Consider the following 115,343-nt stretch of genomic DNA (forward strand, 5'->3'; position numbering starts at 1 on the left):
GTATTAGGCACGCCGCCAGCGTTCATCCTGAGCCAGGATCAAACTCTCCAATAAAGTTAGTTTGTCTAGCATCTAAAATAAAAATTGACGTTTCACGTTGTTTGTTTCGTTTAGTTTTCAAAGTTCAACATCGCGTTTCAGCGACTTTTATAATATATCATACTATATTATTTTGGTCAACAAGTTTTTTTGATAAGTTGTATCTCTCATTTGCTGACTCTGCCTATTATATAGGCTTTCTCTTCCCTATGCAAGTATTATTATAAAAAAATAAAGAGAGGGAAAATCCCCTCTCTTATTCTTCTGAAGAAACCTCTTCACTCGTTTCTTCCTCTTCATCTTTTTGTGCTTTTGCTACCGTCGCTACCTCTTGGTCTTCCTCTAATCGAATTAGACGAACACCTTGTGTATTACGTCCCATTTGAGAGATTTGATCAACTGGCATACGAATAATAACGCCTGCCGCTGTAATTAACATAATATCTTCTTCACCTGTAACAGACTTAACAGCTACTAATTTACCGTTCTTATCTGTAATGTTACAAGTTTTCAGACCTTTACCACCGCGACTTTGCAGACGGTATTCATCAATCGGTGTACGCTTTCCGTAACCATTTTTCGTTACAATTAGAACATTTACATCCTCTTCGACAATTTCCATACCTACAACTTGGTCTTCATCGCCCAACGTAATAGCTTTAACACCTGCAGCATTACGTCCCATAGAACGAACATCTTGTTCATTGAAACGAATTAGCATACCGTTACTTGTCCCGACAATAATATCCTTATCACCCGATGTTAAACGTACAGATATTACTTCATCCTCTTCACGAAGAGAAATTGCAATTAAACCATTTGTACGTATATTTGCAAATGATGAAAGTGGCGTTCTCTTAGAAACCCCTTGTTTTGTCGTAAAGAATAAGAACTGATCGTCACCAAATTCACGAATCGGAATAATAGCGTTAATCCACTCACCCTTATCTACCCCTAATAGGTTAATAATTGGTAGTCCTTTTGCAGTACGACTATACTCTGGAATTTCATATCCTTTCGTACGGTATACTTTACCCTTGTTTGTAAAGAATAAAATATGATCATGAGTAGACGTTGTTAATAAATGTTCAACAAAGTCATCATCATTCGTACCCATTCCTTGCACACCACGTCCCCCACGGTTCTGTGTTTTGTACGTAGAAGCTGGTAACCTCTTAATATAACCGTTATGAGTTAACGTAATCGCAATGTTTTGTTCAGGAATTAAATCTTCATCTTCAATAAATTCCATACCGCCAATTGTAATTTCTGTTCGTCTCTTATCATTGAAACGCTCTTTTACTTCTGTTAATTCTTCACGAATAATCTCAAGAACTTTTTCTTCATCTGCTAAAATCGCTTTTAATTCAGCAATTAACTTCATTAAGTCTTGATATTCTTGCTCAATTTTTTCACGTTCTAATCCAGTTAAGCGTTGCAGACGCATATCTAAAATCGCTTGCGCTTGTTTCTCACTTAAACCAAAACGTTCCATTAAGCCTTGCTTTGCAATATCTGCCGTTTTTGAACTACGAATTAACGTAATAACTTCATCAAGATGATCTAAAGCAATTCGTAATCCTTCTAAAATATGAGCACGTGCTTCTGCTTTTTCTAATTCATAAGCAGTACGTCTACGAATTACTACCTTCTGATGCTCTAAATAATGATATAGATTTTGTTTTAAATTTAGTACTTGTGGCTCCCCATTTACAAGAGACAACATATTAATACCGAAACTTGTTTGAAGCGCTGTATGTTTATATAGATTGTTTAATAGTACGTTTGCATTAGCATCACGACGTACTTCCATGACAATACGCATACCATTACGATCTGATTCATCACGTAAATCTGTAATACCTTCAATTTTCTTATCGCGAACTAATTCTGCGATTTTTTCAATTAATCGCGCCTTATTAACTTGATAAGGTAGTTCAGTTACGATAATAGATTGTTTACCGTTTGACTTCTCTTCAATTTCAACCTTAGCACGAAGCATAATGGAACCGCGACCTGTTTCATAAGCTCTTCGAATTCCACTTCTTCCTAAAATTAAACCTGCCGTCGGAAAGTCTGGACCAGGAATATATTCCATCAATTCTGCGATAGTAATATCAGGATTATGACTTAATGCCAGCACACCATCAATTACTTCGCCAAGCTGATGCGGCGGTATATTTGTTGCCATACCAACAGCAATACCTGTTGTACCGTTTACTAATAAATTAGGGAAACGCGCTGGTAGTACTATCGGTTCTCTTTCGGAACCATCATAGTTATCTTGATAATCAATTGTATTTTTTGAAATATCACGTATTAATTCCATAGAAATCTTAGACATTCTTGCCTCTGTATAACGCATTGCTGCTGCTGAATCTCCATCTACAGAACCGAAGTTACCATGCCCATCTACAAGCATATAACGTTGACTAAAATCTTGCGCCATACGTACCATTGTTTCATAAACGGCTGAATCACCATGAGGGTGATACTTACCGATTACTTCACCGACAATACGTGCTGATTTCTTATACGCTTTATCAGCTGTAATTCCTAAATCATTCATCGCATATAAAACCCTACGATGCACAGGTTTTAATCCATCACGAACATCTGGTAATGCACGAGATACGATAACACTCATTGCGTAATCTAAAAATGAGGTACGCATTTCATGACTAATATTAATTTCTCGAATTCGTGCTTGTTGTTGATTGTCTGACATCAACGAGCACCTCCTCTTACATTTCCGTTACACATACATTGATTTATATGTAGAAGACAGGAATACTTAGATTCCTGTCATTACTCATTTAAATATCAAGGTTCTTCACGTATTTTGCATTCTCTTGGATAAAGTTACGACGCGGTTCTACTTTATCACCCATTAAAATTTCAAACGTTTCGTCTGCTTCTATTGCATCTTGAAGAGAAACTTGAAGTAACGAACGTACTTCTGGATCCATTGTCGTCTCCCATAGCTGAGTTGGATTCATCTCCCCAAGACCTTTATAACGTTGAATTCCTGGTTTCGGCTGGGCTGGTAGCTCAGCTAAGATTTTTTCAAGTTCCTTATCGTTGTAAGCATATTGAATTTTTTTACCTTGTTGTATTTTAAACAATGGCGGCTGTGCAATATAGATATAACCACACTCAATTATTTGACGCATATAACGATAGAAGAACGTTAATAATAGGGTACGAATATGTGCACCATCAACATCGGCATCGGTCATAATAATAACTTTATGATAGCGTGCTTTTTCAATATCGAAGTCTCCACCAATATTTGTACCGATTGCCGTAATAATTGTACGAACTTCATCATTTGATAAAATCTTATCTAAGCGCGCCTTTTCCACATTAATAATTTTACCCTTCAGCGGTAAAATCGCTTGGAAATGACGATCGCGTCCTTGTTTTGCAGATCCACCCGCAGAGTCACCCTCTACGATGTAAATTTCACTAATTGCTGGATCTTTCGAAGAGCAATCAGCTAATTTACCAGGTAAACTGGAAACTTCTAACGCACTCTTTCGACGTGTCAATTCACGCGCTTTTTTCGCAGCTACACGTGCACGTGCAGCCATCGTACCTTTTTCTACAATTTTTCGCGCTACATTAGGATTTTCTAGTAAGAACTTTTCAAATGCCTCTGAGAATACAGACTCTGTAATTGTTCTCGCTTCACTATTCCCAAGTTTTGTCTTCGTTTGTCCTTCAAATTGTGGATTTGGATGCTTGATTGATACAATTGCTGTTAAACCTTCACGAACATCCTCACCAGTTAAATTACTGTCCGCATCTTTTAAAATGCTATTTTTACGACCATAGTCGTTGATTACACGAGTTAAAGCTGTTTTAAAACCTACCTCATGTGTACCACCTTCATACGTATGGATGTTATTCGTAAATGAGTAAATATTATTTGTGTATCCTTCGTTATATTGAAGAGAAACCTCAACCTGAATACCATCTTTTGAACCTTCTACGTACACAGGCTCTTCATGAATCGGTTGTTTTGAGCGATTTAAATGCTCAACGTATGATTTAATTCCACCTTCGTAATGGAATTCTTTCTTTTGCTTATGTTCACGTTTATCTTCAATTGTTAATTTAATATTACGATTTAAAAACGCTAATTCACGCATACGAGTTGCTAGCGTATCAAAATCGTATACTGTTGTTTCTTGGAAAATTTCCGGATCTGGTTTAAATCGAGTTATTGTTCCTGTTTGATCGGTGTCACCAATGACTTTTAAATCCGCAACCGGAATACCTCTTTCGTATTTTTGGTAATGGATTTTACCTTCACGATGTACAAATACTTCTAATTCTGTTGATAGAGCATTTACAACCGATGCCCCAACACCATGTAAACCACCAGAAACTTTATAACCGCCACCGCCAAATTTACCACCGGCGTGGAGAACAGTCATAATAACTTCTACAGCTGGACGTCCCATTTTTTCTTGTATACCAACCGGAATACCACGCCCATTATCCGTTACACGAATACTATTATCTTCTTCGATACTAACATTAATTTCATCACAATAACCTGCAAGTGCTTCATCAATACTATTATCTACGATTTCCCAAACAAGATGGTGAAGCCCTTTTCCACTTGTAGATCCAATATACATACCAGGGCGTTTCCGAACTGCCTCTAGTCCTTCAAGCACCTGTATCTGACTTTCATCATATGCATTTTCTTGCATTTGCTTTTGTTCCATTGACACAAAGATCACCTACTTTTCCATTTAAACAGGGGTTATTCCCTATCTATTTCACAATCTACAGTGCCGTTCGTTACATGAATTGTTTTCGCTTCTTTTAATGTTTCGTGTTCAATTCCGTCGACACTCGTCGTTGTAACAAATGTTTGCACTTTTCCTTGAATTGTATTTAAAAGATGTGATTGACGATAATCATCTAATTCTGATAAAACATCATCCAACAAAAGGATTGGATATTCTTTAACCTCTGAATAAATCAATTCAATTTCAGCTAATTTTAGGGATAGTGCGGTCGTTCGTTGTTGTCCTTGCGAACCAAAGACTTGAACATTTTTACTATTAACGAAGAATTGTAAATCGTCACGATGAGGACCAATTAAAGTCGTACCACGGAAAATTTCACGTTGTTTCACAGATTGAAAACTTTCATAGTATACTTCTTTTATTTTCGACAAATCCATTGATTCTGATACATCTACACTTGGTTTATAGACAATTTCTAACTCTTCTAATCCACGGCTTATACCTCGATGAATTGGAGCTGCCCATTCCTGTAGCAAATGCAAAAATTCAAAACGTTTTTGCAGTATTTTCGCACCATGCTCAATTAGTTGAAGTGTAAATACATCCAACATCGTTTCCTCATTCTTACTATTCCCTTGCATTTTTTTCAACAAGTGATTTCGTTGCGTGAGCACCTTTTGATATTGACTTAATTCATACAAATATACAGGAGCTATTTGTCCTAATTCCATATCTAAAAAGCGTCTTCTTACTTGAGGGCTTCCTTTTACAAGATTTAAATCTTCTGGGGCAAACATGACAACGTTCATCACGCCAATATATTGACTTAACTTTTGTTGTTCAAGTTGATTTAATTTTGCCTTTTTACCTTTTTTCGAAATATTTAATTCCAAAGACAAAGAACTGTTTCTTTTTTGTAATTTCCCTTTTATTTGACCAAAATCTTCATCCCAGCGGATAAGTTCGCGATCATTAGAGGTTCTATGAGATTTCGCCATCGCTAAAACATAAATAGCTTCCATCAAATTTGTTTTCCCTTGCGCATTTTCGCCGATAATTACATTTACCTTATCTTCAAAGGAAAGCTCTAATTTTTCATAATTGCGATAGTTTTTTAATTGTATTTCTGAAATAAACAAAGGGCTCCCCCTTTATGCCTGAACTTGGAAAGTTCCGCTTCCTGGAATTTCAATAACATCATTCGCATATAGTTTGCGACCTCTTCTATTTTCAAGTTCGTTGTTCACGTACACTTCATATTCTTGTAAAAACCATTTTACAGCGCCACCTGTATCAATTACATCAGCTAACTTTAAAAATTGTCCTAGTGTAATATACTCTGTTGAAATTTTAATACGTTTCATAAAATCGCTCACTTTCTGAAAGTGTTCATTCTTTCATTGTACTAAATAAACTAGCATTAGGAAAGTAATACCCAAAAATCAAATAAGGGCCACTAGCATCTTTAAACTAGCAACCCTTATTCCTTACCTAGTAAGTACGAACCGGTAAAATTAATTGAATAATTGAATCATCATTTACTGTACGAATTAAGAACGGTCTCATCGCCCCAGTAAAGCTAACTTTAATCTCTGTACTATCCAAAGCTTTCAATGCATCCATCATATATTTTGCACTAAAAGATATTTTTAACTCTTCTCCATCTACTTTTTCGCATTGTACTTCTTCGACAACTTTTCCGATTTCTGGTGAATTCGAAGAAATCTCTAGCATTTCTTGCTCTAAAGTTGATAATTTAACAACGTTATTGCGGCCATCTCTTGCTAATAGTGAAGCACGATCAATTGCTTGTAGGAATTCTTTTGTATTCACAAAAATATCCGTTTTACTCTCTGCCGGAATTAAACGTGTCGTATCAGGATAATTCCCTTCTAACAATCTTGAGAAGAATAATAAATGTTTTGTACGGAATAATACTTGATACTCCGTAATAACGATATCTACCATTTCTTCAGACTCATCTAAAATTTTACTTAATTCATTTAAGCTCTTACCTGGGATAACAACATTAGCTTGGAATTCATCTGCAATATTATGTCCTTCAATTTTTGCTTTTCGAAGTGCCAGCCTATGACTATCTGTTGCAATACAAGTTAACTCGCTGTTATATACCTTCCAGTTTACACCTGTCAAGATTGGTCTTGTTTCAGAAGTAGAAACTGCAAATACAGTTTGTCTGATCATATGTTTAAGTAAATCTGTTGGTATCTTAAATACATGATGTTCTTCAATCTGTGGCAATAACGGATATTCTGCAGAATCTAAACCATTTAAGTTAAACTCTGATTTTCCAGATTTTATTTTTGTCATAAAATGATTTTCTACAGAAATTTCGACAGTGTCTTTAGGTAGTTTTTTTACAATCTCACTAAAATATTTTGCCTGTAAAACAATGCTTCCTGATTGAGCTATTTCTACGATTTCTTTTCCATCTTCTTCGACTGGAATAAACGATTCAATAGAAATATCAGCATCGCTTCCTGTTAATGTAACTCCTTCTTCAGTTGCTACAACTTTAATTCCCGTAAGAATTGGGATTGTTGTACGAGAAGAAACTGCCTTCATTACATCTTGTACACCTCTTACAAGATAGTCTTTTTGTATTGTAAAACGCATAAAGAAAAACCTCCGGTAAGTATAAGATTTTATTTAATTAATAAAGATAAAAAATAGTAGTAATAGTAATAGGGCTTGTGGATATGTGGATAACCCCGCTAAAGGATGTAAAAACAGTCTATCTACATGTGGATAGACTGTGCGTAAAACAAGGTAAGTTATTCACACTATTCAGCTACTACTTTAAAATACCATTAATTTCTTCAACTTGCTTTTGTAATTGCGTATCGGTTTTTAGTAGTTTAGAGATTTTTTCATGGGCATGGATAACTGTTGTATGATCACGTCCACCAAATTCTTCACCTATTTTTGGTAAAGAGGAATCTGTAAGCTCGCGCGATAAATACATTGCAATTTGGCGAGGAAACGCAACTGATTTTGTACGTTTTTTCGCTTTAAAATCTTCTAATTTCACTTGATAAACGTCCCCGACAGCTTTTTGAATATCATAAATAGAGATAATTTTCGGCTTAGAATTTGGAATAATATCTTTAAGTGCTTCAGCTGCTAAATCAGCATTAATATCTTTATTAATTAAAGATGAATAAGCTACAACTCGGATAAGTGCACCTTCTAATTCACGAATATTTGAATCAATTTGATTTGCGATATAAAGCATAACTTCATTTGGTATATCAAGCCCTTCAGCTTTTGCTTTTTTGCGTAAAATCGCAATTCGTGTCTCTAAATCTGGCGGCGTAATGTCTGTAATAAGTCCCCATTCAAAGCGGGAACGAAGACGATCTTCTAAAGTTGGAATTTCTTTTGGTGGTCGGTCACTAGAAATTACAATTTGTTTACTTTCTTCGTGTAATGCATTAAATGTATGGAAAAACTCTTCTTGAGTCTGTTCTTTTCCAGCAAGAAATTGAATATCATCTATCAATAAAACATCTACGTTACGATATTTATTACGAAAATCAACAGCTTTATTATCACGAATAGAGTTAATAAATTCATTTGTAAATTTTTCTGATGATAAATATACAACTTTTGCATTTGGATTATGTTCAATTACATAATGACCAATTGCGTGCATTAAATGTGTCTTTCCAAGTCCAACTCCCCCGTAAATAAAGAGTGGATTATACGCTTTAGCTGGCGCCTCAGCTACAGCTAATGAAGCTGCATGGGCAAAACGGTTACCAGAGCCAATAACAAATGTATCGAATGTATATTTTGGATTTAACATGCTCTGTGGTAAATGAGCTGAATCATCTTGTGCTGGATTCGGCTTAACTGGAGGCAGATCAATGTCCTCTTCAGCTTGACTTTGGGGAATAATAAAGCGAATTGCTAATTTTGCCCCTGTTAAATCGTATAGTGTTTCTGAAATTAGTTCGGAGTAATGAGATTCTAGCCAGTCACGAGCAAATTCATTCGGAGCTGTAATCGTTAATACGTCTTTCTTCAAGTTATGAGCCGTTGTGGATTTTAACCATGTCTCATAACTAGGCTTGCTTACCTTTTTTTCTAATTCTTTTAAGGCACTATTCCATAAATCAGAGATATTTTCCAAAGGTGTCCCTCCTTTACTAAGTTGGTAAAAGAATAAGGTTGCGCAACAAATGTACAACCTAATAAATATAAAATGTATATTTATACGAAACGTATTTTAAAACCTAAAAACGTCGTTTGTATATGAGATAGGGTTTTCGACAAAAAAAGCAAATGTGGACAACTATTTACCCACATGTGATTAAAACTGTCCACATGTTATACACAAATTGTGGATAAGATAAAGGTGTGGAAAACTTATTCAAAGTGAAAACACAACTATAATATCAAAAAAAAGTGGCTATAGCAATGAATTTAAGAAAGTTATCCACAAAATCAATACCTTGTGGAATAAACTTGTCCACAACACGATATACTGTGTAAAAGTGCGAAAAAAGTTTGTGGATATAAAAAGCGTGAAAAAATATTTATCCACAAGGAAATATAGGTGCTGTGAAAAAGTATGTGAATAGGTTCAAAATGAATATTTGATGAAAATTTCTAGAACCATTGACATTTTCCTAGTTAATTAACTATAATTTATAGGACTGTCTTTAACAGATATTCCTCAGGGAGGTGTCATATAATGAAAAGAACTTACCAACCAAATAAACGTAAGCGCAGCAAAGTACATGGTTTCCGCAGCCGTATGAGCACAGCGAACGGACGTAAAGTGCTAGCAGCTCGTCGTCGTAAAGGAAGAAAAGTATTATCTGCGTAGACCACTGATCGTTCAGTGGTCTTTTTTTCTAATAATAGTGAATTTCCGCTGATGAAATACAGGAGTGTCAATTGATATGAAGAAAAAACATCGTATAAAGAAGAATGATGAATTCCAGGCGGTTTTTCAAAAAGGAAAATCAAATGCAAATCGTCAGTTTGTTGTATACCAATTAGATAAAGAAGAACAGCCAAACTTTCGCATCGGCCTTTCTGTTAGCAAGAAAATAGGAAATGCAGTAGTTCGTAATCGAATTAAGCGCATGGTCCGTCAGGCTATTACAGAGTTAAAAGATGAGATAGCTTCTGGAAAAGATTTTGTTATAATAGCAAGGAAGCCTTGTGCAGAGATGACATATGAAGAAGTAAAGAAAAGCTTAATTCATGTCTTTAAACGCTCTGGTATGAAAAGAATAAAAAAGTAGCGTAAGGAAATGAATTACACTATATACATACCGATACAAGGAGGAGTAGGCTTTGAAAAAGAAATTAGGTTTACTAGCCATGCTTATTGCATTAATGGCGATTACTGCTGGCTGTAGTGAAGTAAATCAGCCAATTACACCAAAAAGCACTGGAATTTGGAATGAATACTTCGTATACCCGCTTTCTCAGTTAATCACGTATTTTGCAAACTTATTTAACAGTAATTATGGTTTAGCAATTGTTGTTACGACTCTTATCATTCGTTTTGCGTTATTACCATTAATGATTAAACAAACGAAGAGTACGAAAGCGATGCAAGCGTTACAACCGGAAATGGTGAAGTTAAAAGAGAAATATAGCTCTAAAGATCAAGCGACACAGCAAAAACTGCAGCAAGAAATGATGCAGTTATACCAAAAAAATGGTGTAAATCCATTAGCTGGTTGTTTACCAATCTTTATTCAAATGCCAATTCTGTTCGCTTTTTATCATGCAATTATGAGAACAGCTGAAATTAAACAACATAGTTTCTTATGGTTCGATTTAGGACATGCAGACCCGTTCTATATCTTACCAGTCGTTGCAGCAATTACGACATTTATTCAGCAAAAGCTTGCAATGGCAGGAACAGCTGGTCAAAATCCACAAATGGCAATGATGCTTTGGCTTATGCCGATTATGATTTTAATCTTTGCAATTAACTTCCCAGCTGCATTATCACTTTACTGGGTTGTTGGTAATATCTTTGGTATTGCTCAAATGTACTTTATTAAAGGACCAGAGATTAAGGCTAGTAAGGCTGGTAAGGCTGGAGGCTCAAGCAAGTGAGTGTAATTACTGCTAAAGGACAAACAGTCGAGCTGGCAGTAGAGGATGCTTTAAGGCAATTAAATACATCAAAAGATCGAGTAGATATAAATATTGTCGATGAGGGTAAAAGGGGATTCTTAGGTTTATTTGGGAATCGCCCTGCAGTAGTAGAAGTTGTATTGAAGAAAGATCCAATTCAAGAATGTGAAGAATATTTAAGAAATGTTATTCACGATATGGGTGTGGAAGTCGAGATTAGTAAAATTGTAAAAGGACGCGAAATCGAATTTACAATTTCTGGTGATAATGTAGGTGTTTTAATTGGGAAAAGAGGTAATACATTGAACTCTTTACAGTATTTAACAAAACTTGTCGCGAATCGTAACACGAAGCAGTATATCGGTATTACACTAGATGCTGAAAATTATCGTAGTAAAAGAAAAAGTACGTTAGAATCACTTTCTTATCGATTAGCGAAACAAGTATTTAATACGAAAAAAAGAGTTATTTTAGAACCGATGCCATCTTTTGAACGAAAAATTATTCATCAGGCATTATCAAATCATCAAGGTATCAATACAACTTCTGAAGGAAATGAACCACATCGGCATGTTGTAATATCTCCTAAATGACCGGTTGCTCAAATGAGTGCCGGTTTTTTTGAGCGGAAAATAGATGTGGATAACTAAAAAACACTAAACTTATCCACTGTGAATAAGTTTAGTGTTTTTTACATGGGGATATAATAAAATGAGTTATTCTTCTTTTGTAGATAGGTTCGTTATGGTATCCTAATAATTTAGTGAAAGAAATAATCATGTTGAAATAGAGATAAATAAGCAAGTGAGGTGAAAGGACATGGAATTTGATACAATTGCTGCGATTTCCACAGCGCTTGGAGAGGGTGCAATTGCCATTGTTCGAGTAAGTGGGGATGATGCGGTTGAGAAAGTTGATCGTATTTTTAAGGGGAAGGATTTAACAGAGGTTCCTTCTCACACTATTCATTATGGTCATATTGTTGATTTAGATACAAATCAAGTTATTGAAGAAGTTATGGTGTCTATTATGCGCGCACCAAGGACTTTTACACGTGAAAATATAGTGGAAATTAACTGTCACGGTGGACTTGTTTCAGTAAATAAAGTATTGCAACTTATTCTAGCACAAGGAGTACGATTGGCAGAACCGGGCGAATTTACAAAACGTGCTTTTTTAAATGGACGTATCGACTTATCACAAGCAGAAGCTGTTATGGATTTGATTCGAGCAAAAACAGATCGTGCGATGAATGTAGCAATTAATCAAATGGAAGGGCGATTATCTAAATTAATTGGTCTTTTGCGTCAAGAAATATTAGAAACATTAGCTCATGTTGAGGTAAATATAGATTATCCAGAATACGATGATGTAGAAGAGATGACACATAATATTTTAATTGAGAAAGCGACGCATGTTCGTTCGGAAATCGAAAAAATATTAGAAACATCAAAACAGGGGAAAATTTTACGTGAAGGTATTGCTACAGCAATTATCGGTAGACCTAACGTTGGGAAATCATCGTTATTAAATAGTCTTGTTCAGGAGAAAAAGGCAATTGTAACTGATATTGCAGGAACAACTCGTGATGTTATTGAAGAGTACGTTAACGTGCGTGGTGTACCTCTTAAACTTATAGATACAGCCGGTATTCGGGAGACAGAAGATGTTGTTGAACGAATTGGTGTGGAACGTTCAAAAGAAATGATGAGCCAAGCGGATTTAGTATTAGTTGTTGTCAACTATAGCGAGGCTTTAACAAATGAGGATGAAGATCTATTCCGTGCGGTACAAGGAAAAGACTTTATTGTTATTGTGAATAAGACTGATTTACCGCAAGCGATTGATATGGAACGTATTACAGAGTTAGCCGCGGAAAATCGTGTTATTACAACATCCTTAATTGAGGAACAAGGAATAGATGAACTCGAAAAGGCAATAGCTGATTTATTCTTTGAAGGAACAATCGATTCTGCAGATATGACATATGTTTCTAATGCGAGACATATTGGATTATTAACACAAGCAGGAAAAACAATCGGTGATGCAGTTGAGGCGATTGAAAATGGTGTACCAATTGATATGGTACAAATTGATTTAACAAGAACGTGGGAAATACTTGGTGAAATTACTGGGGACACAGTGCATGAAAGCTTAATTGACCAGTTGTTCTCTCAATTTTGTTTAGGAAAATAATATAGTGAAGTTGTAGAAAGATAGAGATTATTAGGAGGAATAAATAATGGGATACAATGCCGGTTCATACGATGTCATAGTAATCGGTGCAGGTCATGCAGGATGTGAAGCTGGTCTTGCGGCAGCACGAATGGGCTCAAAAACATTAATGTTAACAATTAATTTGGATATGGTAGCATTCATGCCATGTAACCCTTCTGTTGGTGGACCAGCAAAAGGGATTGTTGTTCGTGAAATTGATGCATTAGGCGGAGAAATGGGACGTAATATTGATAAAACTCATATTCAAATGCGTATGCTAAATACAGGTAAGGGACCAGCCGTACGTGCACTTCGAGCGCAAGCTGATAAATTCGCTTACCAACATGAATTAAAGAAAACAATTGAAGAAACACCAAACTTAACGTTGTTCCAAGGAATGGTAGAGCGTTTAATCGTTGAAGAAGGTGTATGTAAAGGGGTAGTTACACAAGCTGGTGCAGAATATACAGCAAAAACCGTTGTAATTACAACTGGAACATTTTTACGCGGCGAGATTATCATGGGCGACTTAAAATATTCAAGCGGTCCAAATAATCAGCAACCGTCTATTACATTATCTGAGCATTTAGAGGAACTTGGATTTGATCTTGTTAGATTTAAAACAGGGACACCTCCGCGTGTAAACAGTAATACAATTGACTACAGTAAAACAGAAATTCAACCAGGTGATGATAAGCCACGTGCGTTCTCTTTTGAAACAACGAAATTTATTATGGATCAAATTCCATGTTGGTTGACATATACAAGTACAGAAACACACCGTTTAATAGATGAAAATTTACATCGTTCAGCTATGTATTCTGGTATGATTAAAGGAACAGGCCCTAGATACTGTCCTTCTATTGAAGACAAAGTAGTAAGATTTAATGATAAACCACGTCATCAAATTTTCTTAGAGCCAGAAGGGCGTAATACACAAGAAGTATATGTACAAGGTTTATCCACAAGCTTACCAGAAGATGTACAACGTGACATGCTTAGAACAATTCCAGGCCTAGAAAATGTTGAAATGATGCGTACAGGTTATGCAATTGAATATGATGCAATTGTGCCAACACAACTATGGCCAACACTTGAAACGAAAAAGATTAAAAATTTATATACAGCAGGACAAATTAATGGAACTTCTGGTTACGAAGAGGCGGCCGGACAAGGGCTTATGGCTGGAATTAATGCAGCATGCCGTTCTTTAGGTAAAAAAGAAGTTGTTTTAGGTCGCGAGGATGCTTATATTGGCGTCTTAATTGATGATCTTGTAACGAAAGGTACAAATGAACCATATCGTTTATTAACGTCTCGTGCAGAATACCGTCTATTATTACGCCACGATAATGCTGATCTTCGTTTAACTGAAGTTGGTCGTGAAATTGGATTAATTAAAGAAGAGCGCTATGAGCGATTTACAAATAAAAAATTACAAATTGAACAGGAAAAGGAACGTTTAAGCAGCATTATTATTAAACCACGTCCTGAAGTTCAAGAATTAATTCGCAATATTGGCGGAAGTGAATTGAAAGATGGAATACGTGCAAGTGACTTATTACGTCGTCCAGAGATGACATATGAGCATATTCATCTTTTAGTACCAAGTGAAGTAGAATTAAGTGATGAAGTTAAAGAACAAGTTGAAATTCAGATTAAGTATGAAGGGTATATTGAAAAATCTTTACAGCAAGTAGAGCGTATGAAGAAAATGGAGAGTAAAAAAATCCCTGTAGATATTGATTATGATGCGATTTCTAGCCTTGCTTCAGAAGCTAGACAAAAATTGAAAGATGTTCGTCCACTTTCAATGGGGCAGGCTTCACGTATTTCTGGCGTAAATCCAGCGGATATTTCCATTTTACTTGTGTATATAGAACAAGGAAAAATTGCACGCGTATCGAACCAATAAATAGTAAGGAGATATTGCTAGATGAACATAGAACAATTTCAATCTATGCTAGAAGAGAAGGGAATCACCCTCTCTTCTAGACAGTTAGAGCAGTTCAAAATCTACTTTGAAACATTAGTAGAGTGGAATGAAAAAATGAACTTAACGGCTATTACAGAAAAAGAAGAAGTATATTTAAAACACTTTTTTGATTCCATTACAGCTGCTTTTTATTATGATTTTTCAAAACCATTCTCAATTTGTGATGTTGGTGCAGGGGCTGGATTCCCAAGTATTCCTTTAAAAATCTGTTTCCCGCACTTAAAAGTAACAATTGTAGATTCATTGCAAAAACGTATTAATTTCTTAAATCACTTAGCCCAAAAGTTAGAATTAAGTGATGTTGCATTTTGTCACGATCGTGCTGAAACATTTGGGAAAAAAGAAGGTGTACGTGAATCATACGATATTGTAATGGCACGTGCAGTTGCGCGTCTTTCTGTATTAAGTGAGCTATGTTTACCACTTGTAAAAGTTGGAGGAACATTCATTGCAATGAAAGGTGCAGCAGCAAACGAAGAAATTGAAAATGGCAAGTATGCTTTAGAGGTGCTAGGCGGAGAGTTAAAAGAGATGTCTACGTTCCAATTGCCATTTGAAGAGAGTGAACGTAATATTTTATTAATCGAGAAAAAGCGCAAGACACCAAAGAAATATCCACGCAAACCGGGAACACCCAATAAATTACCTATTGAAAAATAAATCTTATTAGACGTAAGATTAAATTATATAAATGAAAACGTAAATGTTTCATAGGAAACATTTTATGGAGAATAGTCAATAGGCCTAAAAGGTGGTGGAATATGTATGAAAAATACGTTTTCTCGTTTATTTGGCTTTGGAGATAAAGAGAGCGAATTCGAATTACAAGACGAAAGCCATGAAGAGATAGATAAAAAGGTATATGAAGAAATACAAGAAATTCCGATAGTAAATATTACCCCTAACCGTTATCAACCAAGAACAGTTTTTGATGATGCGCGTATTGATGAGCTAGCATTAACAATTCGTACACATGGACTTATTCAACCGATTGTTGTAAGGCAATATGAGGATGATAAGTACGAGATTATTGCTGGAGAAAGACGTTTTCGCGCGGCAACAAAGTTAGGTTGGGAAAAGGTTCCTGCAATTATAAAGAATTTAAATGATACAGAGACAGCTTCTGTAGCTTTAATTGAAAACTTGCAACGTGAGGAACTAACGGCAATCGAGGAAGCTGTGGCATATCAAAAGCTGATTGAGTTACATAATTTAACACAAGAAGCATTGGCACAACGACTTGGAAAAGGACAATCTACAATCGCAAATAAGTTGCGCTTGTTAAAGTTGCCTGAAGAAATAAAAAGTGCATTATTAGAAAAAAGCATTACAGAACGTCATGCCCGCGCTCTCATTCCTTTAAAAAATGAGGAATTACAACTGAAGGTTTTACAGGAAATTGTTGAGAAACAACTAAATGTAAAGCAAACAGAAGAACGAATTGCGAAGTTACTAGAGGAAGCGAAACCGAAGCGTAAGGCAAAGCAAAAAGCAGTAAGTCGAGATACGAGGATTGCTATGAATACAATTAGACAATCTTTACAAATGGTTACTGAAAGTGGTTTGAATGTTAATTCTGAGGAAGAAGAATTTGATGAGTACTATCAAATTACAATTAAAATTCCAAAGAAAAAATAATAATGACGTGCTAGAGACCTTATCCTATTGGAGAGGTCTCTTTTACTATATTTTCTTGTTAAATGAAGAAGGAGTTTAGAAATAAATTTTGAAGTTTAATAAAGGACGTAAAAGAAAAAGTTTTATTTCATGTTACAATAAACGTAATTGTTACTAGAATAAGATAGAAAGGTTGAAAGTAGGTGACATCATGGGAAAAATCATTGCTATTGCTAATCAAAAAGGCGGTGTTGGAAAAACAACAACATCTGTTAATTTAGGGGCTGGATTGGCGCAAGTAGGTAAAAAAGTCCTTCTTGTAGATATTGATGCTCAAGGAAATGCAACGACTGGTGTGGGAATTGAAAAATCTGAATTAGATCAATGTATTTATAACGTTCTTGTGGAAGATGCAGATGTTCAAGGGGTTATACAGAAAACCGCAACTGAAAACTTAGATGTTCTACCCGCTACAATTCAATTGGCTGGTGCTGAAATTGAATTGGTACCGACTATTTCCCGGGAAGTACGTTTGCAAAGAGCATTACAACCAGTTCGTGATGAATATGACTATATTATTATCGACTGTCCCCCATCTTTAGGGTTATTAACGATTAATGCATTAACAGCAGCAGATTCTGTTATTATTCCTGTACAGTGTGAATATTACGCACTAGAAGGGTTAAGTCAGCTATTAAATACAGTTCGACTTGTACAAAAACATTTAAATAAAAATTTAGCAATTCAAGGTGTATTGTTAACAATGTTGGATGCCCGTACAAATTTAGGGATTCAAGTTATAGATGAAGTGAAAAAGTATTTTAGGGATAAAGTATATCGCTCGATTATTCCGCGTAATGTACGCTTGAGCGAGGCTCCAAGTCATGGGAAACCTATTATGCAGTATGACGCTAAATCAAGAGGAGCAGAAGTGTATATAGATTTAGCAGAGGAAGTGATTGCAGGTGGCTAAAGGATTAGGAAGAGGAATTAATGTGTTTTTTCCTGATTTAGATGTGAAAGAAGAGGAAACAATTCAGGAGATTCTTGTAACTGAATTAAGGCCGAATCCATATCAACCGCGTAAACACTTTAATAAAGAGGCGATTCAGGAATTAGCAATTTCGATTAAGGAACACGGTATTCTACAACCATTAATTGCTAGGAAGAGTATTAAAGGATATGAAATTGTTGCAGGTGAAAGACGATTTCGTGCTGCAAAAGAGGCTGGTTTAGAAAAAGTACCTGCGGTTGTAAGACAATTAACTGAACAGCAAATGATGGAATTTGCTTTGTTAGAAAACTTACAACGAGAAGATTTAAATCCTATGGAAGAGGCAATGGCATACCAGATGTTAATGAATGAGCTAAATGTAACGCAAGAACAATTAGCGAAACGTCTTGGTAAAAGCAGACCTTACATTGCAAATTATACTCGGTTATTAAGCCTACCTTCTTTCGTACAAGATATGATTGCAAATGGTCAACTTTCAATGGCTCATGGGAGAACTTTACTTACGATAAAAGATGAAGAACAATTGAAGTCCTTATTGAAACGCATTGAAAAAGAAGGATTAAATGTTCGTCAATTAGAGAAAATCGTCCAAGAGATTAATCAACACGTTTCACGTGAAACAAAAAAAGTGAAAAAAGAGCGAAATATATTTTTCGTAGAACGTGAAACGTTCTTAAGAGAAAAGTTTGGCACAGATGTGAAAATTAAAGAGACGAAAAAAGAAAAAGGTAAAATCGAAATTGAATTTTTTAATAAAGAAGATTTAAATCGTATTTTAGAACTATTAGCACAGAAAAATTAAAAAGCAAACCATCTTATTATTTATAGATGGTTTGCTTTTTTTAATGCGGATAATTTTTGATCCGTCTCTTTTATACTTTTTGCGATTACATCAGCCATTTTCATGACTAAACTTAATCTTGTATTTTGAAGAACGAAAAACTCCATAAACCCATTTAGATTGACGATACCGTGTATGTGCAAATCACCAACTGCAGGTAATTTCTTATTCATAGCAGCTCCAGGTTTACTAGGTCCCTTTCCAGTAGTGATTGATCCGATATTTTGGGACTTTCCTAAACATGCATCAACAGCAATTATAAATGCAGTAGGATATTCTTTCTGTATATTCTGAATTTTCTCTTCTAAATTTAGCGCATGTACTGGCTCATCTAGTGTACCGAATACTTGGAGGTTTTGGATGTCTATTTGTTCAAGTTTTGTACCAACTAATGGGCCGAGTGCGTCACCTGTAGAGCGATCTGTGCCGATACAAACGAGAATGAGTGGTATATTAGTTTTAATAGGAATATGGGTAAGTAAGAAATTACTGATTATCTCAGAGGCTTCTAGATCTTGGTGCATAACGTTTTGAGTTTCTTTCTCAAAAAATGGTAAGCGAAAACTTCCAATATTCATGAAGCACCCATCCTTTTAATAAATTTTCAATATATGTTATATGGTGAGGAAAATGGAAAGTTATAAGTGCGTAATTTTTGCAAAATGTGAATGAAAACGGAAATAATAGTACTAGTATATATATATTCATTCCATTTTATACCTGGATGTCGGGGATAAAATAGGATTAAAATCATAAAATTTTTTCAGCAATTAGGGGACTTCTGATACAATAATAAGGGTAACTAAAAAGAAATTTTAGCTAGAGAGGTAGAGGTACATGGATTTATTAGCGAAGTGGTTTAATTCTATGAAACAGTATTTATTAGATGCTGATCGTTGGGCTCATATTGGAGTTGCGACATTAAAAATATGTATTATTTTAACAATTGGTGCAGTTGTTGTGCGAATTGCAAGGGCGGTTGTACGAAATGCGTTTCGTATGGGGAGTCGTTCTCCAATTCAAATTTCAGAACGTCGTACAGTTACAGTAGCGAAATTACTTGAAAATATTGTAGCGTACGTTGTTATGTTCATTATGCTAATTGCGATTTTAGGTGTGTTTGATATTAATGCATCAGGTTTATTAGCGGGTGCTGGGGTAATTGGTTTAGCAGTCGGATTTGGTGCTCAAAGTTTAGTGAAAGACGTTATTACAGGTTTATTTATTTTGTTAGAAGATCAGTTTTCAGTTGGCGATTATGTTAAAATCGGTCAATTTGAAGGAGTCGTTTTAGAAATTGGACTTCGTACAACGAAAGTAAAGAGTTGGACAGGTGAAATTCATACTTTACCAAATGGAAGTATTATTCAAGTTACTAACTACTCAGTTAGTAATAGTGTAGCGTTTGTTGATGTATCTATTTCATATGAGGCTGATATTGCGAAAGCAGAGCAAGTTATTGAAGATTTATTAGTAGAATTACCTTCAAAGTACGAAAAAATGGTAACAACGCCTCAATTATTAGGTGTGCAAACATTAGCTGCATCAGAAGTTATATTACGTGTTATTGCTGAAGTAGAACCGATGCAACATGCAGTTATTGCAAGGGCACTTCGTAAAGAGATTAAAAATCGTCTTGATTTACATGGAATTGAAATTCCATATCCACGTATGGTTTTATATAATCGTGAAGAATTAGTTAGTGGAAAAGCAATTTAGTATGGAGAGGAGTTTGGAGAATGGAGCAAAAGGAATATAACTTGTATGATGTTGTGGAAATGAAGAAAGCCCATCCATGTGGCGAGAATCGTTGGAAAATTATTCGTATGGGAATGGATATCCGCATTAAGTGCGAGGGGTGTGACCATTCAGTAATGATTCCTCGAAGAGAGTTTGATCGTAAGGTAAAAAAAATACTTGTGAAGCACGAAGAATAGAGGGAGAGTAACAGTTACAGTAGGTAACTGTTACTTTTTTTCGTTTGGCGGAAACTTGTCATTTTTTTCGTTACTATCTATAATGATGAAAGATTGAGACATAGGAGTGAAAAATATGGGATTAACGGCTGGGATTGTTGGATTACCTAACGTAGGGAAGTCCACTTTATTTAATGCAATTACACAAGCAGGAGCAGAATCTGCGAACTATCCATTCTGTACAATTGATCCAAACGTAGGGATTGTAGAAGTACCAGATGAGCGTTTAAATAAATTAACGGAATTAGTAGAACCGAAAAAGACTGTTCCGACTGTATTCGAGTTTACTGATATTGCAGGTATCGTAAAAGGTGCTAGTAAAGGTGAAGGTTTAGGAAATAAATTCTTATCTCACATTCGTCAAGTAGATGCAATTTGCCAAGTTGTTCGTTGTTTTGAAGACGAAAATATTACGCACGTTTCAGGGAAAGTAGATCCAATTGATGATATTGAAACAATCAATTTAGAGCTAATTTTAGCGGATTTAGAGTCTGTTGATAAGCGTATCGAGCGTGTTGCAAAATTAGCAAGACAAAAAGATAAAGAAGCGGTATATGAGCATGAAATTTTAGTTCGTTTAAAAGAAGCTTTTGAAGAGGGAAAACCAGCTCGTACTGTTGAATTTACAGAAGAGCAGATGAAGATTGTTAAAGGCCTTCATTTACTTACAACAAAAGAAATGTTATACGTAGCGAATGTAAGTGAAGACGATATTATCGATCCTTCGGAAAATAAATACGTACAAATGGTAAAAGAATTTGCAGCAAATGAAAATTCTCAAGTAATCGTTGTATGTGCAAAAATTGAATCAGAAATCGCTGAATTAGACGAAGAAGAGAAAAAAGTATTCCTTGAAGAATTAGGAATTGAAGAGTCTGGTTTAGATCAATTAATTCGTGCAGCATATGACCTATTAGGACTTGCTACGTACTTTACAGCTGGCGTTCAAGAAGTACGTGCTTGGACATTTAAACAAGGAATGAAGGCACCACAATGTGCTGGTGTTATTCATACAGACTTTGAGCGTGGATTTATTCGTGCAGAAACAGTTTCTTACGATGATTTAATGACAAACGGTTCTATGACAGCTGCAAAAGAAGCTGGAAAAGTACGTTTAGAAGGAAAAGAATATATCGTAAAAGACGGAGATGTTATGCACTTCCGTTTTAACGTTTAATTTAATATTTCCTAGGAAAAATAAAGATATGAACTTGGCAAATATATTATATGTTTGCCAAGTTTTTTATGTATTGGTGAGTTGATTCATATAACTTACTATGATATAATCTAAACTCGTGAGTAATTACTATAAATTAATTGCTCCTTGCCCATTACGGGCCGTTTAGACCAAAAGGAGGTGAAAGTGTAATGAGAAAGTACGAAATTATGTACATCATTCGTCCTGGCGTTGAAGAAGAAGCTCAAAAAGCTTTAGTTGAACGTTTTGCAGGTGTTTTAACAAACAATGGTGCAGAAATCATTAACACGAAAGAGTGGGGTAAGCGTCGTTTAGCTTACGAAATCAACGACTTACGTGAAGGTTTCTACATGATCTTAAACGTGAAATCTAACGCAGAAGCGATTAACGAATTCGACCGTTTAGCTAAGATCAACGAAGACATCCTTCGTCATATCGTTGTTAAAGAAGAAGAAAAATAATTGATATATAAGGGAGAGTGGTTCGATTGATGAATCGTGTTATCCTCGTTGGTCGTTTAACTAAGGACCCTGACTTACGTTACACGCCCAATGGTGTCGCAGTAGCTACTTTTACGTTAGCTGTGAATCGCGCATTTGCCAATCAGCAAGGTGAGCGTGAAGCTGACTTTATTAATTGTGTAATATGGCGTAAACAAGCAGAAAACGTAGCAAATTATTTGAAAAAAGGTAGCTTAGCAGGCGTAGATGGGCGTCTTCAAACTCGTAATTACGAGGGACAAGATGGTAAACGTGTATACGTAACAGAAGTTCTTGCGGAAAGCGTGCAATTTTTAGAGCCGCGTAATGGCGGTGGGGAGCAACGTGGTTCATTTAATCAGCAACCATCAGGAGCTGGTTTCGGTAACCAAGGCTCTAACCCATTTGGTCAATCTAGTAATTCAGGTAACCAAGGTAACTCTGGATTTACGAAGAATGACGATCCATTTTCAAATGTAGGTCAACCGATCGACATTTCCGACGACGATTTACCGTTCTAATACAGTAAATTTGTTAGTTTTAACAAAGAATGGAGGGAAATAGACATGGCAGGACGCAAAGGTGGACGTGCGAAACGTCGTAAGGTGTGTTTCTTCACAGCTAACGGCATCACTCGCATTGACTATAAAGATGTTGATTTATTAAAACGTTTCGTTTCTGAGCGTGGTAAAATTTTACCTCGTCGTGTAACAGGAACAAGCGCAAAATACCAACGCAAACTTACAGTTGCAATTAAACGTGCTCGTCAAATGGCACTTTTACCATATGTTGGTGAATAATAGCGTATGAAATGCACAGTAGAGTGGGACTCTACTGTGCATTTTGCTATGCTTTTCTTTTTGAAAGAGAGGTTAAAATGTGAAACAAACAAAGTTTATTACAGAAGGTGCAGCATTATTAGCTATATATGCAATTTTATTGCTTATATCTATGTATGTTCCGATTTTGGGTACAGTTGTAACTTTTGCGTTGCCGTTACCATTTATACTATTAATGATAAGACATAAACTATCTAATGTGCTCGTGATTTTTGTAGCGGCACTTTTTGTTACTATTATTGTGAGTCAACCGCTGAATTTAGTGAAGACAATTATGTTTGGATTGATAGGGATTGTTTTAGGATATATGTATAAAACAAGAAAAAAGCCAGTGGAAATCTTAATAGCGGGGACGCTTGCATACTTAATTGGTTTTGTACTTATTTATGTTGCGAGTATAAAGTTTTTCAACATAGATATAATGAAGCAAATGCAAAGTATGTTTAGTGAAAGTATGGCGAAAAGCGAAAAGATAGTAAGTGCTACAGGTATGCCGATTAGTAAGGAACAAAAAGAGTTACTTGCACAAATGAATGATATATTACAATCGTTACTTCCAAGTATACTTGTGCTAGTTTCAGTATGTTTTTCTTGGATTACAGTGATAATATCAGGTAGTGTTTTGAAAAAGTTAAAACATGAAGTTATATCTTGGCCTAAATTTAAAGATATACAATTACCAAAGAGTATCATTTGGTATTACGTTATATTTATTTTGTTAGCAACTTTTATAAAAGTAGAACCAACATCATATTTACATATGGTATTTTCTAACCTAAATGTCATATTTGCACTATTGCTTGTACTGCAAGGTCTGACATTTATCGCCTTTTTAGCGTATAGAAAAGGTTTTACTAAAGGGGTTCCTATTATTAGTTTTATTGCATGCATGTTTATTCCGATGCTGTTTCCTCTTGTGACAATCTTAGGTATAATTGACTTAGGGATTTCATTGCGTTCTAAAATAGGGGGATAAAATAATATTCCTTATACTATTTTAATCTGTTTAACTAACTGGAAGGTAAGTTAGTTTTACTTTATAGGAGTTGTATACATGCCTGAATTTGATAAGAAACAGTGGTTTTTATATCCTGTTTATGTACTGGCATTTTTTGTGTTTGTGCTCATTTCAATTCTCTGTTATTTTCATTTAATTATGGGTATAGCTGCTTTTGTCATTTTTTGTATCGTATTCTTTATCGTTATACGATTTGAACTTAATTTTCAAAGGAATTTCGAAAAGCATACGACAGATATGATTACAAGAGTAAAGAAAGTAAGTAATGAAGCATTTAACCAAATGCCGATTGGTATTTTGTTATACAATAAGGATTATGGGATTGATTGGGCAAATCCTTATTTATCTTCATGTCTGGGACAGCACGCATTAGCTGGATGGCACCTTTACGATGTATCAGAAACATTACTTCTTTTCATTAAAGGAGAAACTTCTGATGATATAGTCTCTTTAAATAATCGAAAGTTTCGCGTTTTTGTAAGGAAAGAAGAAAAGTTAATTTATTTCTTTGATGTAACGGAACAAACAGAAATCGAAAAGATGTACGAGGATCAAAGGACTGTTTTAGCTGTCATCTATTTGGATAATTATGATGAAGTTACACAAGGATTAGATGATCAATTACGTACGAATATAACAAGTCTTGTGACATCGCGACTAAATGAATGGGCACTTAAGTATGGTGCTTATTTAAAACGTGCATCTTCAGAAAGATTCTTCGTTGTGCTAAATGAAAGTATTTTGACGCAGATGGAGAAAGGGAAATTTAGCATTTTAGATCAGGTGCGTGAAGAAACATCTAAAAGGAATATACCACTTACATTAAGTGTGGGTGTCGGATCAGGTGATTTACCTTTATCAGAGCTTGGAGCAATGGCTCAATCTGGTTTAGATCTTGCGCTTGGGCGTGGGGGAGACCAAGTAGCTATTAAACAAGCGACAGGTAAAGTTAAGTTCTATGGAGGTAAGACAAATCCGGTTGAAAAACGTACCCGTGTACGTGCCAGGGTCATTTCGCATGCGTTAAAGGATTTAGTATTAGAAAGTAGTAATGTCATTATTATGGGGCATAGGGCTCCCGATATGGACGCAATTGGTGCTGCGATTGGTATTTTAAAAGTGGCTCAATTAAATGAGCGTAAAGGATATATTGTGTTAGATGAAAATGATTCCGATAAAGGAATTAAGCGTTTGATGGACAAAGTGAAACAAAATGAGGAGTTATGGTCTCATTTTATTACTCCAGAGCAAGCGATGGAATTTGCAAATGATGAGTCGTTACTTGTTGTTGTCGATACGCATAAACCTTCTATGGTGATGGAGCAAAAACTGTTACATAAAATTGAAAATGTAGTAGTTATTGATCATCATCGCCGTGGAGAAGATTTTATTGAAGACCCATTGCTAGTTTATATGGAACCATATGCTTCTTCAACGGCAGAATTGGTTACAGAATTACTTGAGTATCAACCTAAAAATTTAAAGATGACAATGTTAGAAGCGACGGCATTGTTAGCGGGTATTATTGTCGACACGAAAAGTTTCACATTCCGGACAGGGGCTCGTACATTTGATGCTGCTTCTTATTTACGCTCACATGGTGCAGATACTGTACTTGTACAAGAACTTTTAAAGGAAGATATGGATCAGTATTTACGGGTTGCAAAAGCTATAAAAAATGCGTACATTTATAAAAATGGAATTGCGATTGCTAAAGTTGATAGTGATGATTACTACGATCAAGTGCTTATTGCGCAATCGGCAGACACGTTATTAACGATGACGGGGATTATTGCATCATTTGTTGTTGCGAAACGTGGCGAGAATCTCATTGGAATTAGCAGCAGGTCTTTAGGTGAAGTGAATGTGCAGCTAATTATGGAAAACTTAGGCGGTGGCGGGCATTTGACGAATGCAGCCACACAGATGAAAAATGTTACAGTAGATGAAGCTGAGGAGAAGCTTCGATTTGTTATTGATGACTATTTACAGGGAGGCACACAATCATGAAAGTAATTTTTCTAAAAGACGTAAAAGGTAAAGGTAAAAAAGGAGAAGTAAAAAACGTACCAGATGGCTATGCAAACAACTTCTTACTAAAACAAGGATTAGCTGCTGAAGCAACAAATAGCAGTATGAAAACTTTAGAAGCTCAAAAGCGTAAAGAAGAAAAAGATGCAGCAGCAGAGCTTGAAAATGCAAAAGAGTTAAAAGAGACTTTAGAGAAATTAACTGTAGAATTAAAGGCGAAATCTGGAGAAGGTGGCCGTTTATTTGGTTCTATCACAAGCAAACAAATCGTAGATGCAATGCAAAAATCACACAAGATTAAACTTGATAAACGTAAATTTGAAATGGACGATGCAATCCGTGCGCTAGGTTATACAAACGTTACTGTGAAATTGCATCCACAAGTAACAGCAACAGTAAAAGTTCATGTTAGTGAACAATAAAAATAAATTAAGCAAGGAGGATTGCGTATGAGTGATGTACTTGCTGATCGTACCCCTCCGCATAATATAGAGGCTGAGCAGGCGGTTTTAGGGGCCATATTGATTGATCAAGATGCGTTAACTTCAGCATCAGAGTTATTGGTACCTGATTCGTTCTATCGAACGAAACATCAAAAGATTTTTGAAGTCATGCTTGGGCTATCTGATAAGGGAGAGCCGATCGACTTAGTAATGATGACATCAGCAATGGCTGATCAAGGATTACTAGAAGAGGTTGGTGGGGTTTCTTACTTAGCAGAGTTAGCAGAAGTTGTGCCAACTGCAGCTAACGTAGAATATTACGCACGCATCATCGCTGAAAAGGCGCTTTTACGTCGTTTAATTCGCACGGCGACTCATATTGTATCGGATGGATACGAGAGAGAAGATGATGTGGATGGTCTTTTAAACGAGGCTGAGAAAAAAATATTAGAAGTATCCCATCAAACGAATGCAAAAGCATTCCAAAACATTAAAGATGTTCTTGTGGATGCTTATGACAAAATTGAACTTTTGCATAATCAAAAGGGTGAAGTTACTGGGATACCAACTGGGTTTACTGAATTAGATAAGATGACAGCAGGTTTCCAACGAAATGATTTAATTATCGTGGCAGCACGTCCATCAGTAGGGAAAACGGCATTTTCATTAAATATTGCACAAAACGTAGCGACGAAAACGGATGAAAATGTAGCGATTTTTAGTTTGGAGATGGGTGCTGATCAGCTTGTTATGCGTATGCTTTGTGCAGAAGGGAATATTGATGCACAAAGACTTCGTACTGGTTCATTAACTTCCGATGATTGGGCAAAATTAACAATGGCAATGGGGAGTCTCTCAAATGCTGGTATATATATTGATGATACGCCAGGTATTAAAGTAAATGAGATTCGAGCAAAATGCCGTAGATTAAAGCAAGAACAAGGTCTTGGTATGATTTTGATTGACTATTTGCAGCTTATTCAAGGAAGTGGGAAATCAGGAGAAAACCGTCAGCAGGAAGTATCTGAGATTTCTCGTACCTTAAAAGGGATTGCGCGTGAATTGCAAGTGCCTGTTATTGCTTTATCACAGTTATCTCGTGGTGTAGAATCTCGTCAAGATAAACGCCCGATGATGTCTGATATTCGTGAATCTGGAAGTATTGAGCAGGATGCTGATATTGTAGCTTTCCTATATCGTGAAGACTACTATGATCGAGAAACGGAAAACAAAAATACAATTGAAATTATTATTGCAAAACAACGTAACGGTCCAGTAGGTTCAGTGGAACTTGCATTCGTCAAAGAGTTCAATAAGTTCGTTAACTTAGAACGTCGTTTTGAGGATGGACATGCTCCACCGGCATAAAGGCAGTATAAAAAAGAAACACATTTCTTATAATAAGATGTGTTTCTTTTTTTTTATAAGAAAGATAAGGCTTTCATAAGTTAAATATATAATTCTTACGAACGAAAATGTTTTTTTGTGAAAAAATGTTCGCTTTTCGGTTGACTTCTCTTTCGGTTTTGGTACAATTATATTGTTTGAATAGATCGTTTGAAAATTGCGGAGGTGCTTTAATAATGTCTTCAGTAGTAGTTGTAGGAACACAATGGGGCGACGAAGGAAAAGGTAAAATCACTGATTTTCTTTCTGAGCATGCGGAAGTAGTTGCAAGATATCAAGGTGGAAATAACGCGGGACATACAATTGTTTTCGGCGGAGTTAAATATAAATTACACTTAATTCCATCTGGTATTTTCTATAAAGAGAAAATTTGTGTAATCGGAAACGGATTAGTGGTAGATCCAAAAGCATTACTTGAAGAGTTAAAATACTTACACGATCGTGGTGTAAGTACTGATAATTTACGTGTAAGTAACCGTGCACATGTTATTTTACCTTACCACTTAAAACAAGATGAGTTAGAAGAAGCAAGTAAAGGTGATAACAAAATCGGTACAACGAAAAAAGGTATCGGTCCTGCATATATGGATAAAGCTGCTCGTATTGGTATTCGTATGGCTGATCTTTTAGACCGTGAAGCATTTAAAGAGAAGCTTGAGCGCAATTTAGTAGAAAAAAATCGTTTATTTGAAAAAATGTACGATACAGAAGGTTTCACTGTAGAAGAAATTTTCGAAGAGTACTTCGAGTACGGGCAACAAATCGCGCAATATGTATGTGATACGTCTGTTGTATTAAATGATGCATTAGATAATAATCACCGTGTATTATTTGAAGGTGCGCAAGGTGTTATGCTTGATATTGACCACGGTACGTACCCGTTCGTTACATCTTCTAACCCAATTGCTGGTGGTGTAACAGTTGGAACTGGAGTTGGTCCTGCGAAAGTTACTCGCGTTGTAGGTGTATGTAAAGCATATACAAGCCGCGTTGGTGATGGTCCATTCCCTACTGAGCTTCATGATGAAATTGGTCATCAAATTCGTGAAGTTGGTCGCGAGTATGGAACGACAACTGGTCGTCCACGCCGCGTAGGTTGGTTCGATAGCGTTGTTGTAAGACATGCACGTCGTGTTAGTGGTTTAACGGATCTATCATTAAATTCTATCGACGTTTTAACAGGTATTCCAACTCTTAAAATTTGTGTAGCTTACAAATACAATGGCGAAGTTATTGATGAAGTTCCAGCTAACTTAAACATTTTAGCGAAATGTGAGCCTGTATATGAAGAGCTTCCAGGTTGGGAAGAAGATATTACTGGTGTAAAATCATTAGATGAACTTCCTGAAAATGCACGAAAATACGTAGAACGTGTTTCTGAGTTAACAGGAATTCAAATATCTATGTTCTCAGTTGGACCAGATCGTAACCAAACAAATATTGTACGTAACGTATACGAAGCTTAATTAACATTTTTTGAAAAAAACTCATGTCTGCATGAGTTTTTTTCTTATTCTTTTATAAAAAAAACAAAAAAAGTATTGCAATAAATACAGAATACATGTTATGATACATCTTGTCGTCACGAAAATATGACGTTGGTGAGTATGAGCCATTAGCTCAGTTGGTAGAGCATCTGACTTTTAATCAGAGGGTCGAAGGTTCGAGTCCTTCATGGCTCACCATTTTATTTTTCGTGGCCCGTTGGTCAAGTGGTTAAGACACCGCCCTTTCACGGCGGTAACACGGGTTCGAATCCCGTACGGGTCATGTTTTTTTTTGCTTATTTTTGGTCCCGTGGTGTAGTGGTTAACATGCCTGCCTGTCACGCAGGAGATCGCCGGTTCGACCCCGGTCGGGACCGCCACTTTTGTTTATACCACCATTAGTGGTTTTATATATAGTTTTGGCTCGGTAGCTCAGTCGGTAGAGCAGAGGACTGAAAATCCTCGTGTCGGCGGTTCGATTCCGTCCCGAGCCACTCTCAGGATATTAAGTGGGCCCACTTAATATCCTTTTTATTTATGTAATTTTACAAAACTGAGTAGTTATTTTAAAATAGAACGAGGAGCCTCTAGCAGTTGAAGCTAGAGGTTTTTCTATAGATCGTATAGGATGCCGTGTAAAAGTGGATCATACATGAGTCTATGAGAATAGAGGAGAAAATACTTAAACAAAGGATGCGGTCATATAGGACATACTATGTAAACATCAATATGTTTAGGGATTATTGACCATATTTTTATAAGGAGGAAATAGACGATGATGGGAAAGAAAATTTTAGTAGTTGATGATGAAAAGCCGATTGCAGATATTTTGAAGTTTAACCTAGAAAAAGAAGGTTTTGAAATAGTAATGGCGCATGATGGTGATGAAGCAATTGAAAAGGCTAATGAAGAGCAACCAGATATGGTTTTATTAGATATTATGCTACCAGGTAAAGATGGCTTAGAGGTTTGCCGTGAAATACGTAAAAGCTCAGAAATGCCGATTATTATGCTTACAGCAAAGGACTCTGAGATTGATAAAGTATTAGGGCTCGAGCTTGGGGCAGATGATTATGTAACGAAGCCATTTAGTACGAGGGAATTACTTGCTCGTGTGAAGGCGAATTTACGCCGCCATCAACAAGGTGGTGCTGCGGAAAAAGAAGAAAATACAGAAATGGTTATTGGACCAATTGTGATTAATCCAAATGCATATAGTGTAACGAAGCGTGAGGAAAATATCGAGCTTACACATCGTGAATTTGAGTTGCTACATTATTTAGCGAAACATTTAGGCCAAGTTATGACACGCGAACATTTATTACAAACAGTTTGGGGTTATGACTATTTTGGAGATGTGCGCACAGTAGACGTTACAGTACGTCGTTTGCGTGAAAAAATTGAAGATAATCCAAGCCATCCTACTTTAATTGTAACTAGACGTGGAGTAGGGTATTACTTGCGTGACCCAGAGCAGGAATAGTATATGAAGAAAGTTGGTTTTTTTCAATCTATTCATTTAAAATTTGTGCTTATATATATGCTATTAATATTAATAGCGATGCAAGTTATTGGAGTATATTTCGTAAGGGAATTAGAGAAGAGCTTAGTACAAGGTTTTAGGGATTCTTTAACGCAGCAAACAAACTTATTATCATATAATTTGAAGCAAGAGTTTAAAAAAAGTTATACAAAAGCAGAAACAGAGTCAACAGATGAAACGATTAAAACTTCAATTCGAAAATTTGCCTCTGATCAGAAGAAAGTTATACAAGAGGTAAGTGTATTTGATTCGCACAGAAAGTTACTGGCTATTTCAGATGAATCAAAGCAGAATAAGGTGAATCGAACATCAACTGATATAGCTGTTCAGCGAGTGTTAGTACAAAAAAAGCCGGAAGTGAAAATTGAGAAGGATGGTAGTACAGGTCATCGTGTTCAAGTTATGCTTACTCCGATTCTAGATGATAACGGTAAGGATGCGCTTGGTGTTATTTACATTGTGGCATCTATGGAAGATGTATATAAACAAATGAAGGATATAAATCAAATTTTTGCTACGGGAACAGTAATTGCTTTATTAGTAACAGCCGTACTTGGGATTTTATTAGCTCAAACAATTACAAGACCAATTTCAGATATGCGGAGACAAGCAATCGAAATGGCAAAAGGAAATTATTCGAGAAAAGTAAAAGTGCATAGCCATGATGAAATTGGACAACTGGCATTATCCTTCAATAATTTATCAAAAAAATTACAACAAGCTCGTTCTTCTACAGAAAGTGAAAGGCGTAAATTATCATCTGTTTTATCACATATGACAGATGGAGTAATTGCTACTGACCGAAAAGGGGATATTATTTTACTAAATGATCCTGCGGAAAAGATGTTAAATGTTTCTCGTGAAACAGCGCTCGATCAATCTGTTTTAGAGGTATTAGGGATACAGGAAGAATTTACGCTCGATCATTTATATGAAGAGCCAGATTCTGTTTTATTAGATTTTAGTACGAGAAACGAACCATATATTTTACGTGCTAGTTTCTCTGTTATTCAAAAAGAAACAGGGAAGGCAAACGGCTTAATTGCTGTACTATATGATGTAACAGAGCAGGAGCGTATAGAACGGGAACGCCGTGAGTTTGTGGCGAATGTCTCTCATGAATTAAGGACGCCATTAACGACGATGCGCAGTTATTTAGAGGCACTTACAGATGGAGCATGGCAGGATCCAAATATTGCACCACAATTTTTAACGGTTACACAAGAAGAAACAGAAAGAATGATTAGACTTGTAAATGCGTTGTTACAGCTATCTAAACTTGATAGTACAGAGCATCGTTTAATGAAAGAATGGGTCGACTTTACTGATTTCTTTAATAATATTATTGATCGCTTTGAAATGTCTAAAGAGCAAAATGTAAGTTTCAAACGATCTTTCTCTAAGAAATCTAGATTTATTGATATGGATACTGACAAAATTACTCAAGTGCTGTATAACATTATTTCTAACGCATTAAAGTATTCACCAGAAGGTGGAACAGTAACATATCGTTTACGTGATCGCGGTGATTTATTAGAAATTAGTGTAAGTGACCAAGGAATGGGTATTCCAAAAGAAAACGTTGATAAAATCTTTGAACGTTTTTATCGCGTAGATAAAGCTCGTTCAAGACAAATGGGTGGTACTGGGCTTGGATTAGCAATTGCAAAAGAAATGATTGAGGCACATGGTGGCTCTATTTGGGCGAAGAGTGAAGAAGGAAAAGGGACAACTATTTATTTCACGTTACCAATGGCAGCAGATGAAGAGGACGATTGGGAATGAGTATGGAAAACTTTAAAACAATAGTTTTAATTAACCTAGTTGTAATTAGCCTATTTCTTACTTTTAACCTATGGACGTATGTGCCAGATTCTACATCCATGCAAAACGCGAAATTTGTGCAGGGAAATGAAGGAATGAACCAAACTAAAATTTCCGATGTTGTCCGTCCTACTTCTATCATCGTGCATAAAGATAAAAATCATTATGGGAGCAGAAGAGAGGCAGATATAGAATCAATCTATAAGCCTCTGGAAGTAGGGGAACTACATGATTTTAAAGAGATATCAATCACTAAGGGTGATTTCCTTTCATATGTGCATGGTGAAGGGAAAGTTGAACTTGTTTTCCCTACCGATATCCCATTTGATGCAGTAAAATCCATGTTTAACATGAAAGAGAAGAGTACAGATAAGCCTAAACATTTTAATCGTATTCTCCTCGATCCTTCTCGAAGTAAGGATCAAGAAATTAAAATTAACTTTGTTTCTGATGGTGATAACTTTAAAATATACGAGGCAAAATTAAGTGGCGTGTATTTAAAAGATATTGTAAATGCCCAAAATCAATTTATAGTATCAGCAAAGCCTTATTTTGATTATCAACTTAATGATATGAAAAAGTTATTTTTACCAGATGGAACGACAGAGTTAAACAATATAACATATATTTCATCTAATTTAGCAGTTGATACGTTTAAGAATGCTCTGTTTAGTGATCCTCGTTATTTAAGTCCGATTACCGAGATGTCGAAAGAAACATTTACAGATGGTATTAGATCCATGGAAATTGAAAACGATCGTCACATGCTAAAGTATAAAAACTCTTCTGTCTTAACTGAGAAAACGATAGATAATTTAATGCTTTTACAAAAAAGCTTTGAATTCGTAAGTGGTCACAGTGGAAGTTTGGATTCATATCGTTTGGACTATATGAATAAAGGAGAGACAGTATTTCGTTTAAATGAAGATGGATATTCAGTATTCAATGAAGATGGATTAGCTGAATTGAGACAAATATGGGGATCAGAAGAAGTAATGGAATATGAAAGACCGTTGCTGTCTTTAAATACTAAAGGTATAGAACAGAAGGTTACTCTTCCGTCAGGGCATGTTGTAATAGCATCCCTAGAAAATAATCCAGAGATAAAGAAACAAGTAATTAAGGATATTGGTATTGGATACAAGTTATCACTAGATGGACAAGTAGTTCGATTACAACCAATTTGGTATGTAAAGCTTGTTGAAGATGAAACAGGTAAACAGAAAATCTATGAGTGGAGTGAGGGAGGACTAAATGGATTGGGATCGGATTAAAACCATATTTATTGTGACCTTTTTTGTTTTGGACCTCTTTCTCATTTTCCAATTCATTCAAAAGCAAGATAGTAATCAATTGGAGCTTATTGCAGAAACAAAGATAGATCAAGAATTAAAAGCAAACAAAATTACGATGGGAAATATCCCTAAAGAACCGAAAAAAGAGTCATTTATTAGAGCGGAAAATAAAGCCTTTAAAGAAGAAGATATACAGTCTTTGAAAAATCAAACGGTGCATATACAAAATATGTACAAGATAGAAAGTAAGCTAAAAGAGCCTTTTTTAAATACGAAATCATTATCAAAAGATAAGTATAATGAATTTTTGAAGAACTATGTATTGGATGGACAAAAGTATGAATTTGGAGCGGTGAAAGACTCTAAAATTTATTTCTTCCAAAAATATAAAGATAAGCCTATTTTCTATAATAATCAGGCGATGATTGTTGTGGAATTAAATGAAAAAAATGAACTTGTTTCATATACGCAGACAATGCTAACTGATTTAAAAGAAATGGGCGAAGGTGAAAAAACGAAAGAGCAAGAAATTATTACGGCTCAAACAGCTTTAGAAAATTTGTATTTAAAAAATAAAATTCATGGAAATACGCATGTTAAAGAAGCGCAAATTGGTTATGCCACTCTTACCGCATCTACTTCTAATAACCAAGTACTGGCTCCAACGTGGAATTTGAAAACGGAGCAGAAGCAGGACTTCTTTGTGAATGCAATTGAAGGACAAGTTATGGAATTAGGAGAAAAGGAAAATCAAGTGGTTGATGAACATACTGGAGTGAGAAAGAATGGGGTTGCATTTTAGCGTACTTGCAAGTGGAAGTACAGGAAATATGCTATACGTAGGAACCGATGAAAAAAAATTACTAGTCGACGCAGGTTTAAGTGGTAAAGCAACAGAGGCTTTATTTAAACAAGCAGAACTGAATATAAATGATGTATCAGGTATTCTTGTAACGCATGAGCATAGTGATCATATTAAAGGTTTAGGTGTACTGGCACGTAAATATGATTTACCTGTTTATGCGAATGAGAAAACATGGAATGCAATGGAACATTTAATAGGAAATATCCCAACTGAACAAAAGTTTATTTTCTCAGTTGGTGATGTGAAAACCTTTGGTGATATTGAAGTCGAGTCATTTGGAGTTTCTCATGATGCGGCAGAACCGATGTTTTATGCTTTCCATAACAATAATAGGAAGTTAGCGCTTATTACAGATACGGGATACGTAAGTGACCGTATGAAAGGCGTTATTAAGGGAGCTAATGCTTTCGTATTTGAAAGTAATCATGATGTAGAAATGCTTCGTATGGGACGTTATCCATGGAGCATTAAACGACGTATTTTAAGTGACGTTGGGCATGTTTGTAATGAGGATGCTGCATTAGCGATGGCAGATGTAATTACAGATGAGACAAAGCATATTTATTTAGCCCATTTAAGCTTAGATAATAACATGAAAGAACTAGCGCGTATGTCAGTATCACAAGTACTAGAGGAAAAAGGATTTGGAGTGGGTGAATCCTTTGAAATTCACGATACAGATCCAAAAATGCCTACAAAAATTCAATACGTATAATTCTTCATTTTAGTAAACAATAAAGGTGAATATAGTTGTTTTCAGGAAGATAGGTGAACAAATATGTCCTTTATTGATGAAGAAAATTATCGTATGAAACGTGCAGGAAAAAAGAAGCACAAAGGTATAGTTCTTTCTAGTATAGCGGGAACAATTGTAGGAGCTTCTTTATTCGCGTTTGGAGCGCCTTTATTTTCAAATTCTGCTGATACGCTTCCGCAAGCTGAAGCAAGCGGAAGTAATATGGCCGAAGCTCAAGGGATTAAACAGATTAGCTTTGTAGATGCTGTTGATCGTGCATCTGAAGCTGTTGTGGGTGTTATTAACATTCAACGAGATAACTTTTCAGAGGCAGATTCAGAGGCCGGTACAGGATCAGGAGTAATTTATAAAAAGACAGATGGTCAAGCTTATATTGTAACGAATAATCATGTTGTAGCTGGAGCGAATCGTATTGAAGTAAGTCTAAGTGACGGTAAGAAGGTTCCTGGAAAAGTATTAGGAACCGATGTAGTCACAGACTTAGCTGTATTAGAAATAGATGCAAAGCATGTGAAAAAAATAATTGAAATTGGCGATTCTAATACTGTTCGCAGAGGAGAGCCAGTTATTGCGATTGGAAACCCGCTTGGACTGCAATTTTCTGGAACAGTTACACAAGGCATTATTTCAGCTAATGAACGTATTGTCCCTGTAGATTTAGATCAAGATGGACATTATGATTGGCAAGTAGAAGTGTTACAAACAGATGCAGCGATTAATCCCGGGAATAGTGGCGGTGCGCTTGTAAATGCAGCAGGACAATTAATTGGTATTAATTCAATGAAAATTGCTGCAAAAGAAGTAGAAGGAATCGGCCTTGCTATTCCGGTGACTAGAGCTGTTCCGATTATGAATGAACTTGAGAAGTATGGAAAAGTAAGAAGACCATATGTTGGGATTGAACTTAGGTCATTAAATGAAATTCCAAACTATTATTGGTCAAAAACATTACATTTACCAGGTACTGTAACAGAGGGAGTTTGTATTTTGGATGTGAAAAGTCCTTCGCCAGGTGCGGATGCTGGTTTAAGAGAACATGATGTTATTGTGGCGGTAGATGGAAAACCGATTCGCGATATTATTGGATTCCGTACGGCCTTATATGATAAGGAAATTAATGATAAAATGACTCTTACGTTTTATCGTGGCACAAAAAGAGTAACAACAACAGTGAAATTAGGCATTCAAAAGTATTAAAAACAGGAGGGCCTACCTCCTGTTTTCTATTGTAGAAAAGTGAGGTGAAGAAAATGAATTTACCTTGTTGTTTAGAGCATGTTGAATTAGCGTTAGATATTATTGTGGATGAGTGTGAAGTTGCGCCAGTTATCAACAATGTGGATAACTCGAAAAAAGAGAAAAAAACATGTGAATTTTGTCAAAATGAGGCGACATATGTTGTATCGAACACAGATTCTCACACAATATGTGGGTAGCGTTTGTGGATATGTGGATAAGTTTTGTGGATAACATGTTTGTAAGGTGGAGGATACGTGTGAATATCTCGATTATTTCAATTGGGAAATTAAAAGAAAAATATTTGAAACAAGGTATAGCAGAATACTTAAAACGATTATCTGCATACGCAAAAGTAGAAGTAATTGAATTGCCTGATGAAAAGGCGCCAGAAAATTTAAGTGAAGCAGAAATGTTAATTGTAAAGGAAAAAGAAGGTATACGTATACTGGATAAAATTTCGGATGACACGCATGTGATTGCATTAGCTATAGAAGGAAAGCAAAAGTCATCAGAAGAATTCGCGATAAGTCTAGATCGCCTTGCTACATACGGAAAGAGTAAAGTCGCATTTGTAATTGGTGGATCACTTGGACTAAGCTCAGAAGTGATGAAGCGTTCAAATGAATCACTTTCTTTTTCAAAGATGACATTACCACACCAATTAATGCGATTAGTGTTGCTTGAGCAAGTGTATAGAGCGTTTCGGATTAATCGTGGTGAACCGTATCATAAATAAATTTATTCTTTGTATATAAAAGGATAAAAAGACCATTGGACAAAAATTACCGATGGTCTTTTTCACATTAATAGGTGTTATATAGATTTCCTAAAATAAGTATGTTTCTATTTCTAAAAAAGTGTGATGTAATATGAAGAGGAAAAAAGTACAAGTAGTCATAGAAGTGAGGAGTTAAAGGTGAAGAAGTTTAAGAAATTTTACTTGGAGATTACGAGTGTATGTAATCTTGCGTGCAGCTTTTGTCCGCCGACGGAAAGACAGAAGCAATTCATTTCTGTGGAGGATTTTGCTAAAAGATTAGACCAAATTAAACCACACACAGACTACATTTATTTGCACGTGAAGGGTGAGCCGTTGCTGCATCCAAAAATAGATCAATTGTTAGATTTAAGCCATGAAAAAGGGTTTAAAGTTAATATTACAACGAACGGAACGTTAATTAATAAGAGAAGGCATAGATTGTTAAATAAGCCTGCTTTAAGACAAATGAATTTTTCACTGCATAGTTTTGATGGACATCCAGGTTCGCAAGATAAAGAGGGCTATGTAAGGAGTATACTTTCCTTCATTAGGGAAGCGACAAGTCAATCAGATTTAATTGTATCGTTAAGGTTATGGAATTTAACTCAGGATAATAAAACAAATGCTGAAATCCAGAAGAATAGAGAGTTATTATCTATCATTGAAAATGAGTTTAATTTATCTTATCAAATTGAAGAGAAGCTTACACCAGGAAAAGGTATAAAAATTGCGGAACGTGTCTTTATTAATCAAGACTATGAATTCCAGTGGCCAGCATTGCATGAAGAAGAGGATGATGGAAAAGGATTCTGTCATGGGCTTCGAAATCAAGCTGGTATTTTAGCGAACGGAACAGTTATTCCTTGTTGTTTAGATGGTGAAGGGATTATTAACCTTGGAAATATTAATAATGATTCATTTTCTAACATTATAGAAGGTGAAAGAGCAACAAACATTGTTGATGGATTTTCCAGAAGAGTTGCGGTTGAAGAGCTATGTAGAAAATGTGGATACCGTAAAAGATTTGGAAAGTAAATATGAAATAAGCCCTCATTAAAGCGAGGGCTTATTTTTTTATTCTTGATAAGAATGCTCTAATTCATTAATTAATGAACCAACGTAAGAAACAGCTTTACGGATTGCATCTGGTTTTGACATATCTACTCCGGCATGTTTCATTAGTTCAAGTGGTTTCATTGTACCACCAGCACGAAGCACATCTAACCAGCGATCAATAGCAGGTTGTCCTTCCTCTTTAATCATTTGAGCTACTGCAGTGGATGCAGTGAGGCCTGCGGAATATGTATAAGCATATAGACCCATATAATAATGAGGCTGACGCATCCAAGTTAAGCCCGCACCTTCATCGATTTCTACAGAATCTCCCCAGAATGTCGAAAGGACATTTGTTTTAATCTCAGTTAAAGTTGTAGCTGTAAGGGCCTGTCCTTTTTCTGCTAGAGCATATACTCTACGTTGATATTCACCCTCAAGTAAATGAGTAACAAAGTTGTGATAATATGTGCCAAGTAGTTGTAGAATGACCCATCTGCGCATTCTCTTATCGTCAGTAGTCGCTAGTAAATGCTGAGCTAATAGTAATTCATTCATGGTTGATGGTGCTTCAACAAAGTACATAGATGGGCGTACGTTCATGATACGTTGGTTTTTATTTGCTAAATAGAAATGACCAGCATGTCCAAATTCATGTGCTAATGTAAAGCATCCACGCATCGTATTTTGCCATGTAATTAAAATATAGGGATGAGAGCCGTATGGACTTGAGCAAAATGCCCCTGTTGATTTGCCTACGTTATCTGCAAGATCTACCCATCTTTCTTTGAATCCTTTTTGGATTATGGAACTATATTCATCGCCTAATACTTTTAAAGAATCTTGAATGAGCGTGCCTGCTTCTTCATAAGTAATCGCCGGATTAAATTCGGGATCTAAAGGTGCATGTAAGTCACAGAAAAGCATTTGATCGAGTCCTAATACTCTCTTTTTTAAATCTGCAAAACGGCGCATATGAGGTGCTAGTTCTTTATAAATAATATCAAGTTGGTTGTTATACATTTCAAGTGGAACCTTTTGTGGTTCTAATAGCATATGAGTAACGGATTCATATTTACGTAAACGAGAAAGTGTTACTTGTTTTTTTACTTCAGTAGCATATGTTGTGGCAATTGTATTTTTATATCGTTTTAGTGTGGAAACAAATGATGAATATGCTTTTCGACGTATATATGTGCTTGGAGAAAATTCATATTTGCTTTCAAATAATGAGAATGAAACAGGAAGTTCGTTTCCTTGTTCGTCTTGTATAGAAATGAAATCCATATCGGCCAATTTAGTCATGCCGTAAATTTTGTATGGAGAACTATGAACTTCGCCAAGTGCAGCAAGTGCTTCTTCTGTTTCAGGAGAGAGTGTGTGCTGTCTTTTTTGTAGTATTTCTAGTAAAGATTTACGGAAAGGTTCGAGTTTTGTTTCTTCAGTTAAACATCTTTCAATTGTTCCTTCGTCGAATGAGAGGATTTCATTATGAATAAAGGATAGTGCAGTATGTACTTTCGTCCATAAAGCAGAAATTTTGGAAGAGTTCGCTTGAATACTTGGATTTGTACGATCAGTAGCTTCTTTTAAATTTGCATATGAGTACAGTTTTGTTAACGTCATTAAAAGCTCTTCTTCTAAAAGTAGGCAATTTAATAAAGTTTGGGAGCTAGTATGTAAATGCCCTTTAAATGAATCAAGTTTCTGTATATCATTTTCCAATGCGTTTAATGCAGTATGCCATTCGGCATCAGAATTATACAAATCGGATAAATCCCATGTTAGTTCAGCGGGTACCTCTGCGCGATTAAGGCGATTTTCTATTACATTTTTCAAGTCGTATCTCCCCCTTATTAAGACTATCTAAACACATAATACTAGAAAATTCAGTTAAATTAAAATGTTTTACATTTTCATATACAAAAAAGAAGGACAAGCATGAAAATGCTTGTCCTTCGAGTTAATTTAAGAATTAATATACTTTGTCACCATTGAAAATCGAGTTTTTCACGACAACATAATCTACAGTACGAATAGCGTCTAATTTTGTTCCGCCAGCGTAAGAGATAGAAGATTGAAGATCTTGTTCCATTTCGATTAACGTATCTTCTAAAGAACCTTTATGCTCAACGAACATTTTCTTACCTTCAACGTTTTTCTTCTCACCCTTTTGGAATTCAGAAGCAGAACCGAAGTATTCTTTATAAAGTTTTCCATCTCTTTCAATTGTTTCCCCTGGAGACTCTTCGTGACCAGCAAATAGAGAACCGATCATGACCATAGTTGCCCCAAAGCGAATAGATTTAGCTACGTCGCCGTGTGTACGAATACCACCATCAGCGATAATTGGCTTACTTGCAGCTTTTGCACACCAGCGAAGTGCAGCTAGCTGCCAACCACCAGTTCCGAAGCCTGTTTTAATTTTAGTAATACAAACTTTACCAGGTCCAATACCAACTTTTGTTGCATCGGCACCAGCATTTTCTAATTCTCTTACCGCTTCTGGAGTTCCAACGTTTCCAGCGATAACGAAGCTCTCTGGTAAATGTTTTTTAATATGTTGAATCATGTTGATCACAGCATTAGAATGACCGTGTGCGATATCAATCGTGATATATTCAGGTGTAAGTTGCTCAGCAGCTAATTGTTGTACGAATTCATATTCGTCCTCTTTTACACCAACGCTGATAGAAGCGATTAATCCACGTGATTGCATATCTCTAATGAATGAGATTCGTTTCTCTGGTTGGAAACGATGCATGATATAAAAGTAGTTGTTCTCAGCTAAATAAGTTGCAATTCTTTCATCAATAATCGTTTGCATATTTGCAGGCACGACAGGTAATTTAAATTTATGTTTTCCTAAAGTGACAGTTGTATCACATTCAGAGCGGCTATTTACAATACATTTTGCAGGAATTAATTGAATATCTTCATAGTCGAATACGTTTTCCATCATTTACACCCCTAAAATACGAATATTTTATTTTTATTAATCAAAAATGTTCGTCCATAGGATAATTTACATTATTTTTATTAAGAAGTCAAAGGATTTCTTAACATTTTTTTAAAAAATAGATTTTATACCTGAAAAACAACGTTAAAAACGAATTTAAAACATTTTTTTGTTTTTATTGTTCGTTTATGGGAAGGGTTGAAAAATTAAGATAATTATACAAGGTTGTATGTATTCTTTTTATTTTTTTGATTGGATGTAGGATACTATAAAAAGGTTAATGCTAATAATACGAGCAAAAGATGTTATCAAGTAGTTGAACAATATATGAAATGAAAAGGTTTATTTCTATATAAAAAGATGAATCTGGCATGATTCACCTTTTATGTGAGGTTTCAAGTATAATAAGTAGGGTGATAGTAACGTATACAAAAGATAAAAAAGAAAATAATACAGAATAAAATGAGGTTAATATATGAGTAAAAAAAGTTTTTCTGATTATAAATTAAGTAAGGAAATTGTAAGGGCACTTACTGGGTTAGGGTATGATCATCCAACAGAAGTACAAGGTGAGGTTATTCCAGTTGCATTACAAAAGAAGGATCTTGTTGTGAAGTCCCAGACTGGAAGTGGAAAAACAGCTTCATTTGGTATTCCACTTTGTGAAATGGTGGAGTGGGAAGAGAATAAACCACAAGCATTAGTTTTAACACCAACGAGAGAGCTTGCGGTACAGGTAAAAGAAGATATTACAAATATAGGTCGATTCAAAAGGATTAAGGCTGCGGCAGTTTATGGGAAATCTCCATTTGCACGTCAAAAATTAGAATTAAAGCAAAAGACACATATTGTAGTTGGGACTCCTGGTCGTGTGTTGGATCATATTGAGAAGGGTACCCTTTCTTTAGAGTGTTTGAAGTATTTAGTTATTGATGAAGCAGATGAGATGCTAAATATGGGCTTTATCGATCAAGTAGAGGCAATTATTGATGAATTACCTACAAAAAGAATGACGATGTTATTTTCAGCAACACTTCCAGAAGATGTTGAGAAATTGTCTCGTACATATATGAATTCACCAACTCATATTGAAATTAAAGCGGCTGGGATTACGACGGATAAAATTGAACATACTCTTTTTGAGGTGATAGAAGACGAGAAGCTTTCACTACTTAAAGATGTAACAACGATTGAGAATCCTGATAGCTGTATTATTTTTTGCCGTACACAAGAAAATGTAGATCATGTATATAGACAATTAAAACGAGCTAACTATCCCTGTGACAAAATACATGGTGGTATGGTACAAGAAGATCGTTTTGAAGTCATGGATGATTTTAGAAAAGGAAAATTCCGCTATTTAGTAGCAACAGATGTAGCTGCGAGAGGAATTGATATTGATAATATTACACATGTTATTAATTATGATATTCCACTTGAAAAAGAAAGCTATGTACATCGTACTGGAAGAACGGGACGAGCTGGAAATAGTGGAAAAGCTATTACATTTATAACACCATATGAAAATAGATTTTTAGAAGAGATTGAGGAGTATATTGGATTTGAAATTCCAAAGGCAATTGGACCTTCAAAAGAAGAAGTTATGAAAGAGAAAGCTGCATTTGAAGAAAAGATACATGCTAAACCAATTATAAAGAAAGATAAAAATGCAGACATCAACAAAGGCATTATGAAGCTATACTTTAATGGCGGGAAGAAAAAGAAAATTAGGGCGGTAGATTTCGTCGGTACAATTGCTAAAATTAAAGGTGTTACAGCAGAAGATATAGGTATTATTACGATACAAGATAATGTTTCTTATGTTGAAATATTAAATGGAAAAGGCCCACTCGTCTTGAAAGTCATGAAGACTACAACGATTAAAGGGAAACAACTAAAAGTTCATGAAGCAATTAAGTAAATAAAAAACTATCCACTTTAATAGGTGGATAGTTTTTTATTTATGATTCTTTTAAATCATCCACTAGTTGCTCCGCTAAACGTCTATACATATTACTCATAGTCACGAAGGATGTTAGTAGTAGAAATTTTTTTAGTTTTGTATCTTCTAAGGAAGAAATCTCATTTACTTCTGTAACACGGTTATTTACGTCTTGTTTAAAGCTTTCGACATTACTTTCAGTAAGAGCAAGATAATTTTTGTATAACGTATTTAATTCGAATGAATCATCATTTAATAAGGAGTCATTTATAGTTTCTAATGAACTTTTTATGTCGTTAATGGAGAGAGCTCCCTTTAATTGATAAATTAGGCTAATTAAAATCATATGCTCTTTTGAATACTTTTTATTTTTGATGGGGATGAATAGTTTTCCTTTTGCGTAATTATTAATCATCGTTTTGGTTAATACTTTTTCATCATCAGTTCTCGTTGTATCTGCATAAGTATTCTCAAATAGTTGAACAACTTGATCTACATATAAGTCAACATTTGGAATATCCTCAAGTTTAATGTTTTTTTCTAAATGCAATGTCTCAAGTAATTCATTTATATTTTCCACGTAGAATCCCTCACTTTTATAACTTAGTGGAACTTAATGTTTAATATATCTTTAAATATGGTATTACGAAACAAATGAATTGTAAATGTTGACCTTAAAAAGAAATGTGTATATAATTACATGTAGTTATCAAAACTACATGTAATTATATGAGGGGTGTTATTATGAATGCTTATGTAAGGGAACCGGTTAATGCATTTACTCACTTAGGTGGAGCAATATTATCATTTATTGCCTTATTAGCTATGCTTGTGAAAGTTTCTATCAAGATGCCATCATTTGCTGCAATTACAGCTGTTATTTTGTTTGGTATTGGAATGATGGTCCTTTATACGGCGTCAGCTGTGTATCATAGTGTTGTGGCCAATGAACGTGTTATTTACTTCTTTAGGAAGCTAGATCATTCTATGATTTTTATATTAATTGCAGGTACATATGCACCCTTTTGCTTAATTACATTAAATTCAGCAAGTGGTTTACTATTATTTTGTTTAGTCTATGCAACTGCGATTTGTGGCATTGTATTTAAAATGTTTTGGTTTAATTGTCCAAGATGGTTATCGACAGCAATTTATATTACGATGGGTTGGTTAATTGTGTTATTCTTTGCACCGTTAGCTGAGAATTTAAGTACAGGAGGCATTATTTTCTTAGTACTTGGGGGCATTTTTTATACAATTGGTGGATTTATTTATGGAACAAAGCCAAAATGGTTAGAGTTTAAATATATGGGGCATCATGAAATTTTTCATGTTTTTGTATTATTAGGTAGTCTTGCGCATTTTCTAAGTGTATATTGTTATGTAATTTAATAAAAAAACGCCACATAATAAAAATTATGTGGCGTTTTTTTATTACCTGATTAGAATCGTATATGTTATAAATTTATTATGGGATAAAATGTAAGTTTCTGTGTTCGCATGTTAAACATAGGATAAGAAATATGTGATATACTTTGAGAAGTTTATAATGAATGAAATATGGAGGACTATAATTATGGCAATACTTGTAACAGGTGGAGCAGGATATATTGGTAGTCATACATGTGTAGAATTACTAAATAGCGGTTACGAAGTTATAGTAGTGGATAATCTTTCGAATAGCTCGGTAGAATCTATAAATCGAGTGAAAGAAATAACAGGAAAACAATTTAAGTTTTATAAAGAAGATGTTTTAAATCGCGAAGCGCTTGACGCAATTTTTGAAGAAAATGCAATTGAAGCAGTTATTCACTTTGCAGGATTTAAAGCTGTAGGGGAGTCAGTAGCGATTCCATTAACATATTATCATAACAACATTACAAGCACGTTAGTGCTATGTGAAGTAATGCAGAAACATAATGTAAAGAAGATAATCTTTAGTTCATCTGCAACTGTATATGGTATCCCGGAAACGTCACCGATTACGGAGGAGTTTCCATTAAGTGCAACAAATCCATATGGTCAAACGAAATTAATGATTGAGCAAATTATGCGTGATGTAGCATTTGCAGATGCAGAATGGAGTATCGCATTACTTCGCTATTTCAATCCATTTGGTGCACACGAAAGTGGGCGTATCGGAGAAGATCCAAATGGAATCCCAAATAACTTAATGCCATATGTAACGCAAGTAGCGGTAGGTAAGTTAAAAGAATTAAGCGTATTCGGAAATGACTATCCAACGAAAGATGGAACAGGAGTCCGTGATTACATCCATGTTGTGGACTTAGCAAATGGTCACGTAAAGGCGCTTGAGAAAGTACTGAGTACAACGGGAGTAGATGCTTATAACCTGGGCACAGGTATGGGCTATAGTGTACTAGAGATGGTTGAAGCGTTTGAAAAAGTCTCGGGTAAGAAAGTTCCTTATAAAATTACAGAGCGTCGCCCAGGTGATGTGGCAGTATGTTTTGCTGATGCATCGAAAGCAAAGCGTGAATTAGGCTGGGAGGCAACACGCGGATTAGAAGAAATGTGTGCAGATTCTTGGAAATGGCAATCAAATAATAAAAATGGCTATTTAGAAGTTTAATGATGAATATAAAAAAATGACCTTTGCATAAAAGCAAGAGGTCATTTTTTATTAATTTTATTAGCGAACCTAGAAAAGAGCGTTCGCTGTTTTAAATGATGTGATTTTATAATATCTTATGCTAGAAGGTAGTAGAATGAGATAGAGGAATGTATTATTTTATTAATTTTTTATAGAAATTGAAAGCGTATTATTGAAAAGTATTCCAACACTTGTATCATTGCTAGAGTCCGTTTATAATCAAGGAATCCTAGTTCATGTTTTAATAGGATTATTTATTATTGAAAGCGTTTTAAGTTCGCTCCTTTTTGAGGTAGGAGGTCTGACTTATTTGAATGAAAAATTATGTATGTAGTTTTAAATGGGAAGAAAAATAATATAAGTATCACTTTATAGTGTGGGGAGGTTAAAAGTGTGAAAGGTAAAGATTTTCACACGAATATATATGGGTTATGTAGGATTATTACTTTCAGGGGCAGCTTTATTTTTAAATAGTCTTGTTATATTAGGGAAAGCAGAGATGAAAAGTGCGGGTGTTTTTAATTTATTTGTGGGTGCACTACAAATTATTATTCCGTTTTATTTGATCATGATTTCTGACCAAAGCAATTGGACAGTGTATTCATATGCGGCTACTTTCTTATTTGGATTAACTTATTTATATGTAGGTGTTACTTTTATAAAAGGAATGGATAGTAGTGGTCTAGGATGGTTTTGTATTTGGGTAGCAATTATAGCCTTATTCTATATGGTTGTTTCATTTGTTCAATTCCATGATGTTGTTAATGCGTTAACGTGGTTTATGTGGGCATTACTTTGGTATTTATTCTTTGTATTAAATACACAAAAGAAGAACATTAATCAATATCTTGGAAGGATTGCCTTCGTACAATCATGGGTAACATTGACTTTACCTTCACTCTTTTATTTTATGGGAGTGTGGGGAGAGGGATTTGTATATGAACTATGGGTTTATGTATCAGTAATTTCTATTTTGTACTTCTGTTATTGTATTTATAAATATCGAGTACGTTAATATATTTTCTGTAGAAAAGCATGGAATCGTTAAACGAATTCCATGCTTTTTATATGTTGGCACTTATAATAGAGAGGTAGTATTTTACAATTTGCTAAAATGGGGATGATGAAGTTGAAAAAAGTATTGGTGCTAGGGGGAACAAGATTTTTTGGTAAACATTTAGTAGAAGCACTTTTGCAAGAGGGGCACGATGTAACGATTGCGACGAGGGGAGTTACTGAAGATTCTTTTGGTAGCGCAGTAAAAAGAATAATTATTGATAGAGAAGATGGAAAGCTACTAGAAAAGCGTCTAGAAGGAAAAAGTTATGATATTGTATACGATAATTTATGCTATAGCTCGAATGCAGCGAAGATAATATGTGAAGTGTTACGAGGGAAAACGAAGAAATATGTTATGACATCTTCAATGGCCGTCTATGAACCTGCCCTAAGCTTATCAGAAGAAGACTTTAATCCGTACGATTATGCAATCGCGTATGGAGATAGGAATGACTTCAATTATGGTGAAGGAAAGAGATTAGCTGAAGCCGTTGTATTTCAACAAGCAACATTCCCAGTTGTTGCAGTTCGTTTTCCAGTTGTTATTGGAGAAAACGATTATACGAAAAGGTTACAATTTTACGTTGAATGTATTGTGAACCAAAAACCTATCGTTGTGGATCATGTAGATGGAACTTTGTCATTTATACATGAAAAAGAGGCAGGAGAGTTTCTAGCTTGGTGCGGAATGGAAAATGTGAAAGGGCCAATTAACGCCTGTAGTAACGGGGTAGTTTCTACGGAAGAAATTATTCATTTCATAGAAGAGAAGACAGGAATAAAAGCACTCATTCAGAAAGCTGGGGAAAATATAGCTCCTTATAATGAGGTAACTAACTGTACATTACATAATGGAAAGGCTCGTGAATTCGGATTTTTGTTCCGAGAGCTGAAACTAGAAATGAAAAATGTTTTAAAACATTATATAAATACAATGAAGTAATCATAAATCCCCCGGTGGCAATCCGGGGGATTCTGGAGGATTTCGACAATACTGATTTTACATTACCAAATTTACCTTATACGTATGACTAATGTTTTTGTGATTGAATTGCTTGTAAATACTTCTCGTTTACTTGGTCCCAGTTTACTGTATGCCACCAGTTGGTAACAAACTCTGGGCGCCTATTTTGATACTTTAAATAATAAGCATGTTCCCATACATCAATTACGAGTAAGGGGATTTTCCCTTCTTGCAAAGGCGTATCTTGATTTGGTGTACTCATAACAGAGAGTTCCTCACCGTCAAGAACAAGCCATCCATAGCCACTTCCAAAACGACTAATAGCTGCTTTGGAAAGTTGATCTTTTAAGTTGTCAAAGGTATTGAAATAATAATCAATTACTTTTGCAACGTCTCCATTAGGCTCACCGCCACCTTGTGGGCTCATCACTTCCCAAAAAAGACTATGACAATAGTGACCGCCACCGTTATTTCGTACAGCTGTAACAATTTCCTTCGGTAAAGTATCTAAATTACATAGCAATTCTTCTAAAGATTTATTATGTAATTCAGTATAATTTTCTAAAGTAGCATTTAAATTGTTTACGTATGTCGCATGGTGCTTTCCATGATGAATGGAAAGTGTATTGCTATCAATATGTGGCTCTAGTTCATCATAGTCATATGAAAGCTTTGGCAATTGAAATGAAGACATAACATTACCTCCTTTCTATTTAAAAAGTTGGTCTAGGTAAAAATACTTTACCTGAGTCAAAAATACACCCATTTTCCATATAAGTCAATAGTAAGTCCATTAATTTTCTGAAAAATATTACAATAAAAGTAACACTCTCACTTTCATTTGTGACTCCTATCCTTTTTGCTTATACTGTAAAGTAGCAGGGTTTTGTTGAAATAGAAGGAGATTGTTTATGAGTAAAACGAAACAATTAATAGAGGAAGCAAGTAATTTTATTACGATTTGTTATAAGGAGCTTCATAAAGAACAATTGATAGAAGAACGTATAAAAGAAATTCAAATTGAGATAGAGAAGACAGGGACATATGAGCATACATTTGAAGAACTTGTTCATGGTTCACGAATGGCATGGCGTAACAGTAATAGATGTATTGGAAGACTATTTTGGAGTAAGATGCACATATTAGATGCGCGCGAAGTAAATGATGAAGAGGGTGTATATAATGCATTAATTCATCATATTAAATATGCAACGAACGACGGGAAAGTTAAACCAACCATTACGATTTTTAAGCAATATCAAGGTGAAGAAAATAATATAAGAATTTATAATCACCAATTGATTCGATATGCAGGATATAAAACAGAAACGGGAGTGATTGGTGATTCTCATTCCGCTACATTTACGGACTTTTGTCAGGGGCTTGGTTGGCAAGGAGAAGGTACGAATTTCGATGTATTGCCACTTGTGTTCTCTATAAACGGGAAGGCACCTACATATAAAGAAATTCCGAGAGAAGAAGTAAAAGAAGTGCCAATTGAACACCCAGAATACCCTATTTCATCACTTGGAGTAAAATGGTATGGTGTTCCAATGATTTCAGATATGCGTTTAGAAATTGGCGGTATTTCTTATACAGCCGCTCCGTTCAATGGATGGTATATGGGAACAGAAATTGGGGCGCGCAACTTAGCAGATCATGATCGTTATAATTTACTTCCGGCTGTTGCGGAGATGATGGATTTAGATACATCGAGAAACGGTACCTTATGGAAAGATAAGGCGCTAATTGAGTTGAATATTGCCGTACTACACTCCTTTAAAAAACAAGGAGTTAGTATTGTTGATCACCATACTGCTGCACAACAATTTCAGCAATTTGAGAAGCAAGAAGCTGCTTGTGGTCGTGTTGTAACAGGTAATTGGGTATGGCTTATTCCGCCATTATCTCCAGCTACCACTCACATTTATCATAAACCGTATCCGAATGAAATTTTGAAGCCAAATTTCTTTCATAAATAATATTTAGTGCAGTTTTTTTCTGCAAAATATATTTTTTTTAATTACTGTTATGTAGCAAATGGAAGCCTTTACTCTCGGTTATTTTTGGAAGAGGCTTTTTGAACCAAGGAGTACCTTATGTTATAATCAAATTTCTGTTTCGAAGACCTTATAGAAATATAAGGTCTTTTGTTTTGCTTTTTTATGTAAGAGGAAGAGAATTTTTCTTTTTAATAAGGGATTTGGCATATTTTTAGGGACAACATAAGTATGTGGGAAGTCGATAAAATGTTATGCATATATAATTATTATGTTTTAGGTTTAAACAATAAAACATAATAAAGTTGTTTTTTTAGATTGCTGAGGAAGGAGGAAGTATAAATGAGGATGAAGAGTCGAAAAACTGATTGGCCTGTATTTATTATTAGTGGTGGTTCACTTTTATTATTTGTAATTGCAGTTTTTTTGAACAAGGATTATGTAGAGAGTGCGATTAATAAAAGTTTCGCTTTTTCAATTAAATATTTCGGTGCCTTCTGGCAAGTTTTATTATTAGGTACATTTATTGTTGCGATGTGTATGGCTTTCTCCAAATATGGGAGAGTTAAGCTTGGGGGATTAGAAAAACCTGAGATTAGTACGGCAAAATGGCTTGCTATTATTATGTCTACATTACTTGCTGGAGGTGGCGTTTTTTGGGCAGCAGCAGAGCCAATGTATCATTTGATGACGGTGCCACCAATACATGATGGTATATCTGCTGGAACGAAAGAAGCAGTCATGCCTGCTTTAGCACAAAGTTATATGCATTGGGGATTTTTAGCATGGACGATTTTAGGTACAATTAGTGCGGTAGTTATGATGTATGGACATTATCATAAAGATATGCCGCTAAAACCTCGAACGCTTTTATATCCTATTTTTGGGGAAAAATTAAGAAAGAGCCTGCTTGGAACGATAATTGATGCAGCTGCAATTATTGCAGTAGCTGCAGGTACAATTGGCCCAATTGGATTTTTAGGTTTACAAGCAAGTTATGGATTACAAGAATTATTTGGAGTTTCTGATGTGTTTACTACTCAATTAGCAATTATTGTTTGTGTGGTGGCCGTGTCTACCATATCGGCAGTAACAGGTATTGATAAAGGGATTCAAATTATAAGTAATTTAAATGTTAGATTAGCAATTGTGTTAATGGCATTCATATTACTATTTGGGCCAGGTGGATTTATTATTGATTCGTTTGTTTCTTCGTTTGGATTTTATGTAAATGAGTTTATACCGATGAGCACATACCGTGGTGATACAAGTTGGTTAGGATCTTGGACAATCTTTTTCTGGGGATGGTTTATTGGATACGGACCAATGATGGCAATTTTAGTGAGTCGAATTTCAAGAGGGAGAACGATTCGAGAAATCATCGTTGCAATTGGAATTATCGCACCTATTATTACAACATTTTGGTTTACTATATTAGGTGGATCAGGCGTGTTTTATGAGTTGATGAATCCAGGGTCTATCTCGGACGCATTAAGTGAATCTGGTATGCCGGCAGCTATGATTGCAATTACAGGGCAATTGCCACTTTCTAATATTATTGGACCAGCATTTCTTTTATTAACAATTTTATTTGTAGTGACAACAGGAGATTCAATGGCATATTCCATTTCAATGGCAGTGACTGGAGACGGAGATCCTAGAATTAGTTTGCGAATTTTTTGGTCGCTTATTATGGGCGCAGTTGCAGCAATTCTTTTATATATGGGTGAAGGAAGTATTAATGCGCTACAATCATTTATCGTGGTGACGGCAGTTCCGGTATCAATTTTGTTATTCCCAATGCTATGGTTAGCGCCTAAAGTTGCGGGAGAATTAGCATTAAAACAAGGTATTGTAAAAGAAGAAGATAAAACTGCATTCTTATTTCAGAAGGCTAGTAAATCAAAATAAATAAAAACGTAAAAGAGGAAGCATCTTAAATGAGATGCTTCCTCTTTTACGTTTAATCTAATACTTTTCCCTTTGTTTCTGGTACACATAGTAGCATTGTAATTAACCCGATTGGGTAGATGATAAAAATCAAGGACAATGCTCCAAGTAGGTTGCCACCTGTAGCAAGTAAGCCAATAATAACAGGCCCAAATCCAGCTAATCCACGTCCTGTACCGAAAATAAAGTTTTCGGCGGTAGAGCGAGCTTCAGCAGGATAGTTTTCAGCTAAAATTGCTCCAAATCCTCCCATCATTCCATTTGCAAAGAATCCAAGCAATGCACTTCCCCATAATAATAATGTTGAATCTGTGAATAAGAAGAAGTAAATGAGACAGTATACTGTACCGCCAATATAATAGATTGCAAAAGTTTTACGGCGACCAATTTTATCAGCTAGAATACCAAAGATTGCAATTCCAATTAGCATACCGATGGTAGAAATGAACATCCAGCCACTTGCTTTTGCTAATGTATAGTTATATTTATTTGCTAAAATAGTGGGCATCCATGTGAAGATTCCGTAATATCCGAAGTTTTGGATGAACGACATAATAATAAGACCAATTGTTGTAATTGTTACTTTTTTATTGGCAAATAACTTTCGAAGTGGAAATTTTTTTATATGTTTTAGTTGTTCTGCTTCAGTAGTTGTTAATTTACCTGCAGCTTCTTTTTGCAATAGTTCCTTTTTGTAGCGTTGTTTTTGCTCCCATATTTTCGGTTCACTTAAACTTTTACGGACATAGACAGCTAGTAAAGCTGGAATTAATCCAAATAAGAAAACGGCTCTCCATCCAAAGTGTGGGACAATAAATGCTGGAAGGAGTGAAGCAATCAGTACACCAAATTGCCATCCAAGTGCAACAACAGATGTCGCTTTAGCGCGCATTTCTTTAGACCATGTTTCTGTTACGATGGCCATTCCGATTCCGAATTCACCACCAACTCCCATTCCAACTAAAAAGCGCAGAATTAATAATTGCCAGTAGTCTGTTGCGAAATAAATGAGTGCGGTTGCTAGTGAAAACAGTAAGATTGTGAAGGCCATTGTACGAATACGGCCAAATAAATCAGCAATAAATCCAAATAAATAAGAACCAATTAACATTCCTATTGTGGTAGCTAAAGTTAAGTTTCCACCTTCAACAGGACTTAAGTGAAACTCTTTTAAAATATAGACAAGTACGAAAGATAATAGCAACATATCTAAACCTTCTGCTGCATATCCTAGCGCAGAACCAAATAATGTTTTATATCTTTTCGCTTTTGTCTCCTCTGTTGTTTGTTGTACATCAGTAGTGACGTTCATTATTACTCCTCCTTATTTTCTACAGTCGCTATGGAAGAATAACAAAAGGCCTTCTCACCTGATATGATGAGAAGGCCAAAAAAGCATACGTATCCCCAAGAAAAGAACATACGTATATTGTATTCCGACTTCCTTCTCAACCTCACGGGGTTGGGTTAAAGGACTGTATTATATTACTTTATTTTTAGCACTCTTCTATATGTCTTGTCAAATAAAGAGGAAGTTATTATGTGTAAAATATTTCAAAAAACATTTCGTTCTTCTTGACGCCGACTTCATTATTTTCCCATAATAAAACTAACTAAATAAAAAGGAATGAATCAAAGATGCTAAATTTAGTACTCATGATGATTGAACGAGTCGGACTTATAGTTATTTTAGGATTTTTACTCTCTCATATTAAAACTTTCAGACGCCTCCTTCATAAACAGGATGGCTATGTAGATAAGCTTAAGCTTATTTGTATTTTTTCGGTATTTACAATTGTAAGCAATTACACTGGGATTGAAATAGCAGGAAATACGATTATGAATGAAAATTGGTTACAAGGTGTTTCATCATCGAGTACCATTGCGAATACACGTATTATGGGTGTTGGAATTAGTGGATTGCTTGGTGGTCCTATCGTCGGAATTGGGGTAGGATCAATTGCTGGTATTCACCGTTATATGCTTGGAGGGACGACAGCTCTAAGTTGTGCAATCTCGTCAATTTTAGCAGGTGTTATAACGGGGTATATTGGATACATTTTCAAAAAGTATAATCGTACAATTACTCCTAAGTTTTCAGCGATTTTAAGTGTTTTTATCGTTTCTTTAGAAATGATTATGATCCTATTAATTGTAGAGGATGGAATGAGCATTGTGAAAACAATTGCGATACCAATGATCCTTGTAAATAGTTTTGGAAGTTTTATTTTACTTTCTATGATACAAGCTATTTTGCGTCAGGAAGAGAACGCAAAGGCACTTCAGACTCATAAGGTATTACGTATTGCAGATAAAACGTTACCATATTTTCGCCAAGGCTTAACAGAAGAATCATGTAAGCATGTGGCACAAATTATTCACCGTTTTACAGGAACAGATGCGGTATCCTTAACAGATACAGAGAAAATATTAGCTCATGTTGGATTAGCATCAGATCACCATATTCCTTCACATAGTTTAATAACTGGTTTGTCGAAAGAAGTTTTACATACAGGGCAAATAATGAAAGCAAAATCACGTGAGGTCATTAATTGTCAACATGAAGGATGCCCTTTGCAAGCGGCGATTGTTATTCCACTAACTTCGCATGGAAATACGATAGGGACATTAAAACTGTATTTTAAAAATCCTAACCAGTTAAGTCGCGTTGAAGAAGAATTAGCAGAAGGGTTAGCAAAAATATTCTCCACGCAGTTAGAGTTAGGAGAAGCTGAGTTGCAAAGTAAATTACTTCAAGATGCGGAGATAAAAGCATTACAAGCGCAAATTAACCCGCACTTTTTATTTAATGCGATTAATACAGTATCAGCTTTATGCCGAACAGATGTAGAAAAAGCAAGGAAGTTATTATTACAGCTTAGCGTATATTTCCGATGTAATTTGCAAGGGGCACGTCAGTTATTGATTCCACTAGAACAAGAATTAAACCATGTACAGGCATATCTATCCTTAGAACAAGCAAGGTTCCCAAATAAGTATGAGGTAAAGATGTATATTGAGGACGAGCTAAAGACAACTTTAGTACCACCATTTGTTCTTCAACTATTGGTTGAAAATGCATTGCGACACGCTTTTCCGAAGAAGCAACCAGTATGTGAAGTAGAAGTGCATGTTTTTGAAAAAGAGGGTATGGTTCATTTTGAAGTAAAAGATAATGGACAGGGAATTGAGGAAGAACGTTTAGAACAATTAGGAAAGATGGTAGTTTCGTCAAAGAAAGGGACTGGAACAGCTTTATATAATATTAATGAACGTCTTATTGGATTATTTGGAAAAGAAACGATGCTTCATATCGAAAGTGAATTAAATGAGGGGACAGAGATTACTTTTGTTATTCCAAAAAAAGTAGGGGAGGAAGAGCCGGGTGTTAAAAGTATTAGTAGTTGACGATGAAATGTTAGCACGTGATGAACTAAAGTATTTATTAGAGAGAACGAAAGAAGTTGAGATAATTGGTGAGGCTGATTGTGTGGAAGACGCATTAGAAGAACTAATGCAAAGTAGACCAGATATTGTGTTTTTAGATATTCAATTATCCGATGATAACGGATTTGAAATCGCCAATATATTAAAGAAGATGAAAAATCCACCTGCAATTGTATTTGCTACTGCCTATGATCAATATGCACTGCAAGCATTTGAAGTAGATGCGTTAGACTACATTTTAAAACCATTTGATGAAGAGCGTATTGTGCAGACATTAAAGAAGTATAAAAAACAAAAACAATCGCAAATAGAAACGAAGCACGAAATAAAGGGGACAGATGTAACAGTAGAGATGCATAAATTAGCATTACCAATTGAAGAATCAATCGTACTTGTTAATATTGAAGATATTGTATATGTAGGACTTGTGGACGGAAAAGTGACAGTAAAAACAATGAGGGAAACATATGTAACACACGATACACTTGTGATTTTGGAAAAGAAGTTGCCGCAAGTAAGTTTCATGCGTGTTCATCGTAGCTTTATTGCAAATATTAATCATATTACTGAAATTCAGCCATGGTTTAACTCTACTTATAATTTAATTATGAAAGAAGGATCAAAAGTACCTGTTAGTCGTACATATGCAAAAGAACTCAAGAAGCTGCTTCGTATTTAAGAAGCAGCTTTTGTATTTCATCCTTTTATATTTGTAACTGATTCTGTATATTTGACGTTCCGTTATGTAAACGCTTACTTGGGCGGTTGTATCCTATACAATAAAGGTACCAAATCGAAAGAGGTGGCCAAAATGAGTACGAAAAAAGTATATAGTTTCTTATCACAAGCATTCATATTTTCAGCTATTATGTTAATTTCTAATATTATTGCAACACATTTACCAATTCCAATGCCTTCATCGGTAATCGGGTTAGTTATTTTATTTAGTCTATTATGTTTAAAAGTTATTAAATTGGAGCAAGTTGAATCACTCGGAACAGCTTTAACAGGTATTATTGGATTCTTATTCGTCCCATCAGGTATTTCAGTTATTAATTCTCTTGGTGTAATGGGGCAATACTTTGTACAAATTTTAACTGTAATTGTTGTAGCGACAGTTATTTTACTCGCTGTAACAGGATTATTTGCACAATTTATTTTAGGAAAAGATGAAAAAGAAACAGAAGATATAAAAGAATTGAAAGTAGTAAATAAAGGACGCAAGCACGGAAAGGTTGCGTAAACATTGTATTTATATATTGTTGGGAGGTAATGAACATGGCAAGCACAATGACTCCATATTTCGGAATCGTCGTTTCATTAATCGCATACGGAATCGGAACATTATTATTCAAGCATTCAAAAGGGTTCTTCCTATTTACACCATTATTCGTAGCGATGGTATTAGGGATTGTATTTCTAAAGGTAGGTAACTTTACTTTTGAAGAATATAATACTGGCGGAAAAATGATTAGTTTCTTCTTAGAGCCAGCAACAATTGCATTCGCTATCCCACTATATAAACAAGTTGATAAGTTGAAAAAATATTGGTGGCAAATTTTATCAGCTATCGTGGTTGGATCTATTTGCTCAGTAATTGTCGTGTTCATTGTTGCAAAAGCAATCGGTTTAGATACAGCAGTAATGAATTCAATGCTACCACAAGCAGCAACAACAGCAATTGCGTTACCAATTTCAGAAAGTATTGGTGGTATTCCAGCAATTACATCGTTTGCAGTTATTTTCAACGCAGTTATCGTATACGCATTAGGAGCATTATTCTTAAAAACATTTAGAGTGAAACATCCGATTGCAAAAGGTTTAGCACTTGGAACAGCGGGTCATGCATTAGGAGTTGCAGTAGGAATTGAAATGGGTGAGGTAGAGGCAGCGATGGCAAGTATTGCTGTAACGGTAGTTGGGGTTGTAACAGTAGTTGTCATCCCAATGTTCATGCCATTCATTGGATAGTAAAACTTACTTAAAAAATAAGAAAAGCAAGCTATTTGTAGAACAGATTTCTACTGATAGCTTGCTTTTTATGTTACAGTAGTGGTAAGACCTATTAAAAAATGTAAGTTTCCTTAAATCTTCATTAATACTATGTAGAATACGTTTTGAATTAGGTCATTGTATTGTAAAATAAGAAGTAGGCTACTATATACCTGGTAAGGTAGGCATATAATGAGTTTATAAAAATCTTAATATGAATGAATAATTAAAAGTAGAAAAGAGAGAGAAATCTACTTATTAACGTTTTAGTTTATAGGACAGGAGAGAGTATTCGTCGATTATGCAAATAAAAAACCTGTTTCAAAGCAAAGGATTTCAGAGGTTACTCGTATTAGTAATACTTGCTCTCGTGTTATACGGGCTGCAAAGTATGTTGAATTTAATATTAATTACGTTTATTCTCACGTATTTAATGGATCGATTCCAAAAGTTTATTTCACGCAAATTAGATCATTTCATGCCTATTAATCGAAAAATTATTATAGCATTTCTATATGTAATGTTAATTGGTGGAATTGCTATTACGCTATTTAAATATTTACCAGTATTGACGATACAAATTTCACAACTGATTTACCAATTCAATGTATTTTTAAGAAACCCACCAGATAGTGAACTAATTAAGTATGCAGTTAATGCTGTCAATCATATGGAGCTTTCTAAATATGTAGGACAAGGCGTAGACATTTTGTATAAATCGATTACGAATGTTGGTAAATTTGGCCTTCAAGTTTTACTTTCTTTAATTTTGAGTTTATTTTTCTTATTAGAAAAATCTCGTATTGTCGGTTTTACTGCAAAGTTTAAAGAAAGCAGGCTTGCAATTTTCTATACTGAAATTGAGTACTTCGGAAAGAAATTTGCACGTTCATTTGGAAAGGTAATCGAAGCGCAATTTTTAATTGCTGTTGTTAACTGTGTTCTTTCAGTTATCGCATTATGGATATTAGGATTCCCACAATTATTAGGTTTAGCGTTAATGATTTTCTTGCTGGGCTTAATTCCAGTAGCGGGGGTTATCATTTCGTTATTCCCACTTTGTATGATTGCTTACAATATTGGCGGTATCATGTACGTTGTTTATATTTTGGTTATCGTAACAGTGATTCATGCGCTTGAAAGTTACGTATTAAACCCGAAGTTTATGTCGCAAAAAACAAATTTACCGATTTTCTATACATTTATGGTATTAATCTTCTCAGAACACTTCTTAGGTGTATGGGGATTAATTATCGGTATTCCAATCTTCATCTTCTTATTAGATGTTTTAGACGTGACAAGTGATGAAATGGAGAAGGATGTTGGAAAAAATAAAGTGAAGTAAAGAAAAAGCATCGATGTTCGGTGCTTTTTCTTTTATAATATGATGTTTCTTATGCCATACTGTAAGCAGAACATAGAATAGGGGTGAAGTAATGGCTGTAAATGAAAAGATAGAATTGGCTACATTTGCTGGAGGGTGCTTCTGGTGTATGGTTTCGCCATTTGAAGAGATGGAAGGGATTATAAAGGTTGTTTCTGGCTATACAGGTGGTCATAAAGAGAATCCAACGTATAAAGAAGTATGTTCAGAAACGACGGGACATTATGAGGCAGTACAAATTACATTTGATGCAAATAAAATGCCGTATGAGGAATTGTTAAATATATATTGGAGACAAATTGATCCGACCGATATTGGTGGACAATTCCACGACCGCGGACAGTCTTATGAAACGGTGATTTTTTATCATAATGAAGAACAACATAAAAAAGCAGAGGCCTCAAAAGAAGAGCTTGAGCAGAGTGGACGCTTTTCAAAACCAATTGCGACAAAAATACTACCAGCAGCTACATTTTATCCAGCTGAAGAATATCACCAAGGATACCATAAGAAAAACACATTCCGCTATGAGTTATATCGTAAAGGCTCAGGACGAGATGCTTTTATTAAGCAACATTGGCCAAAGGATAATGCTCATTTAAAAGAAAAACTCAATGAGATGCAGTATTATGTAACACAGGAAAATGGTACAGAACCACCATTTCGAAATGAGTATTGGAACCATAAAGAGGAAGGTCTTTATGTAGACATCGTTTCAGGTGAGCCGTTGTTTACTTCTCTAGATAAATTTGATAGTGGATGTGGATGGCCTAGTTTTACAAAACCAGTGATGTCAGCAAGTGTGAAAGAAAAGATGGATGTGAGTCATAATATGACACGTACAGAAGTGAGAAGTAAAGAAGGAGATTCACATCTTGGGCACGTATTTCCAGATGGTCCAGGACCAAATGGCCTTCGTTACTGTATTAATTCCGCAGCTCTTCGATTTATTCCAAAAGAGGAATTAGAGAAAGAAGGATATGGCGATTTCCTAATCTTGTTTGGAAATAAAAAATAACCTCGCAGTTAGCGAGGTTATTTTTTTGTTATTTTGTTTTTTTCTTTTTAAATTTGCTTAATACTTCATAAACGATTGGAACAATAAGAAGTGTTAATAACGTTGAACTTGTTAATCCACCAATTACCGTTACGCCAAGTCCTTTAGAAATTAAGCCACTACCTTCAAATCCTAATGCAAGCGGGATAAGAGCACCGATTGTTGCAATTGCAGTCATTAAAATTGGACGAAGGCGTGTTGCACCAGCTTCTAATAAAGCTTCACGTGTTGATAGTCCTTCATTTTCCTTATGAATAACGCGGTCGATAAGCACGATTGCGTTTGTTACAACGATACCGATTAACATAAGCGCACCAATCATTGCAGATACACTTAATGTTTCACCAGAGATTAATAAGGCAACAAGAGCCCCAATAATTGTAAATGGTAGCGAGAATAAAATTGCGAATGGTGCTAGGGCACCACCAAATGTAACGACAAGAACGAAGTATACAATGGCAATCGCAGCTAACATCGCTAAGCCAAGTTGTTTGAATGATTCTTCAATATCTTTAGTAACACCGCCCATAGAAACATCTACACCAGAAGGAAGATCCATTTTATCTACTTCTTTTTGTACTGCAGCAGATGCTTTTGAAACGTCATCAGATGTTACTTTGGCACTAACCTCTGCATAAACACGTCCATCTCGGTGTGTTACTGTATTCGATGTTTCACCTTCTTTTACAGTCATAACATCTTTCACAGCTACTTCATTACCAAGTGGTGTTGTAATTTTGCGATTTGTTAAGTCATCGATTGTTTCATAATTTTGTTTTTCAGCTTCTACATATACATTGATATCTTTACCGTCTTTTTTAATTGTTGTCAGAACAGGGCGATCATGTTGATTAGAAAGTCCCATTCCAATTTGAGCAGCCGTTAAGCCCATTTTACTCAGCTTTTCTTGATCTGCGACTAAAGTGTACTCTGCATATGTTTTTGCAATACTAGAATCTATATCTTTTAAGTCTTTATTTTTCTTCATGATATTTTGAATATCTTTTACGACAGGCTTAATGTCTTCTGAGCTATCTCCATAAACGTATAGTTTAATTTCGTTACTACCGCCACTTGCTCCGAAGTCTTGGTTTTTCCATTCGCCTTTGCCAGACATCTTCTGTAAATCTTTAACGACTTGTTCTTTCTCTTTTTCAAAGTTTTTCGTGTCGTTATCATATTGCACGAAGAACATTGCTTGGTTTGATTGACCAGGACTCATTGGATTCTCTCCACCTAATGAGAACTGAATTGTTTTGACGTCTTTATTATCTTGGAAGTGCTTCTCAGCTTTTGTTGCAATTTTTTCAACGTCTTCTAACGTTTGACCTGGTTCAGGATTATATGTTGCAATAATCATTTTTTCTTCTTCAGAAGGTAAGAAACTTACACCGATAACTGGTACAAGTGCAAGACTACCAACTAATAGAAGGACAGCGATACTTGATGTAATAATTTTGTGATTTAAAGCCCATGCAAGTATGCGTTTATACCCATTTGCTAATTTACTTGGTTTTTCTTCATGATGTACTTCTTTTTCCCTCATGCTCTCTTTCTTAAATAAGGAATGAGCTAGCATCGGTACGATTGTAACTGCTACTAGTAATGATGCTAATAAAGCGAAGACGATAGTTAAGGCGAATGGTAAGAACATTTCACCAATCATACCTTTTACTAGTCCAAGCGGTAAAAATACAGCAATTGTTACAATGGTGGAAGACATAATTGGGATAAACATTTCTTTCGTAGCTTCACGAATTAAATCTTTTCCACGTAATTTCTCTTCTGATAACGACATACGTCGGTAAATATTTTCAATAACAACAATTGAGTCATCGACAACGCGGCCTATAGCAACGGTCATTGCTCCAAGTGTCATAATGTTAAGCGTAATATCCATTTGCTTTATGACTAAAACAGCAATTAATAAAGAAAGTGGTATTGAAACGACAGAAATTAACGTTGTTCGAATATTTCGTAGGAACAGCATAATAATAACAATCGCAAAGATAGCGCCGAAAATTGCTTTGCTCAGCATTGTTTCAACTGATTTTTCAATAGGTGCACCTTGGTCGAATGTTGAAATGATCTCTAAATCTTTATATTTTTTCTCAAGATCTTTTACTTTATCTTTTACTGCATTTACAACATCAACTGTATTTGCATCAGAGGCCTTCACAATTTGAATTCCAATTGCTTCTTTTCCATTTGTTCGAGAAATAGATTCTGCTTTCCCAACTTCTTTAATGTCAGCAATTTCGTCTAATGTAACTGTTGGAATCCCGTTCATAGCAGCTGGATTCATTTGCGGCGTTTGTGCACCAGCGCCAGCATTTTGACTACCTTGACCGTTAGGTGAGGAAGGTATAGCTGGGATTTTAAGTTCTTTTAACGCTTTAATCGTTGTAATATTGCCATCTACAACAACTGATTTTTCCGTGTCTTTAAATGTGTATAAGCCAAGTGGTAAAGATACATCCGATCCCTTAATCACATTTTTTACGGTATCTTCACTTAGTCCTAGTTCTTTCATTTTATCTTTCTTGAAGACAAGCTGTACTTCATCTACTTGTTGGCCAGCAATTTGAACAGATGCAACACCATCAAGTCCTTTTAATCCTGGTACAACATTTTTTTCTACATTTTCAGTTAAGGTAGCTAAAGATTCATTCTTACTTGCCACGCTTAACGAAATAACTGGAAAGGCATTGAAGTTTACTCGTGAAACTTTAGGATCTTTAACACCTTCTGGGAGTTTTACATTTGTGAGAGCTTCTTTAATTTCTGTTTCTGCTTTTTCCATATTTTTATCAAAATCGTATTCTACTTGAATAGAAGATGCGTTTTGAAAAGATGATGAACTCACAACGTTAACACCGCTTAAATTTTGTAGTTGTTCTTCCATCGGCTTTGAAACTTTATCAGCTACTTCTTCTGGTGTAGCACCAGGATAGACCGTAGTTACTGTCACAATCGGTGTTGTAATATCAGGGATTGTTTCCAGCTTCATATTGAGTCCAGAGTAGATCCCCGCAATAGTAACAATAATGGTTAGTAGCCAAACTGCGAACTTATTTTTTAACGAGAAATTGATGATTTTGTTCATGTTTGCGCTCCCTTTTTATTATATTGACCAACTGGTCAGTCTAATACATAATATAACTGACCGTTCGGTCAATCGTCAATAAAAAGAGATGGTATAATACATTTATAATAAGATGCGAGATTAAATTTAGGAGAGAAGATATGAAAGAAAAAGAGCGTTTAATTATAGAATCGGCTATGAAGTTATTTGCTACTAAGGGTGTAAATGCGACATCAGTGCAGGAAATTGTGACAGCTAGTGGTATATCTAAGGGAGCTTTTTACTTATATTTTAAATCGAAAGATGAGCTTTTATTAGCGACACTTCGATATTATTATGACAAAATCCAAAAGAAAATGCTGGATATTGAACAAGAGTCTTTATTACCACGTGAAAAATTTGCAAAACAATTACATTGTCAGTTTAATGATATACAAAAGCATAAAGAATTTATTATTATGCATGCGAGAGAAAATGCGATTCCGTTTAATAAAGAAGTAGAAGAATTTATGATGCGGATGAAGTTAGAGTCTCATGCATTTTATCGGAATAGTTTATTGTCCATTTATGGTGAAAAGGTTATGCCATATTTATTGGATTTAGTAATTATGGTAGAAGGCATATGCCGTGGGTATTTAGAATTAATTATTTTACAAGCACCAGAAATTGATTTATCGTATGTAGCTGCTTTTATTTTAAAAAGAGTAGATAATTTAGTAGATGGCTTAGTAGAATCTTCGGAAGAACCTATTTTACATGAAGAAAAGCTTGGAGAATTCCTTTGTAAATCAGAGCTTATTAAGGAACAAGTTAAAGAACATTTTTTAAAAGAGATTATTGTATTTAAGCGCACTTTAGCTGATCAATTAGAGGATGATGAGCTGTTGGTTACATTAGATGTTTTAGAGGCGGAAATACGATTGCTTAATCCAAGAATTCCGGTAATTAGAGGTATGTTAGCAAATTTAGAGGCGTATCCGGAATTAAAAGAATTTCGATTACGCCTTATAGGATACTACAATATAAAAAATTCTTAATAAAAATAAGTAAAAAACTCCTTGTCTACACAAGGAGTTTTTTCTTAAAGACTACTTACTATTTTGAGACCATTCTTCAACATCCCAAACTTTTGTGATCCAATCTTCATAGAAGTCCGGTTCGTGACATACAAGGAGAATTGTTCCTTTATATGCTTTCATAGCCTTCTTAAGTTCCGCTTTTGCTGTAACATCAAGATGGTTTGTCGGCTCATCAAATAATAGCCAGTTACTTTCCTCACCCATTAGCTTACATAAACGAACTTTTGCTTGTTCTCCACCACTTAATTGACTTAATGGGCGAGAAATATGTTCATTTTTTAATCCGCATTTTGCTAACATCGCACGAATTTGATGCTGGTCTAGGCCAGGGAATGTATTCCATACATCATCAATTGGTGTTATATTATCAGCTTTAACTTCTTGTTCAAAGTATGCAGGCTCTAAGAAGTCACCAAGACTTGTTTTACCGCTTAAAGGTTTAATTTTACCTAAGATTGTTTTTAGCAACGTTGATTTACCAACACCGTTACATCCAACAATAGCAATTTTTTCACCACGTTCAATCGTCATTGATAGCTTTGGTAGTAGAGGATGCGTATATCCGATTTCTACATTTTCACCTTCAAAGACGAAGCGACTACTTGCGCGACTTTCTTTAAATGAGAATTCAGGTTTAATCGCTGTTTCTGGGCGATCAATAAGTTCCATGCGATCAAGTTGTTTTTGACGACTCTTTGCACGACCTGTCGTTGAATAACGAGCCTTGTTCTTTGCAATGAAGTCTTCTTGCTTTTTGATAAACTCGCGCTGCTTTTCATAAGCGTTTATATGTTGATTTTTATTGATTTCTGCTAGTTCTAGGAATTTTTCATATGTCGCTGTATAGCGTGTCATTTTTGTGAATTCTAGATGGAAAATAACATCAACACATTTGTTCATAAATTCCGTATCATGAGAAATTAATAAGAATGCATGTGGATATTCTTTCAAATAATTTGTTAACCAATGAATATGTTCAACGTCTAAATAGTTAGTAGGTTCATCAAGCAATAACACTTCTGGCTGTTCAAGTAATAGCTTTGCAAGCAATACTTTTGTACGTTGTCCACCACTTAATGCTGAAACATCACGATCTAAACCAATTGCATCAATTCCAAGACCACGTGCAGCCTCTTCAATTTTCATATCTAGTAAATAGAAACCACCTGCTTCAAGTGCATCTTGTATTTCTGCCATTTGCTCAAGAAGTTCTTCTAGTTCTTCTGGTGTAGCAGTTCCCATTTTTTCTGTAACTTCATTTAAAGCTTTTTCCTTTTCGAATAACGGTAAAAATGCATCCGCTAGTACGTCACGGATTGTACGCCCAGGCGTTAAAACAGTATGCTGATCTAAGTAGCCATAATGTGTGCCCGGTGTCCATTCTACGCGACCTTGGTCATGAATAAGCTGACCAGTAATGATATTCATGAATGTTGATTTACCAACACCGTTTGCACCAACTAATCCAACGTGTTCACCTGCTAATAATCGCATAGATACATCTTTAAATAATGTACGATCGCCAAATGTATGTCCTAATTTTTCAACTGTTAATAAGCTCATAGTATCCTCCGTCCAACTTGAAATAGTACCTTGAATCATGATACTAAATTCTTTCATATAATGCCATCATTTCAAAATGTATATTTTTTCAAAAGAAGTGTTTGTAAATGTTAGTATATAAAAAAGTTACTTCTACCTACAGAAGTAACTTTTTGGTTATGCCTTTTGTTTAACTTCACTAACTTTCTTTTCAGCTACAATAAAATGCGGTCTACGTTTTGTTTCATAATAAATACGACCGATATATTCACCAATCACACCTAGGAATATGAGTTGAATACCGCCAATAAATAGTATAGCGGAAATGAGAGTAAAGTAACCAGGAACTTCCACACCACCAAGGATGATTTGAACGAACGTAGTGATTACGTATAAAAGTCCTAAAATGGTTGTTAGTAATCCGAGATATATAGATAGACGTAACGGTTTATTATTGAATGAAATTACACCATCAATTCCGTAATTTAATAATTTCGAGAAGGTCCATTTACTTTCTCCATCAGAACGTAATACATTTTCATATTCAATGATTAATTCGTTATAACCAATCCAAGAGAATAAACCCTTTGAAAATCGGTTGTATTCACTTAAAGACACTAAAGAATCCACTGCTCTTCGACTTAAAAGTCTAAAGTCACCAATACCATCTACTAATTCAATATCTACAAACTTATTCATCACCTTATAGTAAAGACGAGAGACGAAAGAGCGAACAGGTGAATCACCAGTTCTTGTTCTTTTTGCAATGACTTGGTCGTAGCCTTCGTTATATCCTTCTAACAATTCTTTTATTAACGTAGGAGGGTGTTGTAAGTCAGCATCCATAATAACAATTGCATCGCCTGTAGCATATTTTAAACCAGCTAACATTGCAGCTTCTTTTCCGAAGTTTCGACTAAATGATATGTAGTGTACCGATGAATCTGCACTAGCTAAATCACGTAAAATATTTAATGTATCATCTTTACTACCATCATTAACAAAAACAAATTCATAATCGGTAGTTAATTTATGAATTTCAAGAGAAGTCTCTGAATAAAAGGCACGAAGCACCTTTTCTTCATTGTAGCATGGTACAACTATTGAAAGGGTCATTTTTGACACTCCTTGTTTGTAGTGGGTTAAAACAATGTTATGCGTTTTTATATGAATCTATCCAATTGGATAGATTCATGATTCATTGATTGCTTATTATTGCTTTTTAAAAGAAAATTTTCGTCGTGCTTTTGGATTTTTGAAAATTAGTAAAGCTATACAGATAATTAGTGAGATGATTGATATAGTCATACCTAATTTGAAGTAAGGTGTAACGTAAGTCATTTCGATTACATGTGAACCTTTTGTAATTGGAACACCGATAAAGGCAGAATTCGCTTTCGTAAATTCTGTTTCTTTTCCATCAATTTTTATAGTCCAGCCTTTACTATATGGGACAGATAAATATAAGAGCCCGTCTTTATTTGATTTGATATCCCCTTTTAAATAATTGTTCTTATAATAAATATTTTCAAGCCTATTTTCAGTTAGTTTTTTTGTTTCTTTTTGTATACTTTCATAGTTTACAATATTTGCTTGCAAGTCACCTAATTCATACTCACCTGCCATATCAATAGAGATAGTTAGGTTTTCTGGACGCTCATTGCCCAAATTGTAAACAAACCTTTCTAACGGATAAGAGTATGCACCAGCATCGTCCCCTTTTCCTATCGTTTTTCCATTAACAGTTGCATTGAATGTGCCTGCATTTTTTAATTTTAATTCTATCAGTAGATCACCAGGTGTATCAGGATAATTGATAGGTACAATCATATTTCCAAAGCCATGAACAATTAGTTTATTTTCTTGTTTTTCCATGTTTTCGAATTTTGCTTTTTCCGTTTTAATAGATACTGCCTTTGATTTGAGGTCTTGTTTATTAAAATGGTTTAATGAAAATTCTTTTGTATTATTAACGACAACAGCATGTAATAATAATTGATCACGCTGAGCGAAGTTTAATTTAGAAAATTCTTCTTCACTTATAGCCGAATCATATACATATCCTAACGGTAAAGCATAGTCATTTTTGTAAATATTATATGGTCCTACTTGCTGTAATAGTTTATATCCATAAGGTACATTCTTTGAATCTGTATCAGCACTTAATACGCGATATTTTATACCTAGCATATTTTCGAGTAGTAGTCGACTATCAGCTTGATAAAACATTGAAGGTGTATCGTACATTTGGAATACGCCATATTTATTTTTCATAAAGTCATGGACATAATAATTAACCAAGCTTTGATACGTACTTACGCCATGATATCCTTGTAGCATTGGTGTGTTATATTCGCTATATGGATTAAGAATACGATAAAAGTCTTTATCATTTTCTTGTATGTAGCGAATTGCAGCAATTTCTTCTTGATTATCATAGCCTGGTTCGTGTAACTTTTCAGTTGAAATCTGGCTCTGTCCGTAAACTGTGCTAAGTATATTATTCGCATACATATAATTCATAGAAATTGTGCTAACGAGTACATTCAATACAACTAAAAATTGTATGAAAGGTTTAGAAATATAACGCCATAAACATACTGTAATAACAGAAAGAACGACAGTTCCGAGTAAAATGTTATCAACGTCTTGTAAAGGTTTATCAGTTACATTTATATTTGCCTTTCTATAAAATGCATAAATGAATAATCCAATAGACACTAATAAACTTATTAAATAAGGTAATTTGTAGTCTTTCTTATGAATAATCATCCAATCTAGAATGTATGCAATTGTTTGGGCAATTACAAATACAAATAAATAAAACCATCTAGATTGCATTGCTGAAAAACCATTAAACATAGAATATGTATATGGAAGCATAAACAGAATGAACATGAATAACGTAAAGAATACTTTATTCTTTACGAGTTTATCACGTATAAACATTCCAAATACGATTAAGAATAAAATTAAAGCTGGTAAAGCTAATTGATGATTTTCAGCATTATACATGAAGAAAATATTTTCCATTAAATCTTTATAAAATTTATCTTCAAATAATAATGGTATCTCAAACTTTTTTGATAGTCGATCAGCGCTAAATACGGCATTAACTGATGGGAGGAAGCAAACGGCGGCTAAACCGAGTGATAATCCGTACAATAAACCGATTCTAATATAATAAGTTAGAAAAGAGACAATCGTTTTATTTTGTTGTGTCGCAAAGTATTGGAATAATGCATAAATAAATATGAAAATACTTGTGATAAAAGCAAAATAAAAGTTTGATGCTAACATTAAAGTAGCAGCGATTAGGAAAAGGCCGTGCTTCTTTTCAATAATATATTTATCAAGTCCCCATATTACTAATGGTAAAAATACAATGGCATCAGCCATGAAATCCCATAGTAAAGAGTGGCGGATGAAAGTAATACAGCCACCATATATAATAGCAGCAACAAAAGATGAGAATGCTGTTTTATTATGGTAACGTAAAGAACCATACATGAATACCATAGCTAAAAAGTTTTTTAAAATACTCATGTATAATTTCACGTCATATACTTGCTCAAGACTTAGTTTAGGTAGTAACAGTGTAATCCAGAAAAACGGTGATGTGCTGTAATAATAACTAAACTCTCCAAATAAATCTCCACCTAATCCATAATCAAAAGACCAAAAAAGGTTGCCATCTTTAAAGGCATGTTGTAGAAGAAACGTAAAAAAGCCAAATTGACGTAACGCATCCCCTGTACCAGAAAAGGCTTGATTAGATGTTAAAAAGAAATAATGAAAAGCAAAAGCGCACAATAATAATATTGGCATAATTATCATTGTTTTCTTGGAAAAGAATTTATTATTCGGCTTTATGCTCATAAAAATTGATAATCCTCCTTTGAAAGTCGTTACATGTAGCAACTAGTTTTTAGGTAGCATATAAAAACACACCAATTTTTAAAGGTGTGTTCTTTAGTTTTAACATGAGAAAATATATATTTTTGTTGAAGCATATATATTTTTACAAGCGTTGAAGTTCATAGTTTACATGTAATTTAGTATAAGGCATTTTCAGAAAGTAAGTCAATTTGAGCTGGAATATATAGCATTTTTTTACTGAAGAAAAATGATGGTATATAAAAAAAGCAAAAAGCTTTTCCATTTTTAAATAGGAAAAGCTTTTTGCTTTTAAGCATGTTTGCGAATGAGCTTTTGTTTTATAAACCCTAAAACAAATCCACGTATTTGAGGATCAATTCCAATTCCAATTATACCGTATAGTATACCAGTAAGAGTTAAAGCAATTAGTGGCGGTAAGTTGATTAATGCAATTCGGTATATACCGTAACTAATAATAAAGGCTAAGGAATTAAATATAATTCCTTTAACTAATAATTGCATGCCTTTACGAATAAAGAGGGTAAATCCGATTAATAGTGTAATTTCGGTAAGGATAGCTGCGGCAGCTGCTCCCATCATTCCATATTTACTACCTAATACAATATAACCTATGATGGCAACAACTAATCCAATAGTCATTGTTGTTGCACGTTTCCATTGCTGGCCAATAGTTGTTAAATTATCGGCTAGTGGATAGTTAATTGATTGTAAAATAACCATAAACGCTAGAATAGCAAGAGCGTCACCGGCGGGAGCGTATTCTTCTCCTAATAAACTAACAATCCAGAAACTTGGATCCGCAATAAAGGGGATAGAAATTCCCATTCCTAAAAAAGACATAAGTTTTAATTCAAAACTTGATAATTTTCTATGTTCTTCAATATTTTTCTCATTACCAAAAGCAAAAAGCCTTGGATAAAAGGCCGCTGCAATTACCCCAGGTATTTGATATAGTACAGCAGGTATTTTAGATGCAGCACCAAAGAATCCAACTTGATTATACGTTGAAACCTTTTCTAATATAATAGGGCCCAATTGTGGTAAGAGCATAATGATGATGCCATTGATTGTAAAAATAAGTAGTTGATCTAAAATGCCTTTATCCCAACCCTTATGGACCTTCGTATAACGTATTGTCATTATAAAGGCGATAACACCTGTTACAAGACTAGATACCCCGTACATGGCAGCAACCATCATAAGTGACCATTGGAAAGACATCCCTAGTAATAGGGCAGCAGCAGCAGTTACACCTTGTAGTACAGAAATAATAGCTGTAAATTGCATGCGTTCTGTTACTTGGAAGTAAGCCATTCCAACACCTTGTAAGGTTGCTCCGAACATTGTTGGTAGAACAACCCAATATACCATCGTGCGTAAGTAAGCATCGGGATAGAAGAACTGGGCAAAAATAGCGAAAAGTACAGAAATTACGATAGCTAATATTAAACGAATACGTAAGTAACTACTTATTAGCACGCTAATATTAGCATCGCTTCTCGTTCCTTCACGCATAAACGTATGTGTTAAACCTGCATCTGTAAAGTAACAAATAACAGCTGAAACTGCTAACGCAGTTGTAAACATACCGTAATCACTTGGAGAAACATACCTTGCAAAGAAAATTGTTGCAATAGCCAGTACAAAACGGACAGTAATGTTTCCTACAAACAGGTAGGATGCGTTTTTTAGAATTTTATTTGTTTTCATGAGAAAAGACCTTTCTATTCTTTAGGACCCGGTTAGCTTGTCCTATTTGTAAATTTGATTTGTTCACAGAAAGAGAGAGTATCGTTATATTTTCAGTTTAAGAAAACAGAGATTTAATTCGTACAAACCAAAGCATTGCATATAGTTTTTTACTACGCTTTCCATTCTTTGAATAGATTTTACGGCAATATTTCCTTATATCTTTTTTGATTAATTGAACTTGTGATTTATCTAATCGAGAGTTTTCTTTAATATATATACAAGCGTTATTGATGACTGTATAAGGGAATAAATAAGTCTCAAGAATCTCAATCAGTGACTGAGGGTCTTTTGTAATGAAATCTTGAGATTTGTTATGTACCCAATCTTTCATACGATTGAATACTTCTAGCTCTTTTGTCGTTTTTAATTCATAATCTTTATACTTAGAAGAAAGATTTCCTTCTGATAAGATTCTATAATAAGTTAAGTATTCATCGACATAACATACATTTGTCACACTCATAAGTTTAAATAAAAACTCTAAATCTTCGCCCCAACTACATCCTGGTGTAAAACGAATGTTATGATTCATTACGATGGATCGTTTGAAAATCCAAGTACTTGTTTGAGCCACAACTTGATGTGTTAGGAATGCTTTTGCCATATCACCTTTAATAAAGTTTGTTGTATGTTCAACCTTCTCGCCTATTTCTTCGTAGAAATTCATATAACCACAATAGCACGCGTCCATTTCGTTTTTATGCATACTTTCGACTTGCTTCTCAATTTTAGTTGGATGCCATAAGTCATCACTATCAAGAAAAGCGATATATTCTCCACTAGCATTTTCAATACCCGTATTACGAGCTACTGAAACACCTTGGTTTTTTTGATGAACGTATTTTACTTGCCCTGGATATTTTTCAGCAAGGTTTTTCACAATAGAAGGTGATTGATCTTTACTTCCATCATCTACAATTACAATTTCAATGTTTTTATATGTTTGATCTAGTATTGACTGCATCGTTTCTTCAATATATTTTTCCGTGTTATACAGGGGTATGACAACAGAAACAAGTTGCTTTTGTTCCATCATAGAATTTTTATCTCCTCAAGTTTTTTATGTCTTGCATCATATATACAAGCCTTTTGGAAGGAAGAAGATTACAAGAACATCTGTATAAGTTTAACGCATATAAACTTTGTAAATCAACTTTCTATTGTTGTACTTTGTATAAAAAGTATTTATTATAGAACGTATTGTGTTGTAAAAATATAGAAATATATTTTGAAAATTATGTATCTGAAGGGAGAAGATGAGATGTTAGGGCGATTTACTCGCAAATCTAATATAATCCTTTTAGGGATTATTATGATAGTCGGTTTTGCACTTCGTTTTGCAACTTTACAAACACATGGTGCAGATCTATCTATAGCTAGCGATGATATAGGTTATCAAAAAACGGCAAATATTTTATTGGAAACAGGGATGTTAACATATCATGAACCAGATAAACCAACGATTCATATTATGCCGGGTTTTCCAGCTTTATTAGCTGTTGTATTTTATTTTTTTGGAAATGGAAGTGAAGGTCTTTTTGTAGCAAAATTAATTATTATCCTATTAGGGGTACTTAGTATTTTGCTAACTTATAAGATTGGTACTTATTTATTAAATCCCGCTGCAGGATTAATAGGTGCTTTCTTATTAGCTGTGTATCCTCCAGAGATTGTTATGGAAAATTTAACTTTAACAGAAGGGCCGTTTCTATTCCTTTCATTAGGATTAGTATATTGGAGTTTAAAATTAGCTGATACTCATAAAACGAAACATCTTCTGATTGTATTAATTTTCTACTTTTTAGCACTGTACCTCCGTGTACAAATTGCCTTATATCCAATCTTACTATTTGGGTATCTTTTAATGAAACGCTACCCATTCCGTATTATGATGAAGCAAGCGATTATAAGCATAGGAATAGGACTTATCGTACTTGGACCATGGTGGGCTCGCAATTACATTCAATTTGATAAATTTATCCCACTAACTGCTGGGGCAGGGAATCCGTTATTACTTGGAACGTATCAAGGGAAAGGTTACCCAGAAGGTAAGGATATGGGGGAACTTGAAATAGAGTTACATGCAAAATACCCTAATCTTGAAGCACATGAATTTATGGAATTAGAAGAAAAAATAGCGATTGATAAAATGAAGGAATGGTGGAAAACTGATAAGGAATCTATGATAGAGAGTTATTTAGTTTTGAAGCCAGAAATTCTTTGGAAAAAACCGTATTATTCTATAGAACATAATATTGAAGTATTCAATGTTTCTGCAAAGGATATGAATGAAATATATAATTTTATTAAGACGACGTTTTTAATATGTACAGTACTTTCATTTATTTTCCTTTTAAAAAGGTGGAGAGAGACTACATTTTTATGGTCAATCCTTTTATTGCAAACAGCTTTAACATGTTTTTATGTTGCATATGAACGATATGCATTACCGTTAATACCATTCTTATTTATTATAATTGGAGTTGGGACCGTGGCAACTGTTATGAAAATTAGTAAATTATTAATTAGAAAAAAATAGTTTGCAATAAAAAACATCTTAATTTTTTAAAAAAATTAAGATGTTTTTTTGTATATATTCATATTTAAATAGAAAACTATTCGTTATCGGTTTCAGGCTGCGTTACTTTTAATTTTTGCTTTAATAACGCATAATCTTGCGTTAACGTTACAAGTTGATGATGTAATTTAGAAATTTTTCTTGTTAAGTCAAAAATTAATATGAAACAGAATAATAGTCCAAATAAGAATAAGACAGATGGAGGATATTCTACGTGTAATAGTTGGCCAATCCAATTTATAATTTTTTCAGTAGAACTTAAAATAGCCATTGCAACACAAACAAAAATCCATAAAATAGCATATTTAGTTTCTAAAGCTCCACGACGAATGGAATTAATAATTAATAAAAATAATAATAGAATGAAGATAAATGAAAAGGTAATTATAGGCATTTATTATCAACCTTTCACAATTTTTTGCATCAATATAGCAAGGCTTACTTTAATCATGTAATATGCAGATTTAAGAGGTGTGATAGAAGATTGTCCACCTTGACGCTCTTGCATATTTACGGATATTTCATTAATGCGTAATTTTTTCTTTTTTAAATGAATAAGGACTTCTGGTTCTGGATAATCTTTTGGATAATTATGTGCAAAAATCTTAATTACTTCTCTATTGATAGCACGATACCCAGAAGTTGGATCCATAAAGGTTTGTTTTGTTAGTACTTTCAGTAGAGCAGTAAAATAAAAAATACCAATTCTTCTAGAAATACTACCTTTATAGGCTGTTTTCTCTGTAAAACGTGAACCTAGCACCATATCGCATTGGTCTTCAGCAATAGGTTTTATAATTTTGTACAAATCATCAGGATTATGTTGCCCATCAGCATCGAACTGAATCGCAATATCATATCCATTCTCATAAGCGTATTTATAACCAGTTTGTACAGCTGAGCCAATACCTAGGTTATATGGTAAGTTCACAAGGTGAACAGGAAAATCATTTACGATTTGAGCTGTTTTATCATGTGATCCATCATTAATAACGCAAATGCTTAATTCTGTAAAATGCTGTTTTAGTTTTAATAATCTTGTTAATGTATCTGCAATTGCTTCTTCCTCGTTATACGCAGGAATAATAATTAACGTTTTTGGTATTGAAATTGGTACCTCAATAGACATTATCGCACCATCCCTTATATACTTAATTATATTATAGTTATTTTTAAACGAACCTTATCTAATATACCATTAATAGTATAGCAAAATAAAGGAAAAACTGGTGGGTTATTTTAGGAGACGCACAGTAAAGAAAAGATAAGAGCTAGAATTTTTTACAATAAAAAATACATGCAAGGATGAAATAAACCTGTGCATGTATGAAGTGAGAGTATCGTATTATATATTCCATGGCTTACTTAAAGTTAAAACTTCAGCCATCTCTTTACTTTTTAAACGTCCCTTTTTTCGGTTTTCCGCGCGTTCTAAACCGGTTGTGTGTAACCAATGTTCTTCCTGAGTTTCAGGGAGTACTTGTGGTACGGACGAAGGTTTTCCATCTTTTATAGCCACAAATGTAATGAAGCAAGTAGCAGCAATTCTACGCTCGCCTGCTAATAAATTTTCTGCGATTACTTTTACGAAAACTTCCATTGAAGATTTCCCTGTATAACATACAAATGCTTCATAACAAACAGAATCAGCTTGGTGAATTGGAGTTAAAAAATCAACTGAATCAATAGATGCTGTTACGCAATGTTTACGACTATGTCTTGCAGCCGCAATCGAAGCAATACTATCAATTTCTGCTAATAATTTCCCTCCAAAAAGTGTTTGGTGATTATTTAAATCGTTAGGAAAAACACGTGTTGTCTTAATTGCTTTAGATTCTCGCATGAATTTCTTTTCCATATATTCAGCCCCTATAGTCTGTTTTCAATCAGAATAATATGTGTAAGCGGATTACTCATATTAGATATTTAATGAAGTAAAGTGTATTCCAAAAGAGGATTATTTAAACTTCTGTATTTGTATTCATGTAACTGAAAGAAAATTTATTTTATCTAAAATGTAGTGTAAAAGAGGATTCGCTTACATTGCAAGTAAAAAGTAATGGCTATGTATTTGTCATAGAAATTCTCTATCAGCCGTGTACTCATTCATGATAGAATCGTTTTGTTATGAATGGAAATAGAGGTGCAATGGACATATGAATCATATACAAACAAATTTTTCATCTTTCTTCAATAAAATTACAATCGGTGCGATGCTCGCATTTTTTGTTTATAGTTGTTGGGCAGCATTTGAGACAAGTAAGCAATTTTTTGGAGGAAGTACAACAAGTGTAACAATCATATTAGCAATTTTTATCATACTCATTTTGTTAGTGGCATCAATTCTACAATATCGTTTTACAGATAAACAATTTCTTATTTTTCTTATAAGTATATCTATAGTTGTGAGACTTAGTATGCTGTTATTTGTAGACGCTCCAATAATTGGTGATATGAAAGTGATCTATGAGTCTGCAAAGCAGATTGCAATTGGTAATAATATAGAGACTGTAACTCATTTACCTTTTATTATATATGAGTCAGTAATTATTCGTATATTTGGTGATACATTATTCGCTTTACAACTATTTAATGTGTTATTTTGCGCAGGAACCGCATTTTTTATTTATCGTATTGCAGCAATGGTTTTTGGAGAAGAATGCGGTCGTATTGCTTCTATCTTTTATGCTCTGTATATTCCAAATATATTCATGAGTTCCGTATTAACTCCTGAGTCACTTGCAATATTTTTATTTTATTTTGCTTGTTACATACTTTTATATAAAGGATTAGATCATCCTTATATGTGGGTATTTTCAGCGATTTTATTTGCATTTAGTAATATGATTTTCCCAATGGGATTATTTCTTCCTATTTTTATCACGGTATATGTATTATTAATCGAAGTATTTCAATCAGCAACGAAACAAAAGGTGTTACTAAAGATGATAGGGATACTTATTCTATTTTATAGTGCCCATTTTGGTGTGAATTATGGAATTAAGACAATGGGAATGTCACAATATACGATTGCGAATGAGACGTATGTTCAATCTGTTTTAATTGGAAAAACGCAACATGAAGAAAAAATATCGAAAAATCAAAGTGTAACAGAGCATATTGATCAAAAGTTAAAAGAGATTGAGGGAGAAAGATTTAAACTTTTAGAACCGATGATAAATCAGTTTTCAGATGAGGGGATAAATTCTATTCTTTTCAAATATGAAAAACTGATATATATAGCCGTAACATTGTTTATGACTATAGCTCTATTACACTTCCTTATTAAGAAACAACAAAATGAGGGATATATGTTGTTCTTATTTTTAATTAGTGGATACGTATTGTTAAAGCTCTTCCAAGTAGATATGGCATATTACAATGTAATTATGCCAGCATTGTTTATTTTGCAGAGCTTTGGTGTTTATATGAGTTATGTGTATTGTCAAAAAATATTTTTCAGAAAATAAAAAGAATCCATTCTGGATTCTTTTTTTTGATGGAAGATGAAATTTAGTAGTTAGTACAGATGAAAAGTATGCTTGACTACTAAATTTCATCTTATCGATTTAGTTCTAGTTGCAAATTATCGGCTGTTAGAGCCATTTGTGAGGAATCATCTTGAATTCCTTTCATTACTTGTGAAATAGCTTGTAGTTCGTGTTCAATTTTCTTATTCTGTTCTTTTGAGTTAGACATATCTTTTACGATTTCTTGGAAGTATCGATCTGTTGCCGACATACTATCTGTTCCTTCCGATACGAGAGAGCTAATTTGTTTCACAGAAGACGAGACACGAGTAATTTGTTCATTTGTTTTTTCGACGAGCTTTGTAACGTTAAATATAGATTCTTTCGTTTGCTCTGATAATTTTCGGATTTCGCCAGCAACAACAGAAAACCCTTTCCCAAATTCTCCAGCACGTGCCGACTCAATAGCAGCATTTAGTGCGAGTAAATTTGTTTGCTCCGCAATCGATTTAACAATATCTATGATTTCATTAATTTTGTTAGAAATATTGAGAAGTTCATGAGTATCTGTAATAATCGTTTCCATATTCATTTGAATAGATCCCATTCGTTTGTTTTGCTGGTTTAATTGTTCTTTCCCTTTATTCGCTTTTTCTTCAGATGTTGTAGCTAATGATGTACCTGTTTTAGCAATCTCTACAATAGTTTCAGATTTGGCGGTTAGTTTTTGAATAGAAGAGCTTGTTTTTTCAGATACAGCAGCTAGTTCTGTTGCGATATGCGTAATTGTCATAGCAGTTAATTCTTTTTCTTTCTCATGCTCTTTTTGCATTCTTTCATATTCAGATTCATAAGCTGCAAGAACAAGTTCTTGTTCAAGAGTGAATAATTTATTTATAACATTTATAGAATATGAAAAATCATCGATTGTCGTTATTTTTGTTTGCAAAATCTTCATGATAGAGCGGAATAATTCTTGATAAGCAGCAGTATACCATTTTCGATGTAAACCAATTTGTACATGCCTTTTGGCAATCCTAACACGCTGTTCAATAAAATCTTCATGCATATTGCCGCTGAATAATTCTTTAATATGTGTTTTTAAAGTTTGTTTTAGTTTTGGAATAGAGCTATAACGCTCAATAATAGTAATTAAATTAGGTTGTTTTGTAATGTTGGCATAGAATTTTTCAGTAATCCAATCAATTTCTGCATAAATAAAAGGCTGTAGTACTTTTACAACTTGTAAATCTTCTTTTGAAATATGTAGCATATCCATTTGAATTTTTAATTCAGAATTAGTAGGTACATTAAAAGTTATTTGTTGGTTCTTACTTAATTCGATTATACTGGCATTTGTTTTATTAATATTTTTTTTGAAAACCCCAAGCATCATTCTTCCCCCTGTATATAAAACGTTTTCAATTTTAAAACTAATATAGAGTAATTATATATGCTTATATATAATTACTCTATATTAGTTCGTTGAATAGTATATAAATTAAGAGAATTCTATCTAGAATTCTCTTAATGGCCTTTATTAATTTTAGCATGTGTTTTAAAGAAAACAGGGAAATGCACATTATATATTACAGTGACGACACGAATAACGAATGTTACTAATAAACAAACATAGAAAGCTAATACGTGCGCCCCCATAGCGTGTGTAATTAGGAAGCTAATTGCTCCTAAGATAGAAGCGATTGCGTAAATCTCTTTTCGGAATACGTAAGGGATATCTTGAGCACAAATGTCACGCAAAATACCGCCTCCAATACCTGTAATGACTCCCATTGAAACAACTAGAAATGAGGCGTCAACATGATGTGACATTGCCGCATTTGCACCAATAGCTGTAAAAACGCCTAAGCCAACAGCATCAGAAAGCATAATAACGACTTGAAGTTTATTGATACGCTCAAAAAACATACAAGTAAATAATGCTGATAATACACTTACGAAAAAGTAAATGGGTTTTACAAATGCGACAGGGGGCAGGTTACCAATCATGATATCACGAATAATACCGCCGCCGAGCGCAGTGGCTACAGCTAAACAAAGGACACCAAATAAATCTAAATCTTTTTTTAAACCAACTAATGTACCAGAAATGGCAGCGGCGATAATGCCAAGAAACGTAAATATATCGATTAATAACATGGCCTTAATCCCTTCCTCTTAAAGATGTTCCAGAGAAAAAATATACACTAAAGTATTGGAAATAACAATTACTTTTCGCTACATGTAGAAAAACGGATAAAATTCATAAAGAAAGCGTTTGAAAATGTTTGGAAAATAACCATAAAGTAATCTGAAAAAGATATGAAAAGATTAATTTTACATTTTTTGATGTTGTTAATTTGGTGAAATATTACAATTAGAGGTGAGATATTTATATTTGTATAAAATGATAAAAAAATATGTATATACTGACAAAAATAAGGGGATGGTTGTTAGATAGATTTTGTAAAAATAGGGGAGTATAGCTAAAGGACGATGATTTTTATTACTTATTAATACTTGTCCTGGCTAGTTTTAGCTGGAAAAATAGTTCTCGATTTGAATATGAGTTATGTTATAATTGCTAGGTGTGTTTGAATGATAAAAAATTATGATTAAAAGATAATGTTAAGATTTTGTATGGAGGTCTTGGAATGTTAGCAAATCAAGCTAGGGTTAGATTTGAGCATTTTTTGCTCTTTTTTATTATTTTACAGCCTGTTTTAGATTTATTAACGTCTCTTAGCATCACTTTATTAAAGTCAAATGCTACCGTTGGAATTTTAGTAAGATTCCTTATTATGGCTGTTGGTGGTATTTACATTTTAATTCAGGCAAAAGAGAAGGAAAATAGAAAGTTTTTAATTTATCTTATATTATTAGCCGGAGTTTTAGGGATAGGGTTTATTAATAACAAACTAGTTAAAAATCCTATTGTACTTGGTGAAGAGGTTAAATTCGTTGCGAAAGCATTGTATATATATATCATGCTGGGATCATACATTTTAGCTTTAAAATCATTGAAAAAGACAGTTAATATTAGTGATAAGGTTCGAAATAGTATTGTATATTCTACATTAATCATTAACGCAATTATGGTTATTTCTATTTCAACATCTACTGACTTTGGTAGTTATGAATGGATGAAGGTTGGTTCTCGAGGTTGGTTCTATGCAGGGAATGAACTAGGTTCAATCTTAGCTATTATTTTCCCTATTGTGGTACTATATTCTATTCAAAAAACAAAGAGCTGGAAACACATTTTATATTGGATTCCATCACTTTTAATGATTTATTCGCTAATTCAAGTCGGTACAAAAGTTGGAATGGGCTCAATTGGTGCTACGTTAGGGGCAGCAATCGGAATCATTGTACTACAATTATTATTTGATAGAAAAAATCCGAACAAAAAATCCCTTGCGCTTAATGCAGTAATTGCTATGGTCCTATTAGCTGGTGTAGTTGGGACGTTTAAACAAACACCATTAGCACAAAATATGGGTATTCACAATAATTATTTATCAGAGCAAAATGTGGCACAGCAAGGTCAAAAAGAAAAAGAAATTAAAGAGAAGCTGAAAAAAGAGCAAGAACTTAAAGCAAAAGAAGAAAATCATCATAAAGTTGAAAAGCCAGAAGAAAAGGCGAAGATAGAAGAGGAAGTCAAGAAAGAGCTTGAGAAAGAGCAAAAGAAAGAAAATCAAGAAAATCTTATTTTCAGTGGACGTCAAGTATATGAAGAAAGACATAAGCAGTTCTTTAAAGAAGCGCCAATGTCACAAAAGTTATTAGGAATGGGTTATGCAGGTAACTTTAAATACAATGAACAAAAGCAGCCAGATCCAAAACTAATTGAAATGGACTTCCATGATTGGTTTTATGATTTCGGGATTATTGGCTTTGTATTACTAATGATTCCATTTATTTATTACGGGCTAAGAATTTTACTAGCATTTGCTACGAGATTTAAGGACATATTCAATATAAAATATGGAATGATTTCAGCAAGCTTATTGTTAGCGTTAGGTATTGCTTATATTGCAGGACATATTTTAACAGCACCAGGAGTTGGAATTTACTTTGTAGTGGTGTTAGCTTATCTAATAGTAGACCTAGAAATTGAATGATAAAAATAAAAGCTAACTTTTGTTAGCTTTTATTTTTTAGTACAGTAAAATAAAAATAGATGGAAACGTAGCGAGGATTTAAAGGAGGAAAAAATATGAGAATATTGCATATGAATGCAGGAGCAGAAGATGGGGGAGGGAAAACACATATTATTTCACTTCTCGATCAGTTTCCAACTGGTGAAGTAGAATTAGCAGTATTTGAAGATGGAATTGTTGCGAAGGAAGCAAGGGAGTTAGGGATAAAAGTCCATGTGTTTTCACAAAAATCGCGCTATGATTTATCCATTTTAAAGAATATAAGTGAATTTATTAATAAAGAAAAATTTGATGTAGTTCATACACATGGCCCTAGGGCTAATTTCTATGTTTCTTTAATGAAAAAGAGAATAAAAGCAAAATGGGTAACGACTATTCATAGTGATCCATTTCAAGACTTTACTAAACAGGGCTTAAAAGGTTGGATTTTTACGAAATTAAATTTGAAAGCCTTAAAAAATATAGACTTATTTTTCGTTGTAACAAATAGATTGAAAAAAAGCCTGGCAGCATTAGGTATTTCAAATGAAAAGATGCATGTTATTTATAATGGAATTGAATACGATAAGGAAAAAGCAGAAGGCTATAATAAAAAAGAAATGTTCAATATTGATGAAGATGTATTTACAGCAATCCAAGTAGCACGATTACATCCTGTCAAAGGACATGAAGTTTTATTCGATGCGTTACAACAAACAAAATTAGAGAAAATTAAAGTATTATTAGTTGGCGATGGCCCATTAGAAGAAAATCTAAAGTCATTAGCTACTGAAAAAGGGATTAACGATAAAGTAGAGTTTTTAGGACATCGTCAAGATGTAAAACAATTATTTGCGTCGTCACATGTAAATTTATTAACTTCCCATAGTGAAGGGTTCCCACTAGTTTTATTAGAAGCGGCAAATCAACGCGTACCATCAATTGTGACTAGGGCTGGAGAAATTGAACCATTAATCGTAGATGAAACTTACGGATGGATTGTGCCAACAGGTGATGGAAAGGCATTAGCATTAGCTTTAGAAGAAGCGTATGATAAGTGGAAAACTGGAGAGTTAGCAGCAATGGGTAAACATATTTATGAGCATGCTACTATGAACTTCTCACTTCAAAAACTATATGAAGATACAAAGGAAACATATAAGCAATTAATAGCGAAAAACTTGTAATGATAGAGAGGATAGTTAACTATGGCAGTACAAACAGTTGATATTCTAGGCGTTCCTTTTTCTACAATGACAATGGATGAAACGGTCCAATATTTAAAAGAACAACTAGAAGCGGAGCGAACTCATACGTTTCAGGTAGTAACAGCAAACCCTGAAATTGTTATGTGCGCAAAAAAGGATGAAAAGTTCTATCAAACATTATTGAATACAGATTTAATTACACCTGATGGTATTGGGGTTGTAAAGGCAAGCGGGATGCTTGGTACACCTTTAAAAGAACGTGTAGCAGGTTTTGATTTAATGTGTAATTTACTTGCGAAGTTATCAGAAGATAGTAAGCCGGTATCTGTTTTCTTATTAGGTGCAAAGCCGCATGTTGTACAAGCTGCAGCAGATCATTTAACAAAGACATATTCAGCTGTATCCATCGCCGGTATACAAGATGGTTATTTTAAACAAGAAGACGAAGAGAATATTATTTCTCGCATTCAAGAAGCAAAACCAGATTTATTACTTGTTGCACTTGGTTTCCCGAGACAAGAGAACTTTATCCAAAACAATAAGCATCGTTTAGAAACGAAAATGGCTGTTGGAGTGGGTGGAAGTTTAGATGTATGGGCTGGAGAGGTAAAACGTGCACCAAAATGGATTCAAGCGATTCATTTAGAGTGGTTTTATAGATTATGCAGTAATCCAACACGCTGGCGTCGTCAGTTAGTATTAGCGGAATTTTTAAAAGAAGTAATGCGTTCGAAAAAGTAGCGAAATATCGCTGCTTTTTTTATTTGTTCATTTTTAATAAATTGAAACTTTAATCAGTGAGGCATCCCCACTGATTATTAGCTCTCACCAATCGGGATAGACGTTTTACTTTTTGGGAATGATGAAGGAGAATTTTTTACACAAAAGTATTTTACTTATACAATTCACACATGTAAAATGATGTGTAAAGACACCTGTGTGAGGAGGACTTCTAGTGGGCAAGGTAAAAGAAATTTCGAAGCGCAAACTACTTGGTATAGCTGGGCTTGGATGGCTATTTGATGCAATGGATGTTGGAATGCTTTCATTTGTAATGGTAGCCTTGCAAAAGGATTGGGGATTAAGTACGCAAGAAATGGGCTGGATAGGCAGTATTAACTCAATCGGTATGGCAGTAGGAGCGCTTATTTTTGGGATACTATCAGATAAAATAGGGCGGAAATCAGTCTTTATTATTACATTATTGTTATTTTCTATCGGTAGTGGTTTAACTGCATTAACAACAACACTTGCAATGTTTCTCCTTTTACGCTTTTTAATTGGTATGGGGCTTGGCGGAGAGCTTCCAGTTGCCTCTACACTAGTATCAGAGAGTGTTGAAGCGCATGAGCGTGGGAGAATTGTTGTGTTATTAGAAAGTTTTTGGGCAGGTGGATGGCTAATTGCAGCTCTTATCTCGTATTTTGTTATTCCTAAATATGGTTGGGAAGTTGCGATGGTATTGAGTGCAATTCCAGCACTATATGCTTTATATTTAAGATGGAATTTACCGGATTCCCCAAGGTTCCAAAAAGTTGAAAAAAAGCCATCTGTTATTGAAAATATAAAATCAGTTTGGTCTGGGGAATATCGTAAAGCAACAATTATGCTATGGATTCTATGGTTTTGTGTTGTCTTTTCCTATTATGGAATGTTCCTTTGGTTACCGAGTGTAATGGTGCTAAAAGGATTTAGTTTAATAAAAAGTTTCCAATACGTACTTATTATGACGTTAGCTCAACTTCCAGGATATTTCACCGCTGCTTGGTTTATTGAACGTCTCGGTCGTAAATTTGTTTTGGTTACGTATTTAATTGGGACAGCTTGCAGTGCTTATTTGTTTGGGGTTGCGGATTCATTAACAGTATTAATTGTGGCAGGTATGCTACTATCCTTCTTTAACTTAGGTGCTTGGGGAGCATTATACGCCTATACACCTGAGCAGTATCCAACGGTTATTCGTGGTACAGGTGCAGGAATGGCAGCAGCATTTGGTCGTATCGGTGGTATCCTTGGGCCACTATTAGTGGGATATTTAGTTGCCTCAGAAGCTTCACTATCATTAATATTTACGATTTTCTGTGGATCAATTTTAATTGGTGTGTTCGCTGTAATAATACTTGGACAGGAAACGAAGCAACGAGAATTAGTATAAAGTGAAAATTTAAACGTATCCTGGATCGTTTATCATCCTACACTACTCGGCTCTTTATAGGCAGTTAGTACGGGATAAAGGGGGAGAGGAAACCGAAGTGGTTTCCTTTTTTCTGTTTTTTTAGATAAATAATGGTATAGTAAGAAAAAGGGATTATTTCTTATAAAAGCGAATGTATACAACAGGACATATGGACAAAGAATTAGGTGGTTGAAGAAATGAAAATTTTACTGATTATGGAAGAGGCAGAAGAGAGAAGAGAGTTAGCTGAAAATTTCACTGAAAATATGAGAAATGTAGAATGTTTTGAAGCAAAGACAGGAACAGAATCTTTATTTATGATGAAAAAACATATACCAGACTTTGTTTTTTTAAGTTCCAAATTACTAGATGGTACTGGTTTTGAATATGCAAGTTTATTACGAGAAATAAATTGCTATACAAAATTTATTTTTGTAGGTGAAAACATAGAAGAATCTATTACAGCTTTTCGTTTCCAAGCATTTTATTATTTATTGCGACCATTTCGTGAAGAAGATTTACAATTTCTTTTATATAAAATAGGTAAAGAACAAGGTGAGAAAGCAAAGAGTTATTTGCGAAAACTACCGATAGAAAGTCAAGAGGGCATACGATATATTCTTCCAGAAGATATCGTATATGTAAGTAAAAATAAAGAAAATAAAACTGTTTCAATTTACACAACGAATAATCAGTATATTTCAACATATACACTTCAGGAATTAGAAAATAAGCTAAATGCATATGATTTTTTACGTGTACATAAAAGCTATTTAATTAATATGTCATATGTAAAAGAACTGAAACCTTATTATAATGGCACGTATAATTTGTATTTAGATAGGTATGATGAGCAACCGATTCCAGTCAGTCGTAATTATGTAAAACGCCTTCGAAATAACATTGAATTATAGTAGATAATGAGAGTATTTTAACATGATAAACTGAAAATCCTTCATGATAGGGAGGATTCAAGTTAAATATTCAGAAAATTTAGTACAATCTCCACTAAGAAATAGTATTGGGGGAATTGTATGTGAAGACATTGAAATCGATCTTACTTTGGGGCGTTATTACAGCAGTAGGAGCAGGTGCTTTTGGGGTAATAGCTTTATCACAAGGTGAAACCATTAATGCTGTATGGCTCTTAGTAGCTGCCGTATGTGTATATGCAGTTGCTTATCGCTTTTATAGTAGATTTATAGCGAGAAAGGTTTTTAATTTAGATGATAATCGGCAAACACCAGCTCATACATTAAATGATGGGAAAGACTATGTTCCAACAAATAAGTGGGTATTGTTTGGACATCACTTTGCAGCGATTGCTGGAGCGGGACCTTTAGTAGGACCGATTTTAGCGGCACAAATGGGGTATTTACCAGGGACCATTTGGATTATTGTTGGGGTAGTTGTTGCGGGGGCTGTCCAAGATTTTGTTATTTTATTTGCTTCAATGAGACGTAATGGTAAATCGTTAGGAGAAATGATTAAAGATGAGATTGGACCTGTTACAGGACTAATTGCAATGATAGGTATTTTAGGAATTATGATTATTTTATTAGCAGTATTAGCGTTGGTCGTAGTAAAGGCACTAATAGGAAGTCCTTGGGGAATGTTTACGATAGCAGCAACGATTCCTATCGCTATTTTAATGGGAGTTTATATGCGCTATATTAGGCCTGGTCGTGTTGGAGAAGGATCAGTAATTGGTATTATCCTACTTATTTTATCTCTTGTTGGAGGACAGTATGTAGCAGAAAATCCAACACTTGCAAGTATGTTCACATTTAGTGGTGAAACAATTGCTATTATGCTTATTGTATATGGATTTATTGCATCTGCATTACCAGTTTGGATGCTTTTAGCACCACGTGATTATTTAAGTACATTTTTAAAAGTTGGAACAATTGTAGGGTTAGCAATCGGTATCTTAATTGTAGCACCAGATTTACAAATGCCAGCAGTTTCGAAATTTATTGATGGAACTGGTCCTGTGTTCTCTGGAAACTTATTCCCATTCTTATTTATTACTATTGCTTGCGGTGCAGTGTCTGGATTCCATGCTCTTGTTTCATCAGGTACGACGCCGAAGATGATTGAGCAAGAGGGACACGCACAGCCAATCGGTTATGGAGCAATGTTAATGGAGTCGTTTGTAGCAGCGATGGCGATGATTGCAGCTTGTGTATTAACACCGGGAACGTATTTTGCAATTAATAGTCCCGCAGCACTTATCGGTACAGATGTCTCGCAGGCAGCTCAAGTTATTTCCTCATGGGGATTTGCTATTACACCAAATGAACTAAAAGATCTTGCTGTAAATGTTGGAGAGCAAACGATTTTATCACGTACAGGTGGTGCGCCAACATTAGCGATAGGTATGGCATATATTTTCTCACAAGTAATAGGTGGAACGGCCATGATGGCATTTTGGTATCATTTTGCGATTCTCTTTGAAGCCCTATTTATTTTAACAACGATTGATGCTGGAACGCGTGTCGGCCGATTTATGATTCAAGATATTTTAGGGCATGTATATAAGCCATTTGGGAAAACGGATTCTACATTAGCGAATGTAATCGCTACAACGTTATGTGTATTAGGGTGGGGATATTTCTTATACCAAGGGGTAATAGATCCGCTCGGTGGAATTAATACATTATGGCCACTTTTCGGTATTGCAAATCAAATGCTAGCAGGTATTGCATTATTACTTGGAACGACAATTTTGTTCAAAATGGGAAAAAAGGCGTACGTTTGGGTAACACTTATTCCAACTGTCGGGTTGCTGATTGTAACAATGACGGCGGGGTATCAAAAGCTATTTCATGAAAATCCTAAAATTGGATTTCTATCGCATGCAAAGGTATTTCAGAGAGCATTAGATGAGGGAAAAGTGTTAGCGCCAGCTAAAAATGTCGCTCAAATGAAGCAAATTATTTTCAATGATTATATTGATGCAGCGCTTTGTGGGATTTTTATGATAGTTGTAATCGCTGTGTTAATTTCAGCACTTCGAATTTGGATACAAGTATTAAGAAATAAGCCAATGCCGTTAAAGGAGGCACCATATATTCCGAGAGATGAAAGTGAGTCGAGGAACTATGCTTAAAAAGCTGTGGCAAGTATGGAGGGAAAGAAAACGCTTTATTAGTTTGCTCGTTGGGGTACCAAGTTATGAAGTATATGTGGAGCATATGAAAAAGCATCATCCTGAAGAAGAGGTTGTATGTCAAAAGCAATTTTTTGCTGAGGCACAAGAAGCAAGATTTAACGCAAAGGGTGGAAAAATATCACGCTGTTGTTAATGAAAAAGGGCGAGTTTTCGCCCTTTTTATTTTTTGCTGTTTCACGTGGAACAGCAAAAAATAAATAAAAACTTTGGGAATTATAGGGATTTCGTATACAATAAAGTAAGGAAAGGGATAGATAGAAAAGTAAGGAGATCATTTTATGTTAAGGGACTTATTTGTAAATACAACAATTATTCTTTCCTTTATTTTTGTTGGAGGTCAGCTTTTAAGAGATAAGCCGTTAAAAGAAGGATTCTCTTTTGGGCAGAAATGTGTAGTAGGCATTTTTACTGGGATACTAGGTATATTACTAATGTATTTCGGTGTTCGTGTTGGTACCATCCTATTGGATTTACGCTACTTAGCTGTTATTCTAGCTGTTATTATTGGAGGGCCGATAGCGAGTACCATAACAATTATTATGATTTTAGTAACTAGACTGTTGTTTATGGATTATTCATTAGCTTCTCAAGTGGCCTTTTATACAATCATTGCGATAGGAATAGGGAGTATCTTTATTTCGCGTATGAAGCTTTCTTTAGGGGAAAAGTGGGTATGGTTACACGCATATATTTTATCTATTCTAATCCCAGCGTTATATATATGGTTAATTAAAGAGATCCACATAGTGGGATTATATTTAATTTCTAGTATTATTACAGGTTACATAACATTCATAAGTGCAAATTATGTTTTACAATCCAATGAGCTATTTCAAACGATGAAGCAATACGCAACGATAGATGCATTGACAGGTCTAGGAAACGTAAGACAGTTTGATTTAGAGATGAATCGTCATATTAGTAATAAACACTTGAAAAACGATTCACTTTGTTTACTACTTATAGATATTGACCATTTTAAGCATGTAAATGATACGTATGGGCACCCAGCGGGAGACGAAGTGTTAAAACAAGTAGGGCATATTTTGCGAGAAATGTCAGCATTTCCGGATTTGGTTTTTCGAAAGGGTGGAGAGGAGTTTGCGCTTTTGATACCAAGGAAAGGAATAGCTTATGGAATTCATGTTGGGGAACAAACTCGTATAGCTGTTGAAAAACATTCATTTGAATTGTTAGATGGAACAAAAATAAAAATTACAGTTTCGGTAGGGGTTTCAGAGTATGAAGGGGCATCAGAGCAATTTATTCAAGCGGCGGATGATGCGTTATACTACTCGAAACGAAATGGTAGAAATAAGGTCAGCTCTGCATCTTAAAGATAAGATGACCGGAAGACATAAAGCTTATAAAAAACACTCACAGAGGCAATGTATGAACCTTGTGAGTGTTTTTATTTATATATTAGACAAGTTCTTTTGATACAACGAATTTACGATATGCACCATGGTGAGTTGGACCTACGTATTCGTTAATTTTGAATGAGTAACGAATAGCAGCTGTGATGAATTCTTTAGCAGTTTTTACTGCTTCTTTCACAGGTTTTCCTTTTGCAAGTTCTGCTGTAATTGCAGCAGAATATGTGCAACCTGCGCCGTGTGTATTTGTAGTATCAATTTTTTCTGATTCTAAAAGATCGAATGTTTCTCCATCATATAGGACGTCGATTGCAGTTTCCGTACCAAGTTTGCTTCCGCCTTTAATTAGTACGTATTTGGCACCTAAAGCGTGGATTTTCTTCGCTGCTTCTTTCATGTCCTCAAGAGAATTAATTTTCACACCGCTTAATTGGTAAGCTTCAAATAAGTTTGGCGTTACAACTAATGCCTTTGGCACAAGAACGTCACGTAAGCAATCGTTCGTTTCAGGGTGTAATGCTTCATCTGCACCTTTACATACCATAACAGGGTCAACTACTACATTTTTGAAATTGTGCTTTTCGATTGTTTCTGCAACCATTTCAATAATTTCTACTGATCCAAGCATACCTGTTTTTAAAGCGTCTACGCCAACACCTTCAATTGTTGTTTCTAATTGTGGTTTTAATGTAGAAGCTGGGATTGGAAATACGTTATGTGCCCAACCGTTATGTGGATCCATCGTTACGATTGTTGTAAGAGATGTCATTCCGTATACGCCCAGTTCTTGGAATGTTTTTAAATCTGCTTGTATACCAGCACCGCCACTTGTGTCAGAACCAGCGATAGTAAGTGCTTTATTTAATGTCATTATGAAAGCCCCCTCGAGTGATATAATGAAAACTATGTTTTCACCATTATATCAATGTTACGAATAAGTACAAAGTGAAAAGTAGATGATTTATTTTAAGAGCTATTTAAAATCTTGTATGCAGGAGAATGAGTATGTTTCGAGATAATCGTACGAATGAATTAGTTATATTAAAGGAAATTGCAGAAACTTTAAATACATCAAATGATACATATCATGTATTGCAAGCTGTCCTCGAGAAATTGCTAAGTGTAACAGGTTTAATGACAGGATGGATTTTTCTTGCAGATGAAAATGGTAAGTATACGAAGTTAATTGATTATCAATTACCAGAGGCACTTACATATGAAAATAAACGCCCGATGTGCGAAGGTGAATGTTGGTGTTTACGAGGTTTTGTAGATGGAAAATTGGAGAGAGCCGTTAATATTATTGAATGTAAAAGAATTAATAATGCAATTGAATATAATTGGGGGGATACGGAGGGCATTCTTCATCATGCTACGGTTCCTTTAAAAGCTGGGGGAGAAAAATTTGGGGTGTTAAATGTTGCAAGTCCGGGTAAAACACATTTTTCAGAAGAAGAATTAGTATTACTCCAATCGGTTGCCTTCCAAATTGGTACGGCTTTAAAGCGAACAAAATTATATGAAAATGAAAAGAGAAGAGCACATTATTATGTGAAATTAGAGCGTTTCATTCAAGATTTAAAAATGATTCATAAGTTTAATGTACTACCTGAAAAGGTGGTAAATCACGTAGGTGAAGTATTTCAATGGAATCAAGTAGCGCTTTTTATTAGGGAGGAAAAAGAATTATCTCTGCGAGCGTCTTACGTTCAGGAAGAGTTACAAGAGGATGTAAAAGAGGCGGCCAAGAAGGCGTTAGAACAAGATGAACCAGTTCTAATAAAACATCAAATAGGACATAATGTACATCTAAATCGAGCTGTTATTGCTACACCAATACATATTCAAAACCATATATTTGGTGTTTTATGTGTTAGTTTGAATAATGGAGAGTTTGATGCTAATACAATAGATGTAATTCAAGCATTATCGAACCATGTTTCGTTAATAATAGAGAATTTGAGGTTAAACGAGCAGCGCCGTGAACTTGTACGAATGGAAGAAAGAAATCGGTTAGCAAGAGATTTACATGATTCTGTTTCGCAAAAATTATTTTCATTAACCTTCATGACAAAAGGCGCCGAGGCAGTTTTAAAAGGTAAAAATGAAAAGGTAGATCAATCTTTGCATGAGATGCGTGAACTTGCGCAAGGAGCTTTGAAAGAAATGAGGACATTAATTTGGCAGCTTCGTCCGGCAGGATTAGAAAAAGGATTATTGCCAGCTCTAAAGCAGTACGGTGAAAATTTGGGACTGAAAATTAGGGAGCAAGTTACGGGTGTTCGTGATTTACCTCGTGTAGTAGAAGAAGCTTTGTGGCGCATAGGCCAAGAAGCACTGAACAATGTAAGTAAGCATGCAGGTGTAAAAGAAGCGACGATTTATTTTACAGTGAATGAGAAAAATGTATCATTAGAAATAGTTGATCAAGGAAAGGGCTTTGTGGAAAAGAATATAAAAGAAAAGAAATCACTAGGTATGACTACGATGCGTGAAAGAGTAGAATTAGTTGGTGGAACAATTAAAATTGTAAGTAGTAATAAACGAACGAGCGTAAAAGTAAATGTACCATTATGATGTGAAAATGAGGGAAGTTTGTGAAAATAAAAGTATTGTTAGTTGATGATCATACAGTCGTTTTAAAAGGATTAGCATTTTTCTTAAGTACACAGGAAGATTTAGAGTTAGTTGGAGAAGCGAATAATGGGAAAGAAGCGTTAGTGAAAGTAGGAGAAACAAATCCCGATGTTATATTAATGGATTTATATATGCCTGAAATGGATGGTGTTGAGGCGACGGCATATATAAAAAAAGAGTATCCAAATGTGAAAGTAATTGTATTAACTAGCTTTTCTGATCAGGCGCATGTGTTACCTGCATTAAGGGCTGGAGCAAGTGGGTATATTTTAAAAGATGTAGAACCAGATCAGCTTGTTGAGGCTATTCGAAGCGCATATAAAGGTAATATTCAATTACATCCGGATATAGCAAATGCTCTTCTCTCTCAAACATTACCTGTAGAAGAAAAGGAAGAAGAATCTTCTATTCAAGTGGATGTGCTAACAGCGAGAGAAAATGAAGTATTGCAGCTATTAGCGAAAGGGATGAGCAATAAGGAAATTGCATCTGTTTTAGTTATTACAGAAAAGACGGTTAAGGCGCATGTAAGTAGTATTTTGAGTAAGTTGAATTTATCTGATCGTACGCAAGCGGCATTATATGCAGTTAAAAATGGAATTGTATAAGACGAAAGTCGTAAGACCAAGTTCGCCTTTAGAAGGTGGACTTTTTTTATGGAAAAATACGTCTATGTGAGGACGAAATTGTCTTTATATAAAGATAAAATATGTTTGTAAGCAACAAAACAACAATTACAAGGGATACCTTTTTTGAAAGCATATAACAACATAAGAGTGAGTACTAGGAGGAATAAATAATGGCAACAGTTTTATTCGTTAAAGCAAATAACCGTCCAGCGGAACAAGCAGTTAGTGTAAAATTATATGAGGCATTTTTAGCAAACTATAAAGAAGCACACCCAAATGATACAGTAGTAGAACTTGATTTATATAAAGAAGAATTACCATACGTAGGCGTAGACATGATCAATGGTACATTCAAGGTAGGTAAAGGATTTGATTTAACAGAAGAAGAAGCAAAAGCAGTAGCAGTTGCTGATAAGTATTTAAATCAATTCCTAGAAGCTGATAAAGTTGTTTTCGGCTTCCCATTATGGAACTTAACGATTCCAGCAGTATTGCACACATATATTGATTATTTAAACCGTGCTGGTAAAACGTTCAAATATACGCCAGAGGGTCCAGTTGGCCTAATTGGAGATAAGAAGATTGCATTATTAAATGCAAGAGGCGGCGTATATTCAGAAGGTCCAGCAGCTGAGGTAGAAATGGCTGTTAAATATGTAGCAAGTATGATGGGCTTCTTCGGCGCAACAAACATGGAAACAGTAATTATTGAAGGACATAACCAATTCCCAGATAAAGCAGAAGAAATCATTGCTACAGGTCTTGAAGAAGCAGCTAAAGTAGCAAGTAAATTTTAATTAAAATGATAATCGTCACTCGAAAAAGCAGCATTAACATGTAAACGTTAATGCTGCTTTTTTTATATTTTTAGTTCATCAGCAAGTTTTTTTAATTGAATTCGATCTCGTATGTAATAGGTTCTTCCGTCTTTTTTTAAGTAATTTTGTTGGCAAAACTGATTTAATACATATAAAAGATGACGGTAGCTGACATTTAAATATTCCGAGGCCTCAGTATGCTTTTCTATATAACAATTATTTTGTTCTGTTAATAAAATAAAAGCAGCTAATCGATTTTCAAAAGGATAACTATAGTTTTTTGCGTAATTTTCAGTGCGAGTAATTGTCTTTTCTCCAATAAATTTGCATAAGTGCTGTAAAAATGTTGCATCTTGTAATAAAAGTTGCTGACAATCTTTAAGAGGAAGTGCCAAACAAACACAATCTTCTAGTACTTCAACGGACTTAGTAATATTTTCTACTCCTATTAATCCTAATTCCCCGATAAAAGATGGTGCTTGAATAAAATTAATTAATGAAACCTTCCCGTTTTTATGACTCATATATATTTTTGCCTTCCCAGAAATTAAGTAATAGAGATAAGGGAGAGTATTTCCTTCGCTACATATCATCTCTTTCGTTTGAAAAGAATGTAGCTCTACATATGGCAAGACATGAAATGAAAATAGGGTATGGAATTGATGGATTTGCATGTATTGATAAATTTCTTCCTCATTTTTGCTGATTTTCATATTTTCACCTCTATTTATAGTATGAGATATCTCCTATTATCTTTACAAGAAGGAATGATACGATTTATGTAAATTTGTTTTTGTAGAAAAGAGAGTGTGATGAGTTTATGAAAAAATATAAAACATTGCTATTTGATGTAGATGATACATTATTAGATTTCCAAAAGGCTGAAAAAGTGGCTTTACGGGTGCTTTTTGAAGAGAAGGGAATCCCTTTAACAGACGAGATAGAGGCTCGTTATAAAAAAATAAATAAAGGTCTTTGGGATGCTTTTGAAAAAGGGGAACTATCACGCAATGAAGTTGTAAATACACGATTCTCTCTGTTGTTTAAAGAGTATGGAGAAGCAGTAGATGGAATATTATTCGAAAATAATTACCGTAACTACTTAGAAGAAGGAAATCAACTCATGCAAGGTGCGTTTGAATTTATAAATCAAATTCAAGGGGAGTATGAGTTGTATATAGTGACAAATGGTGTTTCTAAGACGCAAGATAAACGTTTGCGTAATGCAGGGTTACATTCATTGTTTAAAGATGTTTTTGTTTCGGAAGATACAGGTTTTCAAAAGCCGATGAAAGAGTATTTTGATTATGTTTTTGAACGGATTCCTAACTTTGCACCTGAAGAAGGGCTGATTATTGGGGATTCATTAAGCGCGGATATTAAAGGTGGATATGTAGCGGGAATTGATACTTGTTGGTTTAATCCAGAAAGGAAGTTAAATGATAGTGGGATTATACCGACATATGAAGTGCATAATTTTGAGGAGTTAGAAGCGTTATTGAAGCAGCATGTGTAATAAAAAAATAGACAGTGGAGCTTTCGTCCCCACTGCCTATTTTTATTAATTTTTATTTTCGTTATGTTTTGGGAGTGGAAAGGCATTCCCGATAGCAGCTGCACCAAGCATGGGCAATAGTAAATTAAGCGGGAAAAACATAAGTAATAGTAATGTTATAGCTATTGGCTTTCGTAACGCATAGCTTGAAATTGCTGTTGTTACGATGGCAACAGATGCTACTGGATCTATAGGAAGAATAGATGCTACAGCGTATCCGATACTTGACCCAGAAAATATAATTGGGAAGATATGTCCACCTCGCCACCCTGTGTTCAAACAAACGGCAGTAATGCACAACTTTAAAATCCCTGAAAGAAGTAGTATCCAAAAAGATAAATGGCTCCATTCAACAACTAATTCTTTTAATTGATGTTCCCCTGAAAATAATGTGTACGGAAGAAAGGTTCCCGCAATTCCTAATAAAATACCACCGATAATTCCGAGTGTCAGCTTGTATTCTCTAAAAGGGTGAATTAACTTTTCTAATGTGAATTCTAACTTGAAATAAAAGAAACCAACTATAGCACCGATACTAGCAAGTGGAAGAAATGCAATCCATTCATTGAAAGAAAGTGTACCTTCCCCGAAATCAACAATAAAGGATCCACGATTATCAAGTTTACTCAGTAGTAAATAAACAGAAAAACCTGCGAAAGTAGTAGCTAAGTATACAATCGCTTTTTTTCCTTTAGAAAAAGCAGCAATTTCTTCCCCCTCATTTTCATTTGGTGCTAAATAACCGAATAATGGTGCGTTAAAAATGACACTTAAAGTAGCGCCAATTCCGATCTCGGTTAGCTCATTCATACCCTTTAAGGCAAATTTAAAGCGATCCCCTACCCATGTGCACAGTCCGCCTATAATTCCAACTAGTGCGGCTTCTGGACCAAGACTAGCACCGAAAATTAAAACAATAATCGCTGTTAAAGTAGCCCGATGGACAAAGCGATATTCGATTCGACCAGTTTTTTTATATTCAGCCATTACTTCAGGCATAAGGCGTGGGTATGTACCGAAATGTTTTTGTGATAGACCAACAAGGACCCCGCCAATTATTGTTACGCAAAGGGTGTAATAAGAGGGAAAAGAGAGAACTTCAGGCAAGTATCCCCAAATAAAGTGGATTCCAATATTTATTGTGACTAAAAATAACCAGACTGTAGCTCCTACTATAGATCCTAGAAGAATGCCATATAGAGCAAGTATGTAATGCATATCTTTTTTATTTGTCATGTTATACCTCCGTTATGTAAATCTTAGTAGGGAAAAAAGTGAAATATACTAGTGAAAAATGGATTGAATATATATAGTATCTTTTTGAGAAGATGGCCTATTCAACATATAGGCTAACTTTTGGGGAATTTGAATTTATAGGTTAAATTACTTATTTAATTTTATAGACTGATTTGAGGTTTTTAAAGGTCTTTTTTGAAATAGACTAGAATATATTTCTTTTGTTGCTTTATATGAAACTGTTAACATTTATTTTAGAACATTCAGAAAAACTGTTTGACATTAGGAAATTATTGCTATAAAATCAACGGTAATTGCATAGTCTTATCAAGAAAAGGTGGAGGGACAGGCCCGATGAAACCTTGGCAACAGCCGTATAACGGAATTGTGCCAAATCCTGCAGGTAGTAATCCTGAGAGATAAGAAAGAGCCTTTAGAGCGTGTTTTCAAACTGCTCCTTTCTTGTTTTCAGGAAAGGGGCAGTTTTTTATTTTGTATAAAAGAAAGGAGAATGAGAGATGGGAGAATCATGGGGAAAAGGAACAATTTGTGTGCAAGGTGGCTATACGCCAAAGAATGGTGAACCACGTGTTTTACCACTTTATCAAAGCACAACGTATAAATACGATACTTCGGATGATTTAGCAGCTCTATTTAACTTAGAGGCAGAAGGATATATTTATACACGTATTGGAAACCCTACTTTAGCAGCATTTGAGCAGAAGTTATCAGATTTAGAAGGCGGTGTAGGAGCTGTTGCAACGGCTTCTGGGCAAGCAGCTATTATGCTCGCAGTTTTAAATATTTGTAGTAGTGGAGACCATTTACTTTGCTCTTCAACTGTTTACGGGGGAACGTTTAATTTATTTGGGGTGAGTTTACGTAAGCTTGGCATTGATGTTACGTTCTTTAATCCAAATTTAACGGCAGATGAAATTACGGCACTTGCTAACGATAAGACGAAACTTATCTATGCAGAATCATTAGGAAATCCAGCGATGAATGTTTTAAATTTCAAAGAATTTTCAGCTGCCGCTAAAGAATTAGAGGTACCTTTTATCGTTGATAATACATTAGCAACTCCTTATTTATGCCAAGCGTTTGAATATGGGGCAAATATTATTGTTCATTCTACGACTAAATATATCGATGGGCATGCGAGCTCTTTAGGCGGTATTGTAATTGACGGTGGAAACTTTGATTGGACAAATGGAAAATATCCTGAGCTTGTTGAACCAGATCCAAGTTATCACGGTGTAAGTTACGTTCAAAACTTTGGTGCAGCAGCGTATATTGTGAAAGCACGTGTTCAGCTATTAAGAGATTATGGAAATTGTATGAGCCCATTCAATGCATATATTAGCAATATTGGCTTAGAAACATTGCATTTACGAATGGAGCGTCATAGCGAAAATGCTCTTGCAGTTGCTAAGTGGCTTGCTAATCATGAACGTATTGAATGGGTGAATTATCCAGGCTTAGATAGTAATGAAAATTACTCATTAGCACAACAGTACTTGAAAAAAGGTGCTAGTGGTGTTTTAACTTTCGGTATTAAAGGCGGACTAGAAGCAGCAAAAGAATTTATCGCAAATGTAAAACTAGCAACTCTTGTAACGCACGTAGCTGATGCACGAACTTGCGTTATACATCCTGCTAGTACGACGCATAGACAATTAAATGCTGAAGATCAGCGTTTAGCTGGTGTTACATCTGATTTAATTCGTTTATCGGTTGGTATAGAAGATGTTTCTGATATTATTGCAGATTTGGAAGCAGCTCTAGTTGGAGGCAAAACACATGCCGATCATAATTGATAAAGATTTACCGGCTCGCAAAGTGTTGCAAAAAGAAAATATTTTTGTAATGACGAAGGAGCGGGCAGAAACACAAGATATACGTGCTTTAAAAATTGCTATATTAAATTTAATGCCAACGAAGCAAGACACAGAGGCGCAATTACTTCGCTTAATTGGAAACACACCGTTACAATTAGATGTTCATTTGCTTCATATGGAATCACATCTATCGCGTAATGTAACGCAAGAACATTTAACAAGCTTTTATAAAACGTTTCGTGATATTGAAAATGAAAAGTTTGATGGGCTCATTATTACAGGAGCGCCAGTGGAGACCCTTGCTTTTGAAGAGGTAGATTATTGGGAAGAGCTTAAACATATTATGGAGTATTCAAAAACGAATGTAACATCTACGCTCCATATTTGCTGGGGGGCACAGGCTGGCTTGTACTATCATTATGGTGTTCCAAAGTATCCCCTTAAGGAAAAAATGTTTGGTGTATTTGAACATGAAGTTTGCGAGCAACATGTGAAATTATTACAAGGATTTGATGAATTGTTTTTTGCTCCGCATTCTCGTCATACAGAAGTACGAGAGAATGATATTAGAGAAGTGAAAGAATTAACATTGTTAGCAAACTCTGAAGAAGCAGGTGTTCACCTTGTTATTGGGCCAGAAGGAAGGCAAGTGTTTGCCCTTGGACATAGCGAATATAGTTGTGAGACGTTAAAACAAGAATACGAACGAGATCGTGACAAGGGATTAAATATTGATGTGCCAAAAAACTATTTTAAACATAATAATCCAGATGAAAAGCCGCTTGTTAGGTGGAGGAGTCATGGTAATTTATTGTTTTCTAATTGGTTGAATTATTACGTGTATCAAGAAACCCCTTATATATTGTAAAGAAAGATTGTGTAACACGTGGTAACGTTTTCCTTGTAAAGATTAACCTTTATTTTTCCGAATGTTCAAAATACATTGTTTTTCAGATTTTTTACTCATATAATTTCATCTAAACACAATTTTTGAGGGGTGGACAGTACTATGAAAGAAATTCAAGTTGGGTTATTAGGTCTTGGAACAGTTGGCAGTGGTGTGGTTCGTATTATTACGGATCATCAAGAACGACTCATACACCAAGTAGGTTGTCCAGTGAAGGTAACGAAAGTATTAGTGCAAAACATTGAGAAAGAGAGAGAAGTAGAGGTACCCTCTACTCTATTAACACAAGATGCACATGAAATTTTAGATAATCCAAATATTGACGTTGTCATCGAAGTAATGGGTGGCATTGATGATGCAAAAGCATATATTCTGCAAGCTTTACAAAGTGGGAAGCACGTTGTGACTGCGAATAAAGATTTAATGGCGTTACACGGGGCGGAACTACTAGCGGTAGCAAAAGATAATAAAGCAGATTTGTTTTATGAAGCAAGTGTGGCCGGAGGGATTCCGATTTTACGAAGTATCGTAGAAGGACTTTCTTCAGATCTTATTACGAAAGTAATGGGAATTGTAAATGGAACGACAAATTTTATTTTGACGAAAATGTCAGATGAAGGGAGAGCATATAACGACGTGTTAAAAGAAGCCCAGCAACTTGGATTTGCAGAAGCAGATCCAACATCAGATGTAGAAGGTTTAGATGCAGCAAGAAAAATGACGATTTTGGCTACCCTTGGTTTCTCTACAAATGTAGAGCTTGGAGATGTAAAGGTAAAAGGGATTACTTCTATTACAGAAGAAGATATTGAATACAGTAAGAGTTTAGGATACACGATTAAATTAATCGGTCTTGCGAAGCGAGATGGTGAAAAATTAGAGGTTACGGTTGAACCGACACTACTTCCAAATACACATCCTCTTGCGGCCGTACAAAACGAATATAACGCTGTATATGTGTATGGTGAAGCAGTTGGAGAAACGATGTTTTATGGACCAGGTGCAGGAAGTCTACCAACAGCAACAGCTGTTGTTTCAGATTTAGTAGCTGTCATGCAAAATATTAGATTAGGTGTAAACGGAAATAGTGCAGTATCCCCGCAGTATAAAAAGGTATTAAAAGAGCCAGACGAAATTGTTGTGAAGAAATTTTTAAGACTTCATGTAAAAGATGAAATTGGTGTATTTGCAAAAATCACTTCATTATTCTCTGAGCGTGGTGTTAGCTTTGAAAAGATTATTCAAATGCCTCTTGAAGAGAAAGGAAAGGCTGAAATTGTAATTGTAACACATCGTGCGTCTCTTGCTGATTATGATTATATTCTACATACGTTGCAAGGGTATGAAGAAATAGATTGTGTGAAGGCAAATTATCGAATTGAAGGGGATGCAAAGTAGTATCTCCTCTAAGAAAAAACCTATTAAGCGGCTTGCTTAATGGGTTTTTTTCTATTTAAAATCTTCGTACCAACTTGAATAAATGCTTGGATAATCCAGCCTGTTGTAAAAGATAAGATGATTGTTCCAAAATAGATAGGTCCATCTAATAAAAAGCTTAATGTTAAAAATAAAAACGCTAATGAAATTTCTGTTCTTCTAAATGTCCATTTCTTTTTCTCAGCAACTGTTAAAACGAAAGCTTCTTGCGGTGCTGCACAAAGGTTTGTAGAGACATAAAGACCAATTCCGGCTCCAACGAATAGATTTCCGCAAATAAGTGTTATATATTTTGGAAGAGAACGGATAGCGTCCATAATAGTTGTAATGGAACCAATCCAATCAACAAAAAGAGAGATAAGAACCATTGTTACGATTGTACCGATTGTAATTTGTCTTTTATTCCAAAAGAGGACGATAAGGGTAAAAGCAAAATTAATCATGAAAATCCAAAAACCGATACTTATCCCGAAATTTTGATATAGTGCAATAAAGAAGGAATCATAAGGGCTAAGTCCAAAGGAAGTAATTGTCGTCATCATATTAATACCGATGGCGAGAATAAGTAGACCACCAATGAAAAATATATGTTCTAATTTGAATCGAAGCATAGTTGTATATCCTTTCTAAATGTATTTGCTAGGAAAGGATATATTGTGGAAAGCTTACCAGGTCAAGGAAGAATTTTTGTGAGAAGGGGAAAATGAGATGACAAATATAAGAAAGATTGCTGAACTTGCTGGAGTATCTGTTTCAACTGTTTCACGTGTACTAAATAATCATCCGTACGTAAATGAACAGAAACGAAAAGAAATTTTAGCGATTATAGAAGAATTAAATTACACGCAAAACGTGAATGCAATTCATTTAGTGAAAGGAAAAACGAATGTAATTGGCGTTTTATTGCCACACGTAAATGATCAATATTATAGCGCTATTATCGAGGGGATATCAAAAGAGACAGCAAAGAATAATTATAATATGATGCTTTGCCAGACGAATTATAGTGAAGAAAGAGAACTAGAAATTTTGAATATGTTAAAAATGAAAAAGCTTGATGGGGTTATTATTTGTTCTCGGACAAATAGTAAGGAGAAGCTTGAAGAATATACGAAATTCGGCCCGATTGTTATGTGTGAAGAAATAGATTCGAAGTATATTTCAAGTGTCCATATCGATTACTACAAAGTATTTTCACGTGGGATGAAAAGCTTAATAGATGCCGGTCATACACGTATTGGATATTGTATTGGAAGAAGTAATAGCGTTAATAGCCAAAGACGAAAGAAGGCGTACGAAGATTCGCTTCAACAGAGTATCGTAACATCGTTAGAGACCTGGAAATTTGAGGGATGTTTTACAGTGGAAGATGGACGCAATGTAATTAGAGAATGGGCTCATATGTCAGTAAAACCGACGGCGTTCCTTGTATCTTGTAACCATATTGCAGCGGGGATGGTTACAGAAGCAAAAAAACAAGGAGTTCGTATTCCAGAGGATATTACGATTATCGGGTGTGATGATCAAGAGGTGGCAGATATATTGGGTATAACGACGATTTCGCATTCTAGTAAAAACGTTGGAGTGAAAGCGTTTGAATTATTATATGAAAAGATTAATGAAGAGAAATTAGATGTGAAGCATATAGAGTTATTACCAGAGTTAGTAGATAGAGAAACGACATAATTGAGAAGGTGTGAAAATCGCTTTTCAAAATTTCGTTTGGTATAATTATGGACAATCTATGAGGGCTAAAAGGGGTTTTGATATGAGATCAAAAGTAGTAAAAGTAATTCTACTCATTACAATTGCATCTTTCTGTTTATTTGCATATGGCTTTGTTTCAGGTGTAAATGATGTATTAAATCCGAAAGCTTCAAATTTAATTAAAAAGACCGATGTAGTGGCAAAAGAGAAAAAGAAAATGGGAACGTTACAAATCGTTAGTTTAGGTGATTCATTAACGCGTGGCGTTGGTGATAAAGAAGGAATTGGCTATGTTGGGCGAATGAAAGAGGATTTACAAAAAGATTATAAGCAAAAAATTGCATTAACAAATTTAGCAGTTAGTGGTGCAAAAATGCCCGATTTATTAAAACAAATTGAAAGTAATGGCGCTCAATATTCAATTAAGCAAGCAGATGTAATTGTGTTAACGATTGGTGGAAATGATTTGTTCCCAGGCTGGGAATCACTTGGGAAAATAGATTTAGAGACGTATCGTCCTGACACAGAGACGTTTCAAAATGAAGCAAAGAAAATTATAGAAGAAATTCGTAAATTAAATACAGATAGTCCGATTTTTTGGCTTGGTTTATACAATCCTTTTGAAGATGTAGAAGATTTAAAAGGGTCTTCAAACATTGTTGTGGACTGGAATGCATCTTTAGAGAAATTAGCGCTAAACGATAAAAATGTGTATATTACACCGACATTTGATTTATTCCAAAACCGCGGGAAAGATTTATTATACTCTGATCATTTTCATCCGAACGAAGTAGGTTATACGTATATGGCAGAACGTTTAGTTCAAAATGTTGTAAGTAAATTAAAACTAGAACAAGGAGGGGTAAAATGACGACGATACTTTCTGTACGAGACTTGAAGAAGGTAATTGGAAAGAAGACTCTTGTAGAGAATATTTCCTTTGATGTAAAGCAAGGAGAAGTGTTCGGGTTCTTAGGACCAAATGGTGCTGGAAAGACGACTACCATTCGAATGTTAGTCGGATTGATTAAGGCGACAGAAGGTACGATTTCTATCGGTGGTTATTCGATTAAGGAAAATTTCAGAGAAGCGATGCGTCAAATTGGGAGTATCGTTGAAAACCCAGAGTTGTATACATATTTAACGGGATGGGAAAATTTAAAGCAATTTGCTCGTATGTTAGGTGATATATCAGATGAACGTATTATTGAAATTGCTGAAATGGTTCATTTAGATGAAAGAATTCATGACAAGGTAAAAACGTACTCACTTGGTATGAAACAACGCCTTGGAATTGCGCAGGCGCTCCTTGGAAATCCGAAATTGCTCATATTAGATGAACCAACGAATGGTTTAGATCCAGCAGGGATTAGAGAACTTAGGGAATTTATACATAAGCTTGTAAAAGAAGAAAATATGAGCGTGTTTATTTCAAGCCACTTGCTAAGTGAAGTGCAAATGATATGCGATCGCGTTGCTATTATTCATAAAGGAAAGATGATAACAGTTGCCAAGGTTGAAGAATTAATTAAAACAGCAAGTGATCGTGTAGAATGGATTGTTACACCGATTTCTAAGGCGAAAGATATGCTAGAAGCGGCCGAAGAAGTAAGGGAAGTGAGTGTAGAAGGCGATCGATTACTATGCCGCATGGATATTGCATCTATAAGTAGTTGGAATAAACACTTTGTCGCAAATGAAATAGATGTACATAGCGTTAAGGAGCTTGTATTTACGCTAGAAGATTTATTTATTGAACTCACAAGGGGTGAGCAGCATGCGTGAATTTGCGAATCTAGTTTTAAATGAATCAGAAAAGATTTACCGCAAGAAACGTATTTTTGTTGTCATGCTTATTTTAGCAATCTTGATCCCGCTTTTTGTGTATGCGCAGTATCGTGAAATAGAAACGACACAAAAAAGACTCGGTACAACTGATTGGAAGGTTTCATTGCAACAGCAAATTGTTGATTCTCAGAACCGGTTGAACAATTCTAGGTTGCCAGAAGAATGGCGTGATTGGTTAAAGGTAAGAGTTGAGCAACAACAATATTATTTAGATCATAATATTAATCCGATGGCACCGGGTGCACCGACTTTTGTCAGAGCATTTATTGAACAAGGAATTACATTATTTATTCCGCTTCTCGTAATGATTGTCGCCATTGATATCGTTTCAGGAGAACGAAGTGATGGGACGATGAAGATGTTACTTACGCGGCCGATTCGGCGCTGGAAAATACTCCTTAGTAAATACGTGACGATGTTATTTTTCATTTCGCTCATACTGTTTCTTGTAGGTTTGTTTGCTTACATATTATCAGGGCTTGTATTTGGGTACTCGGGATGGAATTTACCTGTTTTAATAGGATTCGTCATTGATAAGGAAACGTTAAATACGAACTTTGTACATCTTATTCCGCAGTGGCAATACATCTTAATGGCGTATGGACTAGCCTGGTTTGTTGCTATCGTTGTCGGAACTATATCATTTATGGTCTCTGTTTTAATTCGTAATACACCAGCTGGTATGGGCGTTATGCTAGCTGCATTAATTGCAGGCGGTATTTTAAGCTCGTTCGCAACATCTTGGGAAGGCGCCAAATATATTTTTAGTGTGAATTTATCATTAACGGATTATTTATCAGGAAAATTACCTGCATTACAAGGTTTATCGATGGGATTTTCTTTGATGAATTTAACTGTTTGGGCAGTTGTTTCTCTTGTTATTTCGTTCGTAGTATTTACAAGACAGGATATGGTGAATTAATTAGACAGGAAGTGACAGTATGGAAAATGTTTTAAAGAATGATTGGGAGCCATTATTGGCACCAGAATTCGAGAAAGAGTATTATCTTACTCTATCCAGTTTTTTGACAGAAGAATACAGCACGCATGTTGTTTATCCGAAGGTAGAAGATATTTTTAACGCTCTTCAGTATACAAGTTATGAAAATACAAAGGTTGTCATTTTAGGGCAAGATCCATATCATGGACCGAATCAAGCGCATGGTTTAAGCTTTTCTGTGCAACCTGGTGTTAAAACACCACCGTCATTGTTAAATATGTATAAAGAACTTCGAGATGAATATGGTTATGAAATCCCGAATAACGGTTATTTAGTAAAATGGGCGGAACAAGGAGTATTATTACTAAATACCGTATTAACAGTTCGTCAAGGCGAAGCAAATTCTCATAAGGGAAAAGGATGGGAGCACTTCACAGATCGTGTAATTGAACTGTTGAACGAACGTGAAAAGCCAGTTATTTTCATATTGTGGGGGCGCCATGCGCAGGCGAAGAAGAAATTAATTACGAATCCGAATCATCATATTATCGAATCTGTACATCCAAGCCCATTATCGGCAAGACGTGGTTTCTTTGGTAGTAAGCCATATTCTAAAATAAATACGATTTTAGCTAATATGGGCGAAAGAGAAATTGATTGGGAAATTCCAAATTTATAAATAGAAAAGGTAGTTAACAGTTGTTAACTACCTTTTTATTATCATTGTTGCTCGTTCTTTAATTTTGCATCTAGTACAAAAGTACCAAATGGGATAACTGATGAAACGAATGCTCCAAGTGCCCATAAAATTGATTTACGGTGTACGATTGTTACTTGAATTACTGCAAAGATGAATAGAATAAATAGAACACCATGAGCCATGCCTGTAATTTTAACAGCTGTTGCAAATCCTGCAAAATATTTTAATGGCATTGCTACAAATAATAGTAATAGGAAAGAAATACCCTCAACTAGTCCAATTGCTCTTAATCGTCCGATTGGTGTAGATAACATAAAGTAGCCTCCTTTAACGTATGCTTGTATATAGTAAATTTGTATTCTTTTTCAAAATAAAATAGTCTATTTTGTTTCATTATATACAAAAAGAAAGTTTACACTACGAGAATAGTGCAAAGTTCAAAATATAGTCACAAAAGCATGAGAATTTAAATAAAAACCTATTTGAAGTATTTGACTTCAAATAGGTTTTGTGAATGAAAATATTAAACAAGTACATCCGTTTTTAAAACGAATTTCTCTACAACTTTTGCAACACCATCGTTCATATTTGTATCTGTTACGTAGTTCGCAATTTCTTTAATATCATCAGGTGCATTGCCCATTGCAACGCCAAGACCAGCAAATTCAATCATTGCTTGGTCGTTATAGCTATCGCCCATTGCGATAACTTCTTCACGCTTAATGCCAAGCTTTTGAATCAGTTTGTTTAAGCTCGTTCCTTTTGTAACACCGGCTTCTGTAAATTCTAAGAAGAATGGTTTCGAACGCATCACGCTTAATTGGCCTTCTAGTTGTTTTTGTAGTTTTGATTCTACTATTTGTAAGTGTTCCGGATTTTCTACCATTAATACTTTTACAACTGGTTGTTGTACAGCTTCTTTCAGATTATTTACTTCTACAATTGGCATACCTGTAATTTGACCTTCAATTTCTGTATAAGAGTTGTTTTTTTCAGTAATAATATCGTCACCAATGTATGTGTGGATCCAGACGTTTTCTTCTTTACTAATATCGTATAGACTGTGAACGATTTCAGGAGATAACGTACTACTGAATAATTCTTCATCTGTTTTACAGTTAATAATTTTTGCACCGTTAAATGAAAGAATGAAGCTACCATACTCTTCTAAATGTAGTTCTTTTGCGATTGTACGCATTGCGAATGTTGGACGTCCAGAAGCAAGTACAACCTTTACGCCTTGCTCTTGTGCAGTCATTAACGCTTCTTTCGTACGAGGTGAAATAGTATGGTCATCACGTAATAAAGTATCATCTAAATCTAAAACAATCATTTTATAAGTCATATAGAAAATTCCTTTCTTTAATTGAAATCAAAATACATGTTCATGAAGATGTTGAGGAATAATAGTAAGACATCAAACCTCTTTGAAAAGAAGTAGATAAATTATTATGAGTTGTTGCTCATAATATTGGTTAATAATCATTGGGGAAGAATAAAACCCCAATGATTAAAGTTTGATTTTATCGTAACAACTCTAAAGGTAGAGTGCAATAATGGAAGTTTTCCAATTTACGATATTTGTTTTGCAGCGGAACGAGAAAATAGTATTTCTAGCAAGATTGCCATTACAGATCCAAGAACGAGACCATTACTTAAAAACGATGCTAGAAATGGTGGAAGTGTGGAATATGCTCCTGCTGGAACAAACATAACTCCGACTCCTGTAAAGATTGAAAGACCGGCTACTTTAAATAATCGTTCTTTATCCTGGACAGTTTCGTATTCTCGAAAGGCGAGACCAATCATGCTTGCGAATACAGGATAAATAGCGGCATAACCAACTGCAACAGGGATTGCTGCAAAGAATGAAGTAATCTTTGGAAATATACTAACGACAATAATAAAGCTTGACCCTAATATAAACGGGAGACGTTTATAAATATTAGTCGTTGCAATAAAACCTGCTGATCCAGAAATAGCGACAGGCCCAATAGCTGAAAATAGGCCGCCTAGCAATTGGTTGATTCCTGTTATAATGCCAGCTTGTTTAAAACGATCTAATGCAGCGTTTTCTTCATATTTAGAGACAACCTTTTGTACAACGCGAATACTTGCTAACATATTTGTTAGAAGTAAGAGTGTAACGAAAATGACCGTAATTACCATGTTCCATTCAACACGAGGCATTCCGAAAACAAATAAGGATGGAAAACGGATTATGTCTGTCACTGGTGTTATTGGATTAGATAATCCGAAACATGCGAATAATATCCAGCCGCATACGATACTGAAAAGAACGGAATATTGTCCAATAATAGGTAGCTTCATGATGAAAAAGGATAGTAAAATAACAATGAGTGAAAGAATAAATACGTTAGGTTGTACTTCTGTATGTTTTCCATCAAGGCCAAACATTCCCTTTAAGAAGGAGCCACTAAGCTGCGCGACAAGAAGAAATAAATACGTTCCAATGACTGTCGGTGTAAAATAGCGAACGAGTTTATCAATAAGTCCAAAAACGCTAAGAATAATACAAATAATACCGCTTAATAAGAAAGCATATTGAAGAACTTTAAGTGTCTCATTGCTTGATCCAAATAATACGACGCCTAAACTCGCATAAAGGGAGAAAATTCCCCACCAAAGGCCAGCAGGACCTTCTTGAATAGGAAGTTTATGCCCAAATATAGCTTGCAAGAGACCAGCAAAGCCTAGAACAAATAACGTTCTTTGTACGAATGCGATAGCTTCAGCACCATCAAGACCATAACTAGTTGCGACACTAATTGGTACAATAAGGCTTCCAGCTAAAATAAATAGTGCCCATTGTAAGGCGGAAAGAAATGTCTTCATTATATCAACCTCTTTCATAGATTCCGTATCTAGTATATACGTATTTTATTTCCACTGGCAAAGATTGTAGATAGAGAAAAGAGTTGAAACAAGGTATGAATGCACGTAAGCAATTATGGATAGCAGTTATATGTATGACTTTTGTTGTAATTCTAGGAACGATAGGATTTATGACGATTGAAGAGATTAGTTTGTTTCAAGCATTTTGGATGACAATGATTACTGTATTGACTGTTGGATACGGAGATTCCGTTCCTGTAACGCAAGCGGGGAAAGTATTTGCGCTCCTTATTATTCCTGTTGGCGTAGGTATTGTTACGTATGCAATTGGGGTAGTGGCAGCTATGATTATTGAAGGGAATTTATTTCATGCAGTACGGAGGAAGAAGATGGATAAACAAATAGCGCAGTTGAAAAATCATATTATAGTATGTGGTTGCGGTAGAGTGGGGCTTCAAGTTGTACATGAATTGCAAGAAAAGAATATTCCATTTGTCGTTGTTGATAAAGATGAAAGTATATTGGAGCAGGAAAAGCTTTTATTTGTACATGGAGATGCAACGGAAGATCAAGTATTACATAATGCCGGAATTTTAAAAGCAGCTGGTTTAGTTGCTATTGTTGCAAATGATGCCGAAAATGTATTTATTACATTAACAGCAAGAGGGTTAAACGATACGATTAAAATTGTGGCGAGATCTGAAAAGCCAGAAACTGAAGAGAAATTAAGGCGTGCCGGTGCAAATAAGGTTATTAATCCATCTAGTATGGCGGGTATTCATATCGCAAAAGGTATTGCAAATCCATTAACCGTTCATTATATTGATACAGTGTTGTATGGAATAGAACAGTCATTTGTCATTGAAGAAATTCTAGTTGGAAAAGATTCAATATTAGTTGGTAAATCGTTACTAGAGAGTAATGTAAGGAATCAGTTTGATGTAACAATATTAGCGATTTCAAGAAATGGGGATATTATACATAATCCAGCAGGGCAGGAAAAATTGAAAGAACATGATATGATAATAGTATTTGGTTCAGTAGAGAAGCTGGGACAATTTGAGAAAGAACTACAAAGTATGAGGTGATAAGGGATGCAAATATCAAGCGATAAGATTTTAAATAAAATGGCGAATGAAATTGCAAAGGCAAAAAGTAGTGAAGGACAAAAATCAAAAGAGCATTTATTAGTTGTACGTGCTTTATGCGATTTATTATTAGATGAGCAAGTTGAATCTTCTACGTATAGAGAGCCGCAAATTCAATCACAAATAATTGGATCACAGCCAGTAACGATGCAACCAATCGCACCGGTTTCTGGAGAACCAGTATATATAAAAGAAAGTGATGCAAACGGTAATTCTTTATTTGATTTTTAGGAGATAAATCGTTTGGCTTATATGTAAAAATTGCTTATGATAAAGGTAAAAAAGGGGAATTAAGATGAAAATTTTCTTTTTACTAGGTTGTATTGCAGCGGGGCTATCTGTTGCGTTAGGAGCGTTTGGAGCACACGGTTTAGAAAATAAAATTTCTGCAAAAATGTTAGAAGTTTGGAAAACAGGTGTTACATATCAAATGTTCCATGCAGTTGGGCTATTCGTAGTTGCATTATTGATGGATAAGATTCAATCATCACTTTTAACTACTGCTGGTTGGCTTATGGTAGCTGGGATTATTATGTTCTCAGGTAGTCTGTATGCGTTAAGCACAACAGGGATTAAGTTTTTTGGTCCAATTACACCTCTTGGTGGTGTAGCGTTTATCGTGGCGTGGATCTTAGTTGGAACTGCAGTTGTAAAAGGGTTATAAAGAACAAAAGCTGGCATATGCCAGCTTTTTTTATGGTCTTGGAGCATAAGTTGCTTGTTGACTAGGTAAATACGTAATTTCTTCTGGGAATTCTACATAATCTAAGTAAATCATTAATAGTAAATAACGTTTCCCTGATTGTGGTTCACTAATTACAATATGATCACGACCAGCAGCTTCGATAATACCTGTATACGATTGTGTACCGAGCGAGCTACCGCGCTCATAAGTCATTACAACTGTAGCTTGCTTGCCCTTGTTTAAGCGAAGGATGTTTTCAATATAGGATTGTTCTAGAGGTAACATGCCTTGAGAAATTGCATATTGGGCTTGCGCAGCTTGAGCTGCTTGTTGTTGCATCGCTTGCTGTTGTTGTTGCTGCCCAGCAGTCATTTGTTGCGGTTGTACATAAGTTCCAGATGGTTGATAAAATCCTGTTCCATAATACGGGTTTTGTTGCTGTGCCATTCAAAAATCCCTCCTCATTATCAATCCTTAATATACGCTAGGACAATCCTCGCCAGATGGCTGGAAGAAGCAGTGCTTTTTGAAGCGACCAGAGTTTTGTTGATTATACCAAGTTGGTGGACAAGGGCCTTCAGGTCTAAAAAACCATAAGGCAAAATTTGCAGGCCAAAAACGTTGTCCTTGAATCGTTCGCCTTGCTAAAGCGATATCCTGTTCTCTTGCACGTTGATAAAAATATCCTTTTTGCGTTGCCTCAAAACCACCAGGATTTTGATAAACCATTTGACGTAAATTACGTATTTTTTTAAAATCTAAACAATTTCCCCGGACACGATTTACCCCAACATTTCCGACCATTAACATACCTTGTTGCCCTTCTCCTTCGGCTTCAGCACGCATCAGTCTAGCTAATAGCTTTACATCTGCTTCGTTATACGCGATAACGCCCATTATGTGTCACCTCTCTTTTTGGAATACCTTGTGGAAAGAGGTTTATCTCTAGATGAAGTGTGTAACAATTACTAGTTCATACGTATGAGAAAAAGGACTCAGATATGACAACCAAAGGAAGTTTTACATTGAGAGTGGAAAATAAAAAAAGCTAGCGTGAGCCAGCTTTTTTATTAAAAAACTTTAGACCATAAGTTTGAGAAGAAATCTCCAATAGAGCGCATTGTTAAAACAAACCAATTTGCTTTTTCAACTTCTTCTGTCGTTTTTGCAGTAACTTTCATACTTTTACTACCGTCTAAGAAACCATATTTATCAGTTGATTCTAAAGTAATTGAGCCTACTTTGGTATCTTTCTTAATAGGAGCAACTAAATGTCCATCTTCAGAAAGAGATTTATCTAATTCAGTTCCAATTTTATAAGGATCTTTGCTACCTTTTTTCGCAATTACTGTTATTTCTTTTTCGGGTGCAACAGTTACTTGGTCTTCTTTCCCTTTTACTACAGAGATTGTATTGTTTTTATTAACTTTTAGTTTTTGTTTTTCAAAGTTATTAAATCCATATTCGATTAATTCACGAGATTCCGTGAAACGTTCATCCATTGATTTTGTTTTAATAATAACCGAGATAAGACGTACATCACCACGTTTAGCAGTAATGGTAAATCCGTATCCAGCTGTATCAGAACTTCCGGTTTTTAAACCATCAGTACCTTCATAAGCGAAAGCAGCTCCTGGTAACATCCAATTCCAGTTTTCCATACGAATTGGTTTTGGGTGATTGTCTGGGAAGTTTCTAAATCTTTGTTTTGTATCCTCTAGCATTTCTGGATACTTTGTAATCATTGCTTTTGAAAGCATACCCATATCACGAGCTGACATAGAGTTTTCTGCATTTGGATCAGTACCCTCAGGATGTTTTCCTTTTAAGTCAGCGTTATTTAAGCCAGTAGCGTTTACAAATTTATATTTCTTTAATCCTAGCTTTTTAGCATGTTCATTTGCAAGATTTAAGAAGTTTTTCTCACTTCCTGCAAGAAGTTCTGCTAAAGCAATACTAGATCCATTTGCAGAGAATATAACAATAGAATGATATAATTCTTTTACAGTATATTGACGTCCTTTTTCGAACGGTACATTAGAGAATTCATTATTACGAGAGACTTCATAAGCGTAATCAGAAATATTTACTTTCGTATCCCATGTGATTTTTCCTTCTTTAATTGCTTCTAAAACAGCGTAAACAACAATTAATTTTGACATACTAGCAATAGCTAGCAATTCATCTGGATTTTGCTCGTGAAGTATTTTTCCTGTATCTGCATCAAATAAAAGTGCAGCCGCCGCCTCAATATGTATTTTTTCTTCCGCATGGGATGTTGTTACTCTTAAGGGAGAAATTGACAATACAAGCAATAGTAAAATAGACAAGATTTTTTTCATATAGATTATCACCTTCGCATCGTTATTTAGCATATAGCTCGTATCATTTTAGCATATCTTTACATATAAAAAGGTTACAATTTTACAAGAAATTTGAAAAAATGTTGGTTTTTCTTCAAAAGTGCAGAAAAAAGGAGATTTTTGAGGATAAATATAGAGAAGAATAAAAAAAGGAACGAATTTCGTTCCTTTTCACCATTTATATGTGTAAAAATTTCTCTACTTTTTCGTCTGGTAAAATGTTTCCAACGAAGAATGTTCCAAATTCACCATAACGAGCACTTACTTCATCGAAGCGCATTTCGTATATAAGTTTCTTAAATTGAAGAACATCGTCAGCGAATAATGTTACGCCCCATTCGAAATCGTCGAATCCAACAGATCCTGAAATCACTTGGCGTACTTTACCTGCGTATTGACGCCCAATTTTACTATGGCTGTACATCATTTTTTTACGTTCTTCCATAGGAAGCATGTACCAGTTGTCATCACCTTGGCGACGCTTATCCATTGGATAGAAGCAAATATGATTTGCTTTCGGTAATTCAGGATATAAACGAGCTAAAATTTGAGGGTTTTGGTATGGATCCTCATCAGCTGGAAGGTAGTTGCTTAATTCAACAACAGATACGTAAGAATATGCAGGAACCATATATTCAGCTAAAGTTGTTTTATTCAATTCTGTCTCAATTTCATTTAACTCTTCCATTGTTGGACGTAAAATCATAAGCATAATATCAGCTTTTTGGCCAACAACTGTATACATTGCGTGACTACCTTTTTTCGCAGTAGCTACTTCGTTCCATTTTTCAACGACATTTAAAAATTCAGACACTGCTTGTCCGCGTTCGTCGCTAGATAATGTTTTCCATGCAGCCCAATCAATAGAACGTAAATCATGTAAACAATACCAGCCATCTAACGTTGTTGTTGCTTCACTCATTCTATTCACCTCAGTTAATGATAGTTTTACACGTTAACTATAGCATATATAGTTTTAAAATCATCTATATAAAACCTTGGCGCATAAAATTGTCACATTTAAGTGTTTAAGCAAGGTGAATTTAACGGCTGAATTTTATGAAAATATAATCATTTTTATTTTATCTATTTTTTGGGAGCTATAAGTTTAAAATATAGAAGAAAAGCAGTATTCTTAAAGATAGAGTTTTTTTAACATATGTAGGAGGGTTTATTCGTGAGCAACTTATTTACAACAGTAAAAGAAAAAGTTCAAGGAAAAGGCATTTCTATCGTACTTCCTGAAGGAACTGATGAAAGAATTTTAGGCGCTGCAGAGCGTTTAGCAAAAGAAGAGTTAGTAAAACCAATCTTAGTTGGTAATAAGGAAGAAATTAGCGCAAAAGCTGCTAGCATGAATTTAACATTAGCAGGCGTTGATATTTACGACCCAGCTACATACGAAGAAATGGATGCAATGGTAGCATCTTTCGTTGAACGCCGTAAAGGTAAAGCAACTGAAGAAGACGCTCGCAAAATCCTTAAAGACGAAAACTACTTCGGTACAATGCTTGTATACATGGGCAAAGCACACGGTTTAGTAAGTGGTGCAGCTCACTCTACAGCTGATACAGTTCGTCCAGCACTTCAAATTATTAAAACAAAACCAGGCGTTACAAAAACTTCTGGCGTATTCATCATGGTACGTGAAGAAGAGAAATATGTATTCGCTGATTGCGCAATTAACATTGCACCAAACAGCCAAGATTTAGCTGAAATCGGTATCGAAAGTGCGAAAACTGCTGAGTTATTCGGCATTGATCCACGTGTTGCTATGTTAAGCTTCTCTACAAAAGGTTCTGCGAAATCTCCAGAAACAGAAAAAGTTGTAGAAGCAACTCGCATTGCAAAAGAAATGGCTCCTGAGTTAACTTTAGATGGAGAATTCCAATTCGATGCTGCATTCGTACCATCTGTAGCTGAGAAAAAAGCTCCAGGTTCTACAATTAAAGGTGATGCTAACGTATTCGTATTCCCAAGCTTAGAAGCTGGTAATATCGGCTACAAAATCGCTCAACGTTTAGGTAACTTCGAAGCAGTAGGACCAATCTTACAAGGCTTAAACATGCCTGTAAATGATCTGTCTCGTGGATGTAACGAAGAAGAAGTGTACAAGTTAGCTTTAATTACAGCAGCTCAAGCACTTTAATTCTATAATGAATTGAAATAAAGACCGTCGCTATTATAGCGACGGTCTTTATTTTTCTAAGCCAAGTGCTTTATTATTACGATCAATAATACGTTGTAAATTCGTCTCATATAAAGGAATCTCGTCTATTGTTAATTGAGATGTTGTTAACTTTGGAGCGAACTGCTGCAATGTTTTTAAAAGACGCATCATTAAATCTTGT

At 34.9% G+C, this 115,343-nt stretch carries 106 protein-coding genes, 4 tRNA genes, 2 pseudogenes and 1 riboswitch (1 of these 113 running past the window's edge); of the genes and pseudogenes, 76 read left to right on the top strand and 36 right to left on the bottom strand.

Translation table 11 applies throughout. The annotated features are described in order from the left end of the window. The coding region (locus ACTFO4_RS10015) for a hypothetical protein (RefSeq protein WP_230090770.1) at positions 1 to 266 on the top strand (266 nt) is incomplete at its 5' end. 29 nt (positions 267 to 295) lie between these two features. Here ACTFO4_RS10015 and gyrA read toward each other — a convergent pair. From gyrA to dnaA, 6 genes are all read right to left on the bottom strand, one after another. Beyond that, the gene (gene gyrA / locus ACTFO4_RS10020; protein ID WP_001282864.1) at positions 296 to 2,767 is read right to left on the bottom strand and encodes a DNA gyrase subunit A; all 2,472 of its coding nucleotides are present in this window, start codon (positions 2,765 to 2,767) and stop codon (positions 296 to 298) included. Between the two features lie 88 nt (positions 2,768 to 2,855). Beyond that, entirely contained in the window at positions 2,856 to 4,778 is a 1,923-nt protein-coding gene (gyrB, locus tag ACTFO4_RS10025) for a DNA topoisomerase (ATP-hydrolyzing) subunit B (RefSeq protein ID WP_000435982.1), read from the bottom strand. A gap of 38 nt (positions 4,779 to 4,816) precedes the next feature. Beyond that, positions 4,817 to 5,944, bottom strand: coding sequence for a DNA replication/repair protein RecF (recF, locus tag ACTFO4_RS10030; RefSeq protein WP_000470745.1), 1,128 nt, complete (start codon positions 5,942 to 5,944; stop codon positions 4,817 to 4,819). A gap of 12 nt (positions 5,945 to 5,956) precedes the next feature. Continuing rightward, a complete protein-coding gene (gene yaaA / locus ACTFO4_RS10035) occupies positions 5,957 to 6,169 on the bottom strand; it encodes a S4 domain-containing protein YaaA (RefSeq protein WP_000821364.1) in 213 nt (70 codons plus the stop codon). 127 nt (positions 6,170 to 6,296) lie between these two features. Continuing rightward, a complete protein-coding gene (gene dnaN / locus ACTFO4_RS10040) occupies positions 6,297 to 7,442 on the bottom strand; it encodes a DNA polymerase III subunit beta (protein WP_001212884.1) in 1,146 nt (381 codons plus the stop codon). 178 nt (positions 7,443 to 7,620) lie between these two features. After that, positions 7,621 to 8,961 carry a chromosomal replication initiator protein DnaA gene (gene dnaA / locus ACTFO4_RS10045; RefSeq protein ID WP_000428017.1) on the bottom strand — a complete coding sequence of 447 codons (1,341 nt, stop codon included), beginning with the start codon at positions 8,959 to 8,961 and terminating at the stop codon, positions 7,621 to 7,623. Positions 8,962 to 9,525: 564 nt separating this feature from the next. Here dnaA and rpmH point away from each other — a divergent pair. From rpmH to spo0J, 10 genes are all read left to right on the top strand, one after another. Next, on the top strand, positions 9,526 to 9,660 hold the full coding sequence (rpmH, locus tag ACTFO4_RS10050; protein ID WP_000831901.1) for a 50S ribosomal protein L34: 135 nt from the start codon (positions 9,526 to 9,528) through the stop codon (positions 9,658 to 9,660). A 76-nt stretch (positions 9,661 to 9,736) separates the two neighbouring features. Next, positions 9,737 to 10,084, top strand: a complete 348-nt coding sequence (gene rnpA / locus ACTFO4_RS10055; RefSeq protein ID WP_000726619.1) for a ribonuclease P protein component — start codon at positions 9,737 to 9,739, stop codon at positions 10,082 to 10,084. A gap of 52 nt (positions 10,085 to 10,136) precedes the next feature. Next, positions 10,137 to 10,913 carry a YidC family membrane integrase SpoIIIJ gene (gene spoIIIJ / locus ACTFO4_RS10060; RefSeq protein WP_000727734.1) on the top strand — a complete coding sequence of 259 codons (777 nt, stop codon included), beginning with the start codon at positions 10,137 to 10,139 and terminating at the stop codon, positions 10,911 to 10,913. Beyond that, positions 10,910 to 11,527, top strand: coding sequence for an RNA-binding cell elongation regulator Jag/EloR (gene jag, locus ACTFO4_RS10065; protein ID WP_000111516.1), 618 nt, complete (start codon positions 10,910 to 10,912; stop codon positions 11,525 to 11,527). The genes spoIIIJ and jag overlap by 4 nt, the downstream gene beginning before the upstream one ends. Before the next feature lie 226 nt (positions 11,528 to 11,753). Further along, complete coding sequence (mnmE, locus tag ACTFO4_RS10070; RefSeq protein WP_440013615.1) at positions 11,754 to 13,130, top strand: tRNA uridine-5-carboxymethylaminomethyl(34) synthesis GTPase MnmE; 1,377 nt, start codon at positions 11,754 to 11,756, stop codon at positions 13,128 to 13,130. A 46-nt stretch (positions 13,131 to 13,176) separates the two neighbouring features. Next, the gene (mnmG, locus tag ACTFO4_RS10075; protein WP_000541031.1) at positions 13,177 to 15,066 is read left to right on the top strand and encodes a tRNA uridine-5-carboxymethylaminomethyl(34) synthesis enzyme MnmG; all 1,890 of its coding nucleotides are present in this window, start codon (positions 13,177 to 13,179) and stop codon (positions 15,064 to 15,066) included. 21 nt (positions 15,067 to 15,087) lie between these two features. Next, positions 15,088 to 15,807 carry a 16S rRNA (guanine(527)-N(7))-methyltransferase RsmG gene (gene rsmG / locus ACTFO4_RS10080; RefSeq protein ID WP_001019628.1) on the top strand — a complete coding sequence of 240 codons (720 nt, stop codon included), beginning with the start codon at positions 15,088 to 15,090 and terminating at the stop codon, positions 15,805 to 15,807. A 105-nt stretch (positions 15,808 to 15,912) separates the two neighbouring features. Beyond that, positions 15,913 to 16,785, top strand: coding sequence for a nucleoid occlusion protein (gene noc / locus ACTFO4_RS10085; RefSeq protein ID WP_000799016.1), 873 nt, complete (start codon positions 15,913 to 15,915; stop codon positions 16,783 to 16,785). 190 nt (positions 16,786 to 16,975) lie between these two features. After that, positions 16,976 to 17,737, top strand: coding sequence for a sporulation initiation inhibitor protein Soj (gene soj, locus ACTFO4_RS10090; RefSeq protein WP_000516114.1), 762 nt, complete (start codon positions 16,976 to 16,978; stop codon positions 17,735 to 17,737). Continuing rightward, positions 17,730 to 18,581 carry a stage 0 sporulation protein Spo0J gene (gene spo0J / locus ACTFO4_RS10095; protein ID WP_001051832.1) on the top strand — a complete coding sequence of 284 codons (852 nt, stop codon included), beginning with the start codon at positions 17,730 to 17,732 and terminating at the stop codon, positions 18,579 to 18,581. Before soj ends, spo0J begins: the two co-directional genes overlap by 8 nt. 20 nt (positions 18,582 to 18,601) lie before the next feature. On the opposite strand, the gene yyaC is transcribed toward spo0J, so the two are convergent. Next, a complete protein-coding gene (gene yyaC / locus ACTFO4_RS10100) occupies positions 18,602 to 19,198 on the bottom strand; it encodes a spore protease YyaC (protein ID WP_001020714.1) in 597 nt (198 codons plus the stop codon). Positions 19,199 to 19,457: 259 nt separating this feature from the next. Between yyaC and ACTFO4_RS10105 the strand changes: the two genes are divergently transcribed. The 24 genes from ACTFO4_RS10105 (at position 19,458) to ACTFO4_RS10220 (ending at position 38,816) form a co-directional block, all read left to right on the top strand. After that, entirely contained in the window at positions 19,458 to 20,339 is an 882-nt protein-coding gene (locus tag ACTFO4_RS10105) for a mechanosensitive ion channel family protein (RefSeq protein ID WP_000364814.1), read from the top strand. 20 nt (positions 20,340 to 20,359) lie between these two features. Beyond that, positions 20,360 to 20,557, top strand: a complete 198-nt coding sequence (locus ACTFO4_RS10110; protein WP_000435485.1) for a DUF951 domain-containing protein — start codon at positions 20,360 to 20,362, stop codon at positions 20,555 to 20,557. Positions 20,558 to 20,672: 115 nt separating this feature from the next. Next, the gene (gene ychF, locus ACTFO4_RS10115) at positions 20,673 to 21,773 is read left to right on the top strand and encodes a redox-regulated ATPase YchF (RefSeq protein WP_000524657.1); all 1,101 of its coding nucleotides are present in this window, start codon (positions 20,673 to 20,675) and stop codon (positions 21,771 to 21,773) included. Positions 21,774 to 21,964: 191 nt separating this feature from the next. After that, positions 21,965 to 22,255, top strand: coding sequence for a 30S ribosomal protein S6 (gene rpsF / locus ACTFO4_RS10120; RefSeq protein ID WP_001233778.1), 291 nt, complete (start codon positions 21,965 to 21,967; stop codon positions 22,253 to 22,255). A 26-nt stretch (positions 22,256 to 22,281) separates the two neighbouring features. After that, on the top strand, positions 22,282 to 22,794 hold the full coding sequence (gene ssb, locus ACTFO4_RS10125) for a single-stranded DNA-binding protein (RefSeq protein ID WP_000981966.1): 513 nt from the start codon (positions 22,282 to 22,284) through the stop codon (positions 22,792 to 22,794). 45 nt (positions 22,795 to 22,839) lie between these two features. Beyond that, entirely contained in the window at positions 22,840 to 23,073 is a 234-nt protein-coding gene (rpsR, locus tag ACTFO4_RS10130; RefSeq protein WP_000918873.1) for a 30S ribosomal protein S18, read from the top strand. A 79-nt stretch (positions 23,074 to 23,152) separates the two neighbouring features. Further along, positions 23,153 to 24,088 carry a YybS family protein gene (locus ACTFO4_RS10135; protein WP_000814837.1) on the top strand — a complete coding sequence of 312 codons (936 nt, stop codon included), beginning with the start codon at positions 23,153 to 23,155 and terminating at the stop codon, positions 24,086 to 24,088. Positions 24,089 to 24,166: 78 nt separating this feature from the next. Beyond that, complete coding sequence (locus tag ACTFO4_RS10140) at positions 24,167 to 26,140, top strand: DHH family phosphoesterase (protein ID WP_001113785.1); 1,974 nt, start codon at positions 24,167 to 24,169, stop codon at positions 26,138 to 26,140. After that, a complete protein-coding gene (rplI, locus tag ACTFO4_RS10145; protein ID WP_000864228.1) occupies positions 26,137 to 26,583 on the top strand; it encodes a 50S ribosomal protein L9 in 447 nt (148 codons plus the stop codon). The genes ACTFO4_RS10140 and rplI overlap by 4 nt, the downstream gene beginning before the upstream one ends. Positions 26,584 to 26,610: 27 nt before the next feature. Then, on the top strand, positions 26,611 to 27,972 hold the full coding sequence (dnaB, locus tag ACTFO4_RS10150) for a replicative DNA helicase (protein WP_001286148.1): 1,362 nt from the start codon (positions 26,611 to 26,613) through the stop codon (positions 27,970 to 27,972). 215 nt (positions 27,973 to 28,187) lie between these two features. Beyond that, positions 28,188 to 29,477, top strand: coding sequence for an adenylosuccinate synthase (locus ACTFO4_RS10155; RefSeq protein ID WP_000100238.1), 1,290 nt, complete (start codon positions 28,188 to 28,190; stop codon positions 29,475 to 29,477). A 143-nt stretch (positions 29,478 to 29,620) separates the two neighbouring features. Beyond that, positions 29,621 to 29,696, top strand: a tRNA-Lys gene (locus ACTFO4_RS10160). Between the two features lie 13 nt (positions 29,697 to 29,709). Then, positions 29,710 to 29,781: transfer RNA gene (locus ACTFO4_RS10165), tRNA-Glu, on the top strand. A gap of 21 nt (positions 29,782 to 29,802) precedes the next feature. Beyond that, positions 29,803 to 29,878, top strand: a tRNA-Asp gene (locus tag ACTFO4_RS10170). Positions 29,879 to 29,919: 41 nt separating this feature from the next. Further along, positions 29,920 to 29,992: transfer RNA gene (locus ACTFO4_RS10175), tRNA-Phe, on the top strand. A gap of 281 nt (positions 29,993 to 30,273) precedes the next feature. Continuing rightward, positions 30,274 to 30,981 (top strand): cell wall metabolism DNA-binding response regulator WalR, encoded by a 708-nt coding sequence (gene walR / locus ACTFO4_RS10180; RefSeq protein ID WP_000971865.1) that lies wholly within the window; start codon positions 30,274 to 30,276, stop codon positions 30,979 to 30,981. A gap of 3 nt (positions 30,982 to 30,984) precedes the next feature. Then, positions 30,985 to 32,826, top strand: a complete 1,842-nt coding sequence (gene walK / locus ACTFO4_RS10185; protein ID WP_000755367.1) for a cell wall metabolism sensor histidine kinase WalK — start codon at positions 30,985 to 30,987, stop codon at positions 32,824 to 32,826. Next, positions 32,823 to 34,139: a YycH family regulatory protein gene (locus ACTFO4_RS10190; RefSeq protein WP_000061560.1), complete on the top strand. Its 1,317-nt coding sequence runs from the start codon at positions 32,823 to 32,825 to the stop codon at positions 34,137 to 34,139. The genes walK and ACTFO4_RS10190 overlap by 4 nt, the downstream gene beginning before the upstream one ends. Next, entirely contained in the window at positions 34,120 to 34,962 is an 843-nt protein-coding gene (locus ACTFO4_RS10195) for a two-component system regulatory protein YycI (RefSeq protein WP_000383740.1), read from the top strand. Before ACTFO4_RS10190 ends, ACTFO4_RS10195 begins: the two co-directional genes overlap by 20 nt. Continuing rightward, positions 34,946 to 35,740 carry an MBL fold metallo-hydrolase gene (locus ACTFO4_RS10200; RefSeq protein ID WP_000522837.1) on the top strand — a complete coding sequence of 265 codons (795 nt, stop codon included), beginning with the start codon at positions 34,946 to 34,948 and terminating at the stop codon, positions 35,738 to 35,740. The genes ACTFO4_RS10195 and ACTFO4_RS10200 overlap by 17 nt, the downstream gene beginning before the upstream one ends. 63 nt (positions 35,741 to 35,803) lie before the next feature. Continuing rightward, positions 35,804 to 36,979: a S1C family serine protease gene (locus ACTFO4_RS10205; RefSeq protein ID WP_000008031.1), complete on the top strand. Its 1,176-nt coding sequence runs from the start codon at positions 35,804 to 35,806 to the stop codon at positions 36,977 to 36,979. 53 nt (positions 36,980 to 37,032) lie between these two features. Beyond that, positions 37,033 to 37,218 carry a CxxH/CxxC protein gene (locus tag ACTFO4_RS10210; protein WP_002183021.1) on the top strand — a complete coding sequence of 62 codons (186 nt, stop codon included), beginning with the start codon at positions 37,033 to 37,035 and terminating at the stop codon, positions 37,216 to 37,218. 59 nt (positions 37,219 to 37,277) lie between these two features. Then, the gene (gene rlmH, locus ACTFO4_RS10215; RefSeq protein ID WP_001027000.1) at positions 37,278 to 37,757 is read left to right on the top strand and encodes a 23S rRNA (pseudouridine(1915)-N(3))-methyltransferase RlmH; all 480 of its coding nucleotides are present in this window, start codon (positions 37,278 to 37,280) and stop codon (positions 37,755 to 37,757) included. Positions 37,758 to 37,937: 180 nt separating this feature from the next. Then, positions 37,938 to 38,816, top strand: a complete 879-nt coding sequence (locus tag ACTFO4_RS10220) for a radical SAM/SPASM domain-containing protein (protein WP_000713636.1) — start codon at positions 37,938 to 37,940, stop codon at positions 38,814 to 38,816. 39 nt (positions 38,817 to 38,855) lie between these two features. Here ACTFO4_RS10220 and pepF read toward each other — a convergent pair whose 3' ends face one another. Next, entirely contained in the window at positions 38,856 to 40,673 is a 1,818-nt protein-coding gene (gene pepF / locus ACTFO4_RS10225; RefSeq protein WP_440013616.1) for an oligoendopeptidase F, read from the bottom strand. Positions 40,674 to 40,809: 136 nt separating this feature from the next. Beyond that, positions 40,810 to 41,793, bottom strand: a complete 984-nt coding sequence (gene guaC, locus ACTFO4_RS10230) for a GMP reductase (RefSeq protein WP_000432447.1) — start codon at positions 41,791 to 41,793, stop codon at positions 40,810 to 40,812. A 475-nt stretch (positions 41,794 to 42,268) separates the two neighbouring features. On the opposite strand from guaC, the gene dbpA reads away from it, so the two are divergent. Next, complete coding sequence (gene dbpA / locus ACTFO4_RS10235) at positions 42,269 to 43,714, top strand: ATP-dependent RNA helicase DbpA (protein WP_000039350.1); 1,446 nt, start codon at positions 42,269 to 42,271, stop codon at positions 43,712 to 43,714. Positions 43,715 to 43,754: 40 nt separating this feature from the next. Here dbpA and ACTFO4_RS10240 read toward each other — a convergent pair whose 3' ends face one another. Then, entirely contained in the window at positions 43,755 to 44,315 is a 561-nt protein-coding gene (locus ACTFO4_RS10240; protein WP_017673742.1) for a DUF1836 domain-containing protein, read from the bottom strand. Between the two features lie 164 nt (positions 44,316 to 44,479). On the opposite strand from ACTFO4_RS10240, the gene trhA reads away from it, so the two are divergent. The 4 genes from trhA (at position 44,480) to ACTFO4_RS10260 (ending at position 48,351) form a co-directional block, all read left to right on the top strand. Next, positions 44,480 to 45,127: a PAQR family membrane homeostasis protein TrhA gene (gene trhA / locus ACTFO4_RS10245; protein WP_000995363.1), complete on the top strand. Its 648-nt coding sequence runs from the start codon at positions 44,480 to 44,482 to the stop codon at positions 45,125 to 45,127. A gap of 184 nt (positions 45,128 to 45,311) precedes the next feature. Beyond that, positions 45,312 to 46,328: a UDP-glucose 4-epimerase GalE gene (gene galE, locus ACTFO4_RS10250; RefSeq protein ID WP_000996540.1), complete on the top strand. Its 1,017-nt coding sequence runs from the start codon at positions 45,312 to 45,314 to the stop codon at positions 46,326 to 46,328. A gap of 445 nt (positions 46,329 to 46,773) precedes the next feature. Further along, complete coding sequence (locus ACTFO4_RS10255) at positions 46,774 to 47,364, top strand: AmiS/UreI family transporter (RefSeq protein WP_000542569.1); 591 nt, start codon at positions 46,774 to 46,776, stop codon at positions 47,362 to 47,364. A gap of 99 nt (positions 47,365 to 47,463) precedes the next feature. Next, complete coding sequence (locus ACTFO4_RS10260; RefSeq protein WP_002025132.1) at positions 47,464 to 48,351, top strand: NAD-dependent epimerase/dehydratase family protein; 888 nt, start codon at positions 47,464 to 47,466, stop codon at positions 48,349 to 48,351. An 88-nt stretch (positions 48,352 to 48,439) separates the two neighbouring features. Here the strand turns inward: ACTFO4_RS10260 and sodA are convergent, their stop codons facing one another. Further along, complete coding sequence (gene sodA, locus ACTFO4_RS10265) at positions 48,440 to 49,066, bottom strand: superoxide dismutase [Mn] (RefSeq protein ID WP_000094041.1); 627 nt, start codon at positions 49,064 to 49,066, stop codon at positions 48,440 to 48,442. A gap of 217 nt (positions 49,067 to 49,283) precedes the next feature. On the opposite strand from sodA, the gene ACTFO4_RS10270 reads away from it, so the two are divergent. Further along, positions 49,284 to 50,354 (top strand): nitric oxide synthase oxygenase, encoded by a 1,071-nt coding sequence (locus ACTFO4_RS10270; RefSeq protein ID WP_000047627.1) that lies wholly within the window; start codon positions 49,284 to 49,286, stop codon positions 50,352 to 50,354. 360 nt (positions 50,355 to 50,714) lie between these two features. After that, complete coding sequence (locus tag ACTFO4_RS10275) at positions 50,715 to 52,283, top strand: BCCT family transporter (protein WP_001242445.1); 1,569 nt, start codon at positions 50,715 to 50,717, stop codon at positions 52,281 to 52,283. A gap of 52 nt (positions 52,284 to 52,335) precedes the next feature. Here ACTFO4_RS10275 and ACTFO4_RS10280 read toward each other — a convergent pair whose 3' ends face one another. Then, positions 52,336 to 53,634, bottom strand: coding sequence for an MFS transporter (locus tag ACTFO4_RS10280; RefSeq protein ID WP_001103412.1), 1,299 nt, complete (start codon positions 53,632 to 53,634; stop codon positions 52,336 to 52,338). 326 nt (positions 53,635 to 53,960) lie between these two features. Here ACTFO4_RS10280 and lytS point away from each other — a divergent pair, with 326 nt between their 5' ends. From lytS to msrB, 7 genes and pseudogenes are all read left to right on the top strand, one after another. Continuing rightward, on the top strand, positions 53,961 to 55,730 hold the full coding sequence (lytS, locus tag ACTFO4_RS10285; RefSeq protein WP_000933564.1) for a two-component system sensor histidine kinase LytS: 1,770 nt from the start codon (positions 53,961 to 53,963) through the stop codon (positions 55,728 to 55,730). Next, positions 55,708 to 56,448 (top strand): LytR/AlgR family response regulator transcription factor, encoded by a 741-nt coding sequence (locus tag ACTFO4_RS10290; RefSeq protein ID WP_000921843.1) that lies wholly within the window; start codon positions 55,708 to 55,710, stop codon positions 56,446 to 56,448. Before lytS ends, ACTFO4_RS10290 begins: the two co-directional genes overlap by 23 nt. A 132-nt stretch (positions 56,449 to 56,580) precedes the next feature. After that, entirely contained in the window at positions 56,581 to 57,012 is a 432-nt protein-coding gene (gene lrgA, locus ACTFO4_RS10295) for an antiholin-like murein hydrolase modulator LrgA (protein WP_000104900.1), read from the top strand. 35 nt (positions 57,013 to 57,047) lie between these two features. Continuing rightward, on the top strand, positions 57,048 to 57,740 hold the full coding sequence (lrgB, locus tag ACTFO4_RS10300; protein WP_000168869.1) for an antiholin-like protein LrgB: 693 nt from the start codon (positions 57,048 to 57,050) through the stop codon (positions 57,738 to 57,740). 322 nt (positions 57,741 to 58,062) lie between these two features. After that, positions 58,063 to 59,106: an AI-2E family transporter gene (locus ACTFO4_RS10305; RefSeq protein WP_001166010.1), complete on the top strand. Its 1,044-nt coding sequence runs from the start codon at positions 58,063 to 58,065 to the stop codon at positions 59,104 to 59,106. Positions 59,107 to 59,197: 91 nt separating this feature from the next. Beyond that, positions 59,198 to 59,665, top strand: a pseudogene (msrA, locus tag ACTFO4_RS10310) (peptide-methionine (S)-S-oxide reductase MsrA); the annotation flags it as partial. A gap of 45 nt (positions 59,666 to 59,710) precedes the next feature. Beyond that, positions 59,711 to 60,163: a peptide-methionine (R)-S-oxide reductase MsrB gene (msrB, locus tag ACTFO4_RS10315; RefSeq protein WP_224201069.1), complete on the top strand. Its 453-nt coding sequence runs from the start codon at positions 59,711 to 59,713 to the stop codon at positions 60,161 to 60,163. A 28-nt stretch (positions 60,164 to 60,191) separates the two neighbouring features. On the opposite strand, the gene ACTFO4_RS10320 is transcribed toward msrB, so the two are convergent. Further along, positions 60,192 to 63,308, bottom strand: a complete 3,117-nt coding sequence (locus ACTFO4_RS10320; protein WP_440013621.1) for an efflux RND transporter permease subunit — start codon at positions 63,306 to 63,308, stop codon at positions 60,192 to 60,194. A gap of 140 nt (positions 63,309 to 63,448) precedes the next feature. On the opposite strand from ACTFO4_RS10320, the gene ACTFO4_RS10325 reads away from it, so the two are divergent. Further along, entirely contained in the window at positions 63,449 to 64,324 is an 876-nt protein-coding gene (locus ACTFO4_RS10325) for a TetR/AcrR family transcriptional regulator (RefSeq protein WP_000659648.1), read from the top strand. 51 nt (positions 64,325 to 64,375) lie between these two features. On the opposite strand, the gene ACTFO4_RS10330 is transcribed toward ACTFO4_RS10325, so the two are convergent. The 5 genes from ACTFO4_RS10330 to ACTFO4_RS10350 all read right to left on the bottom strand — a co-directional run bounded on the left by ACTFO4_RS10330 (position 64,376) and on the right by ACTFO4_RS10350 (position 72,596). After that, positions 64,376 to 65,929: an ABC-F family ATP-binding cassette domain-containing protein gene (locus ACTFO4_RS10330; RefSeq protein ID WP_000055410.1), complete on the bottom strand. Its 1,554-nt coding sequence runs from the start codon at positions 65,927 to 65,929 to the stop codon at positions 64,376 to 64,378. A 156-nt stretch (positions 65,930 to 66,085) separates the two neighbouring features. After that, positions 66,086 to 67,024 (bottom strand): glycosyltransferase family 2 protein, encoded by a 939-nt coding sequence (locus tag ACTFO4_RS10335; protein WP_000175826.1) that lies wholly within the window; start codon positions 67,022 to 67,024, stop codon positions 66,086 to 66,088. 96 nt (positions 67,025 to 67,120) lie between these two features. After that, complete coding sequence (locus ACTFO4_RS10340; RefSeq protein ID WP_000023708.1) at positions 67,121 to 69,787, bottom strand: YfhO family protein; 2,667 nt, start codon at positions 69,785 to 69,787, stop codon at positions 67,121 to 67,123. Between the two features lie 309 nt (positions 69,788 to 70,096). Then, positions 70,097 to 71,518, bottom strand: coding sequence for an oligosaccharide flippase family protein (locus ACTFO4_RS10345; protein WP_017672922.1), 1,422 nt, complete (start codon positions 71,516 to 71,518; stop codon positions 70,097 to 70,099). A gap of 97 nt (positions 71,519 to 71,615) precedes the next feature. Further along, positions 71,616 to 72,596, bottom strand: coding sequence for a glycosyltransferase family 2 protein (locus tag ACTFO4_RS10350; RefSeq protein WP_440013623.1), 981 nt, complete (start codon positions 72,594 to 72,596; stop codon positions 71,616 to 71,618). Between the two features lie 225 nt (positions 72,597 to 72,821). On the opposite strand from ACTFO4_RS10350, the gene ACTFO4_RS10355 reads away from it, so the two are divergent. Continuing rightward, a complete protein-coding gene (locus ACTFO4_RS10355; RefSeq protein WP_017672921.1) occupies positions 72,822 to 74,099 on the top strand; it encodes a glycosyltransferase family 39 protein in 1,278 nt (425 codons plus the stop codon). A 76-nt stretch (positions 74,100 to 74,175) separates the two neighbouring features. Here ACTFO4_RS10355 and ACTFO4_RS10360 read toward each other — a convergent pair whose 3' ends face one another. The 3 genes from ACTFO4_RS10360 to ACTFO4_RS10370 form a co-directional block, all read right to left on the bottom strand. Beyond that, positions 74,176 to 74,532, bottom strand: a complete 357-nt coding sequence (locus tag ACTFO4_RS10360) for a DUF2304 domain-containing protein (RefSeq protein WP_001121768.1) — start codon at positions 74,530 to 74,532, stop codon at positions 74,176 to 74,178. A 6-nt stretch (positions 74,533 to 74,538) separates the two neighbouring features. Next, positions 74,539 to 75,267, bottom strand: coding sequence for a glycosyltransferase family 2 protein (locus ACTFO4_RS10365; protein WP_000021476.1), 729 nt, complete (start codon positions 75,265 to 75,267; stop codon positions 74,539 to 74,541). 216 nt (positions 75,268 to 75,483) lie between these two features. Further along, positions 75,484 to 75,996: an acyl-CoA thioesterase gene (locus tag ACTFO4_RS10370; protein ID WP_000412126.1), complete on the bottom strand. Its 513-nt coding sequence runs from the start codon at positions 75,994 to 75,996 to the stop codon at positions 75,484 to 75,486. 298 nt (positions 75,997 to 76,294) lie between these two features. Between ACTFO4_RS10370 and ACTFO4_RS10375 the strand changes: the two genes are divergently transcribed. Beyond that, on the top strand, positions 76,295 to 77,608 hold the full coding sequence (locus ACTFO4_RS10375) for an ArnT family glycosyltransferase (protein WP_017672920.1): 1,314 nt from the start codon (positions 76,295 to 76,297) through the stop codon (positions 77,606 to 77,608). Between the two features lie 91 nt (positions 77,609 to 77,699). Here ACTFO4_RS10375 and ACTFO4_RS10380 read toward each other — a convergent pair whose 3' ends face one another. From ACTFO4_RS10380 to ACTFO4_RS10390, 3 genes and pseudogenes are all read right to left on the bottom strand, one after another. Next, on the bottom strand, positions 77,700 to 78,440 hold the full coding sequence (locus ACTFO4_RS10380; RefSeq protein WP_370512974.1) for a methyl-accepting chemotaxis protein: 741 nt from the start codon (positions 78,438 to 78,440) through the stop codon (positions 77,700 to 77,702). A gap of 15 nt (positions 78,441 to 78,455) precedes the next feature. Beyond that, positions 78,456 to 79,004: pseudogene (locus tag ACTFO4_RS10385) on the bottom strand (protoglobin family protein); the annotation flags it as partial. A 131-nt stretch (positions 79,005 to 79,135) separates the two neighbouring features. Further along, complete coding sequence (locus ACTFO4_RS10390) at positions 79,136 to 79,768, bottom strand: trimeric intracellular cation channel family protein (protein WP_000924371.1); 633 nt, start codon at positions 79,766 to 79,768, stop codon at positions 79,136 to 79,138. 494 nt (positions 79,769 to 80,262) lie between these two features. Between ACTFO4_RS10390 and ACTFO4_RS10395 the strand changes: the two genes are divergently transcribed. The 8 genes from ACTFO4_RS10395 to ACTFO4_RS10430 all read left to right on the top strand — a co-directional run bounded on the left by ACTFO4_RS10395 (position 80,263) and on the right by ACTFO4_RS10430 (position 89,649). After that, the gene (locus ACTFO4_RS10395) at positions 80,263 to 81,735 is read left to right on the top strand and encodes an O-antigen ligase family protein (RefSeq protein ID WP_000880755.1); all 1,473 of its coding nucleotides are present in this window, start codon (positions 80,263 to 80,265) and stop codon (positions 81,733 to 81,735) included. Between the two features lie 95 nt (positions 81,736 to 81,830). Then, the gene (locus ACTFO4_RS10400; RefSeq protein ID WP_001221227.1) at positions 81,831 to 82,940 is read left to right on the top strand and encodes a glycosyltransferase family 4 protein; all 1,110 of its coding nucleotides are present in this window, start codon (positions 81,831 to 81,833) and stop codon (positions 82,938 to 82,940) included. Between the two features lie 21 nt (positions 82,941 to 82,961). Continuing rightward, the gene (locus ACTFO4_RS10405) at positions 82,962 to 83,702 is read left to right on the top strand and encodes a WecB/TagA/CpsF family glycosyltransferase (RefSeq protein ID WP_000290748.1); all 741 of its coding nucleotides are present in this window, start codon (positions 82,962 to 82,964) and stop codon (positions 83,700 to 83,702) included. A 214-nt stretch (positions 83,703 to 83,916) separates the two neighbouring features. Further along, a complete protein-coding gene (locus ACTFO4_RS10410; protein WP_017672918.1) occupies positions 83,917 to 85,116 on the top strand; it encodes an MFS transporter in 1,200 nt (399 codons plus the stop codon). 218 nt (positions 85,117 to 85,334) lie between these two features. Further along, positions 85,335 to 86,051 carry a LytR/AlgR family response regulator transcription factor gene (locus tag ACTFO4_RS10415; protein ID WP_000698256.1) on the top strand — a complete coding sequence of 239 codons (717 nt, stop codon included), beginning with the start codon at positions 85,335 to 85,337 and terminating at the stop codon, positions 86,049 to 86,051. A gap of 122 nt (positions 86,052 to 86,173) precedes the next feature. Continuing rightward, positions 86,174 to 88,249, top strand: coding sequence for a carbon starvation protein CstA (gene cstA, locus ACTFO4_RS10420; protein WP_000854314.1), 2,076 nt, complete (start codon positions 86,174 to 86,176; stop codon positions 88,247 to 88,249). Then, positions 88,242 to 88,445 (top strand): YbdD/YjiX family protein, encoded by a 204-nt coding sequence (locus ACTFO4_RS10425; protein ID WP_243820885.1) that lies wholly within the window; start codon positions 88,242 to 88,244, stop codon positions 88,443 to 88,445. The genes cstA and ACTFO4_RS10425 overlap by 8 nt, the downstream gene beginning before the upstream one ends. Positions 88,446 to 88,590: 145 nt before the next feature. Further along, positions 88,591 to 89,649: a GGDEF domain-containing protein gene (locus ACTFO4_RS10430; protein ID WP_000942917.1), complete on the top strand. Its 1,059-nt coding sequence runs from the start codon at positions 88,591 to 88,593 to the stop codon at positions 89,647 to 89,649. A gap of 85 nt (positions 89,650 to 89,734) precedes the next feature. Here ACTFO4_RS10430 and pdxK read toward each other — a convergent pair whose 3' ends face one another. Further along, on the bottom strand, positions 89,735 to 90,559 hold the full coding sequence (gene pdxK / locus ACTFO4_RS10435) for a pyridoxine/pyridoxal/pyridoxamine kinase (protein WP_000174252.1): 825 nt from the start codon (positions 90,557 to 90,559) through the stop codon (positions 89,735 to 89,737). A gap of 134 nt (positions 90,560 to 90,693) precedes the next feature. Here pdxK and ACTFO4_RS10440 point away from each other — a divergent pair, with 134 nt between their 5' ends. The 3 genes from ACTFO4_RS10440 to ACTFO4_RS10450 all read left to right on the top strand — a co-directional run bounded on the left by ACTFO4_RS10440 (position 90,694) and on the right by ACTFO4_RS10450 (position 93,751). Then, a complete protein-coding gene (locus tag ACTFO4_RS10440) occupies positions 90,694 to 92,265 on the top strand; it encodes a GAF domain-containing sensor histidine kinase (RefSeq protein ID WP_243820884.1) in 1,572 nt (523 codons plus the stop codon). Between the two features lie 20 nt (positions 92,266 to 92,285). Beyond that, positions 92,286 to 92,933 (top strand): response regulator, encoded by a 648-nt coding sequence (locus tag ACTFO4_RS10445; RefSeq protein ID WP_000695801.1) that lies wholly within the window; start codon positions 92,286 to 92,288, stop codon positions 92,931 to 92,933. A 191-nt stretch (positions 92,934 to 93,124) separates the two neighbouring features. Further along, a complete protein-coding gene (locus tag ACTFO4_RS10450; protein WP_000246734.1) occupies positions 93,125 to 93,751 on the top strand; it encodes an FMN-dependent NADH-azoreductase in 627 nt (208 codons plus the stop codon). 62 nt (positions 93,752 to 93,813) lie between these two features. Here the strand turns inward: ACTFO4_RS10450 and ACTFO4_RS10455 are convergent, their stop codons facing one another. Beyond that, entirely contained in the window at positions 93,814 to 94,485 is a 672-nt protein-coding gene (locus tag ACTFO4_RS10455; protein WP_000703310.1) for a transcriptional regulator YeiL, read from the bottom strand. A 107-nt stretch (positions 94,486 to 94,592) separates the two neighbouring features. Between ACTFO4_RS10455 and ACTFO4_RS10460 the strand changes: the two genes are divergently transcribed. Beyond that, a complete protein-coding gene (locus ACTFO4_RS10460; RefSeq protein WP_061457934.1) occupies positions 94,593 to 95,288 on the top strand; it encodes a YjjG family noncanonical pyrimidine nucleotidase in 696 nt (231 codons plus the stop codon). A gap of 45 nt (positions 95,289 to 95,333) precedes the next feature. Here ACTFO4_RS10460 and ACTFO4_RS10465 read toward each other — a convergent pair whose 3' ends face one another. Beyond that, complete coding sequence (locus ACTFO4_RS10465) at positions 95,334 to 96,563, bottom strand: chloride channel protein (protein ID WP_000182456.1); 1,230 nt, start codon at positions 96,561 to 96,563, stop codon at positions 95,334 to 95,336. 321 nt (positions 96,564 to 96,884) lie between these two features. Continuing rightward, positions 96,885 to 96,989: riboswitch (SAM riboswitch) on the top strand. 92 nt (positions 96,990 to 97,081) lie between these two features. On the opposite strand from ACTFO4_RS10465, the gene ACTFO4_RS10470 reads away from it, so the two are divergent. The 3 genes from ACTFO4_RS10470 to ACTFO4_RS10480 all read left to right on the top strand — a co-directional run bounded on the left by ACTFO4_RS10470 (position 97,082) and on the right by ACTFO4_RS10480 (position 100,706). Then, on the top strand, positions 97,082 to 98,380 hold the full coding sequence (locus ACTFO4_RS10470) for a bifunctional O-acetylhomoserine aminocarboxypropyltransferase/cysteine synthase (RefSeq protein ID WP_000504787.1): 1,299 nt from the start codon (positions 97,082 to 97,084) through the stop codon (positions 98,378 to 98,380). Further along, positions 98,364 to 99,269: a homoserine O-acetyltransferase MetA gene (gene metA / locus ACTFO4_RS10475; protein WP_001121536.1), complete on the top strand. Its 906-nt coding sequence runs from the start codon at positions 98,364 to 98,366 to the stop codon at positions 99,267 to 99,269. The genes ACTFO4_RS10470 and metA overlap by 17 nt, the downstream gene beginning before the upstream one ends. Before the next feature lie 141 nt (positions 99,270 to 99,410). Beyond that, complete coding sequence (locus ACTFO4_RS10480; RefSeq protein WP_000659095.1) at positions 99,411 to 100,706, top strand: homoserine dehydrogenase; 1,296 nt, start codon at positions 99,411 to 99,413, stop codon at positions 100,704 to 100,706. Between the two features lie 23 nt (positions 100,707 to 100,729). On the opposite strand, the gene ACTFO4_RS10485 is transcribed toward ACTFO4_RS10480, so the two are convergent. Further along, positions 100,730 to 101,356, bottom strand: coding sequence for a YczE/YyaS/YitT family protein (locus ACTFO4_RS10485; RefSeq protein WP_243820883.1), 627 nt, complete (start codon positions 101,354 to 101,356; stop codon positions 100,730 to 100,732). A 97-nt stretch (positions 101,357 to 101,453) separates the two neighbouring features. Here ACTFO4_RS10485 and ACTFO4_RS10490 point away from each other — a divergent pair, with 97 nt between their 5' ends. From ACTFO4_RS10490 to ACTFO4_RS10510, 5 genes are read left to right on the top strand one after another with little or no spacing between them, the layout of a single operon-like run. Next, entirely contained in the window at positions 101,454 to 102,431 is a 978-nt protein-coding gene (locus tag ACTFO4_RS10490; protein WP_000181979.1) for a LacI family DNA-binding transcriptional regulator, read from the top strand. 10 nt (positions 102,432 to 102,441) lie between these two features. Beyond that, the gene (locus ACTFO4_RS10495) at positions 102,442 to 103,323 is read left to right on the top strand and encodes an SGNH/GDSL hydrolase family protein (protein WP_002180592.1); all 882 of its coding nucleotides are present in this window, start codon (positions 102,442 to 102,444) and stop codon (positions 103,321 to 103,323) included. Then, on the top strand, positions 103,320 to 104,237 hold the full coding sequence (locus tag ACTFO4_RS10500) for an ABC transporter ATP-binding protein (RefSeq protein WP_000207717.1): 918 nt from the start codon (positions 103,320 to 103,322) through the stop codon (positions 104,235 to 104,237). Before ACTFO4_RS10495 ends, ACTFO4_RS10500 begins: the two co-directional genes overlap by 4 nt. After that, positions 104,230 to 105,222 carry an ABC transporter permease subunit gene (locus tag ACTFO4_RS10505; protein WP_061457933.1) on the top strand — a complete coding sequence of 331 codons (993 nt, stop codon included), beginning with the start codon at positions 104,230 to 104,232 and terminating at the stop codon, positions 105,220 to 105,222. The genes ACTFO4_RS10500 and ACTFO4_RS10505 overlap by 8 nt, the downstream gene beginning before the upstream one ends. Positions 105,223 to 105,241: 19 nt before the next feature. After that, complete coding sequence (locus tag ACTFO4_RS10510; protein WP_000432519.1) at positions 105,242 to 105,919, top strand: uracil-DNA glycosylase; 678 nt, start codon at positions 105,242 to 105,244, stop codon at positions 105,917 to 105,919. A gap of 41 nt (positions 105,920 to 105,960) precedes the next feature. Here ACTFO4_RS10510 and ACTFO4_RS10515 read toward each other — a convergent pair whose 3' ends face one another. The 3 genes from ACTFO4_RS10515 to ACTFO4_RS10525 form a co-directional block, all read right to left on the bottom strand. Continuing rightward, entirely contained in the window at positions 105,961 to 106,254 is a 294-nt protein-coding gene (locus ACTFO4_RS10515; protein ID WP_000953396.1) for a DUF3817 domain-containing protein, read from the bottom strand. A gap of 209 nt (positions 106,255 to 106,463) precedes the next feature. After that, a complete protein-coding gene (locus ACTFO4_RS10520; protein WP_063246325.1) occupies positions 106,464 to 107,285 on the bottom strand; it encodes a Cof-type HAD-IIB family hydrolase in 822 nt (273 codons plus the stop codon). 227 nt (positions 107,286 to 107,512) lie between these two features. Further along, a complete protein-coding gene (locus ACTFO4_RS10525; RefSeq protein WP_061457932.1) occupies positions 107,513 to 108,796 on the bottom strand; it encodes a purine/pyrimidine permease in 1,284 nt (427 codons plus the stop codon). Between the two features lie 95 nt (positions 108,797 to 108,891). Between ACTFO4_RS10525 and ACTFO4_RS10530 the strand changes: the two genes are divergently transcribed. From ACTFO4_RS10530 to ACTFO4_RS10540, 3 genes are all read left to right on the top strand, one after another. After that, positions 108,892 to 109,884 carry a potassium channel family protein gene (locus ACTFO4_RS10530; protein ID WP_002180590.1) on the top strand — a complete coding sequence of 331 codons (993 nt, stop codon included), beginning with the start codon at positions 108,892 to 108,894 and terminating at the stop codon, positions 109,882 to 109,884. A 6-nt stretch (positions 109,885 to 109,890) separates the two neighbouring features. After that, on the top strand, positions 109,891 to 110,175 hold the full coding sequence (locus ACTFO4_RS10535; RefSeq protein ID WP_001167345.1) for a YwdI family protein: 285 nt from the start codon (positions 109,891 to 109,893) through the stop codon (positions 110,173 to 110,175). Positions 110,176 to 110,239: 64 nt separating this feature from the next. Further along, positions 110,240 to 110,608: a DUF423 domain-containing protein gene (locus ACTFO4_RS10540; RefSeq protein ID WP_000688320.1), complete on the top strand. Its 369-nt coding sequence runs from the start codon at positions 110,240 to 110,242 to the stop codon at positions 110,606 to 110,608. A gap of 30 nt (positions 110,609 to 110,638) precedes the next feature. Here the strand turns inward: ACTFO4_RS10540 and gerQ are convergent, their stop codons facing one another. From gerQ to hemQ, 4 genes are all read right to left on the bottom strand, one after another. Then, positions 110,639 to 111,076: a spore coat protein GerQ gene (gene gerQ / locus ACTFO4_RS10545; RefSeq protein WP_000068638.1), complete on the bottom strand. Its 438-nt coding sequence runs from the start codon at positions 111,074 to 111,076 to the stop codon at positions 110,639 to 110,641. A 27-nt stretch (positions 111,077 to 111,103) separates the two neighbouring features. Continuing rightward, complete coding sequence (gene cwlJ / locus ACTFO4_RS10550; protein ID WP_000538153.1) at positions 111,104 to 111,526, bottom strand: cell wall hydrolase CwlJ; 423 nt, start codon at positions 111,524 to 111,526, stop codon at positions 111,104 to 111,106. A 173-nt stretch (positions 111,527 to 111,699) separates the two neighbouring features. After that, positions 111,700 to 112,971: a serine hydrolase gene (locus ACTFO4_RS10555; RefSeq protein ID WP_061457931.1), complete on the bottom strand. Its 1,272-nt coding sequence runs from the start codon at positions 112,969 to 112,971 to the stop codon at positions 111,700 to 111,702. A gap of 199 nt (positions 112,972 to 113,170) precedes the next feature. Further along, a complete protein-coding gene (hemQ, locus tag ACTFO4_RS10560; protein WP_001287595.1) occupies positions 113,171 to 113,914 on the bottom strand; it encodes a hydrogen peroxide-dependent heme synthase in 744 nt (247 codons plus the stop codon). A gap of 255 nt (positions 113,915 to 114,169) precedes the next feature. Here hemQ and pta point away from each other — a divergent pair, with 255 nt between their 5' ends. Next, on the top strand, positions 114,170 to 115,141 hold the full coding sequence (gene pta, locus ACTFO4_RS10565) for a phosphate acetyltransferase (RefSeq protein WP_000067215.1): 972 nt from the start codon (positions 114,170 to 114,172) through the stop codon (positions 115,139 to 115,141). Positions 115,142 to 115,189: 48 nt separating this feature from the next. On the opposite strand, the gene ACTFO4_RS10570 is transcribed toward pta, so the two are convergent. Beyond that, positions 115,190 to 115,343, bottom strand: partial view of a lipoate--protein ligase family protein gene (locus tag ACTFO4_RS10570; protein ID WP_000071951.1) — the 3' end only. 692 nt of this gene lie beyond the right edge of the window; 154 of the gene's 846 nt are visible here — the last part of the coding sequence; its start codon lies off the right edge, out of view; the stop codon is at positions 115,190 to 115,192.

The sequence above is a fragment of the Bacillus cereus group sp. MYBKT14-1 genome, assembly GCF_051915185.1.
GTDB lineage: Bacteria > Bacillota > Bacilli > Bacillales > Bacillaceae_G > Bacillus_A > Bacillus_A cereus.

Bases quoted from the DNA above. Each gene is read 5' to 3' on its own strand.
- gyrA (WP_001282864.1), bottom strand. From the start codon at position 2,767: ATGTCAGACAATCAACAACAAGCACGAATTCGAGAAATTAATATTAGT.
- gyrB (WP_000435982.1), bottom strand. From the start codon at position 4,778: ATGGAACAAAAGCAAATGCAAGAAAATGCATATGATGAAAGTCAGATA.
- yaaA (WP_000821364.1), bottom strand. From the start codon at position 6,169: ATGAAACGTATTAAAATTTCAACAGAGTATATTACACTAGGACAATTT.
- dnaN (WP_001212884.1), bottom strand. From the start codon at position 7,442: ATGCGTTTTACAATACAAAAAGACTATCTTGTAAGAGGTGTACAAGAT.
- rpmH (WP_000831901.1), top strand. From the start codon at position 9,526: ATGAAAAGAACTTACCAACCAAATAAACGTAAGCGCAGCAAAGTACAT.
- rnpA (WP_000726619.1), top strand. From the start codon at position 9,737: ATGAAGAAAAAACATCGTATAAAGAAGAATGATGAATTCCAGGCGGTT.
- mnmE (WP_440013615.1), top strand. From the start codon at position 11,754: ATGGAATTTGATACAATTGCTGCGATTTCCACAGCGCTTGGAGAGGGT.
- mnmG (WP_000541031.1), top strand. From the start codon at position 13,177: ATGGGATACAATGCCGGTTCATACGATGTCATAGTAATCGGTGCAGGT.
- rsmG (WP_001019628.1), top strand. From the start codon at position 15,088: ATGAACATAGAACAATTTCAATCTATGCTAGAAGAGAAGGGAATCACC.
- noc (WP_000799016.1), top strand. From the start codon at position 15,913: ATGAAAAATACGTTTTCTCGTTTATTTGGCTTTGGAGATAAAGAGAGC.
- soj (WP_000516114.1), top strand. From the start codon at position 16,976: ATGGGAAAAATCATTGCTATTGCTAATCAAAAAGGCGGTGTTGGAAAA.
- yyaC (WP_001020714.1), bottom strand. From the start codon at position 19,198: ATGAATATTGGAAGTTTTCGCTTACCATTTTTTGAGAAAGAAACTCAA.
- ACTFO4_RS10105 (WP_000364814.1), top strand. From the start codon at position 19,458: ATGGATTTATTAGCGAAGTGGTTTAATTCTATGAAACAGTATTTATTA.
- ACTFO4_RS10110 (WP_000435485.1), top strand. From the start codon at position 20,360: ATGGAGCAAAAGGAATATAACTTGTATGATGTTGTGGAAATGAAGAAA.
- ychF (WP_000524657.1), top strand. From the start codon at position 20,673: ATGGGATTAACGGCTGGGATTGTTGGATTACCTAACGTAGGGAAGTCC.
- rpsF (WP_001233778.1), top strand. From the start codon at position 21,965: ATGAGAAAGTACGAAATTATGTACATCATTCGTCCTGGCGTTGAAGAA.
- rpsR (WP_000918873.1), top strand. From the start codon at position 22,840: ATGGCAGGACGCAAAGGTGGACGTGCGAAACGTCGTAAGGTGTGTTTC.
- ACTFO4_RS10140 (WP_001113785.1), top strand. From the start codon at position 24,167: ATGCCTGAATTTGATAAGAAACAGTGGTTTTTATATCCTGTTTATGTA.
- rplI (WP_000864228.1), top strand. From the start codon at position 26,137: ATGAAAGTAATTTTTCTAAAAGACGTAAAAGGTAAAGGTAAAAAAGGA.
- dnaB (WP_001286148.1), top strand. From the start codon at position 26,611: ATGAGTGATGTACTTGCTGATCGTACCCCTCCGCATAATATAGAGGCT.
- ACTFO4_RS10155 (WP_000100238.1), top strand. From the start codon at position 28,188: ATGTCTTCAGTAGTAGTTGTAGGAACACAATGGGGCGACGAAGGAAAA.
- walR (WP_000971865.1), top strand. From the start codon at position 30,274: ATGATGGGAAAGAAAATTTTAGTAGTTGATGATGAAAAGCCGATTGCA.
- walK (WP_000755367.1), top strand. From the start codon at position 30,985: ATGAAGAAAGTTGGTTTTTTTCAATCTATTCATTTAAAATTTGTGCTT.
- ACTFO4_RS10190 (WP_000061560.1), top strand. From the start codon at position 32,823: ATGAGTATGGAAAACTTTAAAACAATAGTTTTAATTAACCTAGTTGTA.
- ACTFO4_RS10195 (WP_000383740.1), top strand. From the start codon at position 34,120: ATGGATTGGGATCGGATTAAAACCATATTTATTGTGACCTTTTTTGTT.
- ACTFO4_RS10200 (WP_000522837.1), top strand. From the start codon at position 34,946: ATGGGGTTGCATTTTAGCGTACTTGCAAGTGGAAGTACAGGAAATATG.
- ACTFO4_RS10205 (WP_000008031.1), top strand. From the start codon at position 35,804: ATGTCCTTTATTGATGAAGAAAATTATCGTATGAAACGTGCAGGAAAA.
- ACTFO4_RS10210 (WP_002183021.1), top strand. From the start codon at position 37,033: ATGAATTTACCTTGTTGTTTAGAGCATGTTGAATTAGCGTTAGATATT.
- guaC (WP_000432447.1), bottom strand. From the start codon at position 41,793: ATGGAAAACGTATTCGACTATGAAGATATTCAATTAATTCCTGCAAAA.
- dbpA (WP_000039350.1), top strand. From the start codon at position 42,269: ATGAGTAAAAAAAGTTTTTCTGATTATAAATTAAGTAAGGAAATTGTA.
- trhA (WP_000995363.1), top strand. From the start codon at position 44,480: ATGAATGCTTATGTAAGGGAACCGGTTAATGCATTTACTCACTTAGGT.
- galE (WP_000996540.1), top strand. From the start codon at position 45,312: ATGGCAATACTTGTAACAGGTGGAGCAGGATATATTGGTAGTCATACA.
- ACTFO4_RS10255 (WP_000542569.1), top strand. From the start codon at position 46,774: ATGGGTTATGTAGGATTATTACTTTCAGGGGCAGCTTTATTTTTAAAT.
- ACTFO4_RS10260 (WP_002025132.1), top strand. From the start codon at position 47,464: ATGGGGATGATGAAGTTGAAAAAAGTATTGGTGCTAGGGGGAACAAGA.
- sodA (WP_000094041.1), bottom strand. From the start codon at position 49,066: ATGTCTTCATTTCAATTGCCAAAGCTTTCATATGACTATGATGAACTA.
- ACTFO4_RS10270 (WP_000047627.1), top strand. From the start codon at position 49,284: ATGAGTAAAACGAAACAATTAATAGAGGAAGCAAGTAATTTTATTACG.
- ACTFO4_RS10275 (WP_001242445.1), top strand. From the start codon at position 50,715: ATGAGGATGAAGAGTCGAAAAACTGATTGGCCTGTATTTATTATTAGT.
- ACTFO4_RS10280 (WP_001103412.1), bottom strand. From the start codon at position 53,634: ATGAACGTCACTACTGATGTACAACAAACAACAGAGGAGACAAAAGCG.
- lytS (WP_000933564.1), top strand. From the start codon at position 53,961: ATGCTAAATTTAGTACTCATGATGATTGAACGAGTCGGACTTATAGTT.
- lrgA (WP_000104900.1), top strand. From the start codon at position 56,581: ATGAGTACGAAAAAAGTATATAGTTTCTTATCACAAGCATTCATATTT.
- lrgB (WP_000168869.1), top strand. From the start codon at position 57,048: ATGGCAAGCACAATGACTCCATATTTCGGAATCGTCGTTTCATTAATC.
- ACTFO4_RS10305 (WP_001166010.1), top strand. From the start codon at position 58,063: ATGCAAATAAAAAACCTGTTTCAAAGCAAAGGATTTCAGAGGTTACTC.
- ACTFO4_RS10320 (WP_440013621.1), bottom strand. From the start codon at position 63,308: ATGAACAAAATCATCAATTTCTCGTTAAAAAATAAGTTCGCAGTTTGG.
- ACTFO4_RS10325 (WP_000659648.1), top strand. From the start codon at position 63,449: ATGAAAGAAAAAGAGCGTTTAATTATAGAATCGGCTATGAAGTTATTT.
- ACTFO4_RS10330 (WP_000055410.1), bottom strand. From the start codon at position 65,929: ATGAGCTTATTAACAGTTGAAAAATTAGGACATACATTTGGCGATCGT.
- ACTFO4_RS10335 (WP_000175826.1), bottom strand. From the start codon at position 67,024: ATGACCCTTTCAATAGTTGTACCATGCTACAATGAAGAAAAGGTGCTT.
- ACTFO4_RS10340 (WP_000023708.1), bottom strand. From the start codon at position 69,787: ATGAGCATAAAGCCGAATAATAAATTCTTTTCCAAGAAAACAATGATA.
- ACTFO4_RS10345 (WP_017672922.1), bottom strand. From the start codon at position 71,518: ATGAAAACAAATAAAATTCTAAAAAACGCATCCTACCTGTTTGTAGGA.
- ACTFO4_RS10350 (WP_440013623.1), bottom strand. From the start codon at position 72,596: ATGATGGAACAAAAGCAACTTGTTTCTGTTGTCATACCCCTGTATAAC.
- ACTFO4_RS10355 (WP_017672921.1), top strand. From the start codon at position 72,822: ATGTTAGGGCGATTTACTCGCAAATCTAATATAATCCTTTTAGGGATT.
- ACTFO4_RS10360 (WP_001121768.1), bottom strand. From the start codon at position 74,532: ATGCCTATAATTACCTTTTCATTTATCTTCATTCTATTATTATTTTTA.
- ACTFO4_RS10365 (WP_000021476.1), bottom strand. From the start codon at position 75,267: ATGTCTATTGAGGTACCAATTTCAATACCAAAAACGTTAATTATTATT.
- ACTFO4_RS10370 (WP_000412126.1), bottom strand. From the start codon at position 75,996: ATGGAAAAGAAATTCATGCGAGAATCTAAAGCAATTAAGACAACACGT.
- ACTFO4_RS10375 (WP_017672920.1), top strand. From the start codon at position 76,295: ATGAATCATATACAAACAAATTTTTCATCTTTCTTCAATAAAATTACA.
- ACTFO4_RS10380 (WP_370512974.1), bottom strand. From the start codon at position 78,440: ATGCAAAAAGAGCATGAGAAAGAAAAAGAATTAACTGCTATGACAATT.
- ACTFO4_RS10390 (WP_000924371.1), bottom strand. From the start codon at position 79,768: ATGTTATTAATCGATATATTTACGTTTCTTGGCATTATCGCCGCTGCC.
- ACTFO4_RS10395 (WP_000880755.1), top strand. From the start codon at position 80,263: ATGTTAGCAAATCAAGCTAGGGTTAGATTTGAGCATTTTTTGCTCTTT.
- ACTFO4_RS10400 (WP_001221227.1), top strand. From the start codon at position 81,831: ATGAGAATATTGCATATGAATGCAGGAGCAGAAGATGGGGGAGGGAAA.
- ACTFO4_RS10405 (WP_000290748.1), top strand. From the start codon at position 82,962: ATGGCAGTACAAACAGTTGATATTCTAGGCGTTCCTTTTTCTACAATG.
- ACTFO4_RS10415 (WP_000698256.1), top strand. From the start codon at position 85,335: ATGAAAATTTTACTGATTATGGAAGAGGCAGAAGAGAGAAGAGAGTTA.
- ACTFO4_RS10425 (WP_243820885.1), top strand. From the start codon at position 88,242: ATGCTTAAAAAGCTGTGGCAAGTATGGAGGGAAAGAAAACGCTTTATT.
- ACTFO4_RS10430 (WP_000942917.1), top strand. From the start codon at position 88,591: ATGTTAAGGGACTTATTTGTAAATACAACAATTATTCTTTCCTTTATT.
- pdxK (WP_000174252.1), bottom strand. From the start codon at position 90,559: ATGACATTAAATAAAGCACTTACTATCGCTGGTTCTGACACAAGTGGC.
- ACTFO4_RS10440 (WP_243820884.1), top strand. From the start codon at position 90,694: ATGTTTCGAGATAATCGTACGAATGAATTAGTTATATTAAAGGAAATT.
- ACTFO4_RS10450 (WP_000246734.1), top strand. From the start codon at position 93,125: ATGGCAACAGTTTTATTCGTTAAAGCAAATAACCGTCCAGCGGAACAA.
- ACTFO4_RS10455 (WP_000703310.1), bottom strand. From the start codon at position 94,485: ATGAAAATCAGCAAAAATGAGGAAGAAATTTATCAATACATGCAAATC.
- ACTFO4_RS10460 (WP_061457934.1), top strand. From the start codon at position 94,593: ATGAAAAAATATAAAACATTGCTATTTGATGTAGATGATACATTATTA.
- ACTFO4_RS10465 (WP_000182456.1), bottom strand. From the start codon at position 96,563: ATGACAAATAAAAAAGATATGCATTACATACTTGCTCTATATGGCATT.
- ACTFO4_RS10470 (WP_000504787.1), top strand. From the start codon at position 97,082: ATGGGAGAATCATGGGGAAAAGGAACAATTTGTGTGCAAGGTGGCTAT.
- metA (WP_001121536.1), top strand. From the start codon at position 98,364: ATGCCGATCATAATTGATAAAGATTTACCGGCTCGCAAAGTGTTGCAA.
- ACTFO4_RS10480 (WP_000659095.1), top strand. From the start codon at position 99,411: ATGAAAGAAATTCAAGTTGGGTTATTAGGTCTTGGAACAGTTGGCAGT.
- ACTFO4_RS10485 (WP_243820883.1), bottom strand. From the start codon at position 101,356: ATGCTTCGATTCAAATTAGAACATATATTTTTCATTGGTGGTCTACTT.
- ACTFO4_RS10490 (WP_000181979.1), top strand. From the start codon at position 101,454: ATGACAAATATAAGAAAGATTGCTGAACTTGCTGGAGTATCTGTTTCA.
- ACTFO4_RS10500 (WP_000207717.1), top strand. From the start codon at position 103,320: ATGACGACGATACTTTCTGTACGAGACTTGAAGAAGGTAATTGGAAAG.
- ACTFO4_RS10505 (WP_061457933.1), top strand. From the start codon at position 104,230: ATGCGTGAATTTGCGAATCTAGTTTTAAATGAATCAGAAAAGATTTAC.
- ACTFO4_RS10510 (WP_000432519.1), top strand. From the start codon at position 105,242: ATGGAAAATGTTTTAAAGAATGATTGGGAGCCATTATTGGCACCAGAA.
- ACTFO4_RS10515 (WP_000953396.1), bottom strand. From the start codon at position 106,254: ATGTTATCTACACCAATCGGACGATTAAGAGCAATTGGACTAGTTGAG.
- ACTFO4_RS10520 (WP_063246325.1), bottom strand. From the start codon at position 107,285: ATGACTTATAAAATGATTGTTTTAGATTTAGATGATACTTTATTACGT.
- ACTFO4_RS10525 (WP_061457932.1), bottom strand. From the start codon at position 108,796: ATGAAGACATTTCTTTCCGCCTTACAATGGGCACTATTTATTTTAGCT.
- ACTFO4_RS10530 (WP_002180590.1), top strand. From the start codon at position 108,892: ATGAATGCACGTAAGCAATTATGGATAGCAGTTATATGTATGACTTTT.
- ACTFO4_RS10535 (WP_001167345.1), top strand. From the start codon at position 109,891: ATGCAAATATCAAGCGATAAGATTTTAAATAAAATGGCGAATGAAATT.
- ACTFO4_RS10540 (WP_000688320.1), top strand. From the start codon at position 110,240: ATGAAAATTTTCTTTTTACTAGGTTGTATTGCAGCGGGGCTATCTGTT.
- gerQ (WP_000068638.1), bottom strand. From the start codon at position 111,076: ATGGCACAGCAACAAAACCCGTATTATGGAACAGGATTTTATCAACCA.
- cwlJ (WP_000538153.1), bottom strand. From the start codon at position 111,526: ATGGGCGTTATCGCGTATAACGAAGCAGATGTAAAGCTATTAGCTAGA.
- ACTFO4_RS10555 (WP_061457931.1), bottom strand. From the start codon at position 112,971: ATGAAAAAAATCTTGTCTATTTTACTATTGCTTGTATTGTCAATTTCT.
- hemQ (WP_001287595.1), bottom strand. From the start codon at position 113,914: ATGAGTGAAGCAACAACAACGTTAGATGGCTGGTATTGTTTACATGAT.